The sequence below is a fragment of the Nonomuraea sp. NPDC049758 genome, assembly GCF_040674635.1.
Taxonomy (GTDB): domain Bacteria; phylum Actinomycetota; class Actinomycetes; order Streptosporangiales; family Streptosporangiaceae; genus Nonomuraea.
Window position 1 is genome coordinate 1 of the sequence record NZ_JBFAMZ010000009.1, and the last position, 112,313, is coordinate 112,313.

The 112,313-nt window shown below is 68.8% G+C and carries 117 protein-coding genes and 2 pseudogenes; 75 read left to right on the forward strand and 44 right to left on the reverse strand.

The genetic code is table 11. The annotated features are described in order from the left end of the window. Positions 1–840 precede the first annotated feature (840 nt). Together AB0J46_RS23810 and AB0J46_RS23815 are read left to right on the forward strand one after the other, a co-directional pair. The gene (locus tag AB0J46_RS23810; protein ID WP_364335468.1) at positions 841–1,074 is read left to right on the forward strand and encodes a helix-turn-helix domain-containing protein; all 234 of its coding nucleotides are present in this window, start codon (positions 841–843) and stop codon (positions 1,072–1,074) included. A gap of 812 nt (positions 1,075–1,886) precedes the next feature. Further along, positions 1,887–2,348, forward strand: coding sequence for a hypothetical protein (locus AB0J46_RS23815; RefSeq protein ID WP_364335470.1), 462 nt, complete (start codon positions 1,887–1,889; stop codon positions 2,346–2,348). A 167-nt stretch (positions 2,349–2,515) separates the two neighbouring features. On the opposite strand, the gene AB0J46_RS23820 is transcribed toward AB0J46_RS23815, so the two are convergent. Further along, positions 2,516–3,418, reverse strand: a complete 903-nt coding sequence (locus AB0J46_RS23820) for a pentapeptide repeat-containing protein (protein WP_364335472.1) — start codon at positions 3,416–3,418, stop codon at positions 2,516–2,518. A 476-nt stretch (positions 3,419–3,894) separates the two neighbouring features. Between AB0J46_RS23820 and AB0J46_RS23825 the strand changes: the two genes are divergently transcribed. The 5 genes from AB0J46_RS23825 (at position 3,895) to AB0J46_RS23845 (ending at position 7,632) form a co-directional block, all read left to right on the forward strand. Continuing rightward, positions 3,895–4,347: a tyrosine-type recombinase/integrase gene (locus AB0J46_RS23825; RefSeq protein WP_364335474.1), complete on the forward strand. Its 453-nt coding sequence runs from the start codon at positions 3,895–3,897 to the stop codon at positions 4,345–4,347. A gap of 276 nt (positions 4,348–4,623) precedes the next feature. After that, positions 4,624–5,175: a hypothetical protein gene (locus AB0J46_RS23830; protein ID WP_364335476.1), complete on the forward strand. Its 552-nt coding sequence runs from the start codon at positions 4,624–4,626 to the stop codon at positions 5,173–5,175. A gap of 460 nt (positions 5,176–5,635) precedes the next feature. After that, positions 5,636–5,965 (forward strand): hypothetical protein, encoded by a 330-nt coding sequence (locus tag AB0J46_RS23835; protein ID WP_364335478.1) that lies wholly within the window; start codon positions 5,636–5,638, stop codon positions 5,963–5,965. Positions 5,966–5,992: 27 nt separating this feature from the next. After that, positions 5,993–7,021, forward strand: a complete 1,029-nt coding sequence (locus tag AB0J46_RS23840; RefSeq protein WP_364335480.1) for a hypothetical protein — start codon at positions 5,993–5,995, stop codon at positions 7,019–7,021. Then, complete coding sequence (locus tag AB0J46_RS23845) at positions 7,021–7,632, forward strand: hypothetical protein (protein WP_364335482.1); 612 nt, start codon at positions 7,021–7,023, stop codon at positions 7,630–7,632. The genes AB0J46_RS23840 and AB0J46_RS23845 overlap by 1 nt, the downstream gene beginning before the upstream one ends. A gap of 46 nt (positions 7,633–7,678) precedes the next feature. On the opposite strand, the gene AB0J46_RS23850 is transcribed toward AB0J46_RS23845, so the two are convergent. From AB0J46_RS23850 to AB0J46_RS23860, 3 genes are all read right to left on the reverse strand, one after another. Beyond that, complete coding sequence (locus tag AB0J46_RS23850; RefSeq protein WP_364335484.1) at positions 7,679–8,185, reverse strand: hypothetical protein; 507 nt, start codon at positions 8,183–8,185, stop codon at positions 7,679–7,681. Continuing rightward, the gene (locus AB0J46_RS23855; protein WP_364335486.1) at positions 8,182–8,547 is read right to left on the reverse strand and encodes a helix-turn-helix transcriptional regulator; all 366 of its coding nucleotides are present in this window, start codon (positions 8,545–8,547) and stop codon (positions 8,182–8,184) included. The genes AB0J46_RS23850 and AB0J46_RS23855 overlap by 4 nt, the downstream gene beginning before the upstream one ends. 71 nt (positions 8,548–8,618) lie before the next feature. Beyond that, positions 8,619–9,248 (reverse strand): hypothetical protein, encoded by a 630-nt coding sequence (locus AB0J46_RS23860; RefSeq protein WP_364335488.1) that lies wholly within the window; start codon positions 9,246–9,248, stop codon positions 8,619–8,621. 82 nt (positions 9,249–9,330) lie between these two features. On the opposite strand from AB0J46_RS23860, the gene AB0J46_RS23865 reads away from it, so the two are divergent. Next, the gene (locus tag AB0J46_RS23865; RefSeq protein ID WP_364335490.1) at positions 9,331–10,380 is read left to right on the forward strand and encodes a GNAT family N-acetyltransferase; all 1,050 of its coding nucleotides are present in this window, start codon (positions 9,331–9,333) and stop codon (positions 10,378–10,380) included. Here the strand turns inward: AB0J46_RS23865 and AB0J46_RS23870 are convergent. Further along, positions 10,367–10,900 (reverse strand): hypothetical protein, encoded by a 534-nt coding sequence (locus AB0J46_RS23870; RefSeq protein ID WP_364335492.1) that lies wholly within the window; start codon positions 10,898–10,900, stop codon positions 10,367–10,369. The two genes, AB0J46_RS23865 and AB0J46_RS23870, sit on opposite strands and share 14 nt — an antisense overlap. Before the next feature lie 138 nt (positions 10,901–11,038). Between AB0J46_RS23870 and AB0J46_RS23875 the strand changes: the two genes are divergently transcribed. The 26 genes from AB0J46_RS23875 to AB0J46_RS24000 all read left to right on the forward strand — a co-directional run bounded on the left by AB0J46_RS23875 (position 11,039) and on the right by AB0J46_RS24000 (position 32,958). Beyond that, positions 11,039–11,464: a hypothetical protein gene (locus AB0J46_RS23875; RefSeq protein WP_364335494.1), complete on the forward strand. Its 426-nt coding sequence runs from the start codon at positions 11,039–11,041 to the stop codon at positions 11,462–11,464. After that, positions 11,461–12,741, forward strand: a complete 1,281-nt coding sequence (locus AB0J46_RS23880) for a PBSX family phage terminase large subunit (RefSeq protein ID WP_364335496.1) — start codon at positions 11,461–11,463, stop codon at positions 12,739–12,741. The genes AB0J46_RS23875 and AB0J46_RS23880 overlap by 4 nt, the downstream gene beginning before the upstream one ends. Before the next feature lie 95 nt (positions 12,742–12,836). Then, positions 12,837–13,514, forward strand: coding sequence for a hypothetical protein (locus AB0J46_RS23885; RefSeq protein ID WP_364335498.1), 678 nt, complete (start codon positions 12,837–12,839; stop codon positions 13,512–13,514). A 175-nt stretch (positions 13,515–13,689) separates the two neighbouring features. Next, the gene (locus tag AB0J46_RS23890) at positions 13,690–14,364 is read left to right on the forward strand and encodes a hypothetical protein (protein ID WP_364335500.1); all 675 of its coding nucleotides are present in this window, start codon (positions 13,690–13,692) and stop codon (positions 14,362–14,364) included. 43 nt (positions 14,365–14,407) lie between these two features. Next, entirely contained in the window at positions 14,408–14,881 is a 474-nt protein-coding gene (locus AB0J46_RS23895; RefSeq protein ID WP_364335501.1) for a hypothetical protein, read from the forward strand. A 2-nt stretch (positions 14,882–14,883) separates the two neighbouring features. Beyond that, positions 14,884–15,360: a hypothetical protein gene (locus AB0J46_RS23900; protein ID WP_364335503.1), complete on the forward strand. Its 477-nt coding sequence runs from the start codon at positions 14,884–14,886 to the stop codon at positions 15,358–15,360. Next, on the forward strand, positions 15,361–16,068 hold the full coding sequence (locus AB0J46_RS23905; RefSeq protein WP_364335505.1) for a hypothetical protein: 708 nt from the start codon (positions 15,361–15,363) through the stop codon (positions 16,066–16,068). 13 nt (positions 16,069–16,081) lie between these two features. After that, positions 16,082–17,026, forward strand: a complete 945-nt coding sequence (locus tag AB0J46_RS23910) for a hypothetical protein (protein WP_364335507.1) — start codon at positions 16,082–16,084, stop codon at positions 17,024–17,026. A gap of 3 nt (positions 17,027–17,029) precedes the next feature. Continuing rightward, a complete protein-coding gene (locus AB0J46_RS23915) occupies positions 17,030–17,179 on the forward strand; it encodes a hypothetical protein (RefSeq protein ID WP_364335509.1) in 150 nt (49 codons plus the stop codon). A gap of 1 nt (position 17,180) precedes the next feature. Beyond that, positions 17,181–18,761, forward strand: a complete 1,581-nt coding sequence (locus AB0J46_RS23920; protein WP_364335511.1) for a phage portal protein — start codon at positions 17,181–17,183, stop codon at positions 18,759–18,761. Next, a complete protein-coding gene (locus AB0J46_RS23925; RefSeq protein ID WP_364335513.1) occupies positions 18,761–19,909 on the forward strand; it encodes a phage minor capsid protein in 1,149 nt (382 codons plus the stop codon). Before AB0J46_RS23920 ends, AB0J46_RS23925 begins: the two co-directional genes overlap by 1 nt. Before the next feature lie 72 nt (positions 19,910–19,981). After that, positions 19,982–20,797 carry a hypothetical protein gene (locus tag AB0J46_RS23930; RefSeq protein ID WP_364335515.1) on the forward strand — a complete coding sequence of 272 codons (816 nt, stop codon included), beginning with the start codon at positions 19,982–19,984 and terminating at the stop codon, positions 20,795–20,797. A 64-nt stretch (positions 20,798–20,861) separates the two neighbouring features. Continuing rightward, the gene (locus tag AB0J46_RS23935; protein WP_352350527.1) at positions 20,862–21,773 is read left to right on the forward strand and encodes a P22 phage major capsid protein family protein; all 912 of its coding nucleotides are present in this window, start codon (positions 20,862–20,864) and stop codon (positions 21,771–21,773) included. Positions 21,774–21,831: 58 nt separating this feature from the next. Next, positions 21,832–22,215, forward strand: coding sequence for a hypothetical protein (locus AB0J46_RS23940; RefSeq protein WP_352350529.1), 384 nt, complete (start codon positions 21,832–21,834; stop codon positions 22,213–22,215). Further along, the gene (locus tag AB0J46_RS23945) at positions 22,215–22,649 is read left to right on the forward strand and encodes a hypothetical protein (RefSeq protein WP_364335517.1); all 435 of its coding nucleotides are present in this window, start codon (positions 22,215–22,217) and stop codon (positions 22,647–22,649) included. The genes AB0J46_RS23940 and AB0J46_RS23945 overlap by 1 nt, the downstream gene beginning before the upstream one ends. Continuing rightward, positions 22,636–22,980, forward strand: coding sequence for a hypothetical protein (locus AB0J46_RS23950; protein WP_364335519.1), 345 nt, complete (start codon positions 22,636–22,638; stop codon positions 22,978–22,980). The genes AB0J46_RS23945 and AB0J46_RS23950 overlap by 14 nt, the downstream gene beginning before the upstream one ends. Positions 22,981–22,989: 9 nt before the next feature. Then, a complete protein-coding gene (locus AB0J46_RS23955; RefSeq protein ID WP_364335521.1) occupies positions 22,990–23,382 on the forward strand; it encodes a hypothetical protein in 393 nt (130 codons plus the stop codon). Between the two features lie 15 nt (positions 23,383–23,397). Next, the gene (locus AB0J46_RS23960; protein WP_364335523.1) at positions 23,398–23,718 is read left to right on the forward strand and encodes a hypothetical protein; all 321 of its coding nucleotides are present in this window, start codon (positions 23,398–23,400) and stop codon (positions 23,716–23,718) included. Further along, the gene (locus AB0J46_RS23965; protein WP_364335525.1) at positions 23,715–24,068 is read left to right on the forward strand and encodes a hypothetical protein; all 354 of its coding nucleotides are present in this window, start codon (positions 23,715–23,717) and stop codon (positions 24,066–24,068) included. The genes AB0J46_RS23960 and AB0J46_RS23965 overlap by 4 nt, the downstream gene beginning before the upstream one ends. Then, positions 24,065–24,523, forward strand: coding sequence for a minor capsid protein (locus AB0J46_RS23970; protein ID WP_364335527.1), 459 nt, complete (start codon positions 24,065–24,067; stop codon positions 24,521–24,523). The genes AB0J46_RS23965 and AB0J46_RS23970 overlap by 4 nt, the downstream gene beginning before the upstream one ends. Before the next feature lie 64 nt (positions 24,524–24,587). Then, positions 24,588–25,055 carry a hypothetical protein gene (locus AB0J46_RS23975; protein ID WP_364335529.1) on the forward strand — a complete coding sequence of 156 codons (468 nt, stop codon included), beginning with the start codon at positions 24,588–24,590 and terminating at the stop codon, positions 25,053–25,055. 3 nt (positions 25,056–25,058) lie between these two features. Further along, positions 25,059–25,523, forward strand: a complete 465-nt coding sequence (locus AB0J46_RS23980; protein ID WP_364335531.1) for a hypothetical protein — start codon at positions 25,059–25,061, stop codon at positions 25,521–25,523. A gap of 187 nt (positions 25,524–25,710) precedes the next feature. Continuing rightward, positions 25,711–29,157 (forward strand): hypothetical protein, encoded by a 3,447-nt coding sequence (locus AB0J46_RS23985; protein WP_364335533.1) that lies wholly within the window; start codon positions 25,711–25,713, stop codon positions 29,155–29,157. A gap of 58 nt (positions 29,158–29,215) precedes the next feature. Next, entirely contained in the window at positions 29,216–31,498 is a 2,283-nt protein-coding gene (locus AB0J46_RS23990; protein WP_364335535.1) for a hypothetical protein, read from the forward strand. Positions 31,499–31,621: 123 nt separating this feature from the next. Then, the gene (locus AB0J46_RS23995) at positions 31,622–32,368 is read left to right on the forward strand and encodes a hypothetical protein (RefSeq protein ID WP_364335537.1); all 747 of its coding nucleotides are present in this window, start codon (positions 31,622–31,624) and stop codon (positions 32,366–32,368) included. An 8-nt stretch (positions 32,369–32,376) separates the two neighbouring features. After that, entirely contained in the window at positions 32,377–32,958 is a 582-nt protein-coding gene (locus AB0J46_RS24000; protein WP_364335538.1) for a hypothetical protein, read from the forward strand. 72 nt (positions 32,959–33,030) lie between these two features. Here AB0J46_RS24000 and AB0J46_RS24005 read toward each other — a convergent pair whose 3' ends face one another. The 7 genes from AB0J46_RS24005 to AB0J46_RS24035 form a co-directional block, all read right to left on the reverse strand. After that, positions 33,031–33,357: a hypothetical protein gene (locus tag AB0J46_RS24005; protein ID WP_364335540.1), complete on the reverse strand. Its 327-nt coding sequence runs from the start codon at positions 33,355–33,357 to the stop codon at positions 33,031–33,033. A gap of 238 nt (positions 33,358–33,595) precedes the next feature. Continuing rightward, positions 33,596–33,829 carry a hypothetical protein gene (locus AB0J46_RS24010; protein ID WP_352350559.1) on the reverse strand — a complete coding sequence of 78 codons (234 nt, stop codon included), beginning with the start codon at positions 33,827–33,829 and terminating at the stop codon, positions 33,596–33,598. Then, on the reverse strand, positions 33,826–34,230 hold the full coding sequence (locus tag AB0J46_RS24015) for a hypothetical protein (protein WP_364335542.1): 405 nt from the start codon (positions 34,228–34,230) through the stop codon (positions 33,826–33,828). The genes AB0J46_RS24010 and AB0J46_RS24015 overlap by 4 nt, the downstream gene beginning before the upstream one ends. A 1-nt stretch (position 34,231) precedes the next feature. Then, positions 34,232–34,522, reverse strand: coding sequence for a hypothetical protein (locus tag AB0J46_RS24020; protein ID WP_364335544.1), 291 nt, complete (start codon positions 34,520–34,522; stop codon positions 34,232–34,234). A gap of 227 nt (positions 34,523–34,749) precedes the next feature. Further along, positions 34,750–36,468, reverse strand: coding sequence for a nucleotide sugar dehydrogenase (locus tag AB0J46_RS24025; protein WP_364335546.1), 1,719 nt, complete (start codon positions 36,466–36,468; stop codon positions 34,750–34,752). Between the two features lie 87 nt (positions 36,469–36,555). Next, positions 36,556–37,800 (reverse strand): hypothetical protein, encoded by a 1,245-nt coding sequence (locus AB0J46_RS24030; protein ID WP_364335548.1) that lies wholly within the window; start codon positions 37,798–37,800, stop codon positions 36,556–36,558. Between the two features lie 13 nt (positions 37,801–37,813). Further along, the gene (locus AB0J46_RS24035) at positions 37,814–38,311 is read right to left on the reverse strand and encodes an NUDIX domain-containing protein (protein WP_364335550.1); all 498 of its coding nucleotides are present in this window, start codon (positions 38,309–38,311) and stop codon (positions 37,814–37,816) included. 192 nt (positions 38,312–38,503) lie between these two features. Between AB0J46_RS24035 and AB0J46_RS24040 the strand changes: the two genes are divergently transcribed. From AB0J46_RS24040 to AB0J46_RS24060, 5 genes are all read left to right on the forward strand, one after another. After that, positions 38,504–39,889 carry a hypothetical protein gene (locus AB0J46_RS24040; protein WP_364335552.1) on the forward strand — a complete coding sequence of 462 codons (1,386 nt, stop codon included), beginning with the start codon at positions 38,504–38,506 and terminating at the stop codon, positions 39,887–39,889. A 148-nt stretch (positions 39,890–40,037) separates the two neighbouring features. Next, positions 40,038–41,111, forward strand: a complete 1,074-nt coding sequence (locus tag AB0J46_RS24045) for an MBL fold metallo-hydrolase (protein WP_364335554.1) — start codon at positions 40,038–40,040, stop codon at positions 41,109–41,111. A gap of 59 nt (positions 41,112–41,170) precedes the next feature. Continuing rightward, positions 41,171–43,933 carry a hypothetical protein gene (locus AB0J46_RS24050; RefSeq protein WP_364335556.1) on the forward strand — a complete coding sequence of 921 codons (2,763 nt, stop codon included), beginning with the start codon at positions 41,171–41,173 and terminating at the stop codon, positions 43,931–43,933. Next, on the forward strand, positions 43,930–44,397 hold the full coding sequence (locus tag AB0J46_RS24055) for a hypothetical protein (RefSeq protein ID WP_364335558.1): 468 nt from the start codon (positions 43,930–43,932) through the stop codon (positions 44,395–44,397). Before AB0J46_RS24050 ends, AB0J46_RS24055 begins: the two co-directional genes overlap by 4 nt. Positions 44,398–44,402: 5 nt before the next feature. After that, positions 44,403–45,077 carry a hypothetical protein gene (locus tag AB0J46_RS24060; protein WP_364335560.1) on the forward strand — a complete coding sequence of 225 codons (675 nt, stop codon included), beginning with the start codon at positions 44,403–44,405 and terminating at the stop codon, positions 45,075–45,077. A 177-nt stretch (positions 45,078–45,254) separates the two neighbouring features. On the opposite strand, the gene AB0J46_RS24065 is transcribed toward AB0J46_RS24060, so the two are convergent. Then, the gene (locus AB0J46_RS24065; RefSeq protein WP_364336161.1) at positions 45,255–45,917 is read right to left on the reverse strand and encodes a DUF6082 family protein; all 663 of its coding nucleotides are present in this window, start codon (positions 45,915–45,917) and stop codon (positions 45,255–45,257) included. 193 nt (positions 45,918–46,110) lie between these two features. Between AB0J46_RS24065 and AB0J46_RS24070 the strand changes: the two genes are divergently transcribed. The 4 genes from AB0J46_RS24070 (at position 46,111) to AB0J46_RS24085 (ending at position 50,924) form a co-directional block, all read left to right on the forward strand. Further along, a complete protein-coding gene (locus tag AB0J46_RS24070; protein WP_364335562.1) occupies positions 46,111–48,921 on the forward strand; it encodes a hypothetical protein in 2,811 nt (936 codons plus the stop codon). Positions 48,922–48,950: 29 nt separating this feature from the next. Beyond that, the gene (locus AB0J46_RS24075) at positions 48,951–49,625 is read left to right on the forward strand and encodes a hypothetical protein (RefSeq protein ID WP_364335564.1); all 675 of its coding nucleotides are present in this window, start codon (positions 48,951–48,953) and stop codon (positions 49,623–49,625) included. After that, positions 49,622–49,960, forward strand: a complete 339-nt coding sequence (locus AB0J46_RS24080; protein ID WP_364335566.1) for a hypothetical protein — start codon at positions 49,622–49,624, stop codon at positions 49,958–49,960. The genes AB0J46_RS24075 and AB0J46_RS24080 overlap by 4 nt, the downstream gene beginning before the upstream one ends. Positions 49,961–50,120: 160 nt before the next feature. Continuing rightward, positions 50,121–50,924, forward strand: a complete 804-nt coding sequence (locus AB0J46_RS24085; RefSeq protein WP_364335568.1) for an N-acetylmuramoyl-L-alanine amidase — start codon at positions 50,121–50,123, stop codon at positions 50,922–50,924. 49 nt (positions 50,925–50,973) lie between these two features. Here the strand turns inward: AB0J46_RS24085 and AB0J46_RS24090 are convergent, their stop codons facing one another. Continuing rightward, the gene (locus AB0J46_RS24090) at positions 50,974–51,489 is read right to left on the reverse strand and encodes a hypothetical protein (protein WP_364335569.1); all 516 of its coding nucleotides are present in this window, start codon (positions 51,487–51,489) and stop codon (positions 50,974–50,976) included. Between the two features lie 191 nt (positions 51,490–51,680). Here AB0J46_RS24090 and AB0J46_RS24095 point away from each other — a divergent pair, with 191 nt between their 5' ends. Further along, entirely contained in the window at positions 51,681–51,935 is a 255-nt protein-coding gene (locus tag AB0J46_RS24095; RefSeq protein ID WP_364335571.1) for a hypothetical protein, read from the forward strand. 214 nt (positions 51,936–52,149) lie between these two features. Here the strand turns inward: AB0J46_RS24095 and AB0J46_RS24100 are convergent, their stop codons facing one another. The 5 genes from AB0J46_RS24100 to AB0J46_RS24120 all read right to left on the reverse strand — a co-directional run bounded on the left by AB0J46_RS24100 (position 52,150) and on the right by AB0J46_RS24120 (position 58,729). Then, positions 52,150–52,842, reverse strand: a complete 693-nt coding sequence (locus tag AB0J46_RS24100; RefSeq protein WP_364335573.1) for a DUF4145 domain-containing protein — start codon at positions 52,840–52,842, stop codon at positions 52,150–52,152. 177 nt (positions 52,843–53,019) lie between these two features. Continuing rightward, positions 53,020–53,385: a hypothetical protein gene (locus tag AB0J46_RS24105; protein WP_364335575.1), complete on the reverse strand. Its 366-nt coding sequence runs from the start codon at positions 53,383–53,385 to the stop codon at positions 53,020–53,022. A gap of 106 nt (positions 53,386–53,491) precedes the next feature. Next, complete coding sequence (locus tag AB0J46_RS24110; RefSeq protein ID WP_364335576.1) at positions 53,492–55,090, reverse strand: TROVE domain-containing protein; 1,599 nt, start codon at positions 55,088–55,090, stop codon at positions 53,492–53,494. A gap of 677 nt (positions 55,091–55,767) precedes the next feature. After that, on the reverse strand, positions 55,768–56,310 hold the full coding sequence (locus AB0J46_RS24115; RefSeq protein WP_364335577.1) for a hypothetical protein: 543 nt from the start codon (positions 56,308–56,310) through the stop codon (positions 55,768–55,770). Between the two features lie 976 nt (positions 56,311–57,286). Then, on the reverse strand, positions 57,287–58,729 hold the full coding sequence (locus AB0J46_RS24120) for a hypothetical protein (RefSeq protein WP_364335579.1): 1,443 nt from the start codon (positions 58,727–58,729) through the stop codon (positions 57,287–57,289). Positions 58,730–59,895: 1,166 nt separating this feature from the next. Between AB0J46_RS24120 and AB0J46_RS24125 the strand changes: the two genes are divergently transcribed. After that, positions 59,896–60,795 carry a hypothetical protein gene (locus AB0J46_RS24125; RefSeq protein WP_364335581.1) on the forward strand — a complete coding sequence of 300 codons (900 nt, stop codon included), beginning with the start codon at positions 59,896–59,898 and terminating at the stop codon, positions 60,793–60,795. Between the two features lie 112 nt (positions 60,796–60,907). On the opposite strand, the gene AB0J46_RS24130 is transcribed toward AB0J46_RS24125, so the two are convergent. From AB0J46_RS24130 to AB0J46_RS24140, 3 genes and pseudogenes are all read right to left on the reverse strand, one after another. After that, entirely contained in the window at positions 60,908–61,099 is a 192-nt protein-coding gene (locus AB0J46_RS24130) for a hypothetical protein (RefSeq protein WP_357699845.1), read from the reverse strand. A gap of 344 nt (positions 61,100–61,443) precedes the next feature. Next, on the reverse strand, positions 61,444–61,890 hold the full coding sequence (locus tag AB0J46_RS24135; protein WP_364335583.1) for a hypothetical protein: 447 nt from the start codon (positions 61,888–61,890) through the stop codon (positions 61,444–61,446). Positions 61,891–62,265: 375 nt separating this feature from the next. Then, positions 62,266–63,050 (reverse strand): annotated as a pseudogene (locus tag AB0J46_RS24140) (transposase family protein). Between the two features lie 73 nt (positions 63,051–63,123). Between AB0J46_RS24140 and AB0J46_RS24145 the strand changes: the two are divergent. Further along, on the forward strand, positions 63,124–63,291 hold the full coding sequence (locus tag AB0J46_RS24145) for a hypothetical protein (RefSeq protein WP_364336180.1): 168 nt from the start codon (positions 63,124–63,126) through the stop codon (positions 63,289–63,291). Positions 63,292–63,576: 285 nt separating this feature from the next. After that, complete coding sequence (locus tag AB0J46_RS24150) at positions 63,577–63,951, forward strand: hypothetical protein (protein WP_364335585.1); 375 nt, start codon at positions 63,577–63,579, stop codon at positions 63,949–63,951. 132 nt (positions 63,952–64,083) lie between these two features. Here AB0J46_RS24150 and AB0J46_RS24155 read toward each other — a convergent pair whose 3' ends face one another. Then, positions 64,084–64,278, reverse strand: a complete 195-nt coding sequence (locus tag AB0J46_RS24155; protein ID WP_352350685.1) for a CsbD family protein — start codon at positions 64,276–64,278, stop codon at positions 64,084–64,086. A gap of 182 nt (positions 64,279–64,460) precedes the next feature. On the opposite strand from AB0J46_RS24155, the gene purB reads away from it, so the two are divergent. Together purB and AB0J46_RS24165 are read left to right on the forward strand one after the other, a co-directional pair. Beyond that, entirely contained in the window at positions 64,461–65,891 is a 1,431-nt protein-coding gene (gene purB, locus AB0J46_RS24160; protein ID WP_364335587.1) for an adenylosuccinate lyase, read from the forward strand. Beyond that, positions 65,888–66,673 (forward strand): GNAT family N-acetyltransferase, encoded by a 786-nt coding sequence (locus tag AB0J46_RS24165; RefSeq protein WP_364335589.1) that lies wholly within the window; start codon positions 65,888–65,890, stop codon positions 66,671–66,673. The genes purB and AB0J46_RS24165 overlap by 4 nt, the downstream gene beginning before the upstream one ends. Positions 66,674–66,696: 23 nt before the next feature. Here AB0J46_RS24165 and AB0J46_RS24170 read toward each other — a convergent pair whose 3' ends face one another. After that, positions 66,697–67,293 carry a dihydrofolate reductase family protein gene (locus AB0J46_RS24170; protein ID WP_364335591.1) on the reverse strand — a complete coding sequence of 199 codons (597 nt, stop codon included), beginning with the start codon at positions 67,291–67,293 and terminating at the stop codon, positions 66,697–66,699. A gap of 177 nt (positions 67,294–67,470) precedes the next feature. On the opposite strand from AB0J46_RS24170, the gene AB0J46_RS24175 reads away from it, so the two are divergent. Further along, positions 67,471–68,436: a DUF4037 domain-containing protein gene (locus AB0J46_RS24175; protein ID WP_364335593.1), complete on the forward strand. Its 966-nt coding sequence runs from the start codon at positions 67,471–67,473 to the stop codon at positions 68,434–68,436. A gap of 70 nt (positions 68,437–68,506) precedes the next feature. On the opposite strand, the gene AB0J46_RS24180 is transcribed toward AB0J46_RS24175, so the two are convergent. After that, entirely contained in the window at positions 68,507–69,262 is a 756-nt protein-coding gene (locus AB0J46_RS24180; protein ID WP_364335595.1) for a MerR family transcriptional regulator, read from the reverse strand. A 29-nt stretch (positions 69,263–69,291) separates the two neighbouring features. Here AB0J46_RS24180 and AB0J46_RS24185 point away from each other — a divergent pair, with 29 nt between their 5' ends. The 8 genes from AB0J46_RS24185 to AB0J46_RS24220 all read left to right on the forward strand — a co-directional run bounded on the left by AB0J46_RS24185 (position 69,292) and on the right by AB0J46_RS24220 (position 78,967). Next, entirely contained in the window at positions 69,292–70,095 is an 804-nt protein-coding gene (locus AB0J46_RS24185) for a MerR family transcriptional regulator (protein ID WP_364335597.1), read from the forward strand. 94 nt (positions 70,096–70,189) lie between these two features. Then, positions 70,190–71,644: an alpha/beta hydrolase gene (locus AB0J46_RS24190; protein WP_364335599.1), complete on the forward strand. Its 1,455-nt coding sequence runs from the start codon at positions 70,190–70,192 to the stop codon at positions 71,642–71,644. A gap of 84 nt (positions 71,645–71,728) precedes the next feature. Then, on the forward strand, positions 71,729–72,430 hold the full coding sequence (locus tag AB0J46_RS24195) for a response regulator transcription factor (RefSeq protein WP_364335601.1): 702 nt from the start codon (positions 71,729–71,731) through the stop codon (positions 72,428–72,430). Further along, the gene (locus tag AB0J46_RS24200) at positions 72,427–73,890 is read left to right on the forward strand and encodes an ATP-binding protein (protein ID WP_364335603.1); all 1,464 of its coding nucleotides are present in this window, start codon (positions 72,427–72,429) and stop codon (positions 73,888–73,890) included. The genes AB0J46_RS24195 and AB0J46_RS24200 overlap by 4 nt, the downstream gene beginning before the upstream one ends. Positions 73,891–73,982: 92 nt before the next feature. After that, a complete protein-coding gene (locus tag AB0J46_RS24205; RefSeq protein WP_364335605.1) occupies positions 73,983–74,864 on the forward strand; it encodes a polyphosphate polymerase domain-containing protein in 882 nt (293 codons plus the stop codon). Next, complete coding sequence (locus AB0J46_RS24210; protein ID WP_364335607.1) at positions 74,861–75,547, forward strand: DUF4956 domain-containing protein; 687 nt, start codon at positions 74,861–74,863, stop codon at positions 75,545–75,547. Before AB0J46_RS24205 ends, AB0J46_RS24210 begins: the two co-directional genes overlap by 4 nt. A 9-nt stretch (positions 75,548–75,556) precedes the next feature. After that, positions 75,557–77,098, forward strand: a complete 1,542-nt coding sequence (locus AB0J46_RS24215) for a CotH kinase family protein (RefSeq protein ID WP_364335609.1) — start codon at positions 75,557–75,559, stop codon at positions 77,096–77,098. A gap of 288 nt (positions 77,099–77,386) precedes the next feature. Then, positions 77,387–78,967 (forward strand): alpha/beta fold hydrolase, encoded by a 1,581-nt coding sequence (locus tag AB0J46_RS24220; RefSeq protein ID WP_364335611.1) that lies wholly within the window; start codon positions 77,387–77,389, stop codon positions 78,965–78,967. 80 nt (positions 78,968–79,047) lie between these two features. Here AB0J46_RS24220 and AB0J46_RS24225 read toward each other — a convergent pair whose 3' ends face one another. Then, positions 79,048–81,318, reverse strand: coding sequence for an excinuclease ABC subunit UvrA (locus tag AB0J46_RS24225; RefSeq protein WP_364335613.1), 2,271 nt, complete (start codon positions 81,316–81,318; stop codon positions 79,048–79,050). Positions 81,319–81,365: 47 nt separating this feature from the next. Here AB0J46_RS24225 and AB0J46_RS24230 point away from each other — a divergent pair, with 47 nt between their 5' ends. Both AB0J46_RS24230 and AB0J46_RS24235 read left to right on the forward strand, forming a co-directional pair. Then, complete coding sequence (locus tag AB0J46_RS24230) at positions 81,366–81,971, forward strand: alpha/beta fold hydrolase (protein ID WP_364335615.1); 606 nt, start codon at positions 81,366–81,368, stop codon at positions 81,969–81,971. Positions 81,972–82,061: 90 nt separating this feature from the next. After that, positions 82,062–82,325, forward strand: coding sequence for an alpha/beta hydrolase (locus AB0J46_RS24235; RefSeq protein ID WP_364335617.1), 264 nt, complete (start codon positions 82,062–82,064; stop codon positions 82,323–82,325). Here AB0J46_RS24235 and AB0J46_RS24240 read toward each other — a convergent pair. Together AB0J46_RS24240 and AB0J46_RS24245 are read right to left on the reverse strand one after the other, a co-directional pair. Beyond that, positions 82,249–82,911: a response regulator transcription factor gene (locus tag AB0J46_RS24240; RefSeq protein ID WP_364335619.1), complete on the reverse strand. Its 663-nt coding sequence runs from the start codon at positions 82,909–82,911 to the stop codon at positions 82,249–82,251. The two genes, AB0J46_RS24235 and AB0J46_RS24240, sit on opposite strands and share 77 nt — an antisense overlap. 87 nt (positions 82,912–82,998) lie before the next feature. Continuing rightward, positions 82,999–84,405: a histidine kinase gene (locus AB0J46_RS24245; protein WP_364335621.1), complete on the reverse strand. Its 1,407-nt coding sequence runs from the start codon at positions 84,403–84,405 to the stop codon at positions 82,999–83,001. A 180-nt stretch (positions 84,406–84,585) separates the two neighbouring features. Here AB0J46_RS24245 and AB0J46_RS24250 point away from each other — a divergent pair, with 180 nt between their 5' ends. Both AB0J46_RS24250 and AB0J46_RS24255 read left to right on the forward strand, forming a co-directional pair. Further along, on the forward strand, positions 84,586–85,839 hold the full coding sequence (locus AB0J46_RS24250) for a lipase (RefSeq protein WP_364335623.1): 1,254 nt from the start codon (positions 84,586–84,588) through the stop codon (positions 85,837–85,839). Between the two features lie 98 nt (positions 85,840–85,937). Next, a complete protein-coding gene (locus AB0J46_RS24255) occupies positions 85,938–86,189 on the forward strand; it encodes a helix-turn-helix transcriptional regulator (protein ID WP_364335625.1) in 252 nt (83 codons plus the stop codon). A gap of 16 nt (positions 86,190–86,205) precedes the next feature. Here AB0J46_RS24255 and AB0J46_RS24260 read toward each other — a convergent pair whose 3' ends face one another. The 5 genes and pseudogenes from AB0J46_RS24260 to AB0J46_RS24280 form a co-directional block, all read right to left on the reverse strand. Further along, a complete protein-coding gene (locus AB0J46_RS24260; protein WP_364335627.1) occupies positions 86,206–86,412 on the reverse strand; it encodes a dienelactone hydrolase family protein in 207 nt (68 codons plus the stop codon). 193 nt (positions 86,413–86,605) lie between these two features. Beyond that, positions 86,606–86,776, reverse strand: a pseudogene (locus AB0J46_RS24265) (dienelactone hydrolase family protein); the annotation flags it as partial. 131 nt (positions 86,777–86,907) lie between these two features. Then, positions 86,908–87,936: a tyrosine-type recombinase/integrase gene (locus AB0J46_RS24270; RefSeq protein ID WP_364335629.1), complete on the reverse strand. Its 1,029-nt coding sequence runs from the start codon at positions 87,934–87,936 to the stop codon at positions 86,908–86,910. 112 nt (positions 87,937–88,048) lie between these two features. Next, entirely contained in the window at positions 88,049–89,578 is a 1,530-nt protein-coding gene (locus AB0J46_RS24275; RefSeq protein WP_352326032.1) for a UDP-N-acetylglucosamine 1-carboxyvinyltransferase, read from the reverse strand. A 16-nt stretch (positions 89,579–89,594) separates the two neighbouring features. Then, positions 89,595–91,343, reverse strand: coding sequence for an enoyl-CoA hydratase-related protein (locus tag AB0J46_RS24280; protein ID WP_364335631.1), 1,749 nt, complete (start codon positions 91,341–91,343; stop codon positions 89,595–89,597). 298 nt (positions 91,344–91,641) lie between these two features. Between AB0J46_RS24280 and AB0J46_RS24285 the strand changes: the two genes are divergently transcribed. The 3 genes from AB0J46_RS24285 to AB0J46_RS24295 all read left to right on the forward strand — a co-directional run bounded on the left by AB0J46_RS24285 (position 91,642) and on the right by AB0J46_RS24295 (position 93,524). Further along, on the forward strand, positions 91,642–92,016 hold the full coding sequence (locus tag AB0J46_RS24285; protein ID WP_352350640.1) for a nuclear transport factor 2 family protein: 375 nt from the start codon (positions 91,642–91,644) through the stop codon (positions 92,014–92,016). 624 nt (positions 92,017–92,640) lie between these two features. Further along, the gene (locus AB0J46_RS24290; RefSeq protein WP_364335633.1) at positions 92,641–93,156 is read left to right on the forward strand and encodes an SET domain-containing protein-lysine N-methyltransferase; all 516 of its coding nucleotides are present in this window, start codon (positions 92,641–92,643) and stop codon (positions 93,154–93,156) included. Positions 93,157–93,191: 35 nt separating this feature from the next. Continuing rightward, positions 93,192–93,524, forward strand: a complete 333-nt coding sequence (locus AB0J46_RS24295) for a hypothetical protein (protein ID WP_364335635.1) — start codon at positions 93,192–93,194, stop codon at positions 93,522–93,524. Between the two features lie 45 nt (positions 93,525–93,569). Here AB0J46_RS24295 and AB0J46_RS24300 read toward each other — a convergent pair whose 3' ends face one another. After that, the gene (locus tag AB0J46_RS24300; RefSeq protein WP_364335637.1) at positions 93,570–94,142 is read right to left on the reverse strand and encodes an SGNH/GDSL hydrolase family protein; all 573 of its coding nucleotides are present in this window, start codon (positions 94,140–94,142) and stop codon (positions 93,570–93,572) included. A 445-nt stretch (positions 94,143–94,587) separates the two neighbouring features. On the opposite strand from AB0J46_RS24300, the gene AB0J46_RS24305 reads away from it, so the two are divergent. Together AB0J46_RS24305 and AB0J46_RS24310 are read left to right on the forward strand one after the other, a co-directional pair. Next, positions 94,588–94,878 carry a hypothetical protein gene (locus tag AB0J46_RS24305; RefSeq protein ID WP_364335639.1) on the forward strand — a complete coding sequence of 97 codons (291 nt, stop codon included), beginning with the start codon at positions 94,588–94,590 and terminating at the stop codon, positions 94,876–94,878. 329 nt (positions 94,879–95,207) lie between these two features. After that, the gene (locus AB0J46_RS24310) at positions 95,208–95,525 is read left to right on the forward strand and encodes an STAS domain-containing protein (protein WP_364335641.1); all 318 of its coding nucleotides are present in this window, start codon (positions 95,208–95,210) and stop codon (positions 95,523–95,525) included. On the opposite strand, the gene AB0J46_RS24315 is transcribed toward AB0J46_RS24310, so the two are convergent. Genes AB0J46_RS24315 through AB0J46_RS24325 form a run of 3 tightly spaced genes read right to left on the reverse strand, consistent with a single transcriptional unit; the run spans position 95,513 to position 96,741 of the window. After that, positions 95,513–95,821: a DUF952 domain-containing protein gene (locus AB0J46_RS24315; RefSeq protein ID WP_364335643.1), complete on the reverse strand. Its 309-nt coding sequence runs from the start codon at positions 95,819–95,821 to the stop codon at positions 95,513–95,515. The two genes, AB0J46_RS24310 and AB0J46_RS24315, sit on opposite strands and share 13 nt — an antisense overlap. Further along, complete coding sequence (locus tag AB0J46_RS24320; RefSeq protein WP_364335645.1) at positions 95,809–96,363, reverse strand: GNAT family N-acetyltransferase; 555 nt, start codon at positions 96,361–96,363, stop codon at positions 95,809–95,811. Before AB0J46_RS24320 ends, AB0J46_RS24315 begins: the two co-directional genes overlap by 13 nt. A gap of 54 nt (positions 96,364–96,417) precedes the next feature. After that, complete coding sequence (locus AB0J46_RS24325; RefSeq protein WP_358286711.1) at positions 96,418–96,741, reverse strand: multidrug efflux SMR transporter; 324 nt, start codon at positions 96,739–96,741, stop codon at positions 96,418–96,420. A gap of 83 nt (positions 96,742–96,824) precedes the next feature. Here AB0J46_RS24325 and AB0J46_RS24330 point away from each other — a divergent pair, with 83 nt between their 5' ends. Continuing rightward, the gene (locus tag AB0J46_RS24330; RefSeq protein ID WP_364335647.1) at positions 96,825–97,778 is read left to right on the forward strand and encodes a radical SAM protein; all 954 of its coding nucleotides are present in this window, start codon (positions 96,825–96,827) and stop codon (positions 97,776–97,778) included. Positions 97,779–97,787: 9 nt separating this feature from the next. On the opposite strand, the gene AB0J46_RS24335 is transcribed toward AB0J46_RS24330, so the two are convergent. Together AB0J46_RS24335 and AB0J46_RS24340 are read right to left on the reverse strand one after the other, a co-directional pair. Next, positions 97,788–98,285, reverse strand: coding sequence for a GNAT family N-acetyltransferase (locus AB0J46_RS24335; RefSeq protein WP_364335649.1), 498 nt, complete (start codon positions 98,283–98,285; stop codon positions 97,788–97,790). A 90-nt stretch (positions 98,286–98,375) separates the two neighbouring features. Continuing rightward, positions 98,376–99,842 carry an MFS transporter gene (locus AB0J46_RS24340; RefSeq protein ID WP_364335651.1) on the reverse strand — a complete coding sequence of 489 codons (1,467 nt, stop codon included), beginning with the start codon at positions 99,840–99,842 and terminating at the stop codon, positions 98,376–98,378. Between the two features lie 65 nt (positions 99,843–99,907). Here AB0J46_RS24340 and AB0J46_RS24345 point away from each other — a divergent pair, with 65 nt between their 5' ends. Continuing rightward, on the forward strand, positions 99,908–100,888 hold the full coding sequence (locus tag AB0J46_RS24345; RefSeq protein ID WP_364335653.1) for a WYL domain-containing protein: 981 nt from the start codon (positions 99,908–99,910) through the stop codon (positions 100,886–100,888). A 599-nt stretch (positions 100,889–101,487) separates the two neighbouring features. Further along, positions 101,488–101,730, forward strand: a complete 243-nt coding sequence (locus tag AB0J46_RS24350) for a hypothetical protein (protein WP_364335655.1) — start codon at positions 101,488–101,490, stop codon at positions 101,728–101,730. A 47-nt stretch (positions 101,731–101,777) separates the two neighbouring features. On the opposite strand, the gene AB0J46_RS24355 is transcribed toward AB0J46_RS24350, so the two are convergent. Then, on the reverse strand, positions 101,778–102,065 hold the full coding sequence (locus AB0J46_RS24355) for a hypothetical protein (protein WP_364335657.1): 288 nt from the start codon (positions 102,063–102,065) through the stop codon (positions 101,778–101,780). Between the two features lie 306 nt (positions 102,066–102,371). Between AB0J46_RS24355 and AB0J46_RS24360 the strand changes: the two genes are divergently transcribed. The 4 genes from AB0J46_RS24360 to AB0J46_RS24375 all read left to right on the forward strand — a co-directional run bounded on the left by AB0J46_RS24360 (position 102,372) and on the right by AB0J46_RS24375 (position 107,788). Next, positions 102,372–102,887 (forward strand): hypothetical protein, encoded by a 516-nt coding sequence (locus AB0J46_RS24360; RefSeq protein ID WP_364335659.1) that lies wholly within the window; start codon positions 102,372–102,374, stop codon positions 102,885–102,887. Between the two features lie 789 nt (positions 102,888–103,676). Then, positions 103,677–105,890: an ATP-dependent RecD-like DNA helicase gene (locus AB0J46_RS24365; RefSeq protein WP_364335661.1), complete on the forward strand. Its 2,214-nt coding sequence runs from the start codon at positions 103,677–103,679 to the stop codon at positions 105,888–105,890. A gap of 170 nt (positions 105,891–106,060) precedes the next feature. After that, positions 106,061–107,254 carry an Ig-like domain-containing protein gene (locus AB0J46_RS24370; protein ID WP_364335663.1) on the forward strand — a complete coding sequence of 398 codons (1,194 nt, stop codon included), beginning with the start codon at positions 106,061–106,063 and terminating at the stop codon, positions 107,252–107,254. Positions 107,255–107,479: 225 nt separating this feature from the next. After that, the gene (locus AB0J46_RS24375) at positions 107,480–107,788 is read left to right on the forward strand and encodes a MiAMP1 family antimicrobial peptide (protein WP_352329610.1); all 309 of its coding nucleotides are present in this window, start codon (positions 107,480–107,482) and stop codon (positions 107,786–107,788) included. A gap of 101 nt (positions 107,789–107,889) precedes the next feature. On the opposite strand, the gene AB0J46_RS24380 is transcribed toward AB0J46_RS24375, so the two are convergent. Further along, positions 107,890–108,051: a hypothetical protein gene (locus AB0J46_RS24380; protein WP_364335665.1), complete on the reverse strand. Its 162-nt coding sequence runs from the start codon at positions 108,049–108,051 to the stop codon at positions 107,890–107,892. A gap of 154 nt (positions 108,052–108,205) precedes the next feature. On the opposite strand from AB0J46_RS24380, the gene AB0J46_RS24385 reads away from it, so the two are divergent. Beyond that, positions 108,206–109,234, forward strand: a complete 1,029-nt coding sequence (locus tag AB0J46_RS24385) for a PHB depolymerase family esterase (RefSeq protein ID WP_364335667.1) — start codon at positions 108,206–108,208, stop codon at positions 109,232–109,234. 68 nt (positions 109,235–109,302) lie between these two features. Here AB0J46_RS24385 and AB0J46_RS24390 read toward each other — a convergent pair whose 3' ends face one another. From AB0J46_RS24390 to AB0J46_RS24400, 3 genes are read right to left on the reverse strand one after another with little or no spacing between them, the layout of a single operon-like run. Further along, complete coding sequence (locus tag AB0J46_RS24390; RefSeq protein WP_364335669.1) at positions 109,303–110,475, reverse strand: alpha/beta hydrolase; 1,173 nt, start codon at positions 110,473–110,475, stop codon at positions 109,303–109,305. A gap of 21 nt (positions 110,476–110,496) precedes the next feature. After that, positions 110,497–111,294 carry a hypothetical protein gene (locus AB0J46_RS24395; RefSeq protein ID WP_364335671.1) on the reverse strand — a complete coding sequence of 266 codons (798 nt, stop codon included), beginning with the start codon at positions 111,292–111,294 and terminating at the stop codon, positions 110,497–110,499. Next, complete coding sequence (locus AB0J46_RS24400) at positions 111,291–112,226, reverse strand: ABC transporter ATP-binding protein (protein ID WP_364335673.1); 936 nt, start codon at positions 112,224–112,226, stop codon at positions 111,291–111,293. The genes AB0J46_RS24395 and AB0J46_RS24400 overlap by 4 nt, the downstream gene beginning before the upstream one ends. Positions 112,227–112,313 lie beyond the last annotated feature (87 nt).

Below are 112,313 nucleotides of genomic sequence, written 5' to 3' on the forward strand. Positions count from 1 at the left end.
CGGTGAGGTCTCCACGCGCCATGTTCGATGGCCTACCAGGGCCACCGGCCGTACCGCAGGCAATCCCTCTGATCTCAACTCCGTACAGGCCCTAGCAGCAGCCAACCGGAAGCCGCGCGGTCATTGGCCGCGCGGCTTTCGCGTGTCGGCGAGCCCCCCACCCCCCGGCAGCCGGCCTGACGGGCGCCTGGAGTTGGTGTCGGGTTTTTGGTTCATGCTGGTGGTGTGTGGGTGGATCTCGTTGCGGCTGCGGGCCGGTGTGGAGTGTCGGTGGGGTCGGTTCGGCGGTGGGTGGGGGAGGGGTGGTTTCCTCCGGATGCGGCGGGGCCGACAACGATGCTGGGGGGTGATGGCCGACGGGTGGTGCGGTTGGACCGGCTTCTGCAGGTAGAGCGGGAGGTGCGGGCGCGGCGGTGCAACCGCGGGGCGCGCCTGCGCTTGGGATAGGTCAGGCCGCTGCCCTTCCATGCTTGGGAGAGTGCAGCCGCTGCGCCGATCAGGGCGAGGCCGGTGAGGAGAATCTCCTCGATCAGGTGGCGGAGGTCGGCGAGCTGGTGGACGGGTCCGTCGATGAGCTGGCTGAGCCAGCTTAGTGTGTGCGTCACTGGCGCTCTTGCTGCGCTCGCCTTTCATGCCGCCAGGCCATGGTTGAGAAGCTGGCCTATCGATATGGAAGGCGAGCGCAGCAAGAGCGCCAGATCTCAAGTCTGCCACGTGCGGCGTGCAGGTGCGGCGGTGTGACCGGGGGCGCGGTAGCCGGTGCTTCCGGGTGGCTGAGTTGGGGTTGGTTGCGTCGGTCTGGTCTTTTGGGGGACGCTGCGGGGGAGGGGGTGTTGTGTGATGGACGTGCAGGGCGAGCTGTCGGTGCAGCGGGCGGCGGACATGTTGAACGTGTCGCCGGCTTTCGTGGTGAAGCTGTTGGAGGAGGGCGTGATCCCTGCCTGGGTGGATGGCGGTGAGTGGCGGGTGGCGCGTGCGGATGTGGAGGAGTTCCGGCGCCGGGATGATGTGGCGCGGCGTGCTGCTGCGGACGAGCTGGGACGGTTGGGTCAGGAGTTGAACGCCTCTGAGTAGCGTGCCAGAGCTCGATCAGTGAACGTCTGCGAGACGATGCGTTCGCGCGTAGGGTCTGTGCTCTGCGGGGAATGCCAACGATTCGTGTGATGACGGGTGAAGCATGTCTGCTAGGAAGCGCGCGCCGAAGGATGCTCCTACTGAAGGCGGGCAGGTTGAGCTCGCGGAAGCAGATGGGTCTTCATCAAAGAACGCCGTCTTGGTGGCGGTGATTACGGCTGTGAGCGGCGTTGTTGTAGCTGGCATTACTGCTGCTGCAACGATTTTCGGCGGTGGTGATGCTTCCCCTGCGGCTCCGCCCACCGACAGCCCGAGTGGCAGTGTCTCCGAGTCCTCCATTGTGCTTGGTATCACGTCTGTGACCGTAGAGCCCATCAGTCAGCCGAAGGGTAACGTTCGCTACACGCTCATGGGGACAGCCCGGACCAGAGAGCGCGGGATGCTCCGCCACGTCGTGGGCGGCTGCTACGAGACCAGAGCGGGCCTCGCTGATGAAGATGCTCCAGGCGTTGCCTCCTATACCGCCGTGGAGTCCTTCTCGCCTCCGGCGATAGTGAGCGAACGTGCGTCGGCAAGAACGGCTCAGGAGGATGTAGCAGACTGGACGATCATCTGGGATCGCCCAGAACCCAAGGGGAAGCGCTCCATTCGCGTGTTCCTCCTGCTCGACACAATCCGATGTAAGCAATATGGAGGCGACCCAACGGTCGCGCAGTCTGAAGTTGTCGAGTTGCCTCGGGCTGAGCGGGAGTTGCCGCGCAAGGGGCATGGTCTGGCAGTAACGTGGGGCAGCTGACCTGCGATTCTCTGTCATGTCGGGTTTCGAACTGGTGGCGTCTCTCGTGGGTTCTCTCGCCTGGCCTGTGGCGGTGGTGGTCGCGGTGTGGGCACTGCGTCGTCCGTTAGCTGCGGCGATCGGACGGGTGAAGCATTTGGAGGCGGCGGGGGTGGCGGTGGAGCTCGCCGAAGTGGAGCAGGCTCGGGAAGGTGTTGAGGAGGAGTTGGCGCAGGCCGGCACGGAAGGCGCCTCTCTTGGATTCGCCGAGGTTGATGAGCTGGTTAGAAAGGCGGCCGAGTTGGGCTGGCATCTCGGTCGGTCTGCGCCTGAGCTGAGACCGGACGTAGTCGTTGACCGGTCAGGGGAGAAGCCGGTGGTGCGGTCACGCGCTGAAGACGTGCTGAGAAAGGAGGTCGATCTCATGGAGGTGTTGCGGGAATCGGTGCGCGCTGCCACACGGCAGCCGGTGAAGTGGGGGCCGACGCGTCGTGGGTGAGCTTGGTCGAGGGGGGATTGGCTGAGCGAGGGTGCCCCTCCGCCGCTTTGTGATCAAAGTCGATGGCTCACGATAATCTCTCATCGTGAGTAAGAAGCAGTGCCGCTGCTGTCGTCCTCCACGACGTCAACGGGCGAGATGCGTTGGCAGAGGCGTAGCCGGAAGGTTTAGAACGTGGTGGTGGCGTCGGTGATGGCCATCTTCCGCACCTGCTCTGGTGACATTTCCTTCATCCCGCCCAGGTAAGCGCCGCGCAGGTCTACTTCGCGTAGATCCGCGTCTTTCAGGGACGCATTGGTCAGGCTCACCCTGGACATATTTGCTTGCCACGCCACTACCTTGGTCAGGTCCGCGGCCATCAGCTCTGCGTTACGAAGATCAGCCAGAATCATGTTCGCATTGCTTAAATCTACGCCGTTGAGGTTGGCGCCCCTGAGGTTCGTCCTGCCTAACTGGGTATTTCTCATGTCTGCGGCAGAGACCCCGTCAAGACCGAGATCTGCGCCGCTCATGTTCGCGTCATTCAAGGATGCGCGAGTCAAGTTTGCGCCACGTAGATTCGTAGCGATCAGGATTGAGTTGCTCAGGTCTGCACCCCGCAGCGTCGCGGCGGTCAAATTCATGCCGCTCAGGTCTATGCCACGTAGATCAACAGAGGGGAAGCGTACCCGGGCAAGATCGAGTCGGTCGTCTCCGGCAACTGTCAGAGCTCGAGCGATGTTCAGCGCTGTGCGAGTATCAGTCGGCAGCTGTGTTAGCTCAATTCGGAGCCCGGCACCAGCCTCCGAATCCTTCATGCTGCACTGTTTCGGCAGTGGCTGGACACTGCAAGCGTCGTGGTTGCGAACGAAGGCAGCGAGCAGGTTGCGAATGGTAGGACGGTCGCGAGAGGAATCTATGGCGATGCGCTGCAGGGCATAGAGAGCGCCGAGACGTACATCAGTAGCGGGAGAGGCAAGCTGCTCAACGGCTTTCGTGTAGCGGTCAGTGACCTGACCTTCTTGGGTGGCGGCCAGGGTGCGAGCGGTGTAGACGAGGCCGAATGCCGTAAAGATGACACCTACCAACACGCCAACGGTGGTAGCAAGGGAAGTGAGCGCCTGTAGTGGGCGTGGTCGGTGGGCGTCCCACAGCTCCTGACGCTCCTTGACCGTCAGCGTCCGTAGTTCCTCCGCTGTGGGCGCTGCGACCGGAGAACGCCGCAGAAGTAGCCGCCCCAACCACGAGGACTCCTGTGGCTGGGGTAAGGCGGCCGGTGATTGCACTTCGGAGCCGGACCCATCCTCTGTTGGTGTCATGTAGGTCATTGCATCGATCTGGCCCAGGAAACTCCAGCAGGCTTCCCGGCGAGTCTCAGGACATCGGGATCGCCGTCACGACCGCGACCGTGACGGCGGGCCTAGAGGGCATCACTCGGCCCGGCATGCGCCAGCCTCGCGACGGCGGTGAGAGGCGAAGCACGACTACTGGACGATCGCCGAGCAGAGCGGATGGGCATCGAGGTTGACCGCGCTGCAAGAGTATCTGCAGGCGCGGTCACCGCACCTTGCGCATCGTCGGCAAGGGCGACAAGGCGAAGACGCGCAAGGTCCCGCCGGCGGCGGCGCACGCGATCGACGTGTACCTGACCGACCGCGCCGAGCGGGCCGGGGTGGCGGTGGCGGTGGCGGCGCTGACCGGCCCGCTGTTCGCGTCCGCCATCGGCCGGCGCCTCGACCGCAAGGACGTGTACGAGCTGGTCCGACGCATCGGCCGTCCGGCCGGGATCGAGGGACTGCACCCACACAAGCTGCGGCACACCTTCGCCACGCTCGCCGAGGAGGCAGGCGTCAGCGTGAAGAAGATCCAGGAGGCGCTGGACCACGCGCAGTCCTCGACCGCCGACATTTACCTCACCGCCGCTAGGCAGTGGAGGACGACCCCTCCGACCTGGTCGCCGCGTCCATCGAGTGACCTCCGTCCCCACCCGAGTCGGGGATGCAGTCCAGCCGCTGAATAGGAGCCGGAGGAGCGCACCGCGCCGCCAGAGTCACAGTCGTCGGGGCGAGCGATCATGATGACCGCAGCCAGGCGTGGTGTTGGAACACCTTGTGCCGCAAAGGGGGGCCTTAGAAGCGCGAATTTAATAACGGACAAATTGCAGCCTCAATGGGCGTGCGCAATGCAGATCTGGGCCTTGACAGATCTGCGCCAACGAGATACGTGTAAGAGATCGAGCGGGTAGCAATTCCAAGATCAGTCCCACTGTGCACGCGCGTGGCTGGGGATGTATAAGATGGATACGGGCGCCTTAAATACCGTTTGGGATTTAGTAGCAAAAATCGCAGCCTTCATAAAGAGCTGGCCAAAGATCGTCAAGATTAGCGTTTCTCTCTTGATGATTCTCGCAGTTCTTATCTCTGGATTCCTTTGGGGAGTCCGCTCCGCAACCAAACCGGTCCATCTCGGCGGCGTCAAGCTAGATAGCTACTGTGGCTACTATAAACTCGCGGTGAAAAATCTAAAGCTATGCGCCTCTCAGATAGATCTCGATCAAGTCTGCAGGGTCGAGAAGGGAGTGCCGGACGCCGTAAACAAGTTCAAAAGCAGCGATCTCAACAGTGGCATCTGCTACTCCGCTGACGGGAAGAAAAGCCTGGGCGGCATAAGAGATATGCCTGGACACTGTCGCAAGACCCTCGATCTAGAGACTGCTTACGCAACTCCCTCTGGGGGCGTATGGGAGTGCCAGATACCGATAGATCCGCCGGTTGCATGCAATCTTCAATACAATAGAACCGACACGGAAGCTCACTTGGAGCACGGCACGATTCAGTGTTATGGGTAACGTCTTCCCTCGGCCGCCTACACGACCAAGCTGGCCAGCACCTACATGATGGCCATCGTCGTGATCATGTGGGTCGCATACGGCGTTGATGCAGAGGTGCCTACCACGCTGCCCGTGAGATAGCTCCAGACGGCATTGCGATCGAAGTCATTCCGCAGGGGCCCCGATCTATCGTTCGCCACCAGCGCCACTTGCCCCGAGCTGCCACTTGCCGTCGCTTGACAACCGTGTGTACCCTCATGATCAGTCTGGAATTGGTGTCGGTACACACCGGTTTGCAAGCGCGTGCGAGGTTCAGGGAAACCGTTGTAAGCGTCCCTCCCGCACGAACGCGACCCTCCCAACACCTCGGGATACCCCCGAGAGTTCCCCCTGAGACTCAAGATCACGAGCTAGGCCCTGGATACTCCCCGGTCCAGGGCCTTTTCGTATGCCCTCAACCAGCGCAGGAGCCCTCCGCATGAGCGCCGTGCCGACCCTCGGCCGCATCGTCCATGACCAGCTGACCGACGAAGACGCCGATGCCATCAATCGGCGCCGCGACGACTACGAGGCGTTCCAGCGGGGCCGCACTCCCGCGCTCCCCGGCCAGACCGGCAGAGACGGCCACTTCGCGCACGTCGGCTCCCGCGTCATGGCCGGCGACGTCTTCCCCGCCATGGTCGTGCGCACGTCCGGTACCGGCCACGCCAACCTCCAGGTCCACGTGGACGGCAACGACACCTACTGGGTCACCGGCCGGATCGAGGGCGGCCAGCCCGGCACCTGGCACTGGCCGCCCCGCGCCTGACATCTCTCACACCTCGGAGAACTGATCATGTGGTGGCACTCGACCGACTACCTCAAGCGCGACGGCCGCCAGCGCGGCATGCTCGTCCACCGCGGGTTCTGGGCGCACCAGGTGCCGCGCCTCATGCTCTGGTGCAGGCTCCGTGGTCACAAGCCGGTGGTCGACGGGTACGGGCCGACGCCGCCCGGCACCGACGCGGCCCGGTGGGTGGTGTGTGACCGGTGCGGTGTCCGCCCTGACCCGCAAGGCAACCTGCCTGTGAAGCACTTCGACGTCGGACAGCCCTACAACGGCAAGGTGTACACGCCTCAGTTCACCCAGGCCATGCAGGCTCTCGGCTCGACAACGTGGGGGCCCGGCCCGTGGCCAGACCGGCCGACCGGCACTCTCGGCGGCGAGCTCGTCCTCGGCAAGACGTTCGGCGTCTTCTCCGCCCAGCTCACCATCGGCGCGGCCGGGGCCGATCACCCCGTATCCGGGCACATGCGGGTGTGGCCGCTCGGCGCGCTCTACCTCCACACCGAAGCGTTCGGCACGTGGCTACAGCGCCGCCTCGTCCCCGAGGGCTACGAGTCCCGCGTCATCAACGTGTCGATCGGCGAGTGGACGATCCGCTGGAAGTGGTGGGCGCGCGAGAACCACTGGTCACGTGACGACCCATGGTGGATGCACGGCTCCATCAGCCTCGACCTGGTCCAGGCGCTGTTCGGGCCGAAGAGGTACAGCTACGAGACGGTTGAGGGGCCGGTGCTCGGCTGGATCAAGATGCCCGAGGGCGACTCCCATCAGGTGCAGCTCACCCTCCAGCGGCAACGCCTCGGCCGCCCCAGGCTCAAGCGGGCCAAGTGGGCTTGGAGTGTGGACTGGGAGACCCCGAACGGCGGCATCCCCACCAAGACGAACGGCCGGAACCGGATCACCGGCTCGGCCGTGAGCATCCTCGACGAAGCCGTCGAAACCCACACCTGGGACGTGCTCGCGTGCGCGCTCATCGCCCGCCAGCTCAGCGACGAGCGAGCCCAGTACGGCTACTGCGCGCAGAGCACGGAGGGCTGATGCGCCGCATCGAGCACATGCGCTTGCACGCGATCCCGCGCGCAGTCCGCAATCCCAAGGAGCACGACCTCCCCACCATCCGCCGCTCGGTCGAGGAGTTCGGCTGCGTCATCGCCGGCGAGCTGGATGAGCGGACCGGCCGGCTCGTTGTCGGTCACGGCCGTCTCCAGGTCCTTGAGGAGATGGCCGCCGAAGGAGAGTCCCCACCCGAAGGCGTCCTGATCGACGACGACGGAACGTGGCTGCCGCCGATCGTGCGCGGCTGGTCGAGCCGCAGCGACGCGGACGCCGAGGCATACCTGATCGCGAACAACCGCACCACCGAGAAAGGTGGCTGGGAAGAGCGGATGCTCGCCGAGGTCCTGGCCGACATCCGCGACGCCGACCCGGACCTTCTCGCGGCGACCGGCTACACCGACGACGACCTCACCCGGATGGCCGCGGCCGACGACCATCAGCCCGAGGAGGAGCTGCCCGAGCCGGGTGACGCCGACGAGGACGTCCGCCCTGAGGTGTGGGGCATCATCGTCACCTGCGACAACGAGGAAGAGCAGACCCGCCTCCTGGAGCGCCTGGCCGACGAAGGATGGCAGGTAAGAGCGCTGATGTGACCCTTGTGTGACGTCGGTAATTCCTGGCTGGTATTGCTGGCTAGATCTAGGGCGAGCGCGACGGGCGGCCGGGAACTTGGCCCTTCTTCCTAGCGGCTAGCTTTCCAACCACTTCGTAGATGGCAGCCCCAAGAAGGTAAGCTGCGCCGAAGATGATCGGATAAGGCCAGTCTGCTGGCTTCATCGCAAGGCTTGCTGCGTAGGTAATTGCCACGCTCAAAAGGCCAACGGTGATGACATATCGGGCAGCGGAGGATCGGATCCATAGCTCTCGCATGTATGCCGAATCCCACTCGATTGGGACCTGTCGGAGAGCCCCCGCAGAAGCCGCGGCTGCGAATCCAAGCGCAGTTACCAGTTTGAAAAGCTTTCCTGGCCGTTCGTTGATCAGTGCCTGAAGCTCTTCGGCGCGCATTGTCGCCCTATCTGTCCGGCCGTACTGAAGGCGAGCGGCCCACCGGACCACTCCGCGCGCAAGCCAGGGGGAGAGGTCGCACAGCTCATTGACCATCAACCCCAAGCCGATCCCAGAGATGATCTCGATGCTGCTCACCAGCCGCTCCCTGGGAGCAGGCCACTCAAGTGCCTGAGTGCGGCGGATCCGAACGTAGGGTGAGGCTTGAGTGCTGCCGGGCGGCGCTGGGCGAGAAGTGTGCGAGCGGCCAGAGCACCTTCGCCTGTGAGGCGGTAGAAGCGGCGGCGGGGGCCCGACTGGTCGGGGCCCAGTTCTTCCCACTCTCCGCTGATCATGTTTGCATCTTCGAGCCGGTCAAGCACCTTATAAACAGTTGGACCGGCTCGCCCGGTCGCTTTCATGATTGCCCAGCCGTGGATCTGTTCATCAGCGCCTTCTGCGGTGATGAGGATTTCAAGGACGTCCAGGGTGGGTTGCGTGATCCGTTCGATCCCTGCCATGCCACTATCGTACCTAGGTGAAATAAGGTTTGCGGCCCCATTGGAGGACAGGTTTCGTTGCCCTGATGTCCCTACGACTCCGCAGCGGCGCGCCTCCGCATCGCCTCCCGATAGCTCTCCTCTGCCTTGCGGTCGATCTCTTCCTCGCGTTCGCGAAAGTCTCCGGACCAGCCAAGCACGGCAGCGACATCGACGGACGGTTCAGGCAGACGCTGGCGTCGCCGAGTGGCCCGCAAGCAGTCGATGATGTCGTCACACAAGACCTCCCGGACGCGCCGTTCCCGAAGTTCGGGAAGATGGAACGTGAGCCACATCCCATCGTTGAATCCCATCGCCTCGGACGCCTGCTTAACCCGCTGATAAAGCTCGTCGGGAAGATCGAGGCTGGTAGCCATGAGATTGGCTAGTAGGTCGTTCCGTCCTGACAACCATCGATCATGTGCCTCGCGCTCATCCTGCTCCGATGGTTGCCATTCCTCCGACTGTTCGGGCTTCCGTGGATACCTGGCGATCTGGGCCACTATGTCCAAAGCTTCCTTGGCGGACGCTCGCTCCAGAGCGCGGAGCTCTGATGCGTGAGTCTCCTGCCTCTGTCGCGTGAAGAGAAACCATCCACTAAGAATGGTGAGTGATCCACCGGCCACCACGCCGGACATGGTGTTCACAAACTGGATCCAGCTCCACGTGTCTGTAATCGCCACAAAGTCACGGTAGCCGCTAGGAGCGGGGGAGCGAATGCAAGCCGAAATTTCACTGTCGTCGCCCGTCAAACGGAGCGCGCGGGTGCTCCAGTTGCAGGGCCTGTTCGACGTGCCCGTCAGTGAGAAGCTGGCCAGCTCGTGGAGCGTCAACCTGCCCGTCGAGGACAAGTCGTGGAACGTCGGCCTGCTCGTCGGCCCCAGCGGGGCGGGGAAGTCCACGATCGCCCGGCAGCTCTGGCCGGACGCCCTCGTCGGCGCCCAGGAGTGGAGTGATCGGGCGCTCGTGGACGACTTTCCGACCGGCATGTCGATCAAGGACGTCGTCGGGCTGCTCGGTGCGGTCGGCTTGAACTCGCCGCCGGCCTGGCTCAGGCCTTATGCGACGCTCTCGAACGGGGAGGCGTTCCGCGCTGGGCTCGCGCGAGCGCTGGCCGAGTCGGAGGGCCTGGTCGTGATCGACGAGTTCACGAGCGTCGTGGACCGGCAGGTCGCGCGGATTGCCTCGCACGCGGTGCAGAAGGCGGTCCGCCGCCGTAAGCGCCAGCTCGTCGCTGTCACCTGCCACTACGACGTCGAGGACTGGCTGCAGCCGGACTGGACCTACGACGTCGCCGCCGCCGCGTTTACGTGGAGGTCGGTTCAACCCCGGCCAGAAGTCCGACTCTCGATTCACCAGGCGGACCGCTCCCTTTGGCGAGTGTTTAGCCGCCATCACTATCTGACCGCTGACCTGCACCCGGCCGCACAATGCTTCGCCGGATATGTGGACGGCGAATTGGCCGCGTTCACCAGCTACCGGCATTTCCAGCACCCGCGCACGCGGAATCTGAAAATGGCACATCGCACGGTGGTGCTACCCGATTACCAGGGATTGTCGCTCGGCGGCCGGATGACGGAATGGATGGGCCAATATCTGTATGAGCGCGGCTACCGGATGCGCGCCGTCTCCTCCCATCCGGCGCTCAACGCTTACCGGGCCCGGAGCCCGCGCTGGCGCATGCAGCGCCAGGACCGCAAGCTGGGCACCGCCAGCAAGCACGCCTGGATGCATGAACAGTCCCTGGACCCGCGCAGACTCGGAGTGATCTCTTTCGAGTACGTGCCCCCCGCCGCCCGGCTCACGTCACGTTGAGCGCGGCCATCAGGGCCGCCGCCGGATCTACCCGGAGCCGGAAGGGCGATCCGAGGTCATCCGGCTCAGCGTCCCTGACCCGCGACAACGCAGCCCGGGACGCATCGGTCTCGGAAAATCCCCGCTGCCAGTCGGCCGGTGGATCGAACAGCCGCCCCTGCTGGCCCCGCACCTCCAGCAGGCGCACGGCCGGGCTCGGCTCGGAGATCTGCCAGTGCTGGCGGAACGGCCGGGCCCACGGGCTGCCGCTGTCGCGCACGATCTCGCCCAGCACGACCGACCCGAGCATCACCCCGCGGTGCAACGTCCCTACGACGTCCAGCCCGAGGGCGTCCACCCTTTGCATGCCGGCCGGGTCGATTTTTCGCGCGGCGTGGATCAATAGTTTCCCCTGATAAGCGGTCGTCCATGACCGATTCTCGACGTCCTTAAACTGCCGATTTCCATTCTCGTCCACGTATCCGTACACGACGAGGGCGGCCCACGGTTGCTGAATGGTGATCATTTTGACGTGCTGCATTTCCGCAGATTAACCCATTGATCGCGACCACGGATGGTGTCCGTGGTCACAATTCACATATTCGGGGGTTCCCTCATGGCCCGTCCTACTAAGGCCCGAGCGGTCGCAATCGCTGAACGGCGCACCAAAGCCGTCCAGATGAGGCTGGCAGGCGTCCAGTACAAGACGATCGCCGACAAGCTCGGCTACAGCAGCCAAGCCGCCGCCTCGAAGGACGTCACGCGCGCCCTCCAGATGGCCTCTCGCGCCCAGCAGGAGTCCAGCGAGCAGCTCCTGCAAATCGAGATCGACCGGCTCGACCGGATGATGGCCGCCCTGTGGACCTCCGCGTGCGGCGGCGACGTCAAGGCCGTCGAAGCCGTCGAGCGGCTGATCGCCCGCCGCAGCAGCTTGCTCGGCCTCGACCTCCTCAACCGCAACGGCGCCGAGAACAGCGACGTCGTCTCCCTGCTGGGCAACCTGTTCGCGCAGATCCAGGCCACCAACGGCCAAGCCGCGCTTCCGTCCGCCGTCCTGGACGCCGAGGAGGTGGAGGTGGTGGAAGCGGTCGAGGTCATCAGGTGACCGCTCCCGTCTCCCTGTCAGCCAAGCAGGCCCGCTCCATCGCCGAGGCGACCGCCCGCATCAACATCTGGAGCGGCGCAGTCAGATCCGGCAAGACCATCGCCAGCCTCTTGCGCTGGCTGATGTACGTCGCGACAGCACCACGCGGCGGCTCCCTGGTCGTGGTCGGGAAAACGAACGACACCGTGGCGCGGAATGTGTTCGAGCCGTTGATGGACCCCGCACTCACCGGGCCCGTCTCGCGGCGGATCTTCTACAACCGCGGTGCACCCACCGCCAACGTGCTCGGCCGGCGGATCGAGATCGTCTCGGCGAACGACATCCGCGCTGAGTCACGACTCAGGGGAATGACCTGTGCCGGAGCCTACGTGGACGAAGCGACCTTGATCCCTGAAACGTTCTGGGACCAGCTCCTCGCGCGGTGCAGCGTGCCAGGATCGATGATCTTCTGCACGACGAATCCGGACGCGCCCAACCATTGGCTGCGGCAGCGGTTCATCCTGCGGCAGGGCGAGCTCAACCTGAAGTTCTGGCACTTCGTCTTGGACGACAACCCGTCGCTGGATCCGGCGTACGTCAACAACCTGAAGGCCGAGTATTCGGGGCTCTGGTACCGCCGCTACATCCTGGGCGAGTGGTGCATGGCGGAGGGCATGATCTTCGACTCCTTCGACCCCGACCGGCACGTCGTGGACCACCTGCCGCTGATGGAGCGCTGGATCAGCGTGGGCGTGGACTACGGCACGGTCAACCCGTTCGCCGCGATCTTGGTCGGCGTCTCCACACCTGACGCCGACCGGCAGCGCCGTGTCTACCTCGCGGGGGAGTGGCGCTACGACTCCCGCCAGGAACGCCGGCAGCTTACCGACGCGGAGTACAGCGCCAGGCTGGGCCGCTGGCTCGACACGTTCCCCGGCAGTTATGGGCCCGGCACGTCCGGCGTCGCACCGGAGTGGATCGTGGTGGATCCGTCCGCCGCGTCGTTCATCACGCAGTTGCACCGTGACGGGCTGCTTCCCACGATGGGCGACAACAGCGTCCTCGACGGCATCCGCACCGTCGCCAACCTGCTCGCCGCTGACCACCTGCGCATCCACCGGAGCTGCCAGGGCTGGCTGTCCGAGGTCGGTAGCTACTCGTGGGACGACAAGAAGGCCGCCATCGGCGACGACGTCCCGATCAAGCTGGACGACCACAGCATGGATGCCGCCCGCTACGGCCTGCACACCACGCAGGCCGCGTGGGCGCCGCTGCTGGAGCCCCTCCCCGCCTACTGACCATCGGCCACCCGGTCCTCTCCTTCCGTTCCGGATCGCACGCCCTCCGCGTGAGGACAGGGCCGGGCCAAGATCACCTCGACGCAGGAGAGCACGTGACGGTCTACCGCAACAGCTTCGACGGCGGTGTCGCGGGACAGACCGTGACGGTCGCCAACTCCGGAGGAGTCAGCGGCGATCCGTTCTACTCCGCCGACCCCTTGGTGTACGCCAGTTCGCCAGCCCGCGGACTGCTCTCAGCATCGAGCTCGTTCCTGTACTACACGCTGAAGTGGTACTGCGCGTCGTCATTCTTCGGGCCCTGGTACCTGCGCTCCTACATCTACACGCTGACACTGCCGAATGTCGTTGCGCGTATCCAATCGATCGACAGCGGCTCACAGCTCAATCAGTACGTGGCCGTCCGCCCAGATGGCCGACTGGAGCTGTTCACTGCTGCCAGCTCCACGCCTACGTTTCAGTCGCTGGGCGTCACCACAGCGGTCATGGCCACTGGCAGGTGGGTCCGGATCGAGACAATGTGGGACCTCAACGGACCTGCAGAGACCAGGTTGTTCAACGACGCGGACGCTGCCACACCTACCGCCAGCGTCTCCGGCAACCTCAACGGCGTGTATGCGGCGTTCAGCACAGCGAACTTCGTGACCCCTGACGGATGGTGGATCGACGACGTCGCCGTGAGCGACCAGGGGTGGATCGGCTCCACCGTGCCGGCCTCGCAGGGCAGCCGCCTCGTACCCCCTCTCGCCAGCCAGCGGGCCAGCCGCTGGTAGCAGACCGAACTTTTTCGATCGTCCGCCCCGCACCTACAGCTGGGGCGGGCCCGCTCCGCACGCCCTCACGTGGCCTGCGTCGAGCAGCAGGTGTGATCCCTGGCCCCCCGTTGTTGAGGGGCAGCTGGCGGCCAGGGATCACACCCCGCACCTCACCTTCGAGGGGAGGAGTGCGATGGCAGGAGCGAGCAACAGCTTCGATGGCGGTACTCCCGGCCAGGCCATCACTCCCGCGAACAGCGCGTCATCCGGCACAGCGTTCTTCACCGCAACCGCCATGACGTACAGCAACGCCCGAGTCCACCGTGGCAGCCTGTCAGGGCTGATCGCGGATGGCGCCACAGGCTACGTCGAGCACAGCTTGACCGGCAGCGGCAACCGCTGGGTGAGGGCCTATGTGTTCTGCCAGACGTACAACTACGACCTCGTCTCCCTGCAGATGGCCAACGGCGAGTACCTCAGCGTCGGCTTCATCGAAGGCGCGGCCGTGCTCTACAAGGGCGCCCCGGGCACCGCGGATGCCTGGATGGACTACGTGACCTTCTCCCCGCCCGCGGGCTGGGTGCGGGTCGAACTGCAGGCCAGCCCCGCCGCCGTCAGTACCGCCCTTGCCCGGATCTACACCGAGCCAGAGTCGAGCACCCCCACCATCGAACTGTCCGGCCCCGTCCTCCGCACCGCCACTACCTGGATGGTTGCCCGGTACGGAGGCGAGAACGTCAGCGGTGCGCCCCGCTACACCGACTCTGTGGCCTGGTCCGACCAGGACTGGATCGGCCCGCTCCTCGACACGTCGGCGCCCCGGTCACTGATGCCCGTCACCGCCGTGCACCGCTCGGCCACCTGGTGATTCCTCATCCCGCACGACACCCCAACCAAGGAGGAGGGCCCCTGTGGCCGACTTCGAGTTCAACATCAGCAAGGGCAGGAGCGTCGAACTGTACAACCGGGTCAAGACCGGCGACCCAGCCACATCGGCGCTGATCATCGTCGCCCTGGCCGCGGCGAATGTCGAGAGTGACGCCCTCCTGAAGGACAAGGACACGCTGGCCGACATCCTGTCCGGCCCGACCGACGAGGCCACGAACGCGGGCTACGCCAGGAAGGTTCTCGGCGCCGCTGACCTGAACGCGCTGGCCCCGAACGACGCTCTCGACCGGATGGACATCGACATCCCCGACCAGACCTGGCTGGCGGTGCAGGCCGCCGGGGGAGCGTGGGCGAAAGTCTTGGTCTGTTACCGGCCCGCCACCGCCGCACCCGACGGCCAGGTCATCCCCATGACGGCGCACGACTTCCCCCTCACCCCCGACGGCAGCAACATCGTCATGCAGATCGACCCGGCCGGCTTCTACGGGGCGGTGTGACCATGGCTAAAACGGGATACTCCGCCATCACCCCCGCCGCCGTCACGCTGGCCGCCGGGACCGCGCGCAGCGTGCTCGGCGTGCTCGCCCCCGCCTCGTTCGGTCTGGAGATCAAGAAGATCAGGATCGGCACGCTCGGCACCGCCTCAGGCGTGCCAGGCGACATCGAGCTGTGCACGGCGACGTTCGCGACGAATCCGCCCGGCACCGCGGACTCGACAGGGGTCACGCCTCAGCAGCTCTACGGCCGCCCGATCACGCCGGGGTTCCTGGCGGCCTCTGCGTGGGCAGCGACCAAGGAACCGACCGTGCTCACGCCGGTCGACTACTGGCCGCTCACGCCCAATGGCGCGACGGTCCTGTATGACCTGCCGCTCGGGGACTCGCCGGACTGCGGGACGAACACGGGGTTCGTGCTGCGCGCCAAGTTCGCCGCGGCAGTGTCGATCACGGCCTGCCTGTGGGTCGAACGGTGCTGAATGCCTTCAGTCCGTCCAGAGATCACCACGCTGACGGGTGCCGTCACCTCGATCCCGACGCCTTCTACGGCGGCACCTGCTGATCTGCTGCTGGCCTTCGTAGCCAACGAGAGTTCTACCTTCGGCATCTCCTTGACCGGCGGGACGCCGGAGTGGCAGCCCTTGATGTCGAAGGCCACCGTCAACGGGAGCGGCGAGAGCACGAAGGGCGTCATCTCGTCCGGCGTCTGGTGGAAGCCGGCCGTGCCTGGCGAGACCGCGTGGACTCTGGCGGCGCCTACGGAGTACCTGGCCGTCGCCGTGATCGCCGTCACGGATGCGCAACTGGATGCCCCCCTGTTCACCGCGTCCCCTGATCAGACTTCCGCCACGCTGCTCACCACGGTCACCAGCCCGGCCGGACCGTCACCCGGTATCGGCGACCTGGAACTGCGGTGGGTGGCTGGCGATGACTACACCTCCACGTCGGAGCGCTCCTGGACTGCCCCGGGATCGACGACTGAGGTCTGCGACCTGACCGACCGGTACGTGACAGCACAACTGACCAGGCAGACCCTGACGAGCGCGACCAGTGCGGTGCGCAACCACACGGTCGGAGCCGCCGGCCTCTACGCCGCCCACGGCTTCACGCTCCGAATCCCGGCGCCTGGGTCCGGCCGCGCCGTCCCGATGACGTCTGCTGCCGTGCACCGCGCCGCGACTTGGTAGAGGAGGCAACGCCATGGCGAGAGCAGGCCGCGCCTACCCCAACCGTCCGGTGCTCACCCGGTCGCCGGACCTGATCGCGGCCCGAGTCCAGACGCAGGGCGTGACGTCCGCCGCACTGGCCGCTCGCTCCAGGCAGGCCAGACAGGTTGCCGCGGCAGGTGTCGCCCGGCCGTTGGTGGCGGTCAAGAAGCGGACGATCAACCCGGCGTCAGCGTCCGGCACGGCCACAGCGACAGTCCCGACCAGGATGCGGGCTGCTGGCCATGTCACAGGCACGGGATCCACCGCTGCCGTCGTCCGCATCAAGCGCAGGACAACGGGCCAGGCCGCGGCGAGCGGAGTCGCGCGGACGATCAGCAGCGACCCGCAGGCCCATCAGGTCGTCACATCCGGGACGGTCCGCTCCATGCGCCTGGGCAAGGCGTACATCGCGCCGCGCGTGGTGGGCGTCGGGCAAGCCCGGACGGTCAACCGGGCTCAAGGCGGGCCAGTGGGCCAGGCCGCGTCGACGGGCAACGTGTTGTCGCTGCGCGGGTCGAAGACGTTCCGTATCGGTCGCGTCGCCGGAGGCGGCTCCCCGAGCCTGATGCAGCGCCGTACCCCGCCACTGCGGGTCGGCCTGCCGATCCGCTCCTGGTCCGCTCGATTCGTCGGAAGGGGGCGCGGGGGCGTGGAACCCATGAGCAGCCTGTCGCTGGAGTACCTGGAGTTTTTCGTCGAGAACGCCTCCGGCAGCGAACAGGTCGAGGTCGCGTTCACGGCGCCGGGCCAGGAGCCGACCGAAGGCCAGTGGCATCCGGCCTCCTGGGGAGCAGCGGGCCGGGCCGGAGCACGGGCCCGGATCCGTGTCGGCCCAGGCGCTCTGGTCCTGGTGGACGGCACCTATCAGGGGTGGGTGCGCGTCACCACGCCCAGTGAGCGGCCGGTCCTGCCGTCCGGGCTCGTCCCCATCACCTGACGCATGACGTTCGACGACGCCATCGACCACGCCGCCCGCCTGCTGCTGAATGCCGAACTCGAGGACGAGCTGCCGCGCATGCAGCGCATGGAGGGCCTGGCCGACTCGTGGCTGACGCTCGCGCGGCTGCTGGCGGAGAAAGAGAGGGATTGACGTGCCGCTCCCCACCACTGATCAGGAGTGGCCGCCCCCGGTGATGAAACCGGAGATGCTCCTGTACGCCCAGCATGGCGCCTGGTACGCGGGCGATCCGGACCAGCTCGCGAGGGTGTACGGGGCTGGGGTGGTTCCCGGCATCGGCCTGGATCTGAAGGGCTGGGATCGGCCGCTCGTCCGGGGCGGAGGGTGGCTCAACAGGATCACCCGCATGTTCTGGGGGACACCGGTCCCAGCAGGGCAGGCCCGCTCCACGAAGATCCATGTTCCGATCGCGGCGGACATCGCGTCCACGTCCGCCGACCTCTTGTTCTCCGAGCCGCCATCGCTGCGCCTATCCGGCACCCCGAGCCAGAAGCGGCTCGACAAGATCCTCGCCGACGGCGGCGTGATCCCGGTCCTGCTGGAAGGCGGCGAGCTTGCCGCCGCGCACGGCGGTGTCTTTCTGCGTGCAGGCTGGGACACCGAACTGTCGGACATGCCGATCATCGACACCGTCCCGGCTGACGCGGCCGTGCCGGAGTTCTCCAAGGGCAGGCTGAAGGCCGTCACGTTCTGGCGGATCGTCCATGAGGACGAGCACGAGGTGTGGCGGCACCTCGAACGGCACGAGTTCGGACGCGTCTTCCACGGGCTGTACCGAGGAGATGCCGATCGGCTCGGCATGCAGGTGCCGCTGCAGGACCTTCCGGAAACGGAGTCGTTCAGCGAACTGGTGGACGCCGAGGGCGGATTCGACAGCCACTACCGCGGCCTGCTCGTGCACTACGTGCCCAACATGAGGCCGCACCGGACGCTCCGCGGCACGGCGCTCGGCCGCTCCGACTACGCCGGCGTCGAGATCCTGATGGACAGCTTGGATGAGACGTTCACGAGCTGGATGCGGGACCTGCGGCTCGGCAAGGGCCGCATCATCGTTCCCGAGGTCTACTTGCAAAACACCGGCCGGGGCAGGGGCGCGATGTTCGACCCCGACCGCGAGGTCTACGCGCCGCTCGGGATGCTGCCACCGCCCGGTGGCAGCGGCTCATCTATGATCACCGTCAGCCAGTTCGACATCCGCGTGGCCGAGCACCAGGCCACCGCCAAGAGCTTGCTCGCCCAAATCCTGAGGGGTGCGGGCTACAGCGTCCAGTCCTTCGGGGAGGCGGGGGAGGGCGCGGCTGCGACCGCGACCGAGATCCACTCCCGCGAGCGCAGGAGCTTCACCACCAGACGCCGCAAGATCGGCTACTGGACACCGGCCCTGAGCTGGTTGTCGGAGTGCCTGCTCGCGATCGACAACGCGGTCTACGGCACCAAGGTCGTCGCGGAGCGGGCGCAGGTCGAATGGCCGGATGGTGTTACACCCGACCCGGAAGCGCTGTCACGCACACTGGACATGCTCAACCGCGCCCAGTCCGCCAGCCTCGACACGCGGATCCGCATGCTGCACCCCGAGTGGGAGGACACCCAGGTCAAGGCCGAGGTGGACCGCCTGCGCGACGAGCATGGCCTGAACGCCCCAGATCCTGCCGAGCTGCGCGAGATGATCCTTCCCGAGGCCGACGATTTATCAGCTAGCGAAACGGCAAGCTGATGGACTCTCCTACGCGGGAGATCGCCACAGCGATCGAGCAGGCCCAGCGTGTCGCCGACATGTACGCCGACGCCGAACAGGTGCTTCTCCAGCGGATCGCGGCCCGAGTCGCCGACGGCGTCGACCAGGCCGACGAGGACCTGCACGCGTGGGAGGCCGCGCGGCTCGCCGAACTTGCCCAGCTCCGCAAGGAGGCTGAGCGGATCATCGGCCGGCTGCAGCGCGCCGCGAAGGCCGCCGCGCGCAAGTCGGTGCTCGGAGCGTGGGCGGCCGGGATGGACCAGGCCGTCATCAACGCCGTCCTCGGCGTGCATGACGCCAAGGTCCGCAAACGCCTGGAACAAGTCCTCCGGGACGCACGCCGGCTCGGCTCCGAGAAGCTGATCAACCCAGGGCAGGGCGTGGACGAGCTGGCCCGGCAGACCATCGAGAAGATCGCTGCCGTCGAGCTGGCCGCGCTGCGCGCGGTCGATGACATCTACCGGCAGGTCATCGCCGAGACCGCGGGCCGGGCGCTGACCGGCGCGCAGACCCGGCGCGAGGCGGCGCAGGAAGCGCTGGCCCGGCTCGCCGCCCGGGGGGTGACGGGGATCGGGCCGCCCGACACGATCCGCAGGTGGAACCTGGAGTCCTACGTCGAGATGGCGATGAGAACCGCGACCGCGCGCGCGGCCGTGGACGGCCACCTTGCGACTCTGCGGGACGCGGGCATCGACCTGGTGATCGTCTCGACCACGCCGTACTCGTGCTCCCGGTGTGACCCCTGGGAGGGCAAGGTGCTCTCCCAGCGCGGGGGGAGCGGGGACCGTGAAGAGGTCAACCTGCTCACCAACGAGCCGGTCACCGTCCGCGTGACCGCGACTGTTGAGCAGGCCCGTCTCGCGGGACTCCTGCATCCGGGATGCCGCCACTCGCTGTCGGCCTACCTGCCCGGCGTCACCCGGGCCGCGGCCAAACCCGCGACCAGCGGCAGTTACGACGACACCCAGCAGGTCCGCCGCAGGATGCGGCAGGCCCGCGAATGGGAGCGCCGGGCCGCCGCAGCCCTCACCCCCGAGGCGAAGAAGAAAGCTCTCGCGACGGCCCGCGAGTACCGGGCCGACGCCCGTCGCATCTCCACCTCGAAGGGCCTGCCCCGGCCCCGCTGACCAGCACACTTCCGCATCCACGGTCCGCCAGGCGCGGGCCTTCGTCATGTCCGGCTCCAGGAGGGCCACACCGTGAAGCACCACACCCTGCCGACCGCGCCCGGCGCGCTACTCGGCTACCGAGCTGATGGCCGCCCGATCTTCCTGATCGCGGGCGGCTCCGAAGCAGCGCCCGAAGGCCAGCCCGCCGCACCCGCCCCCGCGGACGCGGACGGCGGCGCCGAGGTCACGGGCGCCCCCGTCGAGCCGGATCAGCCCACGGTCGCCGACCCGCGCAAGGTCGCCGACCTGCCCACCTGGGCACAGAAGCTGATCAAGGACACCAGGGCCGAGGCCGCGGAGTTCCGCACCCAGCTCGCCGACCTGCGCAAGCAGAGCGAGACCAAGCCGGACGGCCCCACCGCCGAACAGCTCGTCGAGACCGCTCGCCAGGAGGTGGCCCAGCAGATCGCCAAAGCGCTCGGCCTCGCTCCGGAGGAGGAGAAGCCTCTCGACCCGGCCGAGGTCATCGAGCAGCTCACGGGCGAGAAGGCCGCGCTCACGCAGCAGAACAGCGACACCGCGAACCTGCTGCGCCGGACGCAGATCGAGCTCGCCGTCGTGCGCCAGTCCCTCAAGGCCGGCGCCGACGCCGAAGCGCTTCTCGACAGCCGGTCGTTCCTGGCGAACGTCCGCGACCTCGACCCGAGTGACAAGGCGTTCGCCGAGACGGTCACCGCCACGATCCAGAAGGCGGTCGAGGAGAACCCGAAGTTCGCGGCGGCCCAGGCGGCGGCCCACACCAAGTCCGGAGGCGAGTTCGGCGGCGGGCCCGGCGGACGCACCGGCGAGGACCAGCTCACCGTGGACGACTTCCGCAAGCGCCGCAAGCGCGAGTCCACGCCCTGACGAGCGGCTCTGCCGCAGCGCTAGCTGATTCGCTAGCGCTTTTTCATTGTAAGGAGACGGCCTTATGGCCAATGTATTCCTCACTCCGCAGGTCATCGCGCGTGCAGCGCTCGCGACGCTTTATGAAACCTGTGTCATGGCCCAACTGGTTCACCGGGACCTGGACGAGGATTTCGCCGGTAAGCAGGGCGACACCGTGAACGTCCGAAAGCCCGCGACGTTCGACGCCTACGAGTACGACCGTAGCGCCGGTATCCAGATCCAGAACGCCGTCGAGACCGATATTCCGGTGCGGCTGAACCATTTCGCGGACGTTTCCTTCGCTGTTACTGCTGAGGAAATGACGCTGCAAATTCAGGACTTCGCCACGCAGCTCCTTAACCCGGCGATGGAGGCGATTTCTCAGAAAATCGACCGCGACCTTCTCGCCCTCCGGGACGACATTTCCCAGGAAGTGGGGAACGGCGGCCTGCCGAACATTCACACGTGGGACACGCCCAAGGTGATGATCGACGCCGACCGTGTGCTCAACGAGCGCAACGTGTCCCCGTCTCAGCGGTCCGTGGTGATCGGTCCGCAGGTCAAGGCTCACTGGCTGTCCGACCCGCTGTTCCATCAGCTCGACGTGCGCGGCGACACCGACGGCCTTCGGGAAGCGTCGCTCGGCCGTCGCGTTTTCGGGTTCGACGCGTATTCGACCCAGAACATCAAGGTGCCGCCGCAGACGTCGGGAAACAGCAAGAGCGAAGTCGGTGTGGCGTTCCACAGGACTGCGTTCTGCCTCGTCACCCGCCCCCTGATTTTGCCGCAGGGTGCCGCAAATGCAGTCGTCGCGAATTACAAGGGCTTTTCGCTCAGGGTGGTCATGGATTACGACATCGACCTCAAGCAGGACGTCATTTCCATCGACACCCTTTACGGCACCAAGACCCTGGACCCGAACCGCGCCGTTCTCGTCAAGGACGTGGACAACTAACGCCGAAAGCCGCTAGCGAAACAGCTAGTGGTCTTCTTCCTGAAGGAGAAGTTCCACGATGGCATACAAGCCGCGCCTCACCGAGAAGACGCTCACCCTGAAGGGGGCCGACATCGCGGCCGGCTCCTTCGTGCTGTGGCGGGCGTCCGTCCCGTGCAAGATCAAGGCCGTCCGCGCCTACCGCGTCGGCGGCACCGCCGCGGCCGTCAACGGCACCAGGACCACCATCAACCCGTCCAACGGCTCGCCAGTCACCACCAACCTGCTCACCGGCGACCTGTCGGTGAGCAGCGCGAGCACCTGGATGGCCGGTTCACTCGCGGGGCTTGCCAACCGGCGCTTCCTGGAAGGCGACACCCTGGCCGTCACCGTCGTGTCGGCCGGAGGCAGCCCGACCGACCTCATCATCCAGGTGGACATCGAGAAGGACGCCAACTTCTGATGCCCGGCCCCCGGACTCCCGTCGACCACATGGGCGCCCTGACGGCACGGGAGAACGTCAACGCGATGGGCGCACTGTCCAAGGTGGAGGACATCCACGCCGATGTCTCCTCCACCTACCAGTACAAGAACGTCAACACCGGCCAGGTCGTGCAGTACCCGCACCGGTCGGCGCGTCTGGACGCGCTGGAGGTGTGGATCCTCATCGGCGTGCCGGACGAGCCCGCCGCAGGCCCCGTGCAGGGGCAGGCCGGGCCGGGACTGGCCGACGTGGCCACCGCGATCACCCGGCCCGCTGAGCATGAGCCGAAGAAGGAATGGGTCGCGTACGCGATCCAGCGCGGCATGAAACCCCGGGACGCGCAGGCCCTGTCCAAGCAGGCGCTGATCGAGGAGTTCGGCCAGGAGGGAGACATCGTCAATGGCGAGGACTGATCTCACCGTCACGGCCGTGCCGCGCGCCGGCCTGAACCTCGCAGCGGCGCTGCCGAACAACGCGAACGTGGACGGCAACGCGTTCGCCTGGTCCGAGAAGCGCAGGCTGCGGTTCAAGAACACTGACGGCACGCCGAAGACGATCACGATCGAGATCCCCGGCACCGTGGACGGCCAGGACATCACCGACCGGCCGTACACAATCCCCGCGACCACGGGCGACGTGCTCGTCCCGCCGCTCCCCGCCGTCTACCGGCGCAGCGACGGCAAGGTGTGGATCAACTACAGCGGCGTCACCGGCCTGACCGTCGCGGTCCTCGAAGAGCCGTAGGGGGTCAGCGTGCTGGTGTACGCGACCGCCCAGGACTTCGCCGACTACACCAAAGCCCCGGCACCGGCAGACATCGACGGCGACCTGGAGCGCGCGTCGGAGCGGATCGACGAGCTGCTCCTGTGCGCCGTCTACCGCGTGGGCGGAGACGGCAGTCCGGCCGACGCGAGGGAGCGCGAGGCGATCACGCGGGCGACGTGCGCGCAGGCCGCGTGGTCGCGGGCGGTGGGCGATCCCTACGGCGTCGCTTCCGCTTTCGGCACGGTGAAGATCGGCAGTGTCCAGCTCGAACGCGGCGGCGGCGGCGCGGCCGGCCCGCCGCGCTACGCCCAGGACGCCGTGTCGATCCTGCGCGCGGCCGGGCTGCTGCCGGGTTACGTCATCGACGGCCCCTACTGGTGAGCGGGGGGAGGAACCATGGGGACTTCGCTGCCGCAGTGGGTGTTGCCGCACACCGCCACGATCGAGCCGTTCCGCGGCAACGGCGCGTACGGGCCACTGTATGAGCCGCCGATCGAGGACGAGCCGTGCCTGATCGATGACGAGCGGCGGATGGTCCGCGACGACGAAGGAACCGAAGTCGTCAGCGACACCACGATCTTCTTCCTGCCGGGCACGCGCTGCCCGGCAGGCTCGCGGATCACCGCCAACGGCCGCCAGATGATCGCCATCGCGAGTTTCAACCGCGACGGCGGCCGACTGCCCACCCCTGACCACGTGGAGGTGGTGTGCAAATGAGGTCGGAAGAGTGGCGGCCAGGCCACACCCCTGCCGAGATCAACACGCGCTGGAAGGCAGGTGCCGTCGAGGGCCTGGAGCTGTCCGCCGAGCACGTCTTGCAGGCGTCCCGGCAGCGGGTGCCGCTGGAGTTTGGCGACCTGGAGCGGTCGGGGGCCACCAGCGTGGACCGGTCGGAGCTGCGCGCGGCCGTCTCCTACGGGACGCCGTACGCGGTGTACCAGCATGAGACGCCGGGCCTGAACCACCTGCCCGGCCGCGAGTGGAAGTACCTGGAGAACCCGGCCCGCGAGGAGGCCGAGGTCATCGAGCGGATCATCGCCGCGGCGATCGAGCGGGCGTTGTCGTGACCGTGCCGCCGCCGGGCTTCTCCCGCAAGCTGCTGACCGGGCTCGCTCAGCTCCTCGCCGCTGGCGGGGTCGGGGACTGGGACCCGGACGGCGTCTACACGCCGGCGCAGACCGCGCTGACGATCGGTGGGCTGCCGCCGTCCCCGGACGGCGCGATCGCGTTGGCCATGTACGGCACGGGCACGAGCCTGGACGACCCGGTCAACGCCGACACCGTCGTGCAGGTCCAGGCCCGCATGCGGGGCGGCGCTGACCCGCGCCTCGTTGACGACCTCGCCGACGGCGTCTACGACCAGGTGCACGGCCTGGCCGACATCCGGCTGGTGACGGGCGTGTTCGTGCTGCTCGCGCAACGGCGCATCGTCGCCCCGCTGGGCCGAGACGATTCCGGCCGGTGGGAGCGGGCCGACTCCTACGAGCTGACGGTGCACTGGCCGACGCGCCACCGCGACTGACCTTCTTCCTTATCCGCTAGCGGTTCGGCTAGCGGCTCTCTCGCATGCCTGAGGAGGCACCCCTATGGGATGGCGATCCCTGCTGGCCAAGGACTGGGTCGTGGAGGTCAACACCACGCCCGACGCCTCGGCGACCTGGACGAAGATCCGGGGCCTGACCTCGTTCGAGGAGGAGATCAAGACCAAGACCGAGGACGACTCGGATTTCGACGGCGACGGCTGGGCGTCCGAGGTGGCCACGCAGAGGGCGTGGACGCTGAAGACGAAAGGCAACCGCAAGCGCGACGACTCCTCGCCCACGTTCGTGCCTGACCCGGGCCAGGACTACGTCCGCCGCGCTGGCCGGGTCGTCGGTCTGGAAGCGTCCGTCGAGGTGCGCTGGTACAGGCGGGACGGGGCGCCAGACGCCTACACCGGTACCGCCACCGTGGACTACAAGGGTAGCGGTGGTAAGACCACCGACTTGGAGCCCTTCGAGATCGAGTTCGTGGGGCAGAGCGCGCCGGTCGAGATCACGAACCCGGCGGCGTGACCCATGGCCAAGTTCCGTGATCTTGACGAGTTCTTCGACGACTCGCTGCCGCTCCCGATCGGCGGCAAGACCTACCGAGTCCCGCCCCCGGACGCCGACACCGGCCTGCTCTGCCAGCGGCTCATGACCGCAGGCATCGCGGCCGCCAACGGCAAGGAGGTGGACGCCGCGCAGCTCGACGACGCGGGCGAGGTTGACCTGTACCAGCGTGTCCTGGGCGCGGCCTATGACGAGATGCGAGCCGACGAGGTGTCGTGGCCGCGGCTCAAGCACGCCGGCGTAACCGCGTTCCTCTGGATCGCCGGTGATGAGGAAGCCGCGGCGAAGTTCTGGGACGCCGGCCCGGAATCCGAAGCCCCGAAGGCGGAGGCGGCGACTTCGACGCCATCACGGGGCTCTACGAGTGGTACGAGCCGGACCCGGCCTACCCAGGCGACGGGCAAGCGGTCGGCTGGGAAGACCTCCTGAGCCGGTGGGCGCTGATCGAGTGCGACCTGCACTCCGTCTACGGCATCGACCTGGAGACGCCCGCGTCGCTGGAAGGCCGGTCCTGGCGGTGGCTGCGGACCCGCGTTCTCGGTCTGCTCGACGCTGACACGCGGATTGCCCGCGCCCTCACCCCTGACAAGCAGTGACCAGGTGAGGAGGTTCGGCTGTGGGCCTGAACGTGGGCGAACTGTTCATCACCCTCGATCTGAGGGAGCGGGTGTCGAGCACGCTGTCGTCGGCGGTCGCGAAGGCCCGCGCGGCGAGCCCGTTGTTCGGCGCGGTCATGGACGCCATGACGGCGGCCGGGGCCAGGATGGGCGACGCGGTCGCTTCGGCCGCCAAGGAGGCCGGGCTCGCGCTGGCTGAGATGGCGATCAACGCCGCCCTGTCCGGCACCCGGCTGGGCGAGGTCGTCTCCGGGGTGCTCGGCAGTCTGGGGGGTCTGTCCGGGGCGATCTCCAAGGTGTCCGCGGTGGCCGGGGTGTTCGGCCAGGCGATGGGCGTCATGGGGTTCACCTCGCGGCTGTTCGAGTCCGAGTCCAGCCGCTCATTCTTGAAGGTCATCGCGGTCCTGGCGCTGCTGGCTGCCGCCGTGATCATCGCCCGCAAGGTGATGAACGGCGAGATGTCCGGGCTGCGCGCGGCCATGCTCGGCTTCTCCCCGGTCGCGCTAGCGTTCCAGCTAGCGTCCATGGCGGTCGGCAAGGCCGTCGACGCGCTGCGGCCCCGCGTGCAGGCCGCCGCCGCCGGGATCGCGGCCGGGGTGCGCGGCATGTGGGCGTCCGCGCAGGAGGCCCGCGACCGCATCTCCCAGGCGTACGACCGGATCTCCGGCGCGGTGACGAACCTGCGCCGGGCGCACACCGCGTGGACGGTCATCTCGGGCCTGGTCCGGCTGTCGTCGCTGACCGTGCGCGGGGCGCTGGCCACGATGAGCACCGGCCTGCTGCAGTTCGGCACCGCGTCCCTGTCGGCCACGCCGATGATGCTCGGACTGGCCAGCAAGACCGGGCTCGCGCTGGTCGGAATGGGCGCGGCAGGGGTCGCGGCGGGCGGCGTGCTGGCCGGCGTCTTCGCGGGGATCACAGCCGGGATCGCGGTCATCGGCATCAAAGCCGCGATGGAGAGCGCGAAGGTCAAGGCCGCGTTCGCGGACATGAAGAAGTCGGTGCAGGCCGACCTGGCGCAGGCCGCATCGGTCCTGCAAGGTCCGCTGACGCAGGCGGCCGGGTCGCTCAAGAGCATGTCTTCCACGCAGATCGCGCCCGCGCTCCAGCAGATGTTCCAGCAGATCGCGCCGCTGATCACCCAGTTCACCGCCGGGCTGGGGCAGTTCCTCGGGCCGATGCTGCCCGCCATCCAGGGCGTGGTCGCGGCGGTGACCCCGATGCTGGCGGCGGTCGCCGGACAGCTCGGCCAGTTCGGGTCGCAGCTCGCCGGCTTCCTGGCGCCGATCTCGGCCGCGCTGGGCCAGAACTCCGGCCTGCTGGCCACCCTGATCACCGGACTCGGTGGGCTGCTCCAGGCGGTCGCTCCTCTGCTCGGCGCTCTGGTGACGCTAGCGGTATCGCTGGCGGGTCCGCTCATGTCGGGCCTGACCTTGATCGCGCAAACGCTGGCCGGGCAGCTCGGGCCGGTTCTGGTCCAGCTCGGGCCGTCGATCGGTGTGCTGGTCGCGTCGTTCGCGCAGCTCGCCGCCGCGCTGATCCCGCTGCTGCCGCCCGTGCTTCAGCTCGTGGCCGTCTTAGCCGCGTCGCTGGTCCCCGTGCTGCTCCAGGTCGGCCAGACCCTGACCTCGGCGCTGGCTCCGATGCTGACGCAGCTCCGGCCGGTGATCGGCCAGATCGCGCAGGCGTTCGGGCAGCTCGTCATGGCCCTGCTGCCGGTCGTGCCGCCAATCGCTCAGCTCGCGACGCAGCTGATCACCGGGCTTGTCCCGGCGATCGCGCCGCTGATCCCGGTCGTCGGCCAGATCGCGGCCGCGCTGGGCGGCGTGCTGGTTCAGGCGATCACGATCCTGGTCGGGGCGATCACTCCTCTGCTGCCGCCGATCTCGCAGATGGCCGTGCTGTTCGGGCAGACCATCCAGCAGGCCATCACGGCGCTGTCGCCGATCTTCACGCAGCTCGCGCAGATCTTCGGCCAGCTCATCTCGGCCATCCTGCCGATCTTGCCGCCGATCATGCAGCTCGCCACGAGTCTGCTGCCGCCGCTGGTGCAGCTCATCACGGCGCTGTCGCCGATCCTGCTCGGGCTAGCGTCGATCTTCACCAAGATCGTCGGCGCGGTGACGCCGTTCTTGCCGCCGCTGATCGAGCTGGGAACGTCCGTGCTGCCGCTGGTGATCAGCATCGTCACCGCCCTGGCCAAGGTCCTGACGGGCGATTTCCAGGGCGCCTGGGACACGATCAAGAACGGCGTCAAACAGTTCGGCGAGACCATCACCGGCGCCTTCAAAAAGCTGTGGGATCTCGGAAAAGACCTGGTCAACGGCATCAAAGAGGGGTTCGTCAACGCCTGGAACTCCTTCACCTCCAGCGTCGGCAACCTCTTCTCCGGCTTCATCTCCTGGATCAAGAAGCTGCTCGGCATCGCCTCGCCGTCGAAGGTCATGATGGCGATCGGCTCCGACACCGCCAAGGGCTGGCTGCTCGGCCTCCAAGGCGAAGAGTCCAAGATCAAGGACACCGCGGGCCGCATGGTCGACGCCGTGGTGAACGCCTTCAAATCCGGCAAGATCACCTCCGGCGTGAAGGACCACCTGGTCGAGTCGATCCGCTCCGGGAACGGCGAGCTGGCCAAGCTCGCCAAGGAGCGCGAGACGATCGTCAAGGTCCTGGCCGACGCGATGGCGTACGCCAAGCAGATCGCCGACCAGGGCCGCCAGTTCGCGAGCCTGTCGAACATGGGGTTCTCGGACCAGAACCCGGTCAGCGCGCAGAAGATCCAAGAAGGGCTGAAGGGCCGGCTCGCGCAGGTCAAGACGTGGGCGAACACGATCAAGAAGCTGGCCAAGCGCGGCCTGTCGAAGGGGCTTCTGCAGCAGATCATCGAGGCCGGGCCCGACGCCGGGACCGAGCTCGGGCAGGCGATCCTCCAGGCCGACTCGGCGACCTTCAAGAGCATCAACTCGACGTACGGGATGATCGAGAAGGCCGCCAAGCAGGCCGGGCGCGCCGCCGCCGATGCGATGTTCGACGCCGGGAAGAACGCGGGCAAGGGCTTCTTGACCGGCATCGTCTCGCAGAAGAAGGCGATCGAGGCCGCGATGCGTGACATCGCCAACGCCCTCGTCGCGCAGATCAAGAAGTCGCTGAAGATGAAGTCGCCGAGCCAGGTCCTCGCCGACGTCGGCGGCATGGCGGTGGCTGGGCTCGACCAGGGCATCGCCCAGGCCGCGCCGAAGGTGCTCGCGCGGGCGTCCGGGATCGCCAGCCAGCTCTCCAAGGCGTTCACCCCGCGTCCAGTGGCGACGCTCACGCCGGGGATGGTGCCGGGAAGCTCTGGCAACCGCACCACCGTGCACGTCACGAACAACTACCCGCAGGCCGAACCCACCAGCAAGTCGGTCAACAAGGGCCTCCAGTACGCCGCGGTGCTCGGCCTGGCCTGACCGGCGCAATCGTCGCCTTGGCTCCACCTCCCCTCCGGACCCCACAGGAGGTGGAGACATGGCGATCAACGTGGGCGAGCTGTTCGTCACGATCGACCTGCGCGACCAGTCGTTCGCCGCCCGGTTACGACGCGCGGTCGGCGACGCCGAGCAGGCGTCACGCCGGTTCCGGACCTCCGTGGCCGGGATCACCACGTCCGTGGCCCGGATGGGCGTCGAGGTCGTCGCCGCGGCGGCCCGGATGGCGATCCTGTCCGCCGCCGCCGGCGCGGTCACCAACAGCGTGATCTCGCTCGGGGCGGCGCTCGCTCCCGCTGTCGGCCTGGTCGCGGCGCTTCCGGGCGCGGCAGCGCTCGGCGCGGCCGGGCTCCTCACCCTGACCGTGGCCTTGTCCGGGGTGGGCGACGCCTTCGAGGCCGCTCTGGGAGCGGACCAGAAGAAGTTCGAGGAGGCCATCTCCGGCCTGTCCCCGGCCGCGCAGGCAGCGGCCCGGGAGCTGCGAGAACTGCGGCCCGTCTTGCTCGCGGTGCGGAACTTCGTCCAGGACGCGCTGTTCGCGCCGCTCGCGGGCCAGCTCACAGCGCTCGCGGACGTGCTCGTCGGCCCGCTCGCGATCGGCATGTCGTCCGTAGCTAGCGCGATCGCCAGCGCTGCTGTGCGGGTCGCCGAGTTCGCCCGGTCGAGTGTCGCCGTGTCCGCGATCACCACGGTGTTCGCGGCCCTGCGGCGCGCGGTCGATGAGCTGGCCGTCGCGATCGATCCCGTACTGACCGGGCTGGCCCGCATCACGCAGGTCGGCGCCCAGTTCGCGGCCGGGCTCGCGCCCGAGCTGGCCCAGCTTGCGGTCCGGTTCGGCGACTTCCTGGCACGGGCGGCCGACTCGGGGCGGGCTCTGGCCTGGATGGAGGGCGCCGTTCAGGTCCTGCGCCAGCTCGGCGGGATCGCGTCCGACGTGTGGGACATCGTGTCCGGCGTCTTCGCGGCCATGCGGGCGACCGGGAGCGACGCGCTCGGCGTCCTCGGTACGGTCCTGGACCGGATCGCGGTGTGGGTCAATTCGCTGGCCGGACAGCAGACCCTGACGGCGATCTTCGTCGCCCTCGGGCAGATGGGCTCAGCACTCGCGCCCGCGCTCGTCGCGGTCGCCGAAGGGGTTGGCCTGCTCGCGCCGCTCGTGGCCGCGCTCGCCGTGCAGATCGGGCCCGTCCTGACCGCCGCGATTCAGGCGGTCGTCCCCGCGCTGGCCGCGCTGTTCCCCGGGGTGTCGGTGATCTTCGCCGCGCTCGGGCGGGCGGTTCAGGCCGTCGCGCCCGCTCTGGTGCCGCTCGCCACGGCGTTCTCGTCGATCATGGTCGCGGTCGCTCCGCTGCTCCCGGTGGTCGGCCAGCTCGCGGCGCTCGTCGCTCAGGTCCTCGCGGCCGCCGTGCAGGCGAGCCTGCCGTCGCTGAACCTGCTGGTCGCGGCGTTCGCGCTCGCGGCCCGGGAACTGGCTCCGATGCTGCCGCTCCTGGGTGCGCTAGCGGTTGTGCTAGCAGCCAGTGTGATCCCCGCGGTGGCTCCGCTGCTGCCGCAGCTCGCGGCGCTGACCGCGCAGCTGGTGACCGGGCTGGTGCCGATCCTGGGCCCGGTGATCGCGTTGCTCGCCGAGGTCGGCGGGCAGCTCGGTCAGGTCCTCCTGCAGGCGCTGGTGCAGGTGACGCCCGCGGTGATCACGTTGGTCGGCGCCGTCGCGGAGCTGCTGCCGGTGATCCTGCCGTTGCTGCCGCCGCTGCTGCAGCTCGTCACGACGCTGCTGCCGCCGCTGATCACGCTGGTGCAGTCAGCGGCGGCGCTGCTGCGCGGCGACCTGGAAGGCGCGATCGCCACTGCCGGCCGCGCGATCTTGGAGTTCCTGGTCGTGATCGACAACCTCGGCTGGCAGCTCCTGCAAGGGCTGTGGAACGGCATCCAGTCGGCGGCCGGGTGGTTTCGGGACGTGATCTGGGGGTTCTTCCGCAACATCCTGCCGGACTGGGTGCGGCAGGCGATGGGCATCAACTCGCCCTCCACGCTGTTCGCGGAGATCGGCCACTTCACGATGCTCGGCATGGCGCAGGGCATGCAGAACTCGGCTCGTACGGTTCTGGCCACCGCGAGCAGGATCGCCGGTGACCTGGAGCGGTCGTTCCGGCCGGAGCTGAGCGTGGACATCGGCTCGACCGGCCGGGCCGTGACCGGGACGCACGACCGGCCGGGCGGTCCGGTGAACATCCAGGTGACGGCGATCAACCCGGTTGCTGAGCCGACCAGCGAGACCGTCAACCGGGGCCTGGCCTACGCGGGAATGTTGGGGGTGCTGTAGATGCCGATGTATCACCTCGACGGAGTACCGCTCGATCATCCGGCCGGGTGCTGGCGGGCCAAGGTAGGGACGAAACGTCGTCCCATCCCCGGCGCGAGGTCGGTCAGCGTCACGGTCCCGGGGGTGGCCGGCGAGCTGCCGGTGTATGGGCTGGACCTGGAGACCACGACGCTGCCGCTCGTGCTCGGCGTGACCGGCCGCACCCCGGCCGGGGCCGATGGCGGGTTCGAGCAGCTAGAGCACAATCTTGAAGCGGTCTCGGCCATGCTGGGGGTGCGGCACCGGCTGATGCAGCTCACCTACACGGCGGGCAGCATCGTGCGCGTCGCGGGCATCACCGTGGAAGCGGTGTCTGAGCCGGAGATCAACACCTCAGCGGCCCGGGCCCGGCTCACCGCTGTCTGCAAGATCCCCGGCGTGTACTGGCGTGACCCGGCCGAAGTCACCTGGGCCGGGGCGGCGAACGCGGCCAGCCAGCTGGTGACCCCGCTCGCGGGCAGCACTGGCCCGATCGTGGACGCGGTCCTGCGCGTCACCGGTCCGGCCGTCAACCCGTCGATGACCGACGTCGCGAGCGGCGGCTCAGTGGGCCGTTCCTCCGGCCTGCTGGCCGGGCAGCGGCTGCTCATCGACTGCGGGCAGATGCGGGCCCGGCTCGTCACCTCCGATACCTGGGATTTCACGTCCGGGACGGACGTGACCGGCAGCATCATCGCCACGGGGCCGGGGAGCGCGTTCCGCTGGCTGCACCTGACGCCCGCGATCGCCGTGGGTGACCCGCACTCCCGCGCGGTTCTCGTGACTGCGACAGCCACGTCCACCACATCGGCATCCGGGCTTGAGATACGGGCCCGTCGTTCGTTCCTGTGAGGAGATCCATGCACGACACCGCTATCGCCGCCGCACCCTCTCTGTCCGGCCCGCCCGAGCCGCACTACCACCTGGAGAGCGCACTCTTCCAGTGGGGATTCGCGCAGACGGTGCCCACCTGGCTGGCCAAGGACCGCCTGATCAGCCCTCCCGGTGACACGCCGGGTTCGTACGCGGTCATGATGTACGTGCCTGCTGGCCAGACGATCGAGACCGTTTGGACCGCTTTCCGCAACACCCAGACCACGACCGGCACCTGGCGGGCCGCCATCTACGAATCGGGCCACGGCCAGCCGGCCGTTCCGGTGGCCGGTACGGCGGCGACGGCTGCTGGTGTCGGGGCCGGGTGGGCCGCATCGCCACTGTACGAGGTGGTCCCCGCCGCTTCGGAGGGACGATGGGTGCACGTCGTGCTGTCCTTGGGGCTCATGGAGAACGGCGGCGTGGCGGCGTACAAGCCTGAGTCGGCTGTTGCCCCGTTCACCGCCGACGCCTGCTGGATCAGCATGCAGCACGACGAGCCGCCCGCGGTGCTGGAACTGGGCCAGTGGCAAGCCTTCGGGATGACCCCGCTGATCGCGCTGCGCTGAACCAGCCGTAGAACGGGCGGAAGGGCCGCAGCGTCCCCGAGTACGCTGCGACCCTTCCTGCTGTGGTGACGGTCAGGCCGACTGGGCCGCCTGGTGAGGCAGCCGCTCGATGTCGTACTCTCCCTGCTTCACCAGGGTGACGAACTCGGTCCAGTCCGGGGCCGCGAGGGTGACCGGGGCGTCCTTGCCGTGGACGTGCCAGATGCTCACCACGCCCGCGTCGTCGGTCCTCGTCCGCACGGCACCCTCGGTCAGCTGTTCGTCTTCCTGGAGGGCGAGCAGGAACGCGCCCCACTCGTCGAGCGTCGCGATCACCGTGGGCCCGTCATCGACGTTCGGGTCGGAGAACTCGATGTGGTCGTTGACGCGCTCTGCCAGGGGTGTGCGTCGCTGTGACATGCTGATTCTCTTTCTCTGAGGTGGTTGGATCCTTGCTGCCCGCACGCATCGCCACGCTCGTGCTGATGGTGGCGGAGCGTGTGGGGCGGTCCGTGAGTGGCCAGGATCAGGAGGCGGCTTTCTCTTGTCCTGGCCACTCCCTCCACAGCGGTGTGGTGCGGAGGAGGGGAGCCCGCCGCCGCGAATCGGCGGGCCCATCCGGCATCGGTTTGCGGAAGGGATGCCGGACGTCGGTGAGCTACGGCTGAGGCATGATGCTCATCAGCGTCGCCAGCTCCAGCAGGGCGACGATCACGACCTCGTCGGGGCTCTGCGGGCGGCGGAGCGCGATAACTCCCTCCGCCCCCTGAATGGGCAGGTATTCGAGGCCGTTCTCCTCGCCGGGTCTGATCGGCGCGAACAGCACCGGGTCGACAGCCGCTCTGGCGTTGTCCAGGTAGCCCCAGTGTCGGAAGGCTCTGCTGCTGTTCATGCGATCTCTCCTGACTGCGGCCTGATGTTGTGCGTCGCCAGCAGGGCGGTGACGTGGTTTGCGTCTTGTGGCGACAGCACCCCGCGCCCGAGCCGGAACAGTTCGCTCTGGTGGGCGGCCCACGGCCTCCAGAGGACGAGCAGAGAGGGGACGTCGCGCGCGCCGAGCGCGCCGAGCACCTGGGGGACGGGTATGCCCTGCAGGAGGAGGCGGCTGGCGCTGGCCATCTGGCTGTCGTAGGCCGTGTAGGTGATGGCCGACATCCACGCGAGCTCGGCGAGCCGGCCGTTGGCGTCTCGTGCGGCCAGGCGGGACAGCACGAGCTTGCGCCAGGACTGGACCTGAGCGTTGAGGGTGTACTGCAGGGCTTGGCCCCTGGTGGTGGGGAGAAGCTGGTCCATGTCATTCTCCCAGCCTGGGCAGCGGCGGGCGGGCCGTCGGCTGGCGGGTGGGCGTCCGTTGGGCGCGGACGATGGTCCGGGTGCGGAGGTACTGCACCGCCACTTCACGGGGATCGACGCCAGCAATGCGCAGGTCTGCTTGGAGGGAGGCGCCGGGCAGTTCGCCGAACGCGGCGAGCATGGCTCCGAGTGCCTTTCCCTGGTAGCCCGTCACACCTGAGATTTCGCGATCGGCGTCGCTGCGGACACGCCAGGCATAGACCGTGGTGAATGGCTCTTTTGCGGACAGCATGAGGTGTGCTCCGGGGGAGGATGGTGCGTTTTCGCGCAGGGTCCGCCTATCTCAAGAGGCGATTCGGTTGCGCGATTACTAGCGTGGCCGCCACAGGAAGCCAGGCCCGCCCCGCTGTCGCAGATGGCGGTCGATGCTGGTGATCGAGGCCGGGCGCGGCGACCGAGCCCATGGCTGCGTCCGCTCAGCATGCGTGCTGAGCAGACGCAGCCCGTAGAGACGAAGCGTCATTCCGCCGCGGCTGCCGCGTTCTCCCGTGCAGCCCGCTGGAAGCCGTAGGCGAGGTAGCGCTCCCAATGACTGCCGGCGCTCTTGTCCGGAGAGATCCGGTCCAGGGTGACCATGCCCGCCAGGATGGCGGCGCACAGCTCGTCCTGCACCTCGGCCAGGGTGGCGGTCTGCGGGCCGTCCGTGCCCCAGCCGCGCCAGCGCCTGTACAGCTCGGCCGCTTCGTTCGCCTCCTCCGACACCTTGGTCACGAGGAGGAGTTCCTTTGCGGGGTCAGGAGCGTGGCTGCGCCGCTCGTCACGCTCACGCAGGGCGCGGATCTGGGTCCACATCGTCTCCATGTTCATGGGCAACCTCCAGGGGGTCTGGCTGGTCGGGTAGGGCGGGTGCTGAGCTGGGCGGCCGAGCTGCCATACCTGCCATCCGGCGAGGATCCACGGGCCTGCGTCGACCGCGTTGCGGACGTCCACAAGCACCCGGCGACGCACGACTGCGGCGGCCTCGTCGGGCAGGTCGGGGTCGTGGGTGAACTGTGGCCATTCGGTGCCGATCACCACCAAGTCAGCCCCCTGCAGGGCGTCGGCGACAGTGTCGGCGTAGGTGAATTCGGGGTGGTAGATGCGGGCGGCGTCGAGGGCTTCGGGGTCGTAGATGGCCGGGGTCGCGCCGCGTTCGACCAGCCGCCTGGCGAGCCGGAGCGCGGGCGAGTCGCGCACGTCGGATGTGCCGGCCTTGAAGGAGGTGCCCAAGAAGGCGATCCTGCTGCCGTCGAGCGGGCCGCCATTGGCCTTCTCCACCAGTTCGGCCGCAGCGTGGCCCCGGCCTTCGTTGACGTGCTCGACGGCGGTCAGGAGCCCGTACGCGTCGTGCGCGCCGAGCTCGCCGACGCGGTGGGTGAACGCGCGTACGTCCTTGGGCAGGCAGCCGCCGCCGTACCCGATGCCGGGTCGCATACCGCCGTGCCCGATCCGCTTGTCGATACCGATCCCGTACGCGACCGTGTTGACGTCTGCTCCGGTGATCTCGCACACCTCGGCCATGGCGTTGATGAAGGAGATCTTGGTGGACAGGAACGCGTTAGCGGCGCTCTTGAGCACCTCGGCCGTGGCCGGATCGGTGACGATCAGCTCGGCGACGCCGCTGGCCAGGATGGGCGCGTACACCTCCTCGATCGCCGCGCGGGCTTCCGGGCTGGACAGGCCGGCCACGATCCGGTCGGGGCGCAGCGTGTCCTCTATGGCGTGTCCCTCGCGCAGGAATTCCGGGTTCCACACCAGGTCGACGCGTGCGGCTGGTCCGAATTCGTCGATGATGTGCTGGAGCTGGGCGACGGTGCCGACCGTGACCGTGCTCTTGCCGACGATCGTGGCAGGCCGGGGAGGCAGCAGCGGCAGCAGGGCCTCGACGGCGCCGATCACCTGGCTGGTGTCGTAACCGTCCCCGTCCGGCCGTAGCGGGGTTCCGACCGCGATGAAGTGCAGGTCGGCGAAGTCGGCGGCCTCGCCCAGGTCGGTGGTGAAGCGGAGCTGGCCCGTAGCGGTGTGGGCTGCGAGCAGTTCGGCGAACCCGGCCTCGTAGAAGGGGGCGACGCCGGCCCCCAACGACTTGCACTTCTCGGGGTCGAGCTCGACGCCGATCACCTCGTGGCCGAGTTCGGCCATCGCGGCGGCATGAGGGGCGCCGAGGTGGCCGCAGCCGATCACGGATACGCGCATCATGATCCATTCGTCGGATTTGTCCTGTTGGGGCGCACGGTCGGTGCGCCCCAGCAAGCTATCCCGAGCGAAGGCCGCGGAAGCGGACCTTCAGGAAGTCGGGCTGATCTTGAGGTTGAGTAGCTCGCACAGCTGCGGCAGGGCGGTGAGGGCGGCCTGGCGGACGATGATGTCGCCCGCGCGCGCGCCCTCGATCGGGTACTCCTTGAAGGAGCCGTTCTCCATGAGCCCTTCCGGGTCCACGTAGAAGATCTTCATGCCCTTCGCACGGGCGCGGGCCTGGACCGCGCGCCGGTCGGCGTGCAGTCCGACCACGAGCAGTGCCTTGGCCTGGTCCAGGAGCGGCACGGGCGGGATCTTCTGGTCGTAGCGGCGCACGAACACCTCGGGCAGCCCGGCCCGCGCCGACAGGGTGTCGAAGTTGTGGGTGATGACCGGGCCGACCAGGTGACCGGCGTCGCGAAGGGCCCTCAGGGCCTGGTGGGCGGCGGTGGGCTGGGCCAGGAAGCACGCCTTGAACATGCGGACCAGGTCGGCGGCCTTGCCCGTGGCGTCGAGCAGCATCTCCTGCACGAGGGTGTCGGCCTCGGGGCTCATGGTGAATGCGTGCGACTGGGTGAGGGTGTTGTCCTTGCGGGCGGTCACCCGGTACACCTCGTGCAGGTAGTGCAGCGGCGGGATGCCCGCCTCGATGCTGGTTCCGCAGCCCACCTCTACCTGGAAGGGCAGGTAGTCCAGCAGCCCGGTCAGGTCGGGCGCGATGGTCGGGTTGCCGCGCTGCTCCTTGACGCGCATGCCGCCCGCGAGCACGTCCCAGGGCAGGTTGCGGACGGCGCGAGCCACCTCGTACCCGTCGGAGACGAAGGTGACGTCCACCGAGCGGAAGCCGTGGGGAGTCTCGCGTCCGGCACGCTCGTCCTGAGGGTGCTCGTCGTAGTCGGTCAGGGTGACGCGGAGGTCGCCCTTGCTCCAGCCGTCCGGCTTCTCCCTCCAGCCGCCGGCCCGCAGCCACGAGTCGAGGTTCTTGCGGTAGACATCGATCTCGGCCTTGGGGGCGGTGAAGGAGTGGAACAGGTACAGGTCCGTGAGCACGAGGCGCGGGATCGGGAAGGTGTAGTCCAGGTCGTACTTGTACCGGTAGTGGACGACGCGGCGGCGGCCGTCGCTGTCGGGGTCCCAGCCGGACAGTTCGGCGTTGGCGGGGTCCTGGGTCCGCCGCCAGATGCCCTCTTCGATCGACCGGGCCCGCTCGTGGCGGTCGCCGGCGAAGTGGGCTTCCCAGATCGCCACCTGCTCCGGGGTTAGCTGCTCGATGACGGAGTAGGGCAGAAACACGACGATCACCTTCCTATCGGGAGTGGGGAGAGGGGAACGGCAGCCCCTTCAGCAGGTCGGCGGTGAAGCCGCCGCGCAGGGCTGCCAGGCATTCGTTGATGCGCCAAAGCTCGTGATCGACCGCCAGGTCCTCCGCCTCCTCGGCGGTGACCCAGCGGGCCTCGGTGTAGCCGCTGTTGTCCACCACGCTGATCTCCGCGCGGGTGGGGAGGGGCACGTGGTAGACGAAGTTCAGGCCCTCGGTGCAGTGGCCGGGCACCGGCGGGGAGTAGTCCACGGCGATCAGCGCCTGAGGGGTGAGGCGCAGCCCGAGCTTCTCGGCCAGGAGCCGGCTCATGGCCCTGCGCGGGTGTTCGTTGGGGGCGGCGGACCCTCCGGGCAGCCCCCAGCGGGACACCTCTGTCCAGTACGAGCGGCTGATGATGACGTACTGGCCGTCGTGCTCCAGCAGCGCCAGCGCGGCGGTGCGCCGTGGCGGCGGGTTCTGGAAGTAGTCGGCGGCGTCTGCCATGTCCCTGTCTCCCTCCCATAAGGTCCAGGCACTGACTGTCCGCCGTGATGCGAAGGTGCCGCCAGTGGCAATTGACGCCCCTATCAGGGGCGCTTACGGTCCAGGAAGAGGGCGCGGTCAGCCCTTGCCGGACGAGCTTGGCGGCGGGAGGGTGACACAGAAGCTGTCGTCCGTGCTCGCAAGGAGATCTTGTTGAGACCTCACGAAACGCACCCAGGCGAGATCCGCGTCCGCGCGGCTGTCGATTTCGGCGACAAGGTGCCTGTGCAGGTCTACAACGACATCGCCCAGGAGATTCACCTCTGCTGCGGCCACAGCCGGCTGAAGAGCCACCGCCTTGCGCGTGGGTGGAGTCCGCAAGATGCCGTTGATCGGTTGATCGAGGTGGCCGCATCGGAGGGGCTACCCGCACGTGGAGTGGAGGTTCGGGCTCTGCGGCGATGGGAGAGCGGTGGCCATGCCGATGCCGACTATCAGGACCGGCTTGCCCGGCTGTACGAGACCGGCCCGGTCCAGCTCGGTTTTGCCACCGACTACACGCCACCTTCAGGGGGTGATCGTACGAACCGACGTGACGCTCTGCGCGGTGCTGCGCGGTTGGGCGCTGCAGCGCTGATCGCTCCGGGACTGCTGGCCACCGCTGAACAGGAGGCGCGTGAGCTGACCCGCCGCAGCGAGGAAACCGACCTCGGGCCGAGCAGCCTCGCACACCTGCAACGCGTCATCACCGACTACGGCCTTCACTACGCCCGTTACAGCGCCGACGAGCTGTGGGAAGCCGCTCTCGGGGATCGCCGTCATGTCTCCACGCTGCTCCAGCACCGCACGACGCTGAAGCAGCGGCGCGAGCTGTACGTCGCCGCGGCTTGGCTGTCCCTGGTGCTGGCGTGGGCGGCGGGCGATCGCGGTCAGGTGCGGGCATCTCTGGCGTTTGCCGCAGATGCTCGTCACCACGCGGACGAGGCTGATCATCCGGAGGCGGTCGCGTGGGCGTGGGATGTCGAGGCGACGACGTGGCTGTACAACGACCAGCCGGACGAGGCACTCCGTGCCGCGCAGCATGGCGTCGCGGTGGCGCCGGCCGGGACTGCGGCGCAGACGCGTTTGACGGGGCAGGTAGCGCGGGCGCACGCCCGCCTGGGGCACGCGGGTCCGGCGTCGGAGATGTTGACGGTGCTGCGTGGCCATGCGGAGCGGCACGCGGCGCATGCGACGGGTCTGTTCAGTGCCGATGCGGCGCGAGTGTGGTCGGTGGCCGCGACGTCCTGCCTCTGGTTGGGGGATGCTGGGCAGGCCCGCGACTTCGCGTTGCAGGCGATGGACGTGTACGAGCAGGATCCGAGCATGTCGCCGACCAGGAGGGCCATCACCGCGCTCGACCTCGGGACCGCATCTGCTCAGCTCGGCGATCCTGAGCAGGCGGTGATTCACGGCTTGGACGCGCTCGCGACGCCGCGTCACGCTGCGGCGATAGTGACGCGCTGTTTCAGTCTCCACTCGATGCTTGAGCGCAACTTTCCCGGTGCCGCGGTAGTGGGGCGATTTCGGCAGAGCGTGGCGGAGCTGTCCGGAGGGTGAGCGTCTAGCGCAGGACTTTCTCGTTCACGAGCCTCATCGATAGAGGTTCGTAAAGCTCAGCCCACCCTGCGGATCGCCGCTCGCCGGGCCGGGGCACAGCCGGGGGATACTCGTGCCGACGTGACGAGCAGACCTCGGGGGAACGCCGGTGCACCATGACGGGCCGTCCGATGACCTCGGCCAACTCCACGCCTGGCTGCGCTCCTCCAGCACGCAAGAGCTGGCCGGCATCCTCGACGAGGCCGACGACGCGCATCGACGTATGCACGCCCATCCGCCCCGCCTCGGCCAGGCGCCTCCTCCGGTCGTTGCTGGCGCGACAGAGGTGACGTTGCTCGGGGCGCTCGGGCACCGTTACGGCATGCTCGCGGGGGGCGCCGGTGGCGTGCTGATCAGGACAGGCAAATCGTGCGTGATCGTCGATCCGGGGCCTGCCGCGCTCGGCCTGCTGCTCCAGCTCGCCCGGCAGGGCCGGTTCGACTTCGCCGACGTGGACGCGGTGCTGGTCTCCCACTTCCACCCCGACCACTACACCGACGTCATCCCCTGTCTGGAAGGCGCGATGAGCGCCCGACAGCGGCCAGGCCGCGTGCTCCTGGCCGCGAACTCGACGGTGATCCAGCGGTTCGCCGCGTTCACGCCCTTCCACATGCGCCGCGTCGACACCTGCACGCTCACCCACCTCGCTGGCCTGGCGGAAGGCGAGCAGGCGGTGAAACTCGCCGACCTCGTCGTCCATGCGACCCCGACGGTCCACCACGAGCACGGCGATGAAACCCGCACCGCGATCGGGTTCGCTCTCGATACCCCGGGCGGCGGCGTCTGGTACACCGGGGACACTGGCCTGTTCGACGGGCTGCTCGACGCCGTGGCGGCGCTGCTGCCGCAGACGGCCCTCGTGATCGCCCACGCCAGTGGCACCGACCGCCACGCCGTTCCGGAACGGGCCGCGGCCTGCGACTGGCACCTCCACACGGATGCCGTTCCCGCCATCGCCGCCGTGCTGCGCCCAGCGTGCGTGGTTGTTCAGCACTACGACGCCGCGTACGCCTCAGCGCGGTACCGCATCGCTCAAGCGGTGTGGCTGCAACGGCAGCTTCATGCCCACGGTCACGAGACCACGGTCGTGGGCGGCCGGAACGGCCTGCAACTGACGTTCGACCGGCGCCAACTTCTGCACAGCGAGATCGTCCTCGACAACTCGTGTTCCGGCCCATCCTGATCGGATACGCGGGCTGAGCGTGGCCGTGGGACTTCCTGACCGGGGGGAGGAGCGCGATCATGCTGGAGCTGCGGTTAGTCGTTCATGCTCCCAATGGGGCCCGTCTGGGGGTGCTTCCGCATGCATCGAACCTGGAGGTCGCGTGCCCGCTCGACGATGTGCCCGCGCTCATGTTGTCCACCAGCGCGAACGCGGTCAACACGGATCTGCTGGCTGGGCCGGTCGAGGTCGCGGTCGAGTGGAGTATCGATGGGCAGACCTGGACAGAGGGACCGGATTGCCGGTTCCTGCGAATCAAGCGTCGTGGTGACAGCACGGATCGGGCCGGGATGGGCCGGTTCGAGCTCCCCGGTTATGCGTGGATGCTGCGCAAGGTGGTGCTCTTTCCCGGCTCAGCTCCGCTGGTCGACGGGAAGCGACCTTTCCTGAGTTCGACGCCGGGCGCGATCTTGGCCACGTTCCTGCAGGAGGGGCAGGCGCGCGGCGCGGTGCCGGGCGTCTCCTGGGATTTCACGCCGACGCACGACAGCGCGGGCCAGCCGTGGGCGAAGGTGTTGACCATCTACTACCAGCCGGGGATCGACGCGCTGACGACGCTGATCAACCTGGCCGAGCAGGGCACGCTCGACTTCCGGATGAACGGGCGCACGTTGCAGGCGTACAACGCCGACACCGTGCTGGGGCGGGACCTGGCCAGCGGTGCCGCGCCGGTTGACCTGCGGTTCGGGCGTGACATCGTGGCCGCTCCCGACATCGGCACCTACGAGGACGCGGCCACATCGGCACTCGTGGTCGGCGATGACGGGTTCCGCATGTCGTTCACGAACGGGGCCGCCGAAGCTCCCTGGGGCCGGTGGGAGGCGGCGATCGGCCAGGGCGGCGTGTCTGATCCGGGGACGGCGTTCCTCCTGGCCGAGGCGCTGCTGCTGCGGGTTGGGCACGAGCGCGTCCAGCGGACGCGGCAGATTACCCCGCACACCGCGCGCTGGCTGCCGTGGCGGGACTACCGTCCCGGGGACCGCATTCTCGCGCCGGGCGAGGGCGGGGCGATGGAGTCGCTGCGCGTCAGGCAGATGACGATCATCCGCGATCAGAAGGGCGTGCTGGGCGGAAACCTGGTGCTCAACGATCGCCTGTTGGAGAGGGACTTGCGGTTGGCCCGCCGCACGGCCGGCATCGTCGGTGGCTCGACGGCCGAGGGCGGGTCGGGTGCGCGGCCGGCGCCGGAGTCGCCGACGCCGCGCACACCTGCGGCTCCGGCCGGGCTGATTGTCGATCCGCTCGCGTACATCGACGAGCACGGCCTGCCCAGAGGGCAGGTGACCGCCACGTGGGGCGCGGTCACCCAGGACGTGAACGCCGTGGCGCTGACCGTGGGCGGCTATGAGCTGTTCATGCGAATCAACGAGGTCGGAGCGCCCTGGTATCTGGTGGCCGCGACGGAGGCCGCCGACACCAACGCGACGTTCTCGCCGTTGGTGGTCGGGCAGCAGTACCAGTTCAAGGTCCGCGCGGTGAACCTGGGTAAGAAGGGCCTATTCTCCAGCTCGGTGGCGGTGACGATCCCGGACGACACGACCGCGCCGCCCGTGCCGACCGCTCCCACGCTCGCGTCCCGGCTCGGCGTCGTGCACGTTGCATGGGACGGGCTCGGCGTCGGGGCAGCCCCGATGCCCGCCGACTTCCACCGGGTGCTCGTGTGGATACAGGACCCGCTGGCCCCCGGCTGGGAGGAGATCGGGTATATGGACGCGGCCGGGTCGCTGATGGTGCCCGGCCTGCCGTACGGGCTCGACAGGGAGTTCTCCTTCACCGCGATCGACCGCTCCGGCAACACCTCGGCGCGCTCGGCCACCGCGACGATCGCCGCGGTGCAGCTCGTCCAGGGCGACGCCGCGAACGACTCGATCACCACCGGCGCGATCCTGGCCAACGCGATCACCGCGGCGAAGATCGCCGCCGGTCAGATCCTCGCTGGGCACATCGCGGCCGGGGCGATCACCGCCGCGAAGCTGGAGGCTGTGCTCGCGCTGGCCTCCCGGATCGTCGCCGGGGATCCGGGAGGGGCGCGCGTCGAGCTCAACAGCTCGGGCCTGGAGGCTTACAACGCCTCCAGCGTGCAGACGGTGTTCATCTCCTCCGCGTCCGGCGCGGTCAGCATCGTGGGCCAGCTCGCGACCGGCGTGACCGGCCGACGCATCATCATCAACCCGGCCGGGGCGGCCGACCCTGAGATCCGCTACTACCCGGGCAGCGGAACGAACTACGCCCGCACGTACGCCGACAGCGACGGCGCGATCATCCACGTGTCCGGCCTGTCGCCCGACACCACCCGCCGCTCCTACGTCATCCAGCGCGGCGACGAGTGGCGCATGCACATGGTCCAGGCCAGCGACGGGCTCGCCGGGGGCGGCTACATGTTCGCGCAGCCGACACAACTCGAGGTCGGCCACAACGACATCCAAGGCCGCCTGAACCGGTTTCTGTTCTCTCGGGGTGGCACATCCACGACGGGCTATACCACGTTCCGGGGCACGTGGTCGTTCGAGACGGGCGCCGGGATGCTCATGTTCGCGCGGTCGCTGCCGGAGTCGGGCGGGGCCGCGGCCACGTACTTCGTCGGGTTCGCCGTCACGCTGGCGTCGACGCCGCGGCTCGTGTTCTCGGCCGACAACCCGGTCCCGGACAGGTTGTCATTTCACATGCGTAACCCGGGGACTGGCGGGTTCACGCTGCGGTCGAGCGAATCGAGCCTGGGCAGTCCGCCCACGTTCACGGTGGCCCTGCATGTGTGGGCCTGGAGACAGCATGGGGTGACGTGATGGTGCAGCGGTGGCGGATCTCGGATGTGGTCGAGGGGCCGGAGAGCTGGCTCATCTTCTATGAGCCGCTGGACGACGGCGGCGAGGCGTTCGCCGCGTCGTGGCCGAAGGAGGCGTTCGAGATTCGGATGGCTGAGCACGGCCTGGAGACGGTGGACGAGGCGATCGAGGTGCTGCTGTACACGCCGCTGCTGCACGCGATGCACGCCGATGGCCAGGAGGACGCTCTTCCTGTGCTGGAGGGCGATGCGACCTCCGCGCGGGCGCGTGTGCTCGGCCAGGTTGCCGCCTGCAAGGAGCGCTTCGGGGAGGTGGCCACATCGAGGTCAGCGGTCCGGCGTGGTCAGGCCGATCCGTTGCAGGTGCTGCGCGACGGCGTCCGGACCGATCCAGTGCGGATCGCGGCCATGAGGTTGGACATCGACAGGTACTTGCTCGCGTCTGAGCGGGCAGATAAGGAGTAAAGATCATGTGCTCGATCACCGTGAACTGCTCATGCACGCAGGAGCCGCAGGAGCCGCCGCCCGCGGGCACGCCGGTGATGGTGCCTCCTCCTCCGGGGGCCCCGCTTGGCTGGGGCGGCTGGATGTCGTCTGCTCACCCTGACGCATGCACGAGTTCCGTCCAGCCTCCGGCCGAGGTCAGCGCGGTGTACATGGCGCGGCTCGTGCAGCCTGCCGGCCTGTCGATCAATGGTGTGTGGGTGACGACGTGCGCGCCGGCGTCCGGCCTCGTCAGTGGTGAGTCGAGAGTCGCCGTCTACGCGGAGGAGCTGGGCACCATGTCGGTGTACTCGTCGGTGCCGCGCACGGACGCGTTCTCGGAGCAAGGCAATCGCCGCTGGCGGCTGGAGTCCGAGCCGGGGGTGCCGAATCCCGTGCCCGCTCCGGCGACGGATCGGTTCGTGTGGGTGGCGGTCCTCGTCGCCGCGTACACGACGCCGCCGAAGCTGCTGTCCACGAGGCCGGTTGAGCTGCCCGGTCTCCCGGGCGGTGACCAGTTCCTCAAGAACTCGCTGTTCGGCATGCGCAGCCGGGTAGGGCAGCGAGCGACGTTGCCCCCCGTTGAACTGGTGGCCGGTGCCACTGGGTATGGCGACCTGCTGGATCGCGTGATCATGGTCACCGCTGACGACTGGAACTAACTAACCCGCACCAACATAGAAACGGTGTGAAGAGATTGCTCCGGTTTCGAACGCACCTTTGTACAACCATGCGTCGAAGCAGCGGATCAGACGGGTAAGTTCACGGCCCAGATCAGGTAGCGGCGCAGATCGGATGAAGCTCCGAATGTAGACCGCCTTTCCCGCTCGGTTTCTGCCTCATCTTCGGAAGCGCCACTTCCTGTAGATGGCGGCTGCCAGGACCAGGCAAATCCCTGCGAGTAGCCTGATCAAGATGGGCTCTTTGTGCACGGCGGGCGGAGGGGATACAAGCGGGTTGGGTTTCACAGGCTCGGCCCTTGTTAATTCTTCGTCCATGATTCGACAGAAGGTTCGCTTGCGTCGCCCCTGCGTGTCGGCGCGATATCCGTACGCATTGGCTCGCCAGTGCGCTCTACCAGCTTCCCCCCTGAAATAGTTCCTTGCCACTGTCCGCAATAGATTGTCATCCATAACGCCAGAAGCGTGCATGCCGAACCAATAGCTCGTCCAGGCGTTAGCCATTACCTTGATTTGCGTATCAAAATCGTCCTCTGGACCAGACCACTGCCCTCCGTGTGCCTGACTCAGAGCAGGGCGATCAATTGAGCGGAGGATTAGGTCGAGGTGCATTGTCCTCATTGAATCTTGAGCCATGATGCCAGCGGTCCGTGCCTGCACGATCAGCGAATAGGCGACCCCTAGAAGAGAAAGGGCTGCCAGTAGGGCGGAAGCCGGGCCATACGCCTGCCCTATCTCGCTCAAAACAGCCCACTCGTCAGGTGGAATCATATTAGTCATGAGCCTTAGGGCTGCAGGTGAGAGAATAAGGCTCCCGGCCATTAGAGCGAGCGCGGCCAGCAGCAATATTGCCAGTACCACTCGACGTGCCCGGCGTGTCACATGCGCCTCCTTGAGTCGCTGCAGATGCCTGTAGACGCATCAGGCGGCCGAGGTCAATCGTCCTCATTGCTGTTCTGCCTCATCGGTCGCATTTCTGCAAGGTCAGCCACATCAATGTGCGGTTGGAGAATCTGTGCAAGTCATCACGCCGGGCGAGCCGATGCGGTTCGGGCTGCGCTTGGTCGCCTACCAGCCGAACGGGCCACGACTCGGAGTGCTCGGGCGGCATCTCGGGTTCGAGATGGGCATGCCGCTCAACGACCCGCCGAGTCTGAAGGTGACGTACTCCGGGCATGCGGCCGGTTCGCAGTGGCTCGCTTCGCCGTGTGAGGTGGCGGTGGAGTGGTCGGCGGGCGGGGCGTGGACGGAGCCGGCGAACGGCCGGTTCCTTCGGATCAAACGGTCCGGGGACGGCGCGGATCAGGCGCTCAGCCGCTCCTACGACATGCCGGGCTACTCGTGGATGCTGCGCAAGCTGACCTTGTACCCGGCGATCGGGATGATCGATGGGAAGAGGCAGTTCCCGGCCGCGAGCGTCGGCGACATCGTCTCGCAGATGATCGACGAGGCGCAGGGACGTGGGACGCTTCCCGGCCTGTCCTACGACTTCGACGCCGCCCAGGACTCCAATGGTCAGGAGTGGGCGGCTACGCTGACGCTCGGCCTCGACCCGGGCACGGACCTGCTGGCCGTGTTGATCAACCTTGGCGAGCAGGGCGTCTGTGACTGGCAGATGCAGGGCCGCACGTTGCAGGTGTTCAACCCCGACACCGTGCTCGGCCGCCAGCTCGGCTCCGGGCCCGCGCCGGTCGAGCTGCGCCTCGGGCGGGACATCGACCAAGCCCCCGACGATGCCACGTTCGAGGACGCGGCGTCGGCGATCCTCATCACCGGCGAGGACGGCCTGTCGGTCGAGGTGACCAATCCCGGTGCTGCCGCGCCGTGGGGGCGGTGGGAGGTGGTCCAGTCGCAGGGCGGGGTGAAGGACGAGGGCACCGCACGTCTGCTCGCGCAGTACGCCCTCGACCGGGCGTCGGGGGAGCGGGTACAGCTCACCCGGCAGATCACGCCGTACGCGGCCCGATTCCTGCCGCTACGCGACTACCGGCCGGGTGACACGATTCGTGCCCCAGGCGACCAGGCGGTCATGCAGGCGCTGCGCATCCGGCAGATCACCCTGTCGGTGGACGGCGACGGGCTGATCAGCGGGAACCTCGTGCTCAACGATCGGTTCTTGGAGAGGGACATCCGCCTCGCGCGGCGCGCGAACGGCATCCTGTCCGGCGGGGTGTCGGAGGGCGGGAACGGCGGCGAGCCGGCGCCGGAGAGCAAGGACCGCGTCCCGGCCGCCCCGACCGGGCTGGTGGTGAATCCGCAGGCATACCTCGACGCGGAGGGCTACGCGCACGGGCTGATCACGGTGTCGTGGCTGCCCGTCTCGACGGACGTGAACGGCGTCTCGCTGGCCGTGGACGGGTACGAGCTGATCGGGCAGACCCCGCCGGGGACCGGCGCAGAACGAGTGCTCGGCCACACCGACGGCACCTCGATCTCCTACAGCCCGCTGACCCCGAAGAGCCAGTGGCGGTTCGGTCTGCGCGCCACAAACCAGGGCGTCAAGGGGCAGCTCGCTACCTCGGCGGTCATCACCATTCCGGACGACGAGACGCCGCCGCCGATCCCGTCGACGCCGGTCGTGGACTCCCGGCTGGGAATCGTCCAGGTCACGTGGGACGGGTTGACCAGCTCAGGGACGGGCATGCCCGCCGACTTCCACCGCGTCCTGGTCATGGTGCGTGACCCGCTCGACTCCGAGGACGAGGGCCAGGCGGTGGAGTGGCTGGAGCGGGCGGGGACCGCGGTCGTGCCCGGTCTCCCCTACAACGCCGACAGGGAGTTCTGGCTCGTCGCGCTCGACCGGTCGGGCAACGTGTCCGGAGAGTCGGCGAGGGCAGTCGCGGCCACGCACCCGCTGGTGGACACCGACCTGATCGGCGAGGTGATCGACGGTGCCGAGCACATCATCTCGGGGTCGATCCCGGCCGACGCGAAGATCGTCGCCGGATCGATCACGGGCGGGCTGATTCAGGCGCTGGCGATCCAGGCCGGGCACATCCAGGCCAACGCTGTGACGGCCGACAAGATCGTGGCTGGGGCGATCCAGACGGGGCACCTGGCCGCCGCGGCGATCACGGCTGACAAGCTGGCGGCAGGGTCTGTCACCGCCAGCACGATCGCCGCCGACGCGATCACCGGCAAGATGATCACCGGGTCTGTCATGCGAAGTTCGGCCACCGGCCGGCGCTTCGTGCTCGACTCCAGCACGTTGGACCTGCGCTTCTACCCGGCGAGCAACAACAACTACACCCGGATCTACGCCGAGGATGGCTGGTACCCAGGCGAGACAACGACGTTCATCACCAGCGGCACCAACCAGTCCGGGACCGCGCGGGCCGAGCTGCAGGTGGCCGCGGGCCTGGTCCGGCTCGGCATCAGGGACGCCTCGTTCTCCAACCGCCAGGGCGGCGGCCTGGACGTGGCCGAGGGCTACGCGATGTTCGGGTACTCCACCGGCAGTTCGTCGTTCGACACGTTCATCTACCTCAACAGCACGGGCCGGTTCTACATCAGGGGCCGGGTGTGGGACGCCAACGAGACCTCCCCATACGACGCGTTCGCCGCCGGGTCCGTCTCGGTCGGCGGGGCTGCGTCGCCGAACTGGGCCATCTACCGTTACGGGCCGCCCAGCTCGCCGACCTCGATGGCCACCAACATGGGGCCGGTCGTCGCGCTGCGGGATGGCGGCTCGGGCGGTCCGTCGGCGTTCACCAACAACTACGTGCCGAAAGCGTGGGCGCTCACGGCGTCCGACACCAGTGGTTTCCAGGTGAACCTCGCGAACAGCACGTCGTTCGCCTTCTACTTCTGGGTCCACCGGCATTGATCACGACACCAACGGGAGAAGGGACCGGCATGCCGCAGGTCATACAGGTGTGGGACGCCGAGCTCGGCTACTCGCGTGCCGCGATCGAATCGCGTAAGGAGGGCGGGCCTGTCGAGATCGACCCCGGCGCGCCCGGCGCGGAGCCGATGTGGGGGATCTGGATGACGAACGGCGTCGGCGGCGTCGGCGTGATGGTGATGCCGCACGCGCTGTTCGAGTGGAGGTCGGCCGCCTACGGCATCGACCCGGGGGACATGGCGACGTTGCTGGACGTCGCGCTGCACGAGATGGGCATTCCGTACCCGGATGACCCTCCGAGCCTGCCGGATGAGGCGCATGCCGCGATCCTGGACGCCACCCGCGATTTGCCCACCTGCTGGACGCCTGGCGTATCCGACGCTGACCGGCTGGCCGCGCACCTGGAGCGGATCCGGCTGGTCAAGCAGCACCGCTTCACCATGCAGGCAGCTCCGCTGCACGATCGGCAGGGCGCGCTGACGTACGTGGGCGCCGCCCGTGCGGCCTCGGCCGACCCGCTGGACCCGATCACGAGCCAGGCCCGGATCGACCCGATCAGGGTGGAGGCCAAGCGCATGGCGATCGAATGGGGCAGGGAGTCGTCGGTGCGGACGGTTCCGCCGAGCTTCGCGTTGAAGCCGCCGCTGACGTTCCTCAGCGCCGCCGAGACCGGGGGCAGCGCGTGAGCGAGGATTCGCCTAACTTGGCGCTGGCCTTGGCGGAGCTGCGCGGCGCGGTCGAGCTGGGGTTCGAGCGGACGAACGGGTCCACCGCTTTAATCCTGCAGCGCTTGGATCAGGTGGACGACCGGCATGCCGAGCTGGTCAAGCGGGTCGAGCAGAATCAGGCCGCCGCTGAGCTTCGTCATGTCGCGATGGAGTCGAGGCTCGACGCGCTGGAGCGGGAGGCCGTGACGCGCGGCCAGCTCGCGGAGCGGACTCGGCAGATCATCGCTGTCGTCACCATCGTGGTCGCCGTGGCGGGCACGGTGATTGCGCTCATCCAGCTCACCCGAGGCTGACCCGCGGCCTTGACTTCCCCTCCCGTCGGCACGGTCTTCCCGTGCCAGGACGGCGTGCTGCTCGTGCCCGCCGTCCTCCCGATCCACATTCCCGCTGCCGCACTCGGCCTCACTGTGGCCGAGTGGCTCAACCTCCAGCCCTCAGAGAAGAGGTGACCCCGTGAAGAAGGTTTCGCGTGCCTCCTGGAACGCGATCGCACCGTCCGGCACCTACAGCCGCCTCAGCTCGCCGCGCGGCGTGAAGATCCACTACACCGGCGGTCCAGTCCCGGCCGACATCGCCGGACCGACCAAGCACCGGCTGTGCGTGCAGCACGTCCACCAGATCCAGCAGATGCACATGTCCGGCGGCCGAGGCGAGACGTACATCGACATCGGCTACAACCTGATCTGCTGCCCACACGGCTATACGTTCATCGGCCGAGGTGTGCACCACCTGCCGGCCGCGAACGGGCCCGGCCTCAACTCCGGCCACTACGCGGTGCTCGGCCTGGTTGGCAGCTCCGGGTTCACGAAGCCGAACAACGCCCTGCTGCACGCTCTGCGGGACGCGATCGAGTACCTGCGCGAGGAGGGCGGCGCGGGGAACGAGATCAAGGGCCACCGCGACGGCTACTCCACCTCGTGCCCCGGCGACGGGCTGTACGCGTGGGTGAAGCGGGGCGCCCCACGGCCGGATGAGCCGCTGGAGAAGCCCATCAAGATCACGTACGAGGACGGCATTCCGCTCTGGCCCGGCCGCGTTATCAAGCTGACCGACCCCTACATGCAGGGCAACGACGTCAAGACCTGGCAGTACAAGCTCCGCAAGCGGGGCTGGACCATCGACGTGGACGGCATCTACGGCCCCAAGTCGAAGGCCGTGTGCGCCAGCTACCAGGACAAGGTCGGCGCGAAGCCGACCGGCGTCATCGACGAAACAACCTGGGATCTCACCTGGTCGTGGAAGCCGCCGGCCGCGTGAGCGGTGTGCCGAAACTCATCCCGCTGAACCTCGGACAGGCATGTCCACGTCAGGATGCAGAGGCTGATGACTCAGATGTTGGATGCATCGACGTCCGGGCGCGAACCTGGTTCGAGGCGGCCTCGACGAAGGCCAGGAGCGCGAGCTGTGAACGCTCTGCCTGCTCGGCTCGTGCGGGCTCATCCTTGGCACGGTGGATAGCAGTGGTGACCTCCAACGCCTCGGACGCGAGCCGACTCAGCTCAGGGTCCGGGTTGAGCAGTCGCAGTCTGAACAACGCTGCCTTGGCGGTCGCGCGCTCGGCGAACGCCTCACTCCGGGCGCTGATGTGCGTCGAGCCGTTCGGGTTGTCCCGCTTGGCAAACCAATAGGTGTTCTCCCTGGCCCGGTACGAGGTGATGGCACCAGCGAATGCACTGTAGGCGGCGAGCTGTTCTTGCCAGAGCCGCTCATCGCGGGCTTCTATTCGCGCCTGCTTTGCCGCCCGTCCCTGGAAGAGGTAGGTGGCGGCAGCGCCGAGCAGTGTTCCGGCGATGGCGATGAGGCTCGTGATCGCAGTCTGCACCCCGTCAGTTGAGCATGCTCTGAGTGGTCCTGGGAGGGGCCTTGTAGGTGACCTCTCAGATCGCCGATCGCGTCGCTGCATGTCCGCGGCGCCCGCTCCCCCCGCGTCCCTGCTGTACGAAGCGCACTGATCTTGCTTGGCCTGCCCCTCTGGGTGGGCCTTTCGCATGTCTAACCCCATTGGAGGAACCCATGCATGGAGAACCCGTCAGCTACGGCAAGCCGGTAGAGCGGAAGGTCACCGCCGCTACGGCCGGCTCCTACCTCGGCCTCCTGGCGGTCCTGACTGTCCTGCAGGCCGTCAACGCCGACCTCGACCTCATCGCCTGGCTGCCCGACTGGCTGGAATCTCTCGCGGTCCCGCTCCTGCCGGGTCTGATCACGTGGGTGTCCGGCTACAAGACCGCGCACACCGCCCGGCCTGACCTTCCGCCAGACCAGCGCTAGGTTCGTGATCGTCACGCCTGGTTGCTCCAGGAACGCAACGAGAGCACCCGGCCGTTAGGCGGTGCCCTAACGCGGCTTGGCCCTGGTCAATTGGCCACCGCTGCACGGAGACAAGCCCCGCCCCTCCCTTCTTGGGAGGGGCGGGGCCCTTTTGCGTGTTCAAACTTAGCGCTGGCCACACGAACCTGAGCGCTTCGCTCCGGCAGCTAGTGATTTACGGCGTAGAGATGGCCTTGGAGGCGTCGCGCCGCTGCTGACGGGCTTGCTGCATCGCGGTGCGCCTGGCGGGCTGCACGTACAGCACCTCGGTCGCTTCGACAATGAGCTCGGCCACGTCTGCGACCTCATCCACAGAGTAGATCAGGCCGTCGTGAACGCTGTCGTTACCCAGCATCCTGGCCTCATGCAGGGCGTCGACGAGGTCGTCCCCGAGACTGGTCCGCAGGTTTTCGATCTTGTCGTAGAGGTGCCTTCCCGTCGCGCCACGTTCCTCAACCAGTTTCTCGACGCAGGCGCGGTACATGGCTGCCGCCCCGCGGAGAGCACCGGCGTTCTCGCAGAGGCTGCCTTCGGCGAATCGATCCCGGACCTCGCCGGGCACAGTCTGGTCCAGTTCGCGCGGCAACGGGACAGGCCATAGCGGGATTACCTCGGCTGGGTCGCGGGTCACCGCTTCTGATTCCGTGTAGCTGACCAGGAACGCGGTGCCCTTGGAACAGTGGGAGCACTGCCACACCTGAACGAACACAGCCTCACCGGGGTCAAGGTGAACCCTGCTGTAGGCAATAGGAGTCAACGGGAACTGTGACGCCATGGTGGCGGAAGCGGCAAGATTGCAGTGCGCGCACACGGCCGGGCGCGGACCCTTCCAGAAGATGCTGAACTCGGCGAGGTTGCCGATCGACATGTCTAAGCCTCCTCGGGCTCGTGATGCTAATCGAGGGGTCGCCGGGGCGAGGAAGAGACGTGTCGTTACACTGATCCGCAACTGCTCAGTGAATGTCGTCTGGGCCTCTCCGTCCGGCTGCATCACAGCGAGCCCGGTTTCCGTAGGGGCGGGGCCGGGCTTTCGCGTGTGCGGGATCTACGGTATCGCCGTGGCAGCCGCATCGCTCACGCCCGGTCCAGCCTCATCGGGCAGTTCGCCGAAGTGTGCTTCGGTGGCGCGGTCGTGATGGCAGGTCACTAACCAGATACGCGCCTTGGCAGCGTCGATAAATTCGTAGGTGTCGGTGTCGCCTTCCCACTGAGACCAGCGGTGCAGCACCCACCTGCCTTCGGGGGTGCGGTAGAGGGTCTGGTGCTGGGCTGGGTCGCCGGTGAGGATGCTGACGTAGTCGATGCCGACCAGGCGGGTGGCTTCGTCGTATCGCTCCGCGAGGTCGGGGTCGAACCAGCCGTCGAGGATCGGGTCACCGTCAGGGGTGCGGAAGATGTTCGTACGGGCCACATGATCGACTGTAGCGCTTAAGCGCTATGGCGCCATATGTGGGGATTGCCATAGGCACGGCAAGGGGCCCGCGCCACAGCGACTGTGGCGCGGGCCCCTTGCTGCGTCAGAAGGGCCAGCCGGCCGAGTGGCGGGCTTCGAGGATCGGGATCAGCTTGAAGGCCGCGTCAGATAGGCCGCCGAAGGTGTGCCGGGTGCCGACGCCGGACGGAGCGTGGCCGTGCTTGTGGCCCGCGAGGTTCCACGTGTAGACCGGCACCTGGGCCGGAATCTGCTCGGTCGGGTCGCTGCCGTAGTAGCCGCCGCTGGTCTGCTCGTCGGTGATGATGATCACCCGGTTGTGAGCGTCGACGGTCGACCGGAAGTGCCTTCGGACGGCGTGGGCGGTGTTGGTGCCGCCGAGATCACCGAATCGCTCCACGACTTTCAGCACCGACTCGCCGCGCCGGTAGGAGATCGGCTGGGAGTTGGTGCCGAACTGCACCAGGTCGGCGTTCTCGGCGCGCAGCGCGAGCGCAGCGCCGAACACGGCGGCGCTGTCGGCGCGGTTCAGCTGGGACTTCTCCGAGATCCGGTCGAACATGCTGCCGCTGCGGTCGACCAGGATCAGGGTGCGCCCGGCCAGGGCGGGCACGTTGGCGAGGGAGTGGGCGAGCGCCTGCTCCAGGGGGTAGCTCCAGCGCAGAGACGGGGCGTGCTTGTACGCGGCCAGGAACCGGAAGGGGAACTGCCGGGACCTGCGCACCTCTTCGGCGTTGGCCAGGCGGGCCGCCACGGTGGCGGCCACGATGTCGCTAACGCCCGCCTCGTCGAAGTTCCGCAGGTTCCTCGTCAGGGCCATGAGGCCCATGGACGGGATGATCGCTTCCCACGCCGCGGCGTCCATGGGGCCCTGCAGCCACCCGGCCAGGGCCTCCCAGGTGATGCCGGCGCGGCGCAGCAGCTCGGGGTCGTCGAGGACCTGGCGGCGCTCGCCGAGCGGGAGTGCGAGCAGCGCCTCGCGGCGGGTGAGCAGGCCGAGCGTCTCAGGAATGGGGGCCGCCTTGTCGTGCGGCTTCTTGACGATGTAGCCGAACAGGTCGTGCTGCCAGAGGCCCTGGAAGCGGCCTGCCTGGCTGGAGCCCTTGCGGTCGCCCGGGTGGGTGAGGTTGAGCAGGTCGGCGAAGGTGACGCCCTTGCCCTCGCTGTCCCACTTGACGTAGTTGAACTCGTTGCCCAGCCGGAGGATCGCGTCGCCGATGCCGCGCCTGATCGGCTTGGGGACGGCGCGGCCGTAGCGGGAGATCCAGTAAGCCAGGGCCTCGGCGGGCTCGTCGGCGCGTTGAAGGACGGAGGCGACGAGCTGGCGGTTACCACCAGCGATTCCGCTAGCGAGCCGGGCGCGAACGGCTTCCAGGGCGGCCTGGATCGGCGCAGAACGCATGTTGGCTTCGAGCCGGAGCCAGAGCAGGAAGCGAGTCAGCCAGCCGACGTCCTCGACGGCGACGACGCGGACGAGGTTGACGAACCGAGCGTCACGGTCCTTGCCCTGCTCGTAGTAGGTGTTCTCGCCGACCATGTTCGTGACGGCCAGGAGGAACAGCTCGCTCTTGGCGTCCCGTGCGTAGCCGGCGCCGCCCTCGTGGGTGCGGCCGGTGGCGATGGCTTCCGTCTTGACGGGGCTGGTGGCGGGCGGGCGGGAGGCGGCGGTGTTGAACTTGGGCATGAGAAAGGCGGGCTCCTTCCCGGATGGAGGTACAGGGAGGAACCCGCCTTCGAGGTCGCGCCCGAGGTTGAGGTCGGTCAGGGTACGTAGATGCTCTGCCAGTTGAGCTAAGGAGCCAAGGGCCCCTACTGGACTCGAACCAGTAACCATCCGCTTAACAGGCGAAGTAGCCCTGGCCTGCGCACCGGGCGCGATCTTCAGTTATGGGTTCCTCCCGAGGTCGGATTGACGGCGCTGTGCCCTAACCACAGGGCGGTCAGAGGCGGACCTTGCGGAGCCTCTGCCTGGATTCGAACCAGTTACTCAGTGAAGTAAGCGCTGTCAGGCGCACCGGGAGGTGCGGTCTTGCAAGGTTCTCCCCGAGATCACGTCGGCGACGGAACACCAAGGGTGCTGCCGTTACACCACGGGACGCGTGGACCTGAGCGCCCGCCGGGAGTCGAACCCGGACCACTCGCTTGGATGGCGAAGGAACCGTTGCCTGCGCACCGGGGAGAGGGGAAGTCTGAAGTTGTTGCCCCTCCCGAGATCAAGGACGGCACCAGCGTTCCTCGGGTTTCTCTACGAAAGAAGTGAAGTAGCTGGAGCCTGCGCACCGGGAGGGGGGAGATCATCGCGCAGTGAGAACGCTAGCGCGTCCGCTAGCGGATAAGCGAACCGGTTTCGTGTGATCGTGGTCACTGCTGCACGGGGGCGCGGACCAGCTCCTGCCGCACCTCGTCGAGCCGGTTGAGGAAGGCGTCGATGTCGGCGCGCCGTTCGGCCGTGACCCAGACGACGCGGATGATCTCGTGGAGGACGTGCCCGCGTTCCTGGCCGAGCCCGATCAGGCCGGCTGCCCGGAGCCGGTCGGCCGCGCCTGAGATGCTGTGTTGCCAGGCGCGGCGACCCTGCTCGTCGTCGCCGGGCGGGGGCGGGTACAGGCGGTCGTCGAGCTGGTGGACGCCGATGCCGAGCCTCTGCGCGTGGCGTTCGGCCGCGGCGGCGTAGTGATTAACCAGGGCCTCGTTGAGGACGTAGAACAGGCTAAGCAGTTCGCCAGTGAGCTGCTGCCGCTCCTCGCCGTCCGCCTGGTCGGCGAGGTCGGCGACGCGAAGCACCACCTGCGCGAACTGACGGTGCTGCCACAGCAGTGTGGGGAACACGTCGCCTGCGGCGGTGATGGCGCATGCGGCGGCTCGGGCTTCTACTGCCACTCGCCGGGCATGGGATTCGCTCACGCGTTCGATGATAGTGGGGGCGCGTGGCGCTGCATGGACGGCATGGCCGCGTACCACGTATGGAGGGTGACGGCCTCCGGCTTGCTGCGCCTACCCCGCGCCCGGAGGCCGTCTCAATCGCTCCCGAAACAGAGCAACCACAGGACCAGCCGCGCTTGACGGAGACAACCAGTGGCGTTTTCTATCATGACATTCTCTGCGTACCTCCGCTGCCAGCGGCGCTCGTTCCTGCCCCGCCTCTGCTACTGATGTCGCACTCAGAGCCACGCTCGTGGGCTCGCCGATCAGTTCCATGTCATCCGAGACAAGCGCCAGGCTCGATGCAGGTTGGTGCAGCGAGTCTGTACAAGAGGCCTCATCACATGGTTACCGGACAAGCAGGTCAGCTGACCGGATCAACTGGACTCACCATAAATATGTCCGCGGCGGTTAGTTCAGATACACAGGCGTCTGGGAGGGTTATCCCAGCAGGCGGATGCGCCTTCCAGTCAACGAATCCTCCCCCGATCTTGACATTCGCGCCGTCTAAAAGAGTAGAGCCGCTGGTGGACAGCCGTACGCCGTGCTTCCCGTCTTGGACGATGGGCTGTGTCGCTGGTGGCCAGAGGGGCACCACGGGCGGTGCTCCTTTTTGTTCCCGCCTAAGAAGAAGGCACTTGCTAGATGGGTCGTAGGTCAGTTCACCTGCGAGAAGCGCCTGCATTGCTCGGGAAGATTCGGTATGGAGAAGGATCCTCGGATCTTGCCCCGCAACGGTCACCTGAACCGGACTTTCGGTAGCCCTGCGGTCGGATTGCGGAGTGCGGGTTGTGTCGGCACACCCAAGTGAGGTGGCAGCGATGCCGGCCAGCAGTACTCCCAGCAAGGTCGTCCGCATCTGACTCACATGGCCTCCTTGGACGGGCGAACGCCCGGGACTGAACACAGCTCCCGGACGTTCGTTCGCATTGATTATAGTGGTGGGTGCGGCACCATCTTAGGTGCCAGGCGGGGCCGTCCATACCTGCCAGGACGCGCCGAGAGCCGAAGGAATCAGATAGGCAGGAGTGAAGGCAGATTTGCCTCCCACAGTACCCATCGTGATCCCCCAAGCTGTGTTTCCCTTGTACCACGGGCCGCCACTGTCACCCTGGATGCTTATCGCGCGGTCCATGACGATAAGCCCGCGCTCGTTCGGGTATTGATTATTGTTTACCTGGCTGATGTTTCCGCACTGCGCTACGTGGCTGGCCCAGCCGAAATTGCAGATATTCTGCCCCACGGCTGGATTCGTGCCGATATAGTACACGTAGCGCGTTTGGTCGAGGTTGAAATAGAAGGTCCTCGTCAGGGTAAAGGTACCCCGATTCCAAGACGCGATGTCGTAGGTTGACGAACCAGCGACATAGTCACTCAGCGTGCCAGTGTTTCCATGTACGGGATGATTCTTATATAGCGTGCTGACATCGCCGCAGTGTTGCGCGGTTGTCATTCTGCGCTGGTCAGGGTCGCTGGGATAGTTCTGGTTGATAATATTGAATCCGGTTGTACAGCCCCCGATGACGCCGCCACCCCTCATGTAGGTGTCTGCCATTTTAGTGACGAGGTCGTCTTTTGTTAGGCGCAGAGCGATACTAATATTCTTATTGGTGGGCGGCGTGGGCTGCAACTGAGCCGATATGGATTGCCGTTCGGTGACATCTGCCAGATCAGCACGGGGCTTGACAGTAAAGGTAATCACTCCGGTGTTTGTGTCGTACCCACCGTTGATGCCCTCTACGAGATTGACCTGTGACTTGAGCTGCGCATACGCCGTCTCTCGAGCCTCTTTGAGATCCTTTTCCGAGAATCCCTTGTTACCGATCAGGTCAACAGCGACGGGTAGCGTTTTGGCGAGCTCTATCGCGTAGGCGGGAATATCGCCCTTGAACCCAATTTGCGCTTTTCGGCCATCTTCAAGCACGGCGAGGCCGGAAAGATCGTCAGGGTAACGCGCTTCGATCTTAGCGCCGATTTCGTTCAGGCGAGGCTGCCAGGCGATCCTTTCGATCGCCTCTTCGAGAGGAATATTGTTTCCTTTTGCGGCCACCTTGGCGTCAACCAGCTCGCTTAGCCAGAGGTCATCGATCTTCATTTCAGGCTCGACGACCGTGGGATCTAATCCATCTTCCCTTGCTCTCCTGGTCACGCTCGGATTCGTATTCACCGCATGGGCGACATATGCATCGATGGCGTCAGCCAGACTGATCTTCTGCTTCTTAGCGGCGCGTTGTATTGTTTCGAGAGTTGAGCGCTTTGGGACGTTCTGAGATTCCCTAGGGAGCGAGATGATCGTCCGATCGGACTCTGCGGCAAATGCCTGAGGAGCGGATAGAATTGATGATACTAGTGACGCCATCGCGACCGTAGTTAATGCCATACCGGTGACTCGTATACGCATTGGACCTCCGCGTGATCTTGACTCATAGTCTTGATCATCATTAAATGACATCTCACCTAACACAAGGGGCAGTCGACGGTCGTGACCATGTCGAAATCTGGTATTGCGGCCGACCACTAAGAGATGACAGGTCGTATCTCGCCTCCGGCCGTTGTCTCGCTCATTTCGCGCGCGCGATCCCTTCAACCTGCGCCAGGCTCACCTCCCTGGGCCGCCAGTTCTCGCCCCCTTCGCCCGCAGTGCGCACGCAGAGTAATCGACTGCAGCGCCTTCAGGGTGCGTGGGTCTCGACTGGAGCGGTGGGGGATGCGGTCGTTGGCACGCCAGTCGCGCCGTGCGTCCAGGTGATCGCCCTGCTGTATCCGAACACAGGACCGGCTAACCGATGGGGGCCTAGGCGCGCTGGGACGCACTCAGAGTGAGGTTGCCCCCTGGAGCAGGCACCCATCGAGACTCGCTGTGTACTGTGTGGACCGTGTGACTCAGGAGTGGAATGTGTGATTCTGGAGCGCTAGTGTGCGTCGTTGACGGGCCATCCGGCCCGTCGCATGGTCGGATGCTGTCAGGGGGCGAGTTGGTGGGCGAGGTCGCGAGAACTACGCGATTCGTCCGCGCGCCGAAGAGGGCCGCCCCGGCCCGTTGCCGTCCTCATGCCTGGCCGCCCATCCGGCAGGGGGAGTCTGCCCGGAAATGAGAAAAGCCGCGCAGCGCGCGGCCTTCCCGAGGTCGAGACCCGCGACCAGATCGCTCAGCTTCAGGCGGTCAACCTCATCGAGCTGAGCAGCCGAGTCGCCGTTCCGGCCTCCACAACATCACATCGCGTCTGACGGTGCTCTCACGCGGCGGCCCGAGCCGTTGCGGGGGCCTTTCGCGCGCCAAAACCGTGACGCTTGGAGCCGACCATAGCACGCCGCCAAGCGGCTATCTCGGCATGCCCGGAAACCGAATCCGCGGTGTGCGAGACAGTCGCGCCCTCACCACCCCCCGCTCCTATGGCTGGCAGGGGAGTGGCCCCCCTGGTCCCCGCCGGGCACATCGTCGCGCCCGCCCACCCCCTCTGGTATGACGCGGCCCACTACCTGGTCCAGGCGGCGAACCGGCGCGCTGACTGGACACGCAACGCTCTGCGGTTCGCCTGGCAGGTCATGCGCCGTTCCACTTGGGCGATGCTGACCACGCCGAAGAAGGGCGCCACCTGGCAGCACCTGGCCGCCGAGCTCGGCCTGTCGCAGCGGACCGTCGCCAAGCTGTACGCGTGGTTCATCGACGCCGGCCTGCTGGCCCGCGCCGTGCCCGGCACGACCGTCCGCTACCGGAAAGGAACGCGGGGCGGTTTGGACGACGACGGCCGCGGCAACGAAGCCGCGCAGTACCTCCTCATCGTCCCGGAGGCGATCCTCGAGGCCGAGGACGGCGAGGAGACACCGCCTCCGAGCGCGACCGTGGAGAGCCAGGCAGACCTTCCCTGGCCGTGCGCAACCGTGCTGACCCGCCCGCACCCGGAGACGGTGCCCGACGTTTCCACAGCTCACGACCCTGTGGAAAGATCTTTCACCCCCAACCCCCCACTCTCTTCTGTAGGTGAGGAGACTCCCCGTAACGCGCGCGCGAGACGACCGGCCGCGCCAGCGACACCGGCCAGTTCGTGGCCCGCGACCGTCACGCCGGTCACCAGAAGAGACCAGCTCACAGCATGTGAGCGGCTGATCGCGGAGATTCCCCTGTTCCGGAAGCTGTCGGCCCGTCACCTTCGTAGCGTGCTGCGGGGCGCGTTCGACCTCGGCGCGACCATCAGCGACATCCGGCACGCCCTCGACCACCGGCCGGACGGCAGCGCATGGATTCACACCCATGCCCCGCGCTCGGTGCCGGGATGGGTGCAGCACCGCCTGTCGGCGTGGATCTCCCGGGACGGGCAGCTCGTCGCCCGGTGGCCGGTTCAGCGGCGGAGTGCCGAGCATGCCGCACTGCTCGCCGAGCAGCATGCCCGCCGTGAGGCGTGCGAGCGAGCGGACCAGAACCGGCGTGGTGGCCCCCTTGGCTACATCCAGAGGGGGGCACCGTGATGGTCAGCAGGCACGATCGGGAGTCGCGAGCGTTGGTCAGGCCGAGGTGGCAGAAGAGATCGCATAAGTTGATCTACTATGTAAAGAGCAGGGGTCGTTGTAGGCCAACACCTCAAGCCGCAGAAGCCTCAACGATGGCAAGGGCCCTCTGTTTGCGGATCAGGGTGGCGAGCTCCTCGATCGACAGTCCGCCCGGTGTGAAGGCAGCGTGCGCGGCCTCTTCGGGGGAGAGGGCGTCACGGCGAGCCCGCGCCTGGGCGAGCGTGCGGCCGGCGGCGGCGAGTGCTTGAGCGCGCGTCGTCACCCTGTGATTATCTCACACAATCGACACATTCATACACAGGACGTTTGGGCGGAGCGGAACAGCACGCCGCCGAATCACATCGCTATTACGGTTGCCACAAGGCTGCGCGTTCCGACGTTGTACACGGTGGTGGAGCGGGTGAAGGAGCGGATGGGGCGCAAGCCGTCCGCGCCCAAGCACGAGGCCAAGGTCCTCACGCCGACGTCGTGAGCGGAGCACCCCGGCGCCGACCTCATGCGGCGCCGGGGCCGGGTGGGGTCGTGGATGCCCGGTGCGAGGTTTCTCACCTCGCGCCGGGCATCCGGCCGTTCGGGGTGCGGCTGGGCCTCACCGGGTCGGGCGCCTCACACGTCGTTGAAGGAGGCGCTCTGGTCGAACAGTGTGCGGAAGGGGTAGAGGCTCTCGAAGATGACCGCGCGGGTGGTGACCTGCGCGCCGCCGGCCGCCCATTGCGAGGCGATGACGTAGCGGGCGTTGACGGCGATGTTGGCGCAGCCGGTGAGGTCGAGGTAGCCCATCGGCTGGCCGGATGAGGTGGCGTGGCCTTCGCCTCTGCAGCCGTTGCCGGTCTGTCCCTTGGCGATGACGTACATGTCGGAGATCAGGTCGAGCCCGTTCTTGCTGGCGCAGAGCCGGATGGTCCAGCCGTTCTGCGACCTGTCGGCGCAGCCGCCGGCGGCGTGCGCGGGGGTCGTGGCGCCGGCCACGAGAGAGGCGCTCATCAGGAGCGCGCCGAGCACTGCCGCCGCCCGGCGGAGGGGATTGCGGTGTGTTCCGTCGGCATGGAGCATGTGCCGTTCCTTTCGTTGCGGGAATTCGGTGTTTCTGGCGCGGGGCCAGGTTCTTCATATGTAATTTCTGTGGTCCGCGGGCGGCAACGTGTTCATTTGCTCCACAGCGGGCTGTGCTGTGGTGGTTATGGGGGACGCGGGCACCACAGTGCGCCGTGGAGGCCGGTTTCGCCGGCGTGATCGCCTTGCCACTCCGCGTGTTGTGAAAATGGCAATTACCGGTGATTCGGCCAGGTATATCGTGCCGGAGAAGGCGGCCGTTACAGATTTTATGTTTATCTTATTGTGATCCCGGATCTTGTTGCCCGGTGATCTTGACCGCAGGTAAATCTTGTTTGCTAATCCAACTCGGCACAGATTGTGAGTGAGCCCTTTTCATCCTGAGTAGCGGCCTTCTTCGATGAGCTGCAGGACGAGGATGGCCTGCACGATCGTGGTGGCGCGGGTGCGGGCAGCAGCGCAAGGCGGGACAGGACTTTCCAGGTCTTCAAGGTGGCAACGGCGCGTTCCCCGCAGGCACGGATGCAGGCGTGTGCGCGGTTGATCGAGCGCTGATGGCGCGACAGCGGCGGCCGCAGCCGATGGCCTTTGAACGGGGTTCGGATGCTCCCTCCCGCGCCTGGATATCCCTTGTCGGCGAAGGTCTTCACCCCTGCGGCGGTCAGCGCGTCGATCAGGCCGGTGGCGCGGGCCGCGGTCAGGTCATGCGTGGCACCGGGCAACGCGGGTGAGGCCCACACCAGCCGGCCGACCGGATCGGCCAGGACCTGCACATTCACGCCGTGGCGCCGGTGTTTACCGGAGTAGTAGGACCGTTCGTCGGCCAGCCGGTCGATCGGGATCAGGGTGCCGTCCAGGATGGCGTAGGCCAGCCGACCGGCACGTAAGGCGGCGGCGTGGACGTCGTCGGCGAGCAGGGCGAGCAGGTCGACGGTCTCGCGGACGTAGCGCCAGGCGGTGCTGGTGCCGACGTGGAAGCCGACGGCCAGACGGGCGTAGGTGTCGCCGTTGCGCAGGTGGGCCAGGACCAGCAGGGCTTGCCGGGACGGGTCCAGGCGCCGCCACCGGCAATGGCGCTCGGCACGCCGGACGCGGATCAGCTCGGCCAGGCGGATCAGGGTGTGACTGGACAGCGGAATCGCGGCACGGTAAGACAGCAACGAGGCTCTCCGGTAGAGGCATCGGATCTTGGTCGACTGCTGTCTTACCGGGAGCCTCTTCTCATGCCAACCCGTGCCGGCGCCGTCCCTGCTGACCAGCGCGATCAGGTTGGAAAAGCCTCTGTGGTGCAAGGTCGACAGGAACTACGGAAACCTGTTCCCGGTCAACTGGAACAGCGTCCGTTATGACGGAGTCGGCTGCCAGGCACGTTCCACGCTCGGCAAGAAGAAGCCGCTCTGACAGCAGGCAGCACCAGGCGGGGTGCCGGTCGTCACGACGACCGGCACCCCGCCGCCTGTGCCGAGCAAGGGAATGAGTGGCCGGAAACGGCAAAGGACGTTCTCGAAGAAATGCTTCAGAAAGTAATGGCGGTGAGAAGAAGCGTTTCGGCCGAAGAAATGCGTTTCGGGGCCGAAAATAAATTCCGGGCGGGTGCCTTGACGGTTGCCGGTAATGGCGGGTCACGATGGAGGGGCCAGAGGAAGATGTCCTGTGGGAGGAAACGTGTTCAAGGAAGCATGCGCTGTGAGCGCCCTTGTCGCTGCCGCCCTCGCCCCTTCGATGGCCTCGCAGGCGCTGGGGGAGAAAGTCCACGCCACCACCGCCACGCCCGCCACGTCGGCCGCGCTTGCCGACTGTGCCGCGGGCGGCGCCGCCGGTAACGCGCCCAAGTGCAAATACCTGGAGGAAGGCAACAAGCGGTGCTACTACTGCCGCGACACGAAGGGCGGCGGGTACAAGAAGCAGTACTGCGAGCAGAAGACCAAGCAGCCCGAGCAGTCGACCGAGCGCGAATGCAAGACCACCAAGGAGCCGATCACGGGGAGCCCGGACCGTACGTGCAAGACCTGCACGGACGCCAAGACCGGCAAGGTCCTGTCCCGGGAGTGCAACAGCTAGCCGACGCGGGGCCCGCGCTTCCGATGACGGTCCGGCCGGCCCGGTAGCGGGGGCCGGCGTCCGGGAAGCGGGGGAGGCGGTGCGGTGTGAGGTCGGGACGACCCGCCGCGCCGCCCCCCAAGGCCGCGGCGGTCACTTCTTGAAGGCGTCCTTGACCTTCTTGCCGGCGTCCTTCACCTTTTCGCCCGCCTGCTTCAGACCGCCTTCGGTCTGGTCGGCGCGGCCTTCGGCCTGGAGGCTCTCGTTGTCGGTGGCGTCGCCGATGTTCTCCTTGGCGCGTCCCTTGAGCTCCTGGGCCTTGTTGCGGATCTTGTCGTCGGTGCTCATGTTCATGCCTTTCTGGTCGGGTCCTCGCGACTTCCTGTACTTACCGGCCAGGGCCGACGGAAACATGGCCGGCGCGCGACGGCGCTGGTCAGCGCCCCTCCGTGAGGGCGGACGCGGCCCCGGGGGAGCCCGTGCGGGCTGGATGCGGTGGCGGTGACGGGGTGTGAATAGACTTGTCCAACGTGACTTCCAAGCCGCGCATCCCGAACGTCCTGGCCGCCCGCTACGCCTCACCCGGGCTGGCCCGCCTGTGGTCTCCCGAGTACAAGATCATCGCTGAGCGGCGGTTGTGGCTGGCGGTGCTGCGGGCGCAGGCCGAACTCGGGGTGGCGGTGCCCGAGGGCGCGGTCGCCGACTACGAGAAGGTGGTCGAGCAGGTCGACCTGGACTCGATCGCGGCGCGCGAGCGCGTCACCCGCCACGACGTCAAGGCGCGCATCGAGGAGTTCAACGCGCTGGCCGGGCACGAGCAGGTGCACAAGGGCATGACCTCGCGCGACCTGACCGAGAACGTCGAGCAGCTGCAGATCCGCGACAGCCTGCTGCTGGTCCGCGACCGCGTGGTGGCGCTGCTGGCCCGCCTGGCCTCCCTGGCCGAGGAGCACACCGCCACCGTCATGGCCGGGCGGTCGCACAACGTGGCGGCGCAGGCGACGACGCTGGGCAAGCGGTTCGCCTCGGCCGCCGACGAGCTGCTGGCCGGCTACCACCGGCTGGAGGAGCTGATCGGCCGCTACCCGCTGCGCGGCGTCAAGGGCCCGGTCGGCACCTCCCAGGACATGCTCGACCTGCTGGGCGGCCGGCAGGACAGGCTGGCCGAGCTGGAGGAGAAGGTCACCGCCCACCTGGGGTTCTCCCGGCGGCTGACCAGCGTCGGGCAGGTCTACCCGCGGTCCCTGGACTTCGAGGTGGTCTCGGCGCTGGTGCAGCTGGCGGCCGCGCCGTCCTCGCTGGCCAAGACGATCCGGCTGATGGCCGGGCACGAGCTGGTCACCGAGGGGTTCAAGGAGGGGCAGGTCGGCTCCTCGGCGATGCCCCACAAGATGAACACCCGCTCCTGCGAACGCGTCAACGGCCTGACCGTGGTGCTGCGCGGCTACGCCTCGATGGTGGGCGAGCTGGCCGGCGACCAGTGGAACGAGGGCGACGTGTCCTGCTCGGTGGTGCGCCGGGTCGCGCTGCCGGACGCGTTCTTCGCCTTCGACGGGCTGGTGGAGACGATGCTGACGGTGCTGGAGGAGTTCGGCGCGTTCCCGGCGGTGATCTCGGCCGAGCTGGGCCGCTACCTGCCGTTCCTGGGCACGACGAAGATGCTGATGGCCGCCGTGCGCGCCGGCATGGGCCGCGAGCAGGCCCACGAGCTGATCAAGGAGCACGCGGTGGCGGCGGCGCTGGCGATGCGGTCGCGGGGCGCGTCCAACGAGCTGCTGGACCTGCTGGGCGGCGACGAGCGTTTCCCGCTGGACCGCGCCGAGCTGGAGGCGCTGCTGGCCGACCGGGTCTCCTTCACCGGCGCGGCCGCCGCGCAGGTGGCCGAGGTGGTGCGGCAGGTGGGGCAGGTCGTGGCCGGGCACCCGCAGGCCGCCGCGTACCGGCCGGGCGAGATCTTGTGATCCACCGGCTCGGCGACCCGGGCGCGCTGCGCGCCGCGTGCGGCGACGACGACCTGGTGGTGTGGACGGCCCAGGACCTGCGCGGCCAGGCCCGCGCCTGGGCATTACGGCAGGCGGTGGTGGCCGCCGCCCCGGGCATCGCCCGGCACGACCGGCTGGCGGTGTGGGGCGACCCGGACGACGCGGCCGAGCTGGTCCGGCACGCGCTGGCCGAGCTGGGGCCCACCTACCGGCCGCTGGGCGAGCGGGAGCTGATGCGGCGGGTGGCGGCGAGGCTGGAGGGCGTGCGGGAGAGCGGCGCGTTCTCCTGGATGAGCCTGCAGGGGCCGCCCCGCGCCCGCACCGGCCAGGCCGGCGCGCCGCCCCTGGACGCCGCACCCCTGGACACCGGCCCGCCGCCGGTGGTCGGCTGGCTGGACGGCGACGCCGAGCAGGAGATCACGGCGCTGCTGGCCGGGGACGCGCCCTCGTCGTACGCGGTGCCGGGCGCGGCCGGGGTGCGGCGCTGGGCGGGTGTGCGGGTGGGGCGCGAGCTGGCGGCGGTGGCGGCCGACGCGTGGTCGGCGCCGTCGGTGGGCTTGCTGGCCGGGGTCGCCACGGCCGCCCGCTTCCGCGGGCGGGGACTGGCCGAGCGGGTGTGCGGCTGGATGTCCTCCCAGCTCGTGGCCACGCACGGCCGCGCGGCGCTGATGGTGGACGACGTCAACGCCGCGGCGATCAAGGTGTACGAGCGGATCGGCTACCGCCGGCGCCTGGTGCTGGCCTGCCACGTCGCCGGCTGAACCCGCCGGTCGAAGGCGGTGGGTCAGGTGATGGCGCGGTAGGTCAGGTGGGTGGCCAGCGGGGAGAAGTGCGTCTCGACCGGCTCCCACTGGCGCGGGCGCACCTGGGCGAACAGGCGGGTGCCCGCGCCGAGCAGCAGCGGCACCAGGTGCAGGCGCAGCTCGTCGAGCAGCCCTTCGTCGGTGGCCTGGCCGATCAGGTCGGCGCCGCCCATGAAGACGATGTCGCCGTCCCCGGCCACGGTGCGGGCGTGCTCGACGGCCGCGGCCGGGCCGTCGGTGACGAAGGTGAACAGTTCGGGCCGGCGTACCGCTGAGGGCGGGACGTGGGTGACGACGAACACGGGCGTCGCCCGCGCCTGCTCGCGGGCCGAGCCGTAGCCGAGCGGGTCGCCCCACCCGTAGGGGCCGTCGACCACGTCGAAGGTGCGCCGTCCCATGATGACCGCGCCGGTGGCGCGGACCGCGCCGCCCAGGACGCGCGCGTCGACGTCGGTGGGCTGGCGGGCCCAGGCGTGCAGCAGTTCGCCGCCGGTGCCGAGGCCGTGTTCGAGGCCGGGGTCGGGGCCGGTGACGTAGCCGTCCAGCGATACGGAGATGTCGGCGACGACCTTGCTCAACGGGTCCCTCCCCCTGGCGTGTCCGGTCGGTCACCACGCTGTCATCGGCGCTGGGAAAACCGGGTGAGGTTCGGGCGGTGCTCGTGCAGAGTTGACGGCGTGATGTCCAACTTTGTGCCTGGTATTGAGCTTTCTCGTGCCTTCTACGGCGAAGTCGTCGCACCGCTGCTTCCCGGGGTGCGGCACAGCGCCGCGCTGATCGGCCCGGGGTCTGAGGTGCTCGCGTTCGACACGGCCCGCTCGGCCGACCACGACTGGGGGCCGCGGGTCCTGCTGTTCGTGCCCGCCGGTCAGGTGGAGCCGGTACGGGAGCGGGTGACGGCGGGGCTGCCCGACCGGTTCGGGGGTTTTGACACCGTGTTCGAGTACCACGGGGTGCGGCAGCCGGGGGTCGTGGTCGCCGAGCTGGGGGAGTGGCTGGTCGGGCGGCTCGGGTTCGATCCGCGTGCGGGCGTGTCCCTGCTGGACTGGTTGTCCGTGCCGTGGCAGACGCTGGCCGAGGTGACGGGCGGTGAGGTCTTCTGCGACGGGTTGCCGGGTGTGGGGCTGGAGGCGGCCCGGCAGGCGTTGCGCTGGTATCCGCAGGACGTGTGGCGGTACGTGCTGGCCTGCCAATGGCAGCGCATCGGCCAGGAGGAGCCGTTCCCGGGGCGGTGCGCGGAGGTGGGGGACGAGCTGGGCTCGGCCGTGGTGGGGGCGCGGCTGGCGCGGGAGGTGATGCGGCTGGCGTTGCTGCTGCGGCGCCGCTACCCGCCGTACACCAAGTGGCTGGGCAGCGCGCTGACCCGGCTGCCGGGCTCGGCCGAGCTGGGCGAGGCGCTGGGGGCGGCGATGGCGGCGCGGTCGTGGCGCGAGCGGGAGGAGGGCCTGACGGCGGCGTACGGACGGCTGGCGGCGCTGCAGAACCGCATGGCGCTGACCGAACGGCTGGAGGAGGAGGTGCGGGGGTTCTACGACCGGCCGTTCCGGGTGATCGGCGGGGAGCGGTTCGCCCGGTCGCTGATGGCGTCGGTGACGGATCCGGTGGTCAGGGGGCTGCCGGTGGCGGGGTGCGTGGACCAGTTGTCGGACACGGTGGAGCTGTTGACCTCGCCCCGCCGGGCGCGCGCGCTGACGGCGGCCGCGCTGGACCTCCCAGCCTAGAAATCTACATTGTAAAGGTGCTGGGTCTGGACAAGATCCAGTTTTCCAGCCAGAAAAACCTGCCACCAGGTCAAGGGCGGCGGGCGTTGGCATGGATGGCCTGGCGGTAGTACGCGGCCAGGCCGGGGGCGCGGTCGTCGTAGGCGGCGGTGAAGCGGGGGTCGGTGGCGTACAGGTCGCCGAGGCCGCGGTGGAGTTCGGGCGTGCAGTCGTAGAACCAGCGGGTGATGTGGGCGCGGTGGCGTTCTGCGATGTCCATGACCTCGGGGTTGTCGGGGGCGAGCCCGCGGGCGTGGGCGGCGTGCATGTCGTCGTCGATGGCGGTGGCTTCGGCGGTGAGCCGGAGCCAGTCGGTCTTGGTGTGGGCGGCGGCGCGGCGGCGGCTTTCGGCGTAGCTGTCGGTGTGGCCCCAGCGGCGTTGGACTTCGGCGTCGTGGTCTTCGGGGGTGAAGTGGCCGAAGACGTCGAAGCGTTCTTCGGGGGTGAGGGGGATGTGGTGGGTGTGGGCCTGGATGGCGCGTTCGACGTTGGTGATGACCTGGTGGAGGCGTTGGGCTTTGCGGGTGAGGAGTTGGTGTTGGCGGTGGAGGTGGGTGAGGTGGTCGGTGTGGGGGTGGTCGAGGATGTCGGTGATCTGTTCGAGGGGGAAGCCGAGTTCGCGGTAGAGGAGGATTTGCTGGAGGCGGAGGAGGTCGTTATCGGTGTAGCGGCGGTAGCCGGCGGTGGTGCGTTGGCTGGGGGTGAGGAGGGCGATTTCGTCGTAGTGGTGGAGGGTTCGTACGGTGATGCCGGCCAGTTTGGCGACTTGGCCGATGGACAGGGTCATGGGTCTGACGTTACGTGAGGGTGGGTGTGGTGGTGGATGAGGAGTTGCTGCCGATTGGGCAGTTTGCGCGGCTTGGTCGGTTGAGTGTGAAGCAGTTGCGGCATTACGACGAGTTGGGGTTGTTGCGTCCGGCGTATGTGGATGAGGTGACGGGTTACCGGTATTACCGGGCTGGTCAGGCGCGGGAGGCGTTGTCGATCGGGTTGTTGCGGTCGTTGGATGTGCCGTTGGCGGTGGTGGGGCGGGTGTTGTCGGGGGAGGTGGGGGCTTTGGAGTCGGTTCGGGTGTCGTTGGAGGTGGAGTTGGCGCGGCGGCGGCGGACGTTGGCGTCGTTGGAGCGGGTGCTGGCTGTGGGGTTGCCGGCGGCTGAGGTGGGTTTGGTGCGGGAGTGCGGGGGGCGGGCGGCGTTCGTGGGTGAGCGGGCGGCGGGGTTGGAGGATGTGGGGCGGGCTACGTCCGCGGCGGTGGCGCGGTTGGTGGCGGGGTTGCCGGAGGGGTTCGGGCCGGTGCGGTTGGTGGGGTTGTTTCCGGTTGATGTGGGTGAGGTGGTGGACGTCCGGGTGGCGTTGTTGCTGGATGAGGAGAGGGAGGTCGGTCAGGGTTTCGAGGTGGGGGTGTTGCCGGGTGGGGTGTTCGCGCGGGCGACTCATGTGGGGCCTTATGACCAGATCGCGTTGACGGTGCATGCTGTGCTGGCGTGGTGTGCTGAGCGGCGGCTGGCGGTGAGGGGTGCGGTGCGGGAGGTGTATGTGTCGGATCCGGGGTGTACGCCTCCTGGGGAGTTGGTGACGGACGTGCTGGTTCCAGTGGTGGGTGATTTGTCGGTTTCGTGATGAGGTCACGGGTGGCCGGTGACGAGGTCTCTGGTTCGGCGATCAACGACCCGGCAGAGTCGTGGATGTCTCCACCGGAACCGAAAGGCCCCTGATGAAATCCCTTGCCCTGTTGTCCGCGTCCGCCCTGACGGCCACTCTCCTCGCGGCCCCGGCGCACGCCGCCGTCACCTCGTGGAGCTCCTGTCAGCCGGGCGAGGGAGTCGATCCCCGCCAGGAGTGCACGACGATCGAGGTGCCGATGGACTACTCCGCCCCCGGCGGCCCGTCGGTCACGCTGGCGGTGTCGAGGATCAGGACGGCCCGCCCCGACGTGCGCCGCGGCGTGTTGCTGATCATCCCGGGCGGTCCGGGCAGCCCGGGGCTGAACCGGCCCAGCACCCTGGTGAAGAAGCTGCCGAAGGATGTGCTCGACCGCTTCGACATCGTCGGGTTCGACCCGCGTGGCGTGGGCAAGAGCTCGCCGGTCTCCTGCGGGCTCGCGCCCGCCGACCTGTCGCTGACGCGTATGAAGCCCTACCCCGACGCCGACGGCGGGATCGCCGGGAACGCGGCGTGGTCGCGCCGGATCGCCGAGGCGTGCGCCCGCAACGGCGGGCCGCTGATCCGGCACATCAGCACCCGCAACCACGCCAGGGACATCGACCGGATCCGGGTGGCGCTCGGCGAGGACAAGATCTCCTACTGGGGCGTCTCGTACGGCACCTACGCGGGCGCCGTGCACGCCACGATGTTCCCCGGCACCACCGATCGGGTGATCCTCGACAGCAATGACGACCCCGATCCGCGCAAGGTGGCGCGCCAGTGGCTGGCCAACTACGCCGTCGGTGTGCAGGACGCCTTCCCCGACTTCGCCGCGTGGGCGGCCGCGCGCGACGGCGACTACGGCCTGGGCGCCGACGTGGCCGCGGTGCGCCGGACGTTCCTGGAGCTGGCCGCCCGGCTGGACCGCGAGCCGCTCGCCTGGCCGGGGTCCGAGCCGGAGCAGCGGCTGACCGGCAACCTGCTGCGGGAGACCCTGCTCAACGCGCTGTACTCGCGGGCCAATTACCCGATGCTGGCCGGGCTGTTGAAGGCCGCGCTGAGCGGCGCCGAACTGCCCGCGCCGAACCAGCCGCCGCAGGCCGCTCTGCAGAACACCGCCGCGCACGCCGGTGCCACGATGTGCAACGACGTGGTGTGGCCGAGCTCGGTCGCCCGGCACGAGCAGCAGGTGCGGCGCAGCCGGGCCGCCTACCCGTTGACGGCGGGCATGCCGGTGAATCTGGGGCCGTGTGCGTACTGGCCGTTCCGGCCTGCCGAGCAGGCCACGCGGGTCGGTTCGCGCGGCCCGGCCAACGTCCTGCTGATCCAGAATCTGCGGGATCCGGCCACGCCCTACAGCGGGGCGCTGAAGATGCGTGCGGCGCTCGGGCAGCGGGCCCGGATGGTCGCGGTGGACTCCAGCGGTCACGGGGTGTATCTGGCCAACGGCAACGCCTGCGGTGACCGTGCCGTCACCGACTTCCTGGTGACGGGCCGTCTGCCCGCGCGTGACCTGAGCTGCTGATTCAGTGTTCTGCGGTCGGGTGCCGCCGAGCGGCGCCGCGGGCGCTCACACGTTTTTCTCACCATGTGCAGGTAGAACGATGTGGTGAACGAACGATCCGCCGCGAACGTGCTGGTGGTCGACGACGAGCCGAACATCCGCGAGCTGCTGTCGGAGGCCCTGGAGCTGAACGGCTTCACCGTGCGGACGGTCTCGGACGGCCGCCGGGCGCTGGAGGAGGTGGCCCGGGAGCGGCCGGACATCATCGTGCTGGACGTGATGATGCCCGGCCTGGACGGGTTCACGGTGGCGCGCAGGCTTCGCGAGGCCGGTGACAGCCCTCCGGTGCTCTTCCTGACCGCCAAGGACGCGGTGCCCGACCGGATCGCGGGGCTGACCGCCGGGGGCGACGACTACGTGACCAAGCCCTTCAGTCTGGAGGAGGTCGTGCTGCGGCTGCGGGCGATCCTGCGCAGGACGCGCCCGCCGGAGGAGCAGGCCGACGACGGCGTCCTGCGGTACGCGGACCTGGAGCTGGACGAACAGGCCCATACCGTGCGCCGGGCCGGACGGCCGATCCATCTGTCACCGACGGAGTTCAGCCTGCTCAGGTACCTGATGATCAACGCGGGGCGGGCGGTCAGCAAGGCGCAGATCCTCGACCGCGTGTGGGACTTCGACTTCGACGGCGAGAGCAGGATCGTCGAGTCCTACATCAGCTACCTGCGGCGGAAGATCGACGCCGGCGGCTCGCCGCTGATCCACACCCTGCGCGGCGTGGGTTACCGGCTGCAGAGCACGTCGTGAGGGTGGCCCGCCGTCCGTGGCCGTTGCGGCTGCGGCTGCTGGTGGCCCTGCTCGGCCTGGCGGCGGCGGGGCTGGCCGTCTTCGCGGTCGCCGGCACTGTGATGCTGGAGCAGTCGCTGCTGTCGCGCGTGGACGCGCAGCTGGCCGAGTTCTCCGCGACCACCTCCGCCCGCCGGCCGCCGATCGGGCCCCCGCCGCCGCCCGGGAGCGTCCAGTTGCCGACCCAGTTCCGGATCGCCGTCTATGACCGTGCCGGGCGATTGGCCCGGCTGATTCCTGCGGACGCGGCGGGCGGCCCGCAGGTCCCGGCCGGGGCGGTCAGGTCGGTGCCGTACCGGCCGTTCACCGTGCAGGACCGCAGCGGGCGGGAGGACTGGCGGGTGCTGCTCAGGCAGTTGCCGAACGGTGAGCGCGTCGCCCTGTCGATGTCGCTGGAGGCCAACCGCGCCACCGTGCGGCAGTTGCTGGTCATCGAGGCGGCCGCGGGAACGCTGGTGCTCGTGCTGCTGGGCGCCGTGGCCTGGGCGGTGGTACGGCTGGGCCTGCGTCCGCTCACCCGCGTCGAACGCACGGCGCGGGCGATCTCCGCCGGCGATCTGGACCGAAGGGTCGCCGATGCCGATCCGCGCACCGAGATCGGGCGGCTCGGCCAGACGCTCAACACGATGCTGGAACGACTGTCCGCGGCTCTGCGGGCCCGCCGGCAGTCGGAACAGCGGCTGCGCCGTTTCGTCGCCGACGCCTCTCACGAGCTGCGCACTCCGCTCACCTCCATCCGGGGCTTCGCCGAGCTCTACCATCACGGCCAGGGCCCTCGGGACGCGGTGGCCGAGCGGCTGCTGCGCAGGATCGAGGCCGAGGCCGAACGCATGGGTGTCCTGGTGGAGGACATGCTGCTGCTGGCCCGGCTGGATCAGGAGCCCGCCTTGGCGCCCACCGTCGTGGATTTGCACGTGCTGGCCGGGGATGTCGTCCATGCCGCTCAGGCCCGCGATCGCGAGCGGCCGATCCGGCTGGTCGTCTCCGCCGAGCCGGTGTTCGTGCTTGGTGACGAACACCGGCTGCATCAGGTCATCGCCAATCTGGTCGGCAACGCGATGCGGCACACGGCTGCGGAGGCGGAGATCCGGGTCGAGGTGGCCCCTCGCGCCGTGGCCGGGGTCCCCGCGGCCGGGGTGGTGCACGTCGGCGGCGGGCCCGCTGCGCACGCCAGGGCCGCGCTGGTCGAGGTGTGTGACGAAGGGCAGGGCATCGAGGCCGGTCATCTGCCGCACGTGTTCGACCGCTTCTACCGGGCTGATCCCGGCCGTTCCCGTGACAGCGGTGGGACGGGGCTGGGCCTGGCCATCGCCGCGGCGCTCGTGCAGGCGCACGACGGTCGGATCGAGGTGACCAGCGTTCCGGGGCGCGGCACCGTCTTTCGTGTGCTGCTGCCTCTTGAGCAGCATCGCGACGGCTGAACACGCCGGCCGTTCACTCTTCTCGTCAGGCGCGGTTCACACATTGTTCCCAGCTTCGTGCGGTCAGATGTGGGCTGACGAAAGGAGGGACATTGCTGAAAAGGTTCCGCAAACCAGCCGTTTCCGCAGCTGAGCAGGCCGGTCAGCCGCCGTCGGGGGTGGCCGGTGACCAGGGTCACCGGCTGCGGGTCCCCAGCAAGCTGCACGCCTTCAACCGCTACGAGATCAAGTACCTCGTGGACGCCTCGGAGGCGGTCGCGCTGCGGGAGGAGATCGAGCAGCGGCTCGATCGCGACCAGCACAGCGGCGAGGCGGGCTACGGCGTCTGGAGCGTCTACTACGACACACGGCAGTTGCGCTTCTACTGGGAGAAGGTCGAAGGACTGAAGTTCCGCAGGAAGCTGAGGGTGCGCCACTACGGCGACCGCTTCTGTGTGGACGGCGCCACGCCGGTGTTCGTCGAGATCAAGCAGCGGGTCAACCGGGTGACCCAGAAGCGGCGGGTGTCCCTTGCGTACGCCGACGCGCTGCGCCTGTGCGACGGGCGGCGGATGGTCGAGCACGACCCGTCCCGGCGGGCCTTCCTGGAGGAGGTGCTCGACCTGGTGCTGCGCCTGGACCTGCGGCCCGTCGCGATGACCGGCTACCAGCGGCACGCCTACCTCGGCCGCGACGCCGACGTGGGCCTGCGGGTGACGTTCGACCGGCGTATCCGCGGCCGTGACCGGGACTTCCACCTCGGCGCCGACGCCGAGAACCGGCTCATCGTCCCGGCCGGCAAGTCGATCGTGGAGGTCAAGGCCGACGAGCGCGTGCCGTACTGGCTGACCGATCTGACCGCCAAGCGGAACCTGCAGGTGGTGCGGGTCTCCAAGTACTGCCAGAGCGTCGAGGCCCACGGGCTGGCGCCGCGCTCGATCTTCCACGTTCCCCACGACGACCTCGTCCCGTCGACCGTTCTTCCGGAGGCATGACCCCTATGGACTTCTCCTTCCAGGACCTGTCCGGCACGTTCAGCGTGGCCGACATCGCCATCGCGATGGCCCTGTCGTTCGCGCTCAGCGCCATGATCGGCTGGGTGTACCGGGCCACGCACCGCAACGTGTCCTACAGCCAGTCCTACGTCCAGACGCTGGTCGTCCTGGGCATGCTGATCTCGCTGATCATGCTGGTCGTCGGCTCCAACATCGCCCGCGCCTTTGCCCTGGTCGGGGCCCTGTCGGTGGTGCGGTTCCGCAACGCCATCAAAGAGACCCGCGACGTCGGGTTCATCTTCCTGGTGATGGGCGTCGGCATGGCCGTCGGCACCCGCTTCTACCTGCTGGGCGTCGTCGCCGCCGTCGCCATCTCGCTGATCGTCATGGTCATGCACCGGTTCAACTGGTTCCAGCTCGACGTGCGGCGCCAGGTCGTCAAGGTCCAGGTCCCCTCGGAGGAGGACCTCACCGCCTCGATCCAGGACGTGCTCGTCCGGCACACCGACGAGTTCGAGCTGGTCAGCATGGAGTCGATCAGGGCGGGCGCGCTCACCGAGCTCATGTACACCGTCAAGATCAAGAAGGGCGGTGAGCCGGGTGACCTGATCACCGCCCTGCGTGAGCGCAACCACGGCCAGTCGGTCACCGTCCTGACCGGGTACGACCAGACCGACCTGTAGGCCCGGCACATGGCACAGTCAAAGCGGCTCAAGCACCGCGTCCCCGTCAGAGTCCGGCAGAACTGGAAGCTCCTCGCGCTGTGCGCGGCGTTCCTGGCCGCCTGCTGGGGCGTGTTCGGCAGCGGCACGATCCGCCCGTACGTCACCACCGCCCAGGCCGCCGAGGCCAGGACCGTCACCACGAACCTGACCGGCACCAAGGACCTGTTCGACGCCTCCACTGCGCACGAGGTGAAGCTCACCTTCGCCGACGAGGCCTACCAGGACATGCTGAGCGAGTACTTCAAGGACGGCGAGAAGAAGTACGTCGAAGCCGACCTGACGATCGACGGCGCCCGCGTCCCGAGCGTCGGCGTCCGCCTCAAGGGCAACTCCACGCTGGGGCAGCTGACCTGGAGGGGGCAGTCCAAGCGGCGGGCCGTGCCCGGCGGCTTCCAGCCGCCCGGCAACGGTCAGTTCCGGAACGGTCAGTCTCAGGGCGAGGGCGGGCCTTTCGGAGGCGGCATGCCCGGCGCCTCCCTGAAGGCCGAGGAGCCGGAGAACCTGCCCTGGCTGATCAGCTTCGACGAGTTCGTGGAGGGCCGCCGCTACCAGGGGCGCACCCAGGTCGCCGTACGGCCGGCCGCGATGGGCTCGACGACGATGTTGAACGAAGCGCTCGGCATCGCGCTGGTCGGCGCCTCCGGCGAGCCGACCCAGCGCTCGGCCTACAGCTCGTTCACCGTCAACGGCCGCGCGTCCACCCCGCGCCTGGTGGTGGAGTACCTGGACGAGGGCTACGCGGCGGAACTCGGCGACGGGGTGCTGTACAAGTCGCTGGCCACCGGCTCCTTCACCTACAAGGGCGAGGACCAGACCGGGTACACCGGCGACTTCAAGCAGATCGACAAGGTCGGCGGCAAGGACCTGCAGCCGGTCATCGACCTGGTCAAGTGGACGGGCGAAGCCTCCGACGCCGAGTTCGCCGAGGGCCTGGCCGACCGCCTGGACGTGACCTCGTTCGCCCGCTACCTGGCCCTGCAGCACATCATGGTCAATTTCGACGACATGGCCGGCCCCGGCAAGAACTACTACCTGTGGTACGACACGGGCACCAGGAAGTTCAAGGTCATCACCTGGGACCTCAACCTCGCCTTCAACGGCGACGCCAAGAGCGGCGTGCACGACACGACAGGGATGGGCGGCTCCGGCCGCGGCCGGCCCCAGCAGACCCAGCCGGTGCAGCCTCCTCAGGGCTTCACCCCGCCCGACGGCGGCGAACAAGGCCGTCCGGGCGGCGGCGGGATGATGCGCATGAGCCACCCCCTGAAGGAGAAGTTCCTCGACAACGCCGCCTTCAACAAGCTCTATGAGGAGCAGTACCGCGCCCTGTACACCGAGCTCCTGGCCGGCGGCACCGCGTCCGGCCTGCTCGACGACCTCGTCGCCGCCTACAAGCTGAACGACGGGGCCGACACCGCCAAGGTCGAGGCGGAGGCCGGGACGCTGCGCACGTTCCTGCGGACCCGGACCGAGGCCCTGCGCTCGGACAGGGCGATCGCCGGCGCCTGACCCGCACGCGGCGAACGGAATCTGGCGTTGACCACGTCCGGGAGACCCTGACACAGGAGGTCCACCGGCCCGGGAGAACCCCGTCGACGCCGGATTCCGTTCCAGATCTCGCTGGCCCCGGCTCGGCGGCGGGCTTCCGGCCGTGCGGGCTCTGCCGCCCCGCACCCGCATGTGTCCAGATTCTGACGTATTGTCCACCGGCGCGGCCTTCGCCTGTTAGATTCCGAGTCGTGATCAAGGAGAGGCACGGCAGCGGCCCCGCAACAGACCGCTGAGGCAGGACGGGAGATGCTCCGCGGCCAGGCCAGGGGGCCTGATCACGCGCCGTGCGAGCAGCCCCGCCCGCCGATCGACGTGCCGATCGACGACAGGAGCAATGTGCTGAGAAGAACATCCCTGCTCGCCACCGCCCTCATGGCGATGGCGACGCTGTCAGCCGTCCCCATGGCGGGGACGGCCGGCGCGGCGGTGACCCGGCAGGACGTCACGGATGCCGTCGGCAAGCGCGGCATCACCTGGGGGCCGTGCGAGGAAGAACCCACCGTCGAATGCGGCACGCTGCCCGTGCCCATCGACTGGTCCGAGCCCGACGGGCCGACCGTCGACCTGGCCCTGGCCCGCCGCAAGGCCACCGCCCCGTCGGCGCGGCTCGGCTCCCTGCTGACCAACCCCGGCGGGCCGGGCAACTCCGGCGTGAACGACATCCTGCGCCCCTCCGGCTTCAGCCAGGACATCCAGCGGCGCTTCGACATCGTCGGCTACGACCCCCGCGGCGTCGCCCGCAGCCGCTCGGTGACCTGCTCGGCCTCGGTGTACAACCAGATGCCCTACCCGGTCATGACCAGCCAGGCCGACTACCTGACGTGGGTCGCCTTCGACAAGAGGCTGCGCGCCGACTGCCGCAAGCTCACCGGCCCCCTGTACGACCACCTCGACTCGGTCAACGTGGCCCGCGACATGGACGCCATCCGCGCCGCGCTGGGTGAGGACAAGCTGACCTCCTACGGCGTCTCCTACGGCACGCTGGCCCAGCAGATGTACGCCGAGCTGTTCCCGGGCCGGATCCGCGCCATGGTGCTGGACAGCAACATGGACCACAGCCTGGACGTCAAGGCGTTCCAGGTAAGCGAGGCGGCCACCGTCCAGGACAGCTTCGAGCAGTTCATCGCCTGGTGCGAGCGCGACAGCGACTGCGTCCTGCGCGGCCGCGACATCCGGGCGTTGTGGAAGGGGCTGCTGGCCAAGGCCGGCCGCGGTCAGCTGTTGTGGCCGGGCGACGGCCGCCCGGTGAGCGCGCACAACCTGCAGTGGCTGGGCGTGGTGCTCAACGAGGCGCCCGCCTGGCGGCTGGAGGCCAAGGTGCTGCTCGCGCTGGCGGGCGGCCTGGTGCCCGAGGACATGCCCGGCCCTCCCGGCAACTGGCCCGTGAACGGCCAGTACGCCGAACTGCCCACCGCGATCCTGTGCCAGGACTGGAACCTGTCGCTGCGGGGCTACGCCGAGTACGCCGAGGTGATGCGCGCCTCCAACGCGGTGGCCCCCGACATGCGCTACAACCCGATGCCGATGGGCGACATGCCGATCTGCCAGGGCCATCCGGTCAACAACCCCCAGCACCCGCTGCGGTACAAGGGCAGCACGCCGCTGCTGGTGGCCACCTCCAGGCACGACCCCGACACGCCGTACGCGTGGTCGGCCAGCGTGGCCCGCCAGCTGGGCCCCAAGGCCACCCTGCTCACCTACGACGGCTGGGGCCACGGCGTCTACGGCATGACCACCTGCACCACGGCCGCCATGGACAGCTACCTGATCTCGGCATCCGTACCCGCCAAGGGCATCGGCTGCCCGGCGGAGGAACCCCAGGGCTGACCACAGGCTGCCCCCCGGGCTGACCCCAGGGCTGATCGTGCCGCCCCCGGCACGATCAGCCCCACCCCTCCCGCGGCCGGTCAGGCAAGCGCGGCCGCCAGATGCTCGGCGGTACGGGACCCCGAAGCGGTCAGCAGGTCGGCGGGGGTGCCCTGGAACATCAGGCGGCCGCCGTGTTTGCCGCCGCCCGGCCCCAGATCGATGACCCAGTCAGCCCGTTTGACCATCTGCATGTGGTGTTCGACCACGATGACCGTGTTGCCGGCGTCGACGATGCGGTCGAGCAGGTCGATGAGAGTGTCGACGTCCGACAGGTGCAGGCCGGTGGTGGGCTCGTCCAGAACGTAGATCGCGCCGGTCTTGGTGAGCTCGCCGGCCAGTTTCATCCGCTGGCGTTCGCCGCCCGACAGCGTGGAGGTGGGCTGGCCGAGGGTGAGATAGCCCAGGCCCACGTCGACCAGCGTGGTGACGCGGTCGCGGATGGCCGGCTCGGTGAAGAACGCGGCGGCCTGCTCGGCGGTCAGGGCCAGGACGTCGACGATGGTGTGCCCGCGCAGCCGGTGCCGCAGGGCCTCGGGGTTGTAGCGGCTGCCGCCGCACATCTCGCACACGGCGGTGACCGGGTCCATGAACGCCAGGTCGGTGTGGATGACGCCGCGACCCTCGCAGGCGGGGCAGGCGCCGGTGGAGTTGTAGCTGAACAGGCCCGGCTGGGTGCCGCCGGCGCGGGCGAACAGACGGCGGACCGGATCCAGGACGCCGATGAAGGACGCCGGGCTGGAGCGGGCCGAGACGGCGACGGCGCCCTGGTCGACGATGACGGCGCCGGGGTGCTGGGCGGTGAACACCTCGCCGACGAGAGTCGACTTGCCGGACCCCGCGACGCCGGTGACGCAGGTCAGCACACCGGTCGGCACGTCGAGGGTGAGATGGTCGAGGTTGTGCAGGGCGGCGTCGGTGATGGTCAGGTGCCCGGTCGGGCGGCGCACGGCGCTCTTGAGCGGGGTGCGGGCCCGCAGGTGGCGGCCGGTCAGGGTGCCGGAGCGCGCCAGCCCTTCGACGGAGCCCTGGTAGACGACGGTGCCGCCGTGCAGACCGGCACCCGGCCCGAGATCGATGACGTGGTCGGCGACGGCGATGACATCGGGGTCGTGCTCGACCACCAGGACGGTGTTGCCCTTGTCGCGCAGGGCCCGCAGCAGCGTGTTGAGCCGGCCGACGTCGGCGGGGTGGAGGCCGGCGCTGGGCTCGTCGAAGACGTAGGTCATGCCGGTGAGGCTGGAGCCCAGATGGCGGACGGTCTTCAGACGCTGGCTCTCGCCGCCGGACAGCGTGGTGGTCTCGCGGTCGAGGGTGAGGTAGCCCAGGCCGATGTCGTCGATGCGGCGCAACGCGGCGGCCGCGGTGTCGGCGACGGGGTTGCCGAGCCCGGTCAGGACGCCGATCAGGTCGGTGATCTCCATGGCGGCGTGGTCGGCGATGTTGTGGGGGCCGATCATGGTGGCCAGGGCGGCCTGGTTGAGACGCGCGCCCCGGCACTGGGGGCAGGTGCCCTCGGTGACGAAGGCCAGGACCGCCTCGCGGGTCTTGTCACTCAGCCCCGACAGGTCGCGTTTGAGGTAGAGGCGGGTGAAACGGTCGGCGACGCCTTCGTAGGCGACCTTGTTGAGGGTGCCGTTCTTGCCGCGGACCTCGACGGTGAAGCCGCCGCCGTGCAGCAGCAGGTGGCGCTCTTCCTCCGTGTAGTCGGCGACGGGTTTGGCGGGGTCGAAGGTGCCGGAACGGGCGTAGATCTGCCACTGCCACGTGCCGACCCCGAACAGCGGGAAGCGGATGGCGCCGTCGTCGAGGGACCTGCCGGGGTCGAGCAGCGCGTCGAGGTCGAGGCGGACGGCCCGGCCGAGACCGTCGCAGCCGGGACACATGCCGTGGGGGTCGTTGAAGGAGTAGGCGTAGGAGTAGCCGGCGCTGGGCGTGCCGTAGCGGGAGAACAGCACGCGCAGGATCGGCAGGATGTCGGTCATGGTGCCGACGGTGGAGCGCGAGCTGCCGCCGACCGGCTTCTGGTCGACGACGATGGCGGCGCCGAGGTTGTCGATGGCCTCGGCCTCGGGTTTCTCGTGTTTGGGCAGCCGGTTGCGGACGAACCAGGAGTAGGTTTCGTTGAGCTGGCGCTGGGACTCGACGGCGACGGTGTCGAAGACGACCGACGACTTGCCGGACCCGGACACGCCGGTGAAGACGACGAGCCGGTTCTTGGGGATGCGCAGGGACAGGTTCTTGAGGTTGTTCACCCGCGCGCCGGTGATGACGATGCTGTCGTCCATGCTGTTGTCCATGCGGTCCTCCATGGGGTCACGGTAGCGACGGGCGCCGACAGTTCCGGGAAGGGGCGAAAGTGGGCGAGCAGACGGCGTCCGGGGTCGGGCCGGCCGGGCTGGACATCGTGTACGAGCGGCTGGGCGACCGGGCCGCGCCACCCGTGCTGCTGGTCATGGGGGCGGGCGGGCAGCTGATCAACTGGCCCGACGGGCTGTGCGCCGAGCTGGCCGGGCACGGCCTGCAGCTGATCCGGTTCGACGGCCGTGACTGCGGGCGCTCCACCCACTTCGACGGTGCCGGCGAGCCGGACTTCGCCGCGGCGCTGGCCGGTGACCTGTCCTCGCTGGCCTACACGCCGGCCGATCTGGTCGCCGACACCGTGGGGCTGCTGGACGTCCTGGGCCTGGACAGCGTCCACCTGGTGGGCGCCTCGCCGGGCGGCATGATCGCCCAGGCGGTCGCCGTCGCCCACCCTGGACGGGTCAGGTCGCTCACCTCGATCATGTCCACGCACGGCGACCGCATGACACCCCCGACGCCGCGCCCCGACGCCGCGCGCGGCGTCCCGGGGCCGCCGCCGACCACCCGCGAGCTGTACGCGGCGCGCATGGTGGCCGGCGCGAGTGTCGGCGGCGTGGCCGCCGACCTGGAGGCGGTACGGGCCGTGGCCGAGGGGGCCTGAAACCGCGGCTGGTCGCTGGCCGCCATGCTGCGGCAGGCCGCCTCGGTGATCGGGTCGGGCGACCGGCGGGAGTGACTGTCTCGGCTGGCGGTGCCGGCGCTGGTGATCCACGGCGCGGCCGACCCCGCCGCCGACCCCGACGGCGGGCGGGCCACGGCGCAGGCGATCCCCGGCGCGGAGTTCCTGCTGGTCGAGGGGATGGGACACGGGTTCCCGCCGGGGGTGTGGCGGCAGGTGAGCGCCCGGATCGCCGCGCTGGTCCACCGGGCGGACAGGGTCATGAGGAGGGGCGGATCAGGCCGCTCTCGTAGGCGAACACCACGACCTGGGCGCGGTGACGCAGCCCGAGTTTGAGCAGCACACGGCTCAGATGCGTCTTGACGGTCGCCTCGGCCAGATGCAGGGCGGCGGCGACCTCGGCGTTGGACAGACCGCGCGCCACCTGGACGAGCACGTCGTGCTCGCGGGCGGTCAGCAGGTCCAGCAGCCGGTGCTGTTCGCGGGGGCCGGGGGTGAGCTGGGGGGCGAACCTGTCCAGCAGGCGGCGGGTGACGCGCGGCGACAGGACGGCCTCGCCCGCGGCGACGTTGCGGATCGCGCTGAGCAGGTCGGCGGGCGGGGTGTTCTTGGGCAGGAACCCGGCGGCGCCGGCCTTGAGCCCGGCGAAGGCGTACTCGTCGAGGTCGAAGGTGGTCAGGATGAGCACCTTCGAAGCGGGACAGTCCCGGACGATCCGGCGGGTGGCCTCGATGCCGTCCAGGCCGGGCATGCGGACGTCCATGAGCACGACGTCAGGGCGCAGCCGGCGGGCCTGCAGGGCGGCCTGCTCGCCGTCGGCGGCCTCACCGGCGACGTGCAGGTCGGGTTCGGCGTCCAGCACCATGCGGAAGGCCATCCGCAGCAACGCCTCGTCGTCGGCGATCAGCAGCCGAATGCTCATGACGCGCCCGGGCCGGTCAGGTCGAGGCTCATGGCGCGCCCGGGCCGCTGTGGCAGCCGCTCGTGTGGAAGCCGGTCAGGTCGAGGTTCATCGCGTGTCGGGGCCGCTCGTGTCCGGGCTGGTCAGGTCGAGGACGGCCGCGACCCGCCAGCCGCCGCCGGGGGCCGGGCCGGCGTGCAGGGTGCCGTCGAAGGCGGCGACGCGTTCACGCATCCCAGCCAGTCCCCGGCCGGCGGGCCGCAGGGGCGCCGGGCGGCCGCCGTCGTCGGTGATCTCGATGTCGGCCCGTCGGCGGGTCAGGTGCACCTGGACGTGCGCGCGGGCGCCGGGGGCGTGCCGCAGCGTGTTCGTCAGCGCCTCCTGGGCCAGCCGGTAGAGGGTGAGCTGCGCGGCGGCCGGGACGTCGGCGGGGTCGCCGTCGACCCGCAGCCCGGTCGGCAGGCCGGCGGCGCGCATCCGGTCGGCCAGCGGGCCGAGGTCGGCGATGCCTGGCGCCGGGTGCAGCGGGGCGATACCAGGCTCCTGCTCCCGGCCGATGCCTGAGTCGCCCCCTCGGTCGATGCCCTGACCGGCGGATCCGTCGGCCGCTCGGTTGGCGCTTTCGTCGGCGGCTCGGTCGGCGGCTCGGTCAGCGTCCTGGTCGGTGCTGAGGGAGCGGCGCATGTCGCGCAGTGCCTGGCGGCCGGTGTCGGCGATCTGCGCCATCGCGGCCACAGCCTGACCGGGCGCACGGTCGTGGACGTAGGCGGCGCTGTCGGCCAGCGCCACCATGACCGACAGGTTGTGGGTGACGATGTCGTGCATGTCGCGCGTCATCCGGGCACGCTCCTCGGCGACCGCCAGACGTGCCCGCTGGTCGCGGTCGCGTTCCAAGGAGGCGACGTAGGCCCGCCGGGCCCGCGTCCACAGCCCGGCGGCCAGGGCGGCGGCCGACATCGCGCTCAGCGCCGCCACCGTCAACGGCATCCGGCCCGGTGGCGCCCACCGCGCCGCGGCCGCCACCACCCCGGCCTCCAGCACGAACGCGGCGGCCAGCGTCGCCCGCCACGAACGGCGGGCCGCCACCGTGTAGAGCGCGACCAGCAGCGCCGCGTCGGCCGGAAGCTGCACGTCGAGAGCCCACTGCAGGGCGGCCGCGCCGCCGATCACGCACAGCACCAGCAGCGGGGCACGCCTCCGCCACACCAGCGGCGCCACCAGAGCCACCTGCAGGGCCAGCACCGCAGGGCCGCCCTCGGCCACCCGGCCCGGCCCCAGCGTGACCACGAAGATCACAGCAGCCAGCAACGCGTCGGCAGCCACAGGCGGCACCGAGCCGATCACCGAACGGATCGCCGAACGGAACACTGAGCCGCTCACTGGGCGGACCGTCGAGCCCATCACCGAGCTCAGCACCGATGGGACCACCGAGTGGACCGTCGAGTCGATCGCCGAGTCGATCGCCGAGTCGATCGCCGAGCGGGGCGACGCGGTCGGGCGGGCGGCCGGAGTCATGCGCCCACCCTAAAGGCCGCCCCCCGGCGCCCCCCATCCTCCGCAAGGAGGAACATCTCGGCCCCTCATCCGAAAGTCGTACCCGCAGGTCAGCCCGTGGCCGCTGGCCCGCCCGCGAGCCCGCCTGCCAGCCTCGGACCACACCCCCCGCCTTCCGTCCCGTTCGAGGAGAACACCGGCATGCCCGTGAAGACGTACGCGGCCCCTCTGGCCGTCGCCGCCCTGACCCTCACGCCCGTCACCGTCCCCCTGCACGCGCAACACGCACAGCAGGGGCGGCAGGCGGTCACGGTCGCCCTGCCCGCGCCCGGCGGCCCCCACCCGGTGGGAACCGTCGCCCTGCGCCTGGTCGACCGCTCCCGCCGCGACCCCCTGGTGCGGTCGAAGCCGTACCGCGAGCTGATGGTCAGCCTGTGGTACCCGGCCAAGGGCGGCACGCAGCCGCTCGCCCCCCACATGGCGCCCCTGGCCGCCGCCGACTGGGATCGCCGTTCCGCGCCGCCCATGGGCATCGCCAAGGGCGCCGTCGACTGGGCCGCCACCCGCACCGCCGCCCGTTCCGGCGCGCCGGTCGAGCGCGGCGCGGGCCGGCTGCCCGTCGTGCTGTTCGGCTCCGGGGACGGCGGGCCGCGCACGCTGGGCACCACGCTCGTGCAGGACCTGGCCTCGCGCGGCTACCTCGTCGTCACCGTGGACCACACCTACGAGGCCGACCAGGTGGAGTTCCCCGGCGGGCGGGTCGTGCGCGCGCTGCCGCTGCCGGCCAAGCTCACCCCGCGCGTCATCGCGGCGCTGCTGGAGCGGCACACGCGGGCGCGGCTGGCCGACATGCGGTTCGTACTGGACCAGGTCACGGCCCTGGGGCGGGGACGGGCCATCGGCGGCGGGGAGATGCCCGCCGGGTTGCGCGGCGCGCCCGACCTGACGCGGGTGGGGGCACTGGGGCAGTCCCTGGGCGGGTCGGTGGCGGCCCAGCTCGTCCACGACGACCCGCGGGTGGACGCCGGGGTCAACCTCGACGGCGGCTACGTCGGCCCGGTCGCCGCCACCGGCGTGGCCAGGCCGTTCCTGCAGCTGGCGGCCCAGACGCACACACGGGACAGCGAGCCGAGCTGGAAGTCGTTCTGGCGGGCCTCGACCGGGTGGAAGCGGGAGCTGCGGTTCAAGGGCGCCGCGCACGGCTCGTTCACCGACCTGCAGGCGCTGCTGCCGCAGATCGCCGCGGCGCTGCCCAAGGCGGGGGAGGGGAAGCAGGACGAGAAGCAGAACGGGGTGCCGGTCGCCGACTTCGTCGGCACGATCAATCCGCAACGGTCGGTGGCGGCCCAGCGCGCCTACGTCGGGGCGTTCTTCGACCTGCACCTGTTGGGCAAGCCCACCCGCCTGTTCCAGGAGCCCGACAGCCGTTTCCCCGAGGTGTCCCGCATCCCCTGACCTGACCCGCATCCCCTGACCCTGAGGCCGGATCGGAGGTCTGCCCGGGGGCGATAACAATACCGGTATAAGTATCCCGCGGGTGTAGGGTGGGCGGCATGGTGCGATCCCCGCTGACCCCCGAGGAGCGGCTGCGCGGCGAGCAGCTCGGTCACATGCTGCGCCAGGCCCGAGGCGAGCGCAGCATCGTCGAGGTCGCCGCCGCGGCCGGCATGTCCGCCGAGACCCTCCGCAAGATCGAGACGGGGCGCATCGCCACGCCGGCGTTCTTCACCATCGCCTCACTGGCCGACGTCCTGGGCATCTCCCTCGACCGCCTGGCCGTCCGCGCCGCCCCCGCCCGCACCTGACCCGTCCGGGTCGGAGTCATTCCGTACGGGAGCGGCGTACCTCGTCCAGCACGTCCTCGATGCGCCGCCAGGCGTCCTGAGCCGCGGCCGGGTGGAAGGTGTCACGCTCGTCGGCGGCGAACCCGTGGCTCGCCCCCGGATACACCACCGTCTCCAGCCGCTCGGCGATCGCCCGCTGCTGGGCGCCGTCGATGATCGGGTCGTCGGCGCCGAGCAGCACCACCAGCCGCCCCGACCCCCGCTTCGACCCCCTCCCGGACAAGCCCCGCCGAAGAGCCCGCGGGGGAGGACGCTGACAGCTCCCCTGAGGGGCCCGCTGACGGGCCCGCCGATGCCCCTGTTGAGGGGCCTGCTGACGGGCCCGCCGGGTCCACCCCCGCCAGAGCCGCCGAAGGCGCCCGCGAAGGCGCAGGGGAGGGCCGCAGCTCGTGCCGGTGGTTGAAGTCCGGCACGACGGCCGCATGCCCCAACCCCGCCAGCCGGTCGGCCATCCGCCGCGCGTACCCGCTCACCCCGAAGATCTCACCGGCGACCAGCACGCCCACGGGCCGCCGCACCCCCACGGGCAGGGCCGTGTAGGCCGCCATGCCCGCGATGTCCACCCATCCGGTGGTGATCTGTCCGTTCACGCGGCCGAGCTAACCAGCCCCCGCCCGCCCCCGGCCAATCACGACCCCGATGGCCGCCATCACAACCCCGATCGCCCCCGGCCGACGCCCTATCGCGACGGCTTGTCACGCAACAGCGGGTGCGACCGCATCGCCACCTCCAGCTCCCCGGGCAGCTCGTCACGGTAACGCCCCAGCGTCGACAGGTCGCTGTGCCCCAGCACCCGCCGCACCGCGTCCATGTCGACCGCGTCGGCCAGCAGATGCGTGGCCGTGGTGTGCCGCAACCCGTGCGGCGTCACCGAACGCCGCTGATCGGGATCGACGTGCCGCTGCACCCGGTCGATCACCGCCTGCACGTCGCCCCGCGCCAGCCGCCGCCCCCGCCACGACAGCAGCAGCGCCTTGCCGTCGTCGGCGCCGGCCACCTGGCCACGCCCCCGCGCCAGGTAGGCCTGCAACACCTCGGCCACGTCGCCGGGCAGCGGCACGTCACGCGTACGGCCGCCCTTGCCGAAGATCCGCCAGTAGCGCACCCCGTCGTTGGTGTAGAAGTCCTCCACGTTGGCGCGCACCAGCTCCGACACCCGCGGCCCCACCGTCGACAGCAGCAGCACGATCACCGCGTCACGCAACTGCATGCGCTGGTCGCGGCGCTTGCCCTCCTGCTCGGGCGCCTCCCGCAACTGCCGCGCCGCGCCGATCAGCCCCTGGGCCTGCTCCCGCGTCAGCGCCCGCCGCTCCGGACGCAGCCCGCCCCGCTGCTTGGCCGTCACCGTCGCCGCCGTCATCGGATTGATCTGCACCCACCCGGCCAGCGTGGCGTGCTTGAACAACGCCGAGATCGACCGCCGGAACCGGGCCTGCGAGGACGGCGACTGCCCCGAACCCGACCCGGCCGCCTGCCGCGCGTCGGGCTTGCGCGCGAACGCCAGCAAGATCGCATCGACGTCCTCGCCGGTCAGGTCGTCGAGCACCACGTCGGCGCCGGCCAGCGCCACCAGCGTGGCCACGTCACGCGCGTAGACCTCGGCCGTGGCCGGGGACAGCGCGCCCGTCGACGTCTTGGCCACCACCAGCTCCACGTAGCGGTCAGCCGCCTGTCCCACCGTCAACCTGTCGAGCTCCGCGGGCCGCACCGGCTCCCCTCCTCACATCTCGGCGACGCACCGAACGCACCCGCCCGCGGACGACGCCGCGCGCAGGTATGCAGCTTGCAGAGGAGACGGTAGCGGCCGCCACCGACGAAAATCAGATGTCGCGGAAGGTCTCGATGCGCGCGCCCAGCGCGTTCAGCCGCTCGGCCAGGTCCTCGTAGCCGCGGTTGATCACGTACACGTTGCGCAGCACCGACGTGCCCTCGGCGGCCATCATGGCCAGCAGCACCACCACCGCCGGGCGCAGCGCCGGCGGGCACATCATCTCGGCGCTGCGCCACCGCGTGGGCCCCTCCACCAGCACCCGGTGCGGGTCCAGCAGCTTGACCGAGGCGCCCAGCCGGGTCAGCTCGGTCAGGTAGATCGCCCGGTTGTCGTAGACCCAGTCGTGGATCAGCGTCGAGCCCTGCGCCGCGGCCGCGATCGCGGCGAAGAACGGCACGTTGTCGATGTTCAGCCCCGGGAACGGCATCGGGTGGATCTTGTCGATGGGGGAGACCAGCTTGGAGGGCCGCACCGTCAGGTCCACCAGCCGGGTACGCCCGTTGGCCGCCCAGTACTCGCCCGTGCGGTCGCAGTCGAGCCCCATCTCCTCCAGAACCGCCAGCTCGATCTCCAGGAACTCCACCGGCACCCGGCAGATCGTCAGCTCCGAACTGGTCACCACCGCGGCCGCCAGCAGGCTCATCGCCTCGACCGGGTCCTCGGAGGGGGAGTAGTCGACGTCGCGTTCGATGGAGGCCAGCCCGTGCACCGTCAGCGTCGTGGTGCCGATGCCCTCCACCCGCACGCCGAGCTGCTCCAGGAAGAAGCACAGGTCCTGCACCATGTAGTTGGAGGAGGCGTTGCGGATCACCGTCACCCCCGGATGCCGGGCCGCGGCCAGCAGCGCGTTCTCCGTCACGGTGTCGCCGCGCTCGGTCAGCACGATCGGCCGCGCCGGGGCGGCGCCGCCGTCCACCTTGGCGTGGTAGAAACCGCCCGTCGCGGTGATGTCCAGCCCGAAGTGCTTCAGCGCCGACATGTGCGGCTGGACGGTACGCGTGCCCAGGTCGCAGCCGCCCGCGTACGGGATCTGGAATTCCCCCGTACGGTGCATCAACGGCCCCAGGAACATGATCACGCTGCGGGTACGGCGGGCCGCCTCGGTGTCCATCGCCTCCAGCTCCAGCCGGGCCGGCGGCACGATCTCCAGGTCGCTGCCCTCGTTGATCCACCGCGCCCGCACCCCGATCGAGGCCAGCACCTCCAGGATCCGGTAGACCTCCTCGATCCGCGCCACCTTGCGCAAGATCGTGCGGCCGTTGTTCAGCAGCGACGCGCACAACAACGCCACACAGGCGTTCTTGGACGTCTTGACGTCGATGCTGCCCGACAGCCGGCGCCCGCCCACCACCCGTAGATGCATCGGACCGGCATACCCCAGGGACACGATCTCGCTGTCGAGCGCCTCCCCGATCCGGGCGATCATCTCAAGACTGATGTTCTGGTTGCCGCGCTCGATCCGGTTGACCGCGCTCTGACTCGTCGCTAGCGCATCGGCCAGCTGAAGCTGCGTCCAACCGCGATGCTGACGCGCATCCCGGATGAGCCGGCCGATCCGCACAAGATAATCATCTGCCACAACACACGACCATATCTCACATATGAGATGCCGCCGCGACCCCGGGTCCCGACGCGCCGGACAGCTCCCGATGACCCGCCAGATGCGGGGGAGTGGCATGCGCCCGCGCCTTGCCCACGAACGCCCGGCGCGCCTCCCGGAACCCGTTGCGGTCGTCGAACATGTCCCGGCTCATCTCCGCCAGCTCCTCGGCCCGGTAGGCGTCCAGCGGCTTGCGCCGCTCGTCGGTCTCCCGCGCCTGCCGCCGCGCCGCCAGCAACGCCTCGTAGGAGGGGTCCTGGGCCAGCCGGTGCGCGAAGTCCACCACCCGCCGCTCGAACTCCTGCCGCGACCCGCCCGCCACCCGATCGGCCAGCCCCAGCTCCACCGCCTCGGCGGCCCCCACCGGCAACGCCCGCTCGGTCAGCTCCGCCGCCGCCTGCGCCCCCACCCGCCGCGGCAGCACGTACGTCCAGAACTCACTGCCGAACAACCCCATCGTCCGGTAATGCGGATTGAGCACCACCGGCTCCCGCACGATCACCCGGTCGGCGCCCAGCCCCATCATCACCCCGCCCGCCCCCGCGTTCCCCGCGATCGACGTCACCACCAGCTGCGACGTGCACGCCACGATCTCCCGGCACACCGCGTTGATCGCGTTGATGTTCATCCACGCCTCCAGCTCCGGATGACGCGCCGCCTCGATCACGTTCAGGTGGATGCCGTTGGAGAACACCTCGCCACCCCGCACCACCAGCACCCGCGTGTCCTGCGCCGCCGCGTACCGCAACGCCGCCGCCAGCCGCCGGCACTGGTCGGTGGACATCGCGCCGTTGTAGAAGTCGAAGCTCACCACCCCGACCTCCTCGCCGCGCTCGTAGGTGATCTCGCTGTAGCCGGCCCGCTCACCCACACCCGCCAGCCGCTCACCCAGCACCATCGTCGCCGGCAGCTTCACGCCACTCACCTGAGAGCCCGCCTCTGCGCCCGCTTCTGCGCCCGCCTGTGCGCCCGCCTCCAGGCGCAGGTGGCCCACCCACACGGTCCCCTGACCGGTGTGCACCAGCACCGCACCCTCACGCCGGGCCGCCACCGCCCCCGGCGCCCCGGCCAGATCGGGACCCCGGTGCACGTCGAACACCCGCACCGGCAACTCGCACAACCGCGCCCGGCCGCCCGGCGCCCCGTCGGCCGCCCGCACCAGCCGCACGATCTCCTCGGCCGGCTGCTCCCAGGAGAACTCCCGGTCGGCGTGCCGCATCGGCCGCCGCAGCCGCCCCGTCACCTCAGGGGAGCGGTAGTCCAGCGGCGCCGGCGCGAACAACGGATCGGCCGCCTTGCCCGCGACCTCGGCCACCAGCTCCACCGCCGCGTCGGCCACCGGCCCGTTGTACAGCGCCGACTTGCGCGGCGGCTCCGACGGCATCGGGAACGTCCGCCACCCCCAGATGGGGCCGGCGTCCATCTCCTCCACCGCCTGCAGCGCCGTCACCCCCCACGCGCGCTCGCCTTCGGCGATCGCCCAGTCCAGCGAGGACGGCCCCCGGTCCCCGGGCGGCCCCGGATGGATGATCACCGTACGGTGCCCGCGCCACAACGCCTCCGGCACCCGCTCCTTCAGGAACGGGCAGATGATCAGGTCCGGCTTGACCAGCTCGGCCGCCTCCACCATGACCCGCTCGGAGATCGCCAGCTCGACGCTCACATCATGGCCGGCCCGCCGCAGCTCCAGCCAGGCACGCTGGGTCAGGCCGTTGAACGAGGAACACAGGAGCAGGATGCGCAACGCGGAACTTCCTTCACGAGACGTCAAGGGCAGCGGGCAGGGGAGAGGCGTCAACCGATCGCGGGCGGACGAACACCACCAGTACCGGCATTAGCGGCAGTCCCATAAGGCCCAGGCATCTCTAGATGTTGACACGAATCTTCCACCGATGCTGACAAATCACCACAGACAGCCGTGCTGAGCAGCCAAATTGCCCTGATATGCCCGAAAAAATCCTGGCGGGGGAGACACCTCAACCCCGACCAGCAACCCCACCCGAAACCCACCGCAAGGGACAACCCACCCCACAATGGATCACATGGACACCCGCGCCGCCGCCCAGCACTTCGCCGACACCTGGCAACACGGCTGGACCCACCACGACACCACCGCCATCATCGCCCTCTACAGCGACGACGCCACCCACACCAGCATGCCCTTCCGCCCACCCCACCACGGAAAAGACGCCATCGCCGACTACATCCGGCAATCCTTCACCGGCGAAAGCGACCCCCACGTCACCTTCACCACCCCCATCGTCGACGGCGACCAGGCCGCCATCGAATACCGGGTCCACGCCCTCGACAACGGCCACCCCATCACCCTCGCGGGCTGCGTCTTCGCCCGCTTCAACCCCGACGGCCTGGCCATACAGACCCGCGACTACTGGCACACCACCCCAGGCCACCGATAAGCAGAGAAATCAGCGCCGCCCCATCGGCACCGGCGCCACCACCCCCGGCACCGGCAACGGACGCGCCACCTGCCGCGTCTCCTCAACCTCCTCAACCTCCGCACGCTGCTCGGCGTGCCCACCCCCGCAATACCCGTTCGTCAGGATCAACCGCCCCCGCAGCGGGGTGTACGCCTCCCTTTCGGAAGCAGGCAGAACCCCCTGACACACCGGACATAAAACCGACTGGTTCCCCACGTGCTGCTCCTCTCGCTGAGCGAATAGCAGGAGCTCTACCCTAAAACCCCCGAACATGACAAAGACAGTGAATCAACACGCCGTCAAAACCCCCGTCAGCCCCCAGAGCAGCCCCCGCACACCACCCCGCCACCCCCCAAAACCCCAGATCGCACCCCCGTACCCAATGCACCCGCCACGATCACAATGACGGCGGACACCCCGAAAAAATCTTCACACCAACCCCGCCGGCAACGCCCGCCCGGCCGCCCCGTCCCGACCGATGCAGGGCAACCGGCATGATCGAACGCGTGCACCACGACCCGCCTGCCCGCTGGTGATCGGACGAACGGCGGCAGCGGTTCGTCCGATCATGTGCTCGCTCAGATGTCCGGAAGGGGTCCACCGATGACGAGCCCGGCCTATCCGCACCAGTCCTGGCTGACGCCACGCGCCCGCGTCACGCTCTCACCGATCCACGGCACCGGCCTGTTCGCCGGTGAGCGCATCGGCGAGGGCGAGGTCGTCATGCGACTGGGCGGCCGGCTGATCGACAATGACACCCTGGCCTCCCTCACCCCGCCCTACAGCAGCCTGACCATCGAAGAAGGCCTCCATCTGCTCCTCGACCCCGACCACCCGGTGCGCTACGGCAACCACTCCTGCGAACCCAACCTCTGGCACACCGACGCCACCACCCTGGTCGCCCGCAGAGAAATCGCCCCCGGCGAAGAGCTCACCGTCGACTACGCCACCCACAGCGGTGTCGGAACGTGGTCCATGCCCTGCCGTTGCGCCGCGCCCGGCTGCCGGGGCGCCGTGACCGGCGACGACTGGCGACTGCCGCACCTCCAACACACCTACGGCGCCCACTGGAGCCCACCCCTGCTCAACCGCATCAACCAGGAACAACCGCGCACCTAACGCACGCCTCCACGTCCGTGGGCTACCCTCCGCCCATGGCCAAGTTCCTCGCCGTCCTCAACGGCGCCGCCGACAGCGCCGACAAAGCCACACTCACCGAGCAGCAGCAGAACGAGTTCATGCACGCATGGGCGGCATGGGCCCAGAAGAACCAGCACGCCCTGATCGACCCCGGAGCGCCACTCTTCCGCAAGAAACTGGTGACGACCCAAGGCGTCGAGGACTTCACCGACGCCAAGACCGGATACGCGATCGTGGAGGCCGACACACACGAAGCCGCGGCACAGCTCTTCAGCGACCACCCTCATATCGCCCTGACGCCCGGCAACTCGATCGAGGTCCTCGAGTGCCCACCCATCCCGTCCTGAGAAGCGCCCGACCGCCACGCGCCGGGCCCACCACCCCAGCGCCCCTCACGGGATGAACAAAGACCCACTCACCCCCACCGGCTCCCACAGGCCGAGCGCCCGCAGCAGATTCCTCGCCAACGCCCGATGCCCGTACTCATTGGGATGACACCCGGACCCCATCCAATGCTCGCCACCATCCCAAGCCGCATGATGATCCACCAACACGTCCGCCCCCAGCGAGCGCACCACCTCGGCATAAGCCGGCAGATCAGCCCAGCCCGACTCCGGCGCCCGATTGGGCGTCTGAAGCACCACCTTCGCCCCCGCCTCCCGCACCCGGGAAACCACCGCGGCATAGTCACGGGCGAAAGCCGGAAGACCCGCCGGCCCGGCCACACAGTCGTTGAGCCCGAACATCAGCACCACCACATCAGGCCGATGACGCAACACCGCGTTCTCCACATCGAGCTGAGACACCTTCTGCCCACTCACCCCGGTGTTGATCACCACATCGGACGGCCGGTCCAGCTCGAACCGCACCCGCTCGGCGAACAACTGCGTAAAGTCACGCCACCCGAACGTGTGCAACGCCCCCTGAGTCACGCTGTCACCCGTGAACAACCACACCGTGCTCATCCCGATCACCACACCCCGAACGACGACAAGGCCGCACGAAAGGCTAGACGATCACCACCCGGACCACCCTGCACGGGGGAGTAGCGCTACGACAACCATCGAAAGGCAGCGCCGCCGACACAACAGCCCATCGGCCTCATCCGGAAAGGGGAGACCGAACCGCGCCGCCGAGCCCCAGGCGCCGGAAGCGGGTTGCCCACCCGCCCCGTACGCGCGGACCACCGGCGGGGAGCACGACAGCGATCCCACCCGAGTTCGACCTACGCGACTGTCGAACGCAGCCGCCAACGCGACCGCGACGACACACCCACCCGCGACCGGAAGCGCGGAGGAGGCCCTGGATAAGGTCTACTTGACATAATGTTCATTATCGAGCAACCAGCCAACGCCACGACGCAGCAAAAACATCCCGCATGAACAGTCACCCGCCGGGCAGATTTCCACCATGCCCAGCCTGACGTCCAGCCAGTTCCTCGCCGCCCCGCCGGCTCTGGCCGCCTCGACGGCCGGCCTCGTCGCACTCACCGCCGTCATCGTCGCCGCCGTCATCTGGCTGATCATTCTGGCCGTACGGTTCACCAAAAGCCCCCGCAATCGCCCCAACCCCAGCGTCGACCTGGTGGACCAGGCCCGGGAGCTGAAGGCCCTCGGCCAGATCCAGGAAGCCGTCTTCCTGGTACGCGGCGAGACCGGCATGAGCCAGCGTGCCGCCTCCCGCTTCGTGAACCGCCTCTAGCTGGACAAACTGCTCATACCGTACAGAACGTGGATTCTGTGTGGTTTGGGTAATTCGTCCGTAAAAGGGCTGGTCGAGTGGCTCTGGAGATCCCCGTGATTACGCACGGCGGTCGGACGGCTGCTCTATGCTGTCGGGGTGCGGGTGTGTGAATAGGGGGCGTGAAACCCCTCCGGCCTCGGCGGGGCCGCCTTGGTCCAGGGGGGTCGGCGGTCCCGCGTGCGTCACCGGCCGCACGGTCCACGGTCCACTCCCCTCTTCCGACACCGGGCATGTGAGAGCCCGGGAATGGCGGCTTTGTCGTGAATACCCCGGACCCCCTCGGGCGTGTGTCCCTCCCCCATCTGCTCTATGTCGATCACCAGTTGCGCATCACGTGCTGCCCGATGCCGGGTCCGTCGATCATCCGGTTGGTGGGCGAGGTGGACGCGACGAACCAGGTGGCGCTGGCCGAGACGTTGGGCCGGGCGCGGCGGATCGACGAGTCGCTGGTGGTGGATGTGAGCGGGCTGGATTTTCTGGGGGTGGAGGGGGCGCGGTTGCTGGTGGTGTCGTGCCGGGCGGGGCGTACGCAGTTGGTGGGGACGCCGCCGCATGTGTTGCGGTTGTTGCGGGCGATGGGGTGGACGGGTGGTCAGGGGGCGTAGGGGTGGGTGGCGGTGACGGCGGTGACGGGGAGGGGGCCGTAGAGGTGGGGGTAGCCGTTCTCGGTGCGGATGTCGAGGCCGGTGGGGTCGATGTCGAGGATGAGGAGGGGTTGGGTGACGGCGGTGTAGTAGGTGTCGTGGACGGTGCGGAGTTGGGTGTGGTCGTGGCTGAGGTGGATGAAGCCGATGTCGTCGAGGGTGTGGCCGAGGGTGGAGATGCGGTACTCCCCTGCTTGCTGGGCGTGTTGCCAGTCGGTTTGCAGGGCGAGGTGGTGGACGACGGTCATGGGGTCCATTCGGTGTCGAGGATGGCGTAGATGGTTTCGCTGGTCCATTCGCCTTTGACGATTTCATTGTCGATGAGGGTGGCTTCGTGGCGCATGCCGAGTTTTTCCAGGACGCGGGCTGAGGCTTTGTTGCGGGCGTCGAGGCGGCCGGTGATGCGGTGGAGGCCGAGTTGGGTGAAGCCGAGGTGGATGAGGGGGCGGGTGGCTTCGGGGGCGTAGCCGTGGCCGTGGTGGTCGGGGTGCAGGACGTAGCCGATTTCGCCTTGGCGGTGTTGTGCGCTGGTCCAGATGAGCAGGGCGTTGCCGATGAGTTGGCCGGTGGTGCGCAGGGTGATGGCGAGGTCGAGGGCGTCGCCTTCGTCGTGGAGGGTGTGGCGGGTGATTTTTTTGTCGAGGGAGGTGCGGGTGGTGTGGCGGTCGCGGGGTTCCCAGTAGAGGTAGCGGGTGACGTCGGGGCGGGATTCGTAGGCGTGGAGGGCGTCGAGGTCGTCGGGGGTGAAGGGGCGTAGGTGGAGGCGGGGGGTGGTGAGGGGGTATTCGGGTGTGAGCACGGGGGGCAGTGTAGGGAGGGGGTGGGGGGTGTTCAATGCGTTTTTTGGTGGGGTTCAGTGGCTGCCGGCGAGGTTGAGGACGATGACGCCGCCGATGATGAGGAGGATGCCGCTGATCTTGAGGGGGGTGAGGGTTTCGCCCATGAGGGTGGCGCCGATGAGGGCGATGGCGGCGGTGCCGGCGCCGGACCAGATGGCGTAGGCGGTGCCCATGTCGAGTTGGAGTTTGAGGGCGCGGGCGAGCAGGACGAAGGAGGTGATGTAGCCGGTGGCGACGGCGATGGTCCAGCCGATGTGGGTGAGGCCGTTGCTGAGTTTGAGTGCGGTGGTGGCGAGGACTTCGGAGGCGATGGCGAGGGCGAGCAGGATCCAGGCCATGGGGTTCCTTCGGGGTGTGGGCGTGGTGTGGGTGTTGCGGGTTCGGCTTGAAAAGGTAGTCGAATGCGTGTTCCACTGGTTGGGTGGGTTGGGATGCGCTGGCGCTTGTCGAGGCGGTCGATGAGCGGCCGCTGATCGAGCGGCGCGCGGTGGTGCGTGACGGTTTTTATGAGACGCAGGCCCGTACGGTGATCGAGCGGGTGCCTGGGAGTGCGGGCATCGTCGAGCGGTGGGCGGTTTCGCCTTATCGGGGTTGTGCGCATGCGTGTCTGGGGTGTGGGGCGCGGGCGGGTCATCGCAAGCTGGGGTTGGATGCGGGGGCTGATTTCGATGCGCGGATCGTGGTCCGGGCGAATGTGGTGGAGCGGTTGCGGTCGGAGTTGGGGCGGTGGGCGGGCGAGCCGCTGGCGGTGGGGGTGGCGGGCGATGGTTATCAGCCTGCTGAGGAGACGTATCGGTTGATGCCGGGGGTGGTGGCGGCGCTGGGGGCGGCGGGGGTGCCGTTCACGGTGTATACGCGTAGTGCGCTGGTGTTGCGGGATGCGGGGGTGCTGGCGCGGGCGGGTGCGCGGGTGGCGGTGTCGATCGCGTTCGTGGACGAGCGGATCAGGCGTGCGGTGGAGCCGGGTGCGGTGGGGGCGCAGGCGCGGTTGGAGTTGGTGTCGGCGCTGGTGGAGGCCGGGGTGGAGTGCCGGGTGCTGATGGCTCCGGTGTTGCCGTTGCTGAGTGATGCGGCTGATCAGTTGACGGCGACGGTGCGGCGGATCGCGGGTGCGGGGGCGGTGGCGGTGGAGCCGGTGGTGTTGCGGTTGCCGCCGGGGACGCGGGAGTGGTACTTGCGGTGGTTGGCTGGGGCGCATCCGCATCTGGTGGAGCGTTATGAGGAGCTCTACGATCGGGCGGGGTTCCCCTCCCCCGGCTATGAGCAGCGCATCACGGGGCAGATTGCGGAGTTGTGCCGGGTTTATGGGATGCGGTGCGGTGCGCCGGAGCCGGTGGGTCGGGGGCCGTCGGTGGCTCAGCTGTCGCTGGTGTGATCCCCGGGGTCAGGGGCGTTGGTGGAGGATCATGCCGGGCCACTCCCCTACGGTGAAGGGCTGGTCGCGGGTGAATCCGCAGCTCTCGTAGTAGGAGACGAGGCGTTCGTCGTCGCCGGCGTAGCAGTCGACGCGGACGAGTCCGAGGCCGCGGTCGCGGGCTTCTTGCAGGGCCCATTGCAGGAGGTGTCGTCCGACGGATTGTCCGGCGTGGCGTTGGTCGATGACGAGGACCTGGACGTAGAGCTCGGGTTCGGTGGCGGGGGTGACGTAGGGCATGGCGTCGCCGACGACGATGCAGCCGGCTGGTTGGTCGTCGATCTCGGCGATGCGCATGCCGCCGCTGGCGAGCCAGTCGGCGGCTTGCTGGGTGCGGCGGGGGTCGCCGGTGAAGGGGCGGGTGCCCCATTGGCCGGTGCGGTTCTGGCTGACGAGCCATTGGATGGCGCTGTCGAACATGGTCAGGAGGACGGCGTCGTCGCCGGGGCGGCCTTCTCTGATCTTCACCGGTGACACTGTAAGGGGTGGTGGGTGGGGTGGGTGCTGACGGGGGCCGGGTTCGTGGTGTGGTCCCGCTCCCCCGTCTGTGGGTCGTCTTTATGGGGCGTGCGTGGTCGCGGTTTTCGGGAGTGCGAGCATCACGAGTGCGGTGATGAGGTAGAGCGCGGTGGAGGCGATCAGGACGATGCCGAGCGCGTGGCTGTAGGCGGGCAGCGCCGGTGTTGTGGTGGCTGGTGGGGTGGCGGTGGTGAAGAAGATGGTGCCGAGGACGGCGATGCCGGCCGCGCCGCCGATCTGGTTGACGGTGGACAGGACCCCGCCTGCGGCGCCTGCGTTGCGTCCGGGGACGCCTGCCAGGACGACGTTGACGAGGATGGGTGCGGCGAGGCCGAGTCCGAGGCCGCCGGCGAGCAGGGCGAGGGCGAGGGGCCAGTAGCCGGGGTCGTTGCCGTCCTTGATGATGGCCCACAGGGCCAGCTGGGATGCCGCGATGGTGAGTGAGCCGGTGATGAGGAGCGTTCTGCCTGCTTTGGTGGCCAGGGCGACGCCGAGGCCGGAGGTGATGATCGAGCCGAGGGCGTACGGGAGGATCACCAGGCCGGTCTGCCATGCGGTTCGGCCGGTTGCGTTCTGGAGGTAGACCGACAGGGTGAGGAAGGACGGTCCGATGCCGCCGAAGAAGAGCATGGAGGCGGTCAGGCCGACGGTGAAGGCGCGGATTCTCAGCAGGGCGGGGTCGAGGACGGGTTCGTCGCCGCGTCGGGTGAGGCGGCGTTCGTGGGCGAGGAAGATCGTGAGCAGGAGGGTTCCGGCGGCGAGGAGGGCGTAGCTGGTCCAGTTCCATCCCCAGGTCTGGGTCTGGATGATCGGCAGGAGCAGGAGAAGGATGCCGGTGGCGGCCAGGAGTGCGCCTGTGAGGTCCAGTCGGGTGGTGGAGGCGGAGCGGGACTCCGGCAGGGCTTTGGCGCCGAGGGCGAGGGCGAGGATGGAGACGGGCACGTTGATCCAGAAGATGGTGCGCCAGCCCAGTCCGAACAGGTCGGCGTCGACGAGCAGGCCGCCCAGCAGCGGTCCGGCGACCGAGGCGAGGCCCTGGGCTGCTCCGTAGGCGCCGAAGGCCTTGGCGTGCCGGCCCGGGGGGAAGGTGGCCCGGATGATGCCGAACACCTGCGGGACCATGATTCCTGCGGTGAGTCCTTGCCCGGCTCGCATGCCGATGAGCATGCCGGGGTCGGTTGCCAGGGCGCACAGTGCCGAGGTGGTCATGAAGCCGGTCAGCCCGATGGTGAACAGGCGTTTGCGGCCGTGCTGGTCTCCGAGTCGTCCGCCGGTGATCAGGCCGGTGCCGAGGGCGAGGGTGTAGGCGGCGATCGTCCATTGGATCTGGGTGTGGTCGGCGGCCAGGTCCTGGGCCATGGCGGGGGCTGCGACGGTGACGATGGTCGCGTCGAGAAGGTCCATGAAGGATCCGAGGAGCACCACCAGCAGCGCGGTGGTCGTGCGGGTGCCGGTGTCGCGTGCGGGGGGCGCTTCGGTGGTGTGGGGGCTGGGTGCATCGGTCATGCGGGCCACCTTCGCCGGGATAGTTGCCATCGATTGGCCGCTATGGGTGGGAGGATCGGGCGATCATGGCTGCCACTTCCGCGCGTACGCTCAAGCTGCTGTCGATCTTCGGGGTCGGTGGGACCCTGACGGCCGGAGAGCTCGCCGAGCGGGTCGGGGCGTCGGTGAGAACCGTGCGTCGCGACATCGAGACGTTGCGGGACCTCGGGTACGAGATCGAGGCCGTCCGCGGAGCGGGTGGAGGGTATCGGCTCGGTCGTGGCGCCCGTTTGCCGCCGGTGGTCTTCGACGAGGATCAGGCGGTGGCCACGGCCGTGGCGCTGCAGACGGTGCCGGCGGTCCTGTCCGGTATCCGGGAGAACGCGGCCCGTGCTCTGGCGACGCTGCATCAGGCGATGCCGGTGCGCGGTCGTCTGCAGGCCGAGGCGTTCACCGTTTCCTCGGCGCGTAACTACTGGGAGTTCCCCGCGCCGCCGATCGAGGCCGGGATCGTCGCGGCCGTCGGCAGTGCGATCAATCGGCGGCATCTCGTGCGGGTGGACTACACCGGCGACGGCGAGCCCGTCACGCTCACGCTGGAGCCGCATGAACTGGTGGTGTGGGCCGCGCGCTGGTATCTGGTCGCCTTCGATATGGATGCCGGCCGGTGGCGCGTGATGCGGGTGGACCGTTGCACGCCGCACCCGCCCACGCACGTCCCCTTCGACCGGCGTGACGTCCCGCACGGCGATCCTGTCGTCTTCGTGATGACGGCGCACGACCGTGGAGACGCCGCCGCGGAATGGCCGTGCCGCGGTTCGGCCGTTCTGGCGCTGCCCGCTGCCACGGTCGCCCGGTTCGCCCCGGGCGGGTCGACGGTGGAGTACGCCACCGAGGGCACGTGCCGGCTCACGCTCGGCGCGTGGTCATGGCCGGGGCTGGCGGGGTTGCTGCTCACGTTCGACGCCGATCTGGCACACATCGAACCGGCCGAGCTCAGGCAGGCTTTGTGCTCGCTGGGCGCCCGGATCGGCCGGGGGCTCGACTCCGCGGCGCAGGGGCGGTGAAGTGTGTGAGGGTTCGTTCGGTGTGTTCCTCGATGCGGTTCTTGAGCGGGTCACTCGCTATCGCGAAACAAGTGAATCATGCTGTCGCGAGGCGCCTCTCCCCTGGTCAAGAGCCATAAGCTCTGCCGTACGCAAGGGTTGCAACATCCTCGATGGCGAATGGCCGCGCGGCAGATGGATCATCGAGCGCGGCGTGCTGCGGTCGGCCACCGAGGAGGCGGGCGCACGGACGCCGTCCGGGCGCCAGCCGCATCCGCTGCTTCACGACCTGGCCCTCTCAAGTCTGCCGACGTGCCTGAACGTTACGAACCCGACGTCTCCGGGCAGCCAGGCGATGAGGTCGAGTTCGGCGTTGACGGTCTGCAGGACGGTCAGGACCCCAGGAGGCCGAGAAAGGAGCCGGCCGTGGCGGCGGTGGCCTTCCGCTCGACCGGCTTGCCGTACTTCACAGGGTGCTGCTGTGAGGCGCCCACTCCAAGTGGGGCCCAGTTCACTGGCGACGGCACATCTGTAGGCTCTTGATCGGCGAAGCGCGGATATCTGACGCCGCTGTGCTTCTCGTCGCGATTTCGTCTTACTCGGAATCAAGGAGTGCCGTCGTGGCGATCGGCAAGGCAGTGCACGTCGCAGCCGGGTTGTTCCTGACCGGAGTCGGCTCGCTGATATTGCTGGCGTTCAGTAGCCTGGCCGTCGGCGTGCCCGTCGGGTTCCTGCTGGTTTGCGTGCTTCTTCTGAGCGCGGGACTGGTGGGCCTACTCCGAAGCCGGTACAAGGACTTCTTCGCAGGCTGGCTGCTGTGGGCTGCGGCATTGACCACGTTCACGGGGGTCGTGCTCTTCTAGTACTCCAGTGACACTTCGCGATCTTCAGTGCCAGTGAGAGATTGGCGTCACTCGAAATAAAGGGCGAGAGAGACGAAGAAGCCACCATAAGCGAGGAGCACGGCAGATGTTCCGATGCCGGCCAGCAGAACGATCGACTTCACCGCACCAGGCCTGATCCGGACGATGAGGGCTCCTGCGATGAGAGCTACACCGAGAACGTATCCGCCCACCAGACGAGGGTCGACGTTTGTTCCGCGGATGCTGCCGTAGCCCCGGCTCACGAAGATTCCCAGCATCAGTCCGGCCAGCCCGAAGCCGAACAACCCGAGTACCACCGACAGCTTTCGCGTCATGAATACACGCCTCCTCCGAACCTGCCCTGCCGAGACGGATCAGGCTACTCCGCCAATGGCACCCGCGATCATGGTTGGGATCTGCGCTGGCAGTGGCAGTGTCGGGCTGTTGCCTGGTGGCGGCGGCGCCGGTCTGACCAGCGCAGGATGCCCGTGATCGTGTGGGTTGTGGCCAGGACAAGGGCGGCCGGCAGCCGGCGGACTTCGGGAAGTGTCAGTGGGATGCGGTCGTCGGTGCCGGATGGCTGGGCGGCCGCGATGGCCACCAGGAAGCCCAAGGTGAGCAAAGCATGCTCAACTGATGGAGTGCAGACTGCGATCACGAGCCTCATCGCCATCGCCGGAACACTGCTCGGCGCTGCCGCCACCTATCTGTTCCAGGGGCGCGCGGCAAGGCAGGCACGATTGGAAGCCCGCGATGAGCGGCTCTGGCAGGAGCAGCTTGCCGCCTACAGTGCGTTCGCCGGCACCATCACCTCGTACCGATCCAGTCAGAACGCTCGCTGGTATCGCAAACGCGAGGACCCGAGCGGGGCGCCGTATATCAATGCTCGGACTGAGTCACTCAACGAGCGCACGAACGCCAAGGCGGCATTGTTCAGGCTCCGACTGCTCAACCCGGACGCTGAGCTCAATCGGCTGGCCTCGGAGGCGCTGGAGGCCACGACTGCCATTCACCATGCCGTGGATGAAGCCGCGAGAGATCAGCAGGCAGAACGTTCACAGCTCGCGCTCCTGGCCTTTGTCGAGGCCGCCTCGAACCACGCTCGCGGCCGGACGTCGATGCGTCCAACCTCTGGGTCGTCAACCTCTGCAGCCTGACGTGCACACGCCTGTCCGAGGCTTGGCGGGGTGAGCTCCAGCACACCGCGCACGCGGCCCGCGGCTTCCACGGCCAGGTGAGATCCCAGGTGTTCTCATCCAAGATCCATCGGCTTGCTTCAGGCCTTTCCCGGGTGAGGCAGGTCGGAGGCACTGGGTGGAGAACAGCGACGGGTACAGAGCCGACCGGCGAAACGTCCGCACCCGCGCCTTTCCCCGGGTCTTGGACGAAGAGCTGGCGAACGCTACTCGGGTATCCGCAGTGCCCGTATCCCTTCCAAGGACCGCACGGGCCGAGAAGTAGTGGTGTGCCGCTGCGGTAGCAGGCGCTGGACTCGTCGTTGGTGTTGTTGGAGGACGGCACCGGTAGCCATCCGAGCCCATGTGGCCGCACGGCTGCGCCGTCTCTCGGAACACCCCCTGGAACGACGTTCGACCAGCATGCTGGGGACAGCCGTGGGCGACCTCGTCGCCGGTCTGCCCGCTGTTCGCGTCCGCCACGGGCCGGCGCCTCGACCGCAAGGACGTGTACGAGCTGGTCCGGCGTGTCGGCCGTCAGGCCCGGGTTTGAGGGGCTGCACCCGCACAAGCCGAGGCACACCGTCGCGACGCTCGCCGAGGAGGCGGGCGTCAGCGTGGCCGGTCAGCTCCGCCACCGCCACCACGGCCCGCTCGGCCAGGTACACGTCGATCGCGTGTCCCGTCGCCGGCTGGACCTTGCACGTCTTCCGCTTGTCACCCTCCTGCTGCTCTACCCTTGCCTTCAAAACAGGCAATAGAGGGGTTTGCGTGAAGCCTGACGCCAACGGTTCGCTCGGTGTGTCCCTCGATGCGGTGCTTGAGCGCATCACCTTCGCCAGCGAGGAGACGGGGTACACGATCGCGCGGGTCGCCACCGAGCGGTCGGGGGCGGACTTGCTGACGGTGGTGGGGCCGTTGCTGGGGGCGCAGGTCGGGGAGTCGTTGCGGTTGCGGGGGCGGTGGACGTCACATCCGAGGTACGGCAGGCAGTTCGAGGTGTGGTCCTACACCACGGTGTTGCCGGCCACGGTTCAGGGCATCCGGCGTTATCTGGGGTCGGGGCTGATCAAGGGGATCGGGCCGAAGATGGCCGAGCGGATCGTCGATCATTTCGGTACGGGGACGCTGGAGGTGATCGAGCAGGAGCCGCAGCGGCTGGTGGAGGTTCCGGGGCTGGGTCCCAAGCGGACGAAGATGATCGCGGCGGCGTGGGAGGAGCAGAAGATCATCAAGGAGGTGATGATCTTCCTGCAGGGCGTCGGGGTGTCCACCTCGATCGCGGTGCGGATCTTCAAGCAGTACGGGGAGTCGTCGATCTCGGTGGTGCGCGGGCAGCCGTACCGGCTGGCCGATGAGGTGTGGGGCATCGGGTTCAAGACGGCCGACACCATCGCCCAGGCGGTGGGGATCCCCCATGACAGTCCCGAACGGGTCAAGGCGGGGCTGCGGTACACGTTGTCGCAGGCGGCCGACGACGGCCACTGCTATCTGCCGGCGCCGAACCTGGTGGCCGACGCGGTCAAGATCCTCGACGTGCCGGCCGAACTGGCCACGCGGTGCATGGAGGAGCTGGCGGCCGAGGAGGGGGTGGTGCGCGAGCAGGTGCCCGCCGGGGACAACAGCGTGCCGGCGGTGTATCTGCCGCCCTTCCACCGGGCCGAGCTGTCGCTGGCCGGCGGGTTGTTGTCGTTGCTGAACAGCGGCCATGACCGGCTGCGGTCCTTCGCCGACGTCGACTGGGAGCGGGCCGAGTCGTGGCTGGCGGCCCAGACGGGCGCCGAGCTGGCGCCCGAGCAGCGTCAGGCGGTACGGCTGGCGCTGACGTGCAAGGTGGCGGTCCTGACGGGCGGGCCGGGGTGTGGCAAGAGTTTCACCGTGCGGTCGATCGTGACGCTGGCCAGGGCCAAGCGGGCCAAGGTGATCCTGGCCGCGCCGACCGGTCGGGCGGCCAAGAGGTTGTCGGAGCTGACCGGGCACGAGGCCACCACGGTTCACCGGTTGTTGCAGCTGAGGCCGGGCGGGGAGGCCACCTTCGACCGCGACAACCCGCTGGACGCCGACCTGGTGGTGGTGGACGAGGCCTCGATGCTGGATCTGCTGCTGGCCAACAAACTGCTCAAGGCGGTGGCGCCGGGCACGCATCTGCTGCTGGTGGGCGACGTGGACCAGCTTCCCTCGGTGGGAGCCGGGGAGGTGCTGAAGGATCTGCTGGCCGCCGTGGACGTGCCGCGGGTGCGGCTGACGCAGATCTTCCGTCAGGCGCAGGAGTCGGGGGTGGTGACCAACGCCCACCGGGTCAACACCGGGCACCATCCGGTGCTGGCCGGCATGTCGGACTTCTTCCTGTTCCCGTGCGAGGAGCCGGAGGAGATCGCGGCGATGACGGTGGACGTCGTCGCGCGGCGCATCCCGTCCAGGTTCGGACTGGACGCCCGGCGTGAGGTGCAGGTGCTGGCGCCGATGCACCGCGGCGCGGCCGGGGCGGGGGCGCTCAACATCGCGCTGCAGGAGGCGCTGACGCCGGCCCGCGAGGGCATGCCCGAACGCCGGTACGGCGGGCGGGTGTTCCGGGTGGGCGACAAGGTCACCCAGTTGCGCAACAACTACGACAAGGGCGCGGCGGGGGTGTTCAACGGCACGGTGGGGATCGTCACCGGCATCCGTCCCGACGACCAGAGCCTGACCGTGCGCACCGACGAGGACGAGGAGGTCGACTACGCCTTCGACGAGCTGGACGAGCTGGCCCACGCCTATGCCGTCTCCATCCACCGCAGTCAGGGCAGTGAGTATCCGGCGGTGGTGATCCCGCTGGCCACCAGCGCGTGGATGATGCTGCAGCGCAATCTGCTCTACACCGCGATCACGCGGGCCAAGAGGCTGGTGGTGATCGTGGGGTCGCGGCGGGCGCTGGCCCAGGCCGTACGGACCAAGGGCGCCGGACGGCGGCACACGAGCCTGACCCACCGCCTGGAGCGGCGCTGAACCACCTCACGGGCAAGAGCGTTGATCGTCGCGTTGACGCAGGTTGACCTGGGGTTGACAGCAATTAGTGATGCAAATGTGACCGAACTCTCCTAAATGCTTCTGCGTCATACATGCAGGAGCATTAAAGTCTTTGGGGTGGGTTTGCCGCCCTGGGGGAGAGGACAGTCTTGAACGTTGCGCCCGCATGGACGAAGTCTGCCGCCGGCCTCGCGCTGCTGGCGGTTGCGGCCCTGACGGCCTCCTGCTCGAGCGGGAACGCCGCCTCGCGCGGGCCGGAAGCGCCCGATGCCACCACCGTGGCCACCCCGCAGGCGCCCACCGTCACCATCAGCCCCGCCGAAGGCAGCGCCAAGGTCAGCCCCGACAAGAAGGTCGTGGTCACCGCCGCCGGCGGCGCGCTGGAGGAGGTGACCGTCGACGGCGGCGGCCACACGGTCGAGGGCAGGTTCAACGCCGACAAGACCAAATGGGTCTCCCGGACGCCGCTGAAGCCCTCCACCAACTACAACGTCTCGGCCAAGGCCGGGGCCACCGCCGCCACCAGCACCTTCACCACGGTCAAGCCCGAGCGGGAGCTGCAGGTCGCCGACGTCACCCCCAACGCCAAGGGCGAGACCCTCGGCGTCGGCGCCCCGATCATCGTCACCTTCAACCAGCCCGTCACCGGCAAGGCGGCCGTCGAGCGCGCCCTGGAGGTGGAGGCCGAGAAGCCCGTCACCGGCGCCTGGCGGTGGATCAACGACACCACCGTCATCTACCGCACCGCCAAGTACTGGCCCGCCCACCAGAAGGTCACCTTCAACGCCCGCATCACCGGCGTCAAGGCCGGCAAGGGCCTGTACGGCGTGAAGGACTACTCCGCCAGCCTCAAGATCGGCGCCAAGGTCATCAGCAAGGTCAACACCAAGACCCACATGATGTACGTCTACAAGGACAACAAGCGCGTGCAGACCATGCGCATCAGCGCCGGCATGGCCACCACCCGCGAGTACACCACGACCTCCGGCGTGCACCTGACGATGGAACGCGGCAACCCGGTGCGCATGATCTCCCCCGGCCGCAAGAAGGGCGACCCCGGCTACTACGACGTGATGATCGACCACGCCGTGCGCATCTCCAACTCCGGCGAGTACGTCCACGCCAAGGACAACGTCTGGGCCCAGGGCGTGCGCAACGTCAGCCACGGCTGCATCAACTCCCGCCCCGACCAGGCCAAGTGGTTCTACGACAACTTCCAGCGCGGCGACGTCGTGGAGATCACCGGCACCAACCGCGAGCTGGAGTGGAACAACGGCTGGGGCTACTGGCAGCTGCCCTTCTCGCAGTGGAAGAAGGGCAGCGCCCTGCACGCCAAGTCCTGACCGCTCCCCCGCTCCCCCTTCCTTCTTCGGGCAGGCTTCCAGCCGCTCACCGCCGCCGGCAGGCGCGGCGGTGAGCGGCTTTTTCGACGGCCGGGATCGCTGTCGTGAACCGTCCTCGACGGCCTCTCGCCCTCGCCATCAGCGAAAACGCCTCGACGTGCACGAAGGGTTGCCATACGATTACCCACCGTGGGCATTCGTCAGGAACCCTCGAAGGAGAACACGTTGAAGAAGATCCTTCTCGTCCCCGCGATCACCGCCGGGTTCGTCCTCGCCTCGGCCGGCGCCGCGTACGCCTCCCAGTACGTCGCCTACGAAGGCCCCGGCTTCACCGGCCGCTCGGTCGTCCTGGACGCCTGCGGCGTGTCCAACATCCCCTACCACGGCTCCTACAAGTGGTACGGCGACGGCCAGAGCGGCCGCATGTACAACCAGCCCAACGCCTCCGGCGTGATGCACTTCGAACTGGCCTCCAACCGCAACGCCGAGCAGCGCACCCCCGTCGGCTGGAAGAGCATCTTCATCGTGTGCTGACCCGCCACCCCTGACCGGCCGTCCCCCGGGCACAGGGGGCGGCCGGTTTCGGCATGCGCGCGTACGGACGGCCGTGCGAGGCACACTTGCCAGTACGACCATCAGCACGCGCGGGGGGGCGAGATGGGCAAGAGCGCAGGCACCACCGCGAGCACCACCGCAAGCAGCAGCACGGCCACCAGCACGAGCACCACCAGCAGCGCCGCGAGCGCCAGGGCGACCAGCACCCGGAGTGCCTGCGCGGGCATCACCGCCAGCGCCACGGTCTTGGCGGTGATGTCGCTCCTGATGATGGCGGTGCTGTCCGGCTGCGCGGTCCCCGCCCTGCCAGGCGCACGCGAACGGTCCCCTTCCGCCGATGGTGAGGCATCCTCGCCGCCCTCCGCAGTGGCACCCCCACCGGGTTCGTCCCGGGAGGTGACTCCCCCGCGGCCGCAAGGCCCGGCGCAGGACCGCGCGCAGGACCGCGCGCAGGACCGCGCGCAGGACCGCGCGCTGGGCCGGGCTCAGGGCCAGACTCCCGGACAGGCGCAGGGAGACGGGCAGCAGCAGGGGCAGGACCTGGGGCAGGGGCGGATGCGGGAGCAGGGGCGGGGTGCGGCGAGCAGTGGATGCGCGGCCACGGCCCGCCGGCTCACCTCCGGCCCACACCAGCTGACCACCGCCGGTCTGACCCGCCGCTACCTGCTGGCCGTCCCCGACGGTCCCGGCCCCCACCCCGTGCTGCTCAACCTGCACGGCCTCGGCTCCAACGCCGCCGAACAGGCCGCCTACAGCCGCCTGCCCCAGATCGGCCCAAGGCGCGGCTACATCGTCATCACCCCCCAATCGGCGCCCGGACGGCTGGCCTGGACCCTGCCGCACACCGCCGGCCCCGACGACACCGCCTACCTGGCCGCCCTGCTGGACGAGGTCGAACGCCACCAGTGCGCCCACCCCGGACGCGAGTTCGCCGCCGGCCTGTCCTACGGCGCGGGCCTGGCCGCCTCGCTCGTCTGCGCCCTGGACGGACGCCTGAGCGGCGTGGCAGCCGTGGCCGGCATCCCCATCGCCCAGCCCTGCGCCCACCCCGTCCCCACCACGATCGTCGCCTTCCACGGCACGGCCGACCGCCTGGTCCCCTACGACGGCGGCCACCCCGAGCCCGGCGGCAACCTGCGGCACCTGGCCGCGCTCATCGTGCTGCCCCCGGTCGAGCAGACCATGGACGCCTGGGCCGCCGCCCAGCGCTGCTCCTCCCCCACCACCAGCCATCCCCAGCGCCGCGTCCGACTGCGCCTGTGGACGTCCTGCCCGCGGGGAGCCACGCTGCGCCTGTACACGGTGGACGGCGGCGGCCACACCTGGCCCGGCCCCATCGAGGTGCCCAGCCTCGGCGACACCGCCCGCGACCTGGACGCCAGCCGCCTCATCCTCGACGCCTTCGACCACGCCCCCACCCGCTGACCGCCCCGGACGCGATCAGGGGAAGGCGGCGGACGGGGAAGCCGGCGCGTGCGCCTCCCGGCGCCGGGTCACGGGTTGTGGAAGCCGACTTCGGGGTTGTCCGGGGTGGGCCCGTCGAGCAGGGGCCGTCTGATGTTCCTCAGGTGCTGGTCGAAGAAGGCGGCGACGTAGGCACGGGTGAGCGCCAGGCCGCGTTCGGCGGCGATGACGCCGGAAGCCGGCGGGCCGATCCTGCTCTGCGGAATGGCCAGGTCGGTGAAGCTGCTGTGCTGGGCCTGGGCGACGGTGAGCCAGCGCTTCCAGCCGCGCAGGGTCCGCCAGGCGCTGTCCCAGGTGTCGTCCTTGCCGGGGCTGTGGTCGCTCTGGCTGCCCATCAGCAGGAACGGGCGATCGCCCAGGCCGGTGGCGGGCAGGGTCGCGCTGATGGTGCCGTCGAGATTGATCCCGGCCTTGACGCGCTTGTCGGTCGCCATGGTGATGGAGGCGGCCTCGCCGCCGAGTGAGTGGCCGGCCATGCCGACGCGCCTGGAGTCGATCAGGTCGGCGCGTTTCCAGGCCGGGTGGCGGCCGGTCAGCCGGTCCAGGACGAAGGAGACGTCCTTGGCGCGGTTCCTGGCGATGGCGGCCTTGCCGCCCTCGGGGGGTCTGGGCTGGTCGCACAGGGGTGCGCAGGTGAGCAGGCCGACGCCGGGGAAGACGGTCCCCGACGATTCGTAGGCATGGTCGAGCGAGGCGACGACGTAGCCGCGGCTGGCCAGGTCCTCGGCCAGGGAGGTGAGGCTGGCCCGCGGCAGGCCGAGGCCGGGTGAGAGCACCACCAGCGGGCGGCGGCCGTTCTTGGCGGGCGGGCCGGTGTGGGCGTAGGTGCGGATGCCGCTGACGATCTCGGCGGGCAGCTCGGCGCCGGGGGCCTTGCGCCGCAGCAGGGACGCGGCCTCCTCCACCGTCATGAAGGGGGCCGGGGCGCCGGTGGCCGAGCGAGCGGGGTAGTACATCGAGACCATCAGCCGGCGCGGGCCCGATCGCGGGACCCACGGGTCCTTACGGCTGGTGTCGACCAGGTACAGGACGTCGCGGCCGACCGGATCGGGGCCGGTGGGGCGCGGCAGTTCCAGCCGGGGAACGGCCGCGGACGCGGCGGCGGCGGGGCCGGAGGGTGTGGCCGAGGCGGTCGGCGTGGCGCAGGCCGTGACGGCCAGGGCCAGGCAGGCTGCCAGCGGCCGGAACAGCAGGGAGTTCATCGGATTCCTCTCAGGGAGCGGTCAGACGTCGCGGCGGTGCACGACGAGCACGGCCAGGACGGCGGCGGCCAGCGGCCAGGCCGCGAACACGGCCCAGGAGCCGGCCACCGTGGGCAGGGCGGGATCATCACGAAGCTGGGGCAGCCCCAGGCAGGTACGCCAGACGTAGAAGGGCACCAGGGCGTAGAGGTCGTTGAGCCACTGGTGGACGGTCGGCCGGAAGAACGTCGGCACGATGACCAGCACCGCGCAGACGGACACGACGGCGGCCGCGGTGTGCCGAAGCAGCGCGCCGATTCCCATGCCGACCAGCCCTGACACCGGAGCCAGAAGCGCGTTGGCGGCCAGCACGCGCAGCACGCCGGGATCGCCGAGCGCGACGGCGACGCCGCGGCCGGACAGGATGGCCTGGCTGACGCCGAAGGTGGCGGCCGAGACGAGCACGCCGGCGGCCAGCAGCACGCCGCCGACGACGGCGAGCTTGGCGGCCACGACGCGGTGACGGGCCGGAACGGCGGTCAGGGTGGTGCGGATGAGTCCGGTGGCGTACTCGCCGACGATCGTCAGCGCGCCCAGGCCGCCCGCCCCGATCATGAACATGGTGGCCGACAGTCCGCTGAACGCCTCGCTCAACGGGCTGAACGTGGCCTTCTGCATCGGCGGGAAGCCCGGCCACTCGCGGTAGGCGTTCAGGCTGCTCTGGGCGGCGAAGGCGACGATGACCAGCGGGCCGAGGCCGAGCAGCCAGCGGGTGGAGCGCAACGACCACAGTTTGATCCACTCGGCGGCCAGCAGGTCACGCACGCGGGCGGCCGTCATCGCCGGTCACCTGCCAGGCCGGCGGCATGGGAGTCGGCGCGGTGGTCGGCGCGGTCGGCGGTCAGCTCCATGAACGCCTGCTCCAGCGAGGCCCGGCGCGGGGCGAGTTCGCGCAGCACGATGCGCCGCTCGAAGGCGAGCTCGCCGATGCGGGCGGCGCTCAGCCCGGTGACGGTCAGCGCGCCGTCGTCGTCCTGATGGACGCGGGCGCCTGCCTGGGCCAGCACGGCGGCCAGTTCGGCGGGGTCGCCGCAGCGTACGGTCACCGACGAGCCGGTGCCGCGGGCGGCGAACTCGGCCACGCTCTCCTCGGCGATCAACTCGCCCCGGCCGATGACGACGAGCCGGTCGGCGGTGTGCTCCATCTCGCTCATCAGGTGGCTGGAGACCAGCACGGTGCGCCCTTCGGCGGCCAGGCGGCGGAACAGGCCGCGCACCCAGCGCACGCCCTCGGGGTCCAGGCCGTTGACCGGCTCGTCGAACAGCAGCACCGGCGGGTCACCCAGCAAGGCGGCGGCGATGCCGAGCCGCTGGCGCATGCCCAGGGAGAAACCGCCCACCCGGCGGCGGGCCACGCCCTCCAGACCCACCTCCCGCAGCACCTCGCCCACCCGGCGGCGCGGCAGGCCGTTGCCGCGGGCCAGCGCCGACAGGTGCGCCGCCGCGGTGCGCCCGCCGTGCACGTCGCCGGCGTCCAGCAGCGCGCCGGCGTGCCGCAGGCCGGCGCGATGACGGGCGAACGGGCGGCCGCCGATGGTGGCGGTGCCGCTGGTGGGCCTGTTCAGCCCGAGGATCATCCGCATCGTGGTGCTCTTGCCGGCGCCGTTCGGGCCGAGGAACCCGGTGACGCAGCCCGGCCGCACGGTGAAGGTCAGCGCGTTGACGGCCCTCACCGCGCCGTAACGCTTGGTCAGTTGGTTGACTTCGATCACCCGGCCAACGGTGTCGCAGGCCGGGCAGGCGGGACATCTGGCCACAGGCCGGTTCACCTGCCGGCGGGGTGGCCCGCGGGCATAGGC

Excerpts from the sequence above, each read along its gene's own strand:
- AB0J46_RS24355 (WP_364335657.1), bottom strand. The coding sequence starts at position 102,065 with ATGACGCGAAAGCTGTCGGTGGTACTCGGGTTGTTCGGCTTCGGGCTG.
- AB0J46_RS23980 (WP_364335531.1), top strand. The coding sequence starts at position 25,059 with ATGGCCAAGTTCCGTGATCTTGACGAGTTCTTCGACGACTCGCTGCCG.
- AB0J46_RS24000 (WP_364335538.1), top strand. The coding sequence starts at position 32,377 with ATGCACGACACCGCTATCGCCGCCGCACCCTCTCTGTCCGGCCCGCCC.
- AB0J46_RS24015 (WP_364335542.1), bottom strand. The coding sequence starts at position 34,230 with ATGGACCAGCTTCTCCCCACCACCAGGGGCCAAGCCCTGCAGTACACC.
- AB0J46_RS23910 (WP_364335507.1), top strand. The coding sequence starts at position 16,082 with ATGGCGAGAGCAGGCCGCGCCTACCCCAACCGTCCGGTGCTCACCCGG.
- AB0J46_RS24295 (WP_364335635.1), top strand. The coding sequence starts at position 93,192 with ATGGCCAAGTTCCTCGCCGTCCTCAACGGCGCCGCCGACAGCGCCGAC.
- AB0J46_RS23900 (WP_364335503.1), top strand. The coding sequence starts at position 14,884 with ATGGCTAAAACGGGATACTCCGCCATCACCCCCGCCGCCGTCACGCTG.
- AB0J46_RS23845 (WP_364335482.1), top strand. The coding sequence starts at position 7,021 with ATGCGCCGCATCGAGCACATGCGCTTGCACGCGATCCCGCGCGCAGTC.
- AB0J46_RS24220 (WP_364335611.1), top strand. The coding sequence starts at position 77,387 with ATGCTCCGCGGCCAGGCCAGGGGGCCTGATCACGCGCCGTGCGAGCAG.
- AB0J46_RS24050 (WP_364335556.1), top strand. The coding sequence starts at position 41,171 with ATGCTGGAGCTGCGGTTAGTCGTTCATGCTCCCAATGGGGCCCGTCTG.
- AB0J46_RS24300 (WP_364335637.1), bottom strand. The coding sequence starts at position 94,142 with ATGAGCACGGTGTGGTTGTTCACGGGTGACAGCGTGACTCAGGGGGCG.
- AB0J46_RS24225 (WP_364335613.1), bottom strand. The coding sequence starts at position 81,318 with ATGGAGGACCGCATGGACAACAGCATGGACGACAGCATCGTCATCACC.
- AB0J46_RS24290 (WP_364335633.1), top strand. The coding sequence starts at position 92,641 with ATGACGAGCCCGGCCTATCCGCACCAGTCCTGGCTGACGCCACGCGCC.
- AB0J46_RS24060 (WP_364335560.1), top strand. The coding sequence starts at position 44,403 with ATGTGCTCGATCACCGTGAACTGCTCATGCACGCAGGAGCCGCAGGAG.
- AB0J46_RS24285 (WP_352350640.1), top strand. The coding sequence starts at position 91,642 with ATGGACACCCGCGCCGCCGCCCAGCACTTCGCCGACACCTGGCAACAC.
- AB0J46_RS23875 (WP_364335494.1), top strand. The coding sequence starts at position 11,039 with ATGAGGCTGGCAGGCGTCCAGTACAAGACGATCGCCGACAAGCTCGGC.
- AB0J46_RS23890 (WP_364335500.1), top strand. The coding sequence starts at position 13,690 with ATGGCAGGAGCGAGCAACAGCTTCGATGGCGGTACTCCCGGCCAGGCC.
- AB0J46_RS24125 (WP_364335581.1), top strand. The coding sequence starts at position 59,896 with ATGCTGACCACGCCGAAGAAGGGCGCCACCTGGCAGCACCTGGCCGCC.
- AB0J46_RS24305 (WP_364335639.1), top strand. The coding sequence starts at position 94,588 with ATGCCCAGCCTGACGTCCAGCCAGTTCCTCGCCGCCCCGCCGGCTCTG.
- AB0J46_RS23810 (WP_364335468.1), top strand. The coding sequence starts at position 841 with ATGGACGTGCAGGGCGAGCTGTCGGTGCAGCGGGCGGCGGACATGTTG.
- AB0J46_RS24210 (WP_364335607.1), top strand. The coding sequence starts at position 74,861 with ATGACCCCTATGGACTTCTCCTTCCAGGACCTGTCCGGCACGTTCAGC.
- AB0J46_RS24100 (WP_364335573.1), bottom strand. The coding sequence starts at position 52,842 with ATGTCGATCGGCAACCTCGCCGAGTTCAGCATCTTCTGGAAGGGTCCG.
- AB0J46_RS24120 (WP_364335579.1), bottom strand. The coding sequence starts at position 58,729 with ATGCGTATACGAGTCACCGGTATGGCATTAACTACGGTCGCGATGGCG.
- AB0J46_RS24095 (WP_364335571.1), top strand. The coding sequence starts at position 51,681 with ATGCATGGAGAACCCGTCAGCTACGGCAAGCCGGTAGAGCGGAAGGTC.
- AB0J46_RS24345 (WP_364335653.1), top strand. The coding sequence starts at position 99,908 with ATGGCTGCCACTTCCGCGCGTACGCTCAAGCTGCTGTCGATCTTCGGG.
- AB0J46_RS23840 (WP_364335480.1), top strand. The coding sequence starts at position 5,993 with ATGTGGTGGCACTCGACCGACTACCTCAAGCGCGACGGCCGCCAGCGC.
- AB0J46_RS24135 (WP_364335583.1), bottom strand. The coding sequence starts at position 61,890 with ATGCTCCATGCCGACGGAACACACCGCAATCCCCTCCGCCGGGCGGCG.
- AB0J46_RS24240 (WP_364335619.1), bottom strand. The coding sequence starts at position 82,911 with ATGAGCATTCGGCTGCTGATCGCCGACGACGAGGCGTTGCTGCGGATG.
- AB0J46_RS23925 (WP_364335513.1), top strand. The coding sequence starts at position 18,761 with ATGGACTCTCCTACGCGGGAGATCGCCACAGCGATCGAGCAGGCCCAG.
- AB0J46_RS24245 (WP_364335621.1), bottom strand. The coding sequence starts at position 84,405 with ATGACTCCGGCCGCCCGCCCGACCGCGTCGCCCCGCTCGGCGATCGAC.
- AB0J46_RS24020 (WP_364335544.1), bottom strand. The coding sequence starts at position 34,522 with ATGCTGTCCGCAAAAGAGCCATTCACCACGGTCTATGCCTGGCGTGTC.
- AB0J46_RS24255 (WP_364335625.1), top strand. The coding sequence starts at position 85,938 with ATGGTGCGATCCCCGCTGACCCCCGAGGAGCGGCTGCGCGGCGAGCAG.
- AB0J46_RS24155 (WP_352350685.1), bottom strand. The coding sequence starts at position 64,278 with ATGAGCACCGACGACAAGATCCGCAACAAGGCCCAGGAGCTCAAGGGA.
- AB0J46_RS24180 (WP_364335595.1), bottom strand. The coding sequence starts at position 69,262 with ATGACCCTGTCCATCGGCCAAGTCGCCAAACTGGCCGGCATCACCGTA.
- AB0J46_RS23965 (WP_364335525.1), top strand. The coding sequence starts at position 23,715 with ATGAGGTCGGAAGAGTGGCGGCCAGGCCACACCCCTGCCGAGATCAAC.
- AB0J46_RS24250 (WP_364335623.1), top strand. The coding sequence starts at position 84,586 with ATGCCCGTGAAGACGTACGCGGCCCCTCTGGCCGTCGCCGCCCTGACC.
- AB0J46_RS24010 (WP_352350559.1), bottom strand. The coding sequence starts at position 33,829 with ATGAACAGCAGCAGAGCCTTCCGACACTGGGGCTACCTGGACAACGCC.
- AB0J46_RS23855 (WP_364335486.1), bottom strand. The coding sequence starts at position 8,547 with ATGGCAGGGATCGAACGGATCACGCAACCCACCCTGGACGTCCTTGAA.
- AB0J46_RS24390 (WP_364335669.1), bottom strand. The coding sequence starts at position 110,475 with ATGAACTCCCTGCTGTTCCGGCCGCTGGCAGCCTGCCTGGCCCTGGCC.
- AB0J46_RS24065 (WP_364336161.1), bottom strand. The coding sequence starts at position 45,917 with ATGGCCGGGAGCCTTATTCTCTCACCTGCAGCCCTAAGGCTCATGACT.
- AB0J46_RS23815 (WP_364335470.1), top strand. The coding sequence starts at position 1,887 with ATGTCGGGTTTCGAACTGGTGGCGTCTCTCGTGGGTTCTCTCGCCTGG.
- AB0J46_RS24035 (WP_364335550.1), bottom strand. The coding sequence starts at position 38,311 with ATGGCAGACGCCGCCGACTACTTCCAGAACCCGCCGCCACGGCGCACC.
- AB0J46_RS23940 (WP_352350529.1), top strand. The coding sequence starts at position 21,832 with ATGGCATACAAGCCGCGCCTCACCGAGAAGACGCTCACCCTGAAGGGG.
- AB0J46_RS24190 (WP_364335599.1), top strand. The coding sequence starts at position 70,190 with ATGAAATCCCTTGCCCTGTTGTCCGCGTCCGCCCTGACGGCCACTCTC.
- AB0J46_RS24325 (WP_358286711.1), bottom strand. The coding sequence starts at position 96,741 with ATGGCCTGGATCCTGCTCGCCCTCGCCATCGCCTCCGAAGTCCTCGCC.
- AB0J46_RS24110 (WP_364335576.1), bottom strand. The coding sequence starts at position 55,090 with ATGCCCAAGTTCAACACCGCCGCCTCCCGCCCGCCCGCCACCAGCCCC.
- AB0J46_RS23950 (WP_364335519.1), top strand. The coding sequence starts at position 22,636 with ATGGCGAGGACTGATCTCACCGTCACGGCCGTGCCGCGCGCCGGCCTG.
- AB0J46_RS23830 (WP_364335476.1), top strand. The coding sequence starts at position 4,624 with ATGGATACGGGCGCCTTAAATACCGTTTGGGATTTAGTAGCAAAAATC.
- AB0J46_RS24315 (WP_364335643.1), bottom strand. The coding sequence starts at position 95,821 with ATGGACCCCATGACCGTCGTCCACCACCTCGCCCTGCAAACCGACTGG.
- AB0J46_RS23990 (WP_364335535.1), top strand. The coding sequence starts at position 29,216 with ATGGCGATCAACGTGGGCGAGCTGTTCGTCACGATCGACCTGCGCGAC.
- AB0J46_RS23835 (WP_364335478.1), top strand. The coding sequence starts at position 5,636 with ATGAGCGCCGTGCCGACCCTCGGCCGCATCGTCCATGACCAGCTGACC.
- AB0J46_RS23870 (WP_364335492.1), bottom strand. The coding sequence starts at position 10,900 with ATGCAGCACGTCAAAATGATCACCATTCAGCAACCGTGGGCCGCCCTC.
- AB0J46_RS24075 (WP_364335564.1), top strand. The coding sequence starts at position 48,951 with ATGCCGCAGGTCATACAGGTGTGGGACGCCGAGCTCGGCTACTCGCGT.
- AB0J46_RS24395 (WP_364335671.1), bottom strand. The coding sequence starts at position 111,294 with ATGACGGCCGCCCGCGTGCGTGACCTGCTGGCCGCCGAGTGGATCAAA.
- AB0J46_RS23915 (WP_364335509.1), top strand. The coding sequence starts at position 17,030 with ATGACGTTCGACGACGCCATCGACCACGCCGCCCGCCTGCTGCTGAAT.
- AB0J46_RS24025 (WP_364335546.1), bottom strand. The coding sequence starts at position 36,468 with ATGATGCGCGTATCCGTGATCGGCTGCGGCCACCTCGGCGCCCCTCAT.
- AB0J46_RS23975 (WP_364335529.1), top strand. The coding sequence starts at position 24,588 with ATGGGATGGCGATCCCTGCTGGCCAAGGACTGGGTCGTGGAGGTCAAC.
- AB0J46_RS24215 (WP_364335609.1), top strand. The coding sequence starts at position 75,557 with ATGGCACAGTCAAAGCGGCTCAAGCACCGCGTCCCCGTCAGAGTCCGG.
- AB0J46_RS24340 (WP_364335651.1), bottom strand. The coding sequence starts at position 99,842 with ATGACCGATGCACCCAGCCCCCACACCACCGAAGCGCCCCCCGCACGC.
- AB0J46_RS23945 (WP_364335517.1), top strand. The coding sequence starts at position 22,215 with ATGCCCGGCCCCCGGACTCCCGTCGACCACATGGGCGCCCTGACGGCA.
- AB0J46_RS23935 (WP_352350527.1), top strand. The coding sequence starts at position 20,862 with ATGGCCAATGTATTCCTCACTCCGCAGGTCATCGCGCGTGCAGCGCTC.
- AB0J46_RS24005 (WP_364335540.1), bottom strand. The coding sequence starts at position 33,357 with ATGTCACAGCGACGCACACCCCTGGCAGAGCGCGTCAACGACCACATC.
- AB0J46_RS23905 (WP_364335505.1), top strand. The coding sequence starts at position 15,361 with ATGCCTTCAGTCCGTCCAGAGATCACCACGCTGACGGGTGCCGTCACC.
- AB0J46_RS23960 (WP_364335523.1), top strand. The coding sequence starts at position 23,398 with ATGGGGACTTCGCTGCCGCAGTGGGTGTTGCCGCACACCGCCACGATC.